The sequence below is a fragment of the Marivirga lumbricoides genome (assembly GCF_014636295.1).
In the GTDB taxonomy this organism is placed as follows: Bacteria; Bacteroidota; Bacteroidia; order Cytophagales; family Cyclobacteriaceae; genus Marivirga; species Marivirga lumbricoides.
On the sequence record NZ_BMEC01000012.1, the window covers coordinates 1 to 115,343 of the forward strand.

The 115,343-nt window shown below is 36.5% G+C and carries 97 protein-coding genes and 4 tRNA genes (1 of these 101 running past the window's edge); 50 read left to right on the forward strand and 51 right to left on the reverse strand.

Translation table 11 applies throughout. The annotated features are described in order from the left end of the window. Positions 1-325 precede the first annotated feature (325 nt). The 4 genes from IEV85_RS17435 to IEV85_RS17450 form a co-directional block, all read right to left on the reverse strand. On the reverse strand, positions 326-1,600 hold the full coding sequence (locus tag IEV85_RS17435; RefSeq protein WP_188466243.1) for an adenylosuccinate synthase: 1,275 nt from the start codon (positions 1,598-1,600) through the stop codon (positions 326-328). Positions 1,601-1,749: 149 nt separating this feature from the next. Continuing rightward, positions 1,750-2,088: an STAS domain-containing protein gene (locus IEV85_RS17440; protein WP_188465831.1), complete on the reverse strand. Its 339-nt coding sequence runs from the start codon at positions 2,086-2,088 to the stop codon at positions 1,750-1,752. Beyond that, positions 2,085-2,555, reverse strand: coding sequence for a Fur family transcriptional regulator (locus tag IEV85_RS17445; RefSeq protein ID WP_188466245.1), 471 nt, complete (start codon positions 2,553-2,555; stop codon positions 2,085-2,087). The genes IEV85_RS17440 and IEV85_RS17445 overlap by 4 nt, the downstream gene beginning before the upstream one ends. A gap of 44 nt (positions 2,556-2,599) precedes the next feature. Continuing rightward, positions 2,600-4,810, reverse strand: coding sequence for a RelA/SpoT family protein (locus IEV85_RS17450; protein ID WP_188465834.1), 2,211 nt, complete (start codon positions 4,808-4,810; stop codon positions 2,600-2,602). A gap of 103 nt (positions 4,811-4,913) precedes the next feature. Here IEV85_RS17450 and IEV85_RS17455 point away from each other — a divergent pair. The 4 genes from IEV85_RS17455 to clpX all read left to right on the forward strand — a co-directional run bounded on the left by IEV85_RS17455 (position 4,914) and on the right by clpX (position 8,411). Continuing rightward, positions 4,914-4,995 (forward strand) — tRNA-Leu (locus IEV85_RS17455). A gap of 86 nt (positions 4,996-5,081) precedes the next feature. Further along, positions 5,082-6,419, forward strand: a complete 1,338-nt coding sequence (locus IEV85_RS17460) for a trigger factor (protein ID WP_188465836.1) — start codon at positions 5,082-5,084, stop codon at positions 6,417-6,419. A gap of 82 nt (positions 6,420-6,501) precedes the next feature. Continuing rightward, the gene (locus IEV85_RS17465) at positions 6,502-7,170 is read left to right on the forward strand and encodes a ClpP family protease (protein ID WP_262892155.1); all 669 of its coding nucleotides are present in this window, start codon (positions 6,502-6,504) and stop codon (positions 7,168-7,170) included. Next, positions 7,170-8,411, forward strand: a complete 1,242-nt coding sequence (clpX, locus tag IEV85_RS17470; RefSeq protein ID WP_188465838.1) for an ATP-dependent Clp protease ATP-binding subunit ClpX — start codon at positions 7,170-7,172, stop codon at positions 8,409-8,411. The genes IEV85_RS17465 and clpX overlap by 1 nt, the downstream gene beginning before the upstream one ends. A gap of 113 nt (positions 8,412-8,524) precedes the next feature. Here clpX and IEV85_RS17475 read toward each other — a convergent pair whose 3' ends face one another. The 9 genes from IEV85_RS17475 to IEV85_RS17515 all read right to left on the reverse strand — a co-directional run bounded on the left by IEV85_RS17475 (position 8,525) and on the right by IEV85_RS17515 (position 16,767). Beyond that, entirely contained in the window at positions 8,525-9,538 is a 1,014-nt protein-coding gene (locus tag IEV85_RS17475; RefSeq protein ID WP_188465840.1) for a bifunctional 3-deoxy-7-phosphoheptulonate synthase/chorismate mutase, read from the reverse strand. Between the two features lie 71 nt (positions 9,539-9,609). After that, positions 9,610-10,413, reverse strand: a complete 804-nt coding sequence (gene trpA, locus IEV85_RS17480; protein WP_229712640.1) for a tryptophan synthase subunit alpha — start codon at positions 10,411-10,413, stop codon at positions 9,610-9,612. Beyond that, positions 10,400-11,590, reverse strand: coding sequence for a tryptophan synthase subunit beta (gene trpB, locus IEV85_RS17485; RefSeq protein WP_188465842.1), 1,191 nt, complete (start codon positions 11,588-11,590; stop codon positions 10,400-10,402). The genes trpA and trpB overlap by 14 nt, the downstream gene beginning before the upstream one ends. 13 nt (positions 11,591-11,603) lie before the next feature. Further along, a complete protein-coding gene (locus IEV85_RS17490) occupies positions 11,604-12,233 on the reverse strand; it encodes a phosphoribosylanthranilate isomerase (RefSeq protein ID WP_188465844.1) in 630 nt (209 codons plus the stop codon). Then, positions 12,214-13,032 carry an indole-3-glycerol phosphate synthase TrpC gene (trpC, locus tag IEV85_RS17495; protein WP_188465846.1) on the reverse strand — a complete coding sequence of 273 codons (819 nt, stop codon included), beginning with the start codon at positions 13,030-13,032 and terminating at the stop codon, positions 12,214-12,216. The genes IEV85_RS17490 and trpC overlap by 20 nt, the downstream gene beginning before the upstream one ends. A gap of 30 nt (positions 13,033-13,062) precedes the next feature. Then, entirely contained in the window at positions 13,063-14,052 is a 990-nt protein-coding gene (trpD, locus tag IEV85_RS17500; RefSeq protein WP_188465848.1) for an anthranilate phosphoribosyltransferase, read from the reverse strand. 186 nt (positions 14,053-14,238) lie between these two features. Further along, on the reverse strand, positions 14,239-14,811 hold the full coding sequence (locus IEV85_RS17505; protein ID WP_188465850.1) for an anthranilate synthase component II: 573 nt from the start codon (positions 14,809-14,811) through the stop codon (positions 14,239-14,241). Beyond that, positions 14,808-16,226: an anthranilate synthase component I family protein gene (locus IEV85_RS17510; RefSeq protein ID WP_188465852.1), complete on the reverse strand. Its 1,419-nt coding sequence runs from the start codon at positions 16,224-16,226 to the stop codon at positions 14,808-14,810. Before IEV85_RS17510 ends, IEV85_RS17505 begins: the two co-directional genes overlap by 4 nt. Positions 16,227-16,590: 364 nt before the next feature. Continuing rightward, complete coding sequence (locus IEV85_RS17515) at positions 16,591-16,767, reverse strand: 30S ribosomal protein THX (RefSeq protein WP_188465854.1); 177 nt, start codon at positions 16,765-16,767, stop codon at positions 16,591-16,593. 141 nt (positions 16,768-16,908) lie between these two features. Here IEV85_RS17515 and IEV85_RS17520 point away from each other — a divergent pair, with 141 nt between their 5' ends. The 5 genes from IEV85_RS17520 to IEV85_RS17540 are packed head-to-tail and all read left to right on the forward strand — an operon-like array spanning position 16,909 to position 22,049. Beyond that, positions 16,909-17,880: a calcium/sodium antiporter gene (locus IEV85_RS17520; RefSeq protein WP_188465857.1), complete on the forward strand. Its 972-nt coding sequence runs from the start codon at positions 16,909-16,911 to the stop codon at positions 17,878-17,880. 60 nt (positions 17,881-17,940) lie between these two features. Next, on the forward strand, positions 17,941-18,639 hold the full coding sequence (locus tag IEV85_RS17525; protein ID WP_188465859.1) for a C39 family peptidase: 699 nt from the start codon (positions 17,941-17,943) through the stop codon (positions 18,637-18,639). Positions 18,640-18,644: 5 nt separating this feature from the next. Further along, positions 18,645-20,111 (forward strand): RimK family ATP-grasp domain-containing protein, encoded by a 1,467-nt coding sequence (locus tag IEV85_RS17530; protein WP_188465861.1) that lies wholly within the window; start codon positions 18,645-18,647, stop codon positions 20,109-20,111. A 13-nt stretch (positions 20,112-20,124) separates the two neighbouring features. Further along, positions 20,125-21,357 (forward strand): glutamate-cysteine ligase family protein, encoded by a 1,233-nt coding sequence (locus IEV85_RS17535; protein ID WP_188465864.1) that lies wholly within the window; start codon positions 20,125-20,127, stop codon positions 21,355-21,357. After that, complete coding sequence (locus IEV85_RS17540; RefSeq protein WP_188465867.1) at positions 21,357-22,049, forward strand: N-formylglutamate amidohydrolase; 693 nt, start codon at positions 21,357-21,359, stop codon at positions 22,047-22,049. The genes IEV85_RS17535 and IEV85_RS17540 overlap by 1 nt, the downstream gene beginning before the upstream one ends. A gap of 89 nt (positions 22,050-22,138) precedes the next feature. Here the strand turns inward: IEV85_RS17540 and IEV85_RS17545 are convergent, their stop codons facing one another. Together IEV85_RS17545 and IEV85_RS17550 are read right to left on the reverse strand one after the other, a co-directional pair. Then, positions 22,139-22,516, reverse strand: coding sequence for a hypothetical protein (locus tag IEV85_RS17545; RefSeq protein ID WP_188465869.1), 378 nt, complete (start codon positions 22,514-22,516; stop codon positions 22,139-22,141). Next, positions 22,500-23,072 carry an RNA polymerase sigma factor gene (locus IEV85_RS17550; protein WP_188465872.1) on the reverse strand — a complete coding sequence of 191 codons (573 nt, stop codon included), beginning with the start codon at positions 23,070-23,072 and terminating at the stop codon, positions 22,500-22,502. The genes IEV85_RS17545 and IEV85_RS17550 overlap by 17 nt, the downstream gene beginning before the upstream one ends. A 161-nt stretch (positions 23,073-23,233) precedes the next feature. Between IEV85_RS17550 and IEV85_RS17555 the strand changes: the two genes are divergently transcribed. The 3 genes from IEV85_RS17555 (at position 23,234) to IEV85_RS17565 (ending at position 25,287) form a co-directional block, all read left to right on the forward strand. Beyond that, positions 23,234-23,605 carry a DUF6249 domain-containing protein gene (locus IEV85_RS17555; protein WP_188465875.1) on the forward strand — a complete coding sequence of 124 codons (372 nt, stop codon included), beginning with the start codon at positions 23,234-23,236 and terminating at the stop codon, positions 23,603-23,605. Between the two features lie 229 nt (positions 23,606-23,834). After that, positions 23,835-24,725 (forward strand): alpha/beta fold hydrolase, encoded by an 891-nt coding sequence (locus tag IEV85_RS17560; protein WP_188465878.1) that lies wholly within the window; start codon positions 23,835-23,837, stop codon positions 24,723-24,725. A 142-nt stretch (positions 24,726-24,867) separates the two neighbouring features. Next, positions 24,868-25,287 carry a lipocalin-like domain-containing protein gene (locus IEV85_RS17565; RefSeq protein ID WP_188465880.1) on the forward strand — a complete coding sequence of 140 codons (420 nt, stop codon included), beginning with the start codon at positions 24,868-24,870 and terminating at the stop codon, positions 25,285-25,287. Between the two features lie 52 nt (positions 25,288-25,339). Here the strand turns inward: IEV85_RS17565 and IEV85_RS17570 are convergent, their stop codons facing one another. The 3 genes from IEV85_RS17570 to lipB are packed head-to-tail and all read right to left on the reverse strand — an operon-like array spanning position 25,340 to position 27,398. Next, positions 25,340-26,176 (reverse strand): substrate-binding periplasmic protein, encoded by an 837-nt coding sequence (locus IEV85_RS17570; protein WP_188465882.1) that lies wholly within the window; start codon positions 26,174-26,176, stop codon positions 25,340-25,342. A 47-nt stretch (positions 26,177-26,223) separates the two neighbouring features. Beyond that, positions 26,224-26,625 (reverse strand): hypothetical protein, encoded by a 402-nt coding sequence (locus IEV85_RS17575; RefSeq protein WP_188465884.1) that lies wholly within the window; start codon positions 26,623-26,625, stop codon positions 26,224-26,226. A gap of 56 nt (positions 26,626-26,681) precedes the next feature. Continuing rightward, positions 26,682-27,398, reverse strand: a complete 717-nt coding sequence (gene lipB / locus IEV85_RS17580) for a lipoyl(octanoyl) transferase LipB (protein ID WP_188465886.1) — start codon at positions 27,396-27,398, stop codon at positions 26,682-26,684. A gap of 130 nt (positions 27,399-27,528) precedes the next feature. On the opposite strand from lipB, the gene IEV85_RS17585 reads away from it, so the two are divergent. After that, positions 27,529-27,876, forward strand: a complete 348-nt coding sequence (locus IEV85_RS17585; protein WP_188465888.1) for a YraN family protein — start codon at positions 27,529-27,531, stop codon at positions 27,874-27,876. On the opposite strand, the gene IEV85_RS17590 is transcribed toward IEV85_RS17585, so the two are convergent. Together IEV85_RS17590 and polX are read right to left on the reverse strand one after the other, a co-directional pair. After that, positions 27,877-28,896, reverse strand: coding sequence for a glycosyltransferase family 9 protein (locus IEV85_RS17590; protein ID WP_188465890.1), 1,020 nt, complete (start codon positions 28,894-28,896; stop codon positions 27,877-27,879). Positions 28,897-28,911: 15 nt separating this feature from the next. Beyond that, the gene (polX, locus tag IEV85_RS17595; protein ID WP_188465892.1) at positions 28,912-30,624 is read right to left on the reverse strand and encodes a DNA polymerase/3'-5' exonuclease PolX; all 1,713 of its coding nucleotides are present in this window, start codon (positions 30,622-30,624) and stop codon (positions 28,912-28,914) included. Between the two features lie 233 nt (positions 30,625-30,857). On the opposite strand from polX, the gene IEV85_RS17600 reads away from it, so the two are divergent. The 4 genes from IEV85_RS17600 to IEV85_RS17615 are packed head-to-tail and all read left to right on the forward strand — an operon-like array spanning position 30,858 to position 34,292. Next, the gene (locus tag IEV85_RS17600; protein WP_188465894.1) at positions 30,858-31,262 is read left to right on the forward strand and encodes an EVE domain-containing protein; all 405 of its coding nucleotides are present in this window, start codon (positions 30,858-30,860) and stop codon (positions 31,260-31,262) included. 4 nt (positions 31,263-31,266) lie between these two features. Continuing rightward, on the forward strand, positions 31,267-32,787 hold the full coding sequence (locus IEV85_RS17605) for a hypothetical protein (RefSeq protein WP_188465896.1): 1,521 nt from the start codon (positions 31,267-31,269) through the stop codon (positions 32,785-32,787). 30 nt (positions 32,788-32,817) lie between these two features. Then, the gene (gene pyrR, locus IEV85_RS17610; protein WP_188465898.1) at positions 32,818-33,360 is read left to right on the forward strand and encodes a bifunctional pyr operon transcriptional regulator/uracil phosphoribosyltransferase PyrR; all 543 of its coding nucleotides are present in this window, start codon (positions 32,818-32,820) and stop codon (positions 33,358-33,360) included. 2 nt (positions 33,361-33,362) lie between these two features. Then, a complete protein-coding gene (locus tag IEV85_RS17615) occupies positions 33,363-34,292 on the forward strand; it encodes an aspartate carbamoyltransferase catalytic subunit (protein ID WP_188465900.1) in 930 nt (309 codons plus the stop codon). On the opposite strand, the gene IEV85_RS17620 is transcribed toward IEV85_RS17615, so the two are convergent. Together IEV85_RS17620 and IEV85_RS17625 are read right to left on the reverse strand one after the other, a co-directional pair. Next, the gene (locus IEV85_RS17620; protein ID WP_188465902.1) at positions 34,289-34,624 is read right to left on the reverse strand and encodes a hypothetical protein; all 336 of its coding nucleotides are present in this window, start codon (positions 34,622-34,624) and stop codon (positions 34,289-34,291) included. The two genes, IEV85_RS17615 and IEV85_RS17620, sit on opposite strands and share 4 nt — an antisense overlap. Before the next feature lie 142 nt (positions 34,625-34,766). Next, positions 34,767-35,072 (reverse strand): hypothetical protein, encoded by a 306-nt coding sequence (locus tag IEV85_RS17625; RefSeq protein WP_188465904.1) that lies wholly within the window; start codon positions 35,070-35,072, stop codon positions 34,767-34,769. Between the two features lie 143 nt (positions 35,073-35,215). Here IEV85_RS17625 and IEV85_RS17630 point away from each other — a divergent pair, with 143 nt between their 5' ends. Beyond that, positions 35,216-36,586, forward strand: a complete 1,371-nt coding sequence (locus IEV85_RS17630; protein WP_188465907.1) for a cystathionine beta-synthase — start codon at positions 35,216-35,218, stop codon at positions 36,584-36,586. A gap of 53 nt (positions 36,587-36,639) precedes the next feature. Here IEV85_RS17630 and IEV85_RS17635 read toward each other — a convergent pair whose 3' ends face one another. From IEV85_RS17635 to IEV85_RS17650, 4 genes are all read right to left on the reverse strand, one after another. Beyond that, positions 36,640-37,068 (reverse strand): PH domain-containing protein, encoded by a 429-nt coding sequence (locus IEV85_RS17635; RefSeq protein ID WP_188465909.1) that lies wholly within the window; start codon positions 37,066-37,068, stop codon positions 36,640-36,642. 38 nt (positions 37,069-37,106) lie between these two features. Beyond that, positions 37,107-37,190 (reverse strand) — tRNA-Leu (locus IEV85_RS17640). A 122-nt stretch (positions 37,191-37,312) separates the two neighbouring features. Then, positions 37,313-37,385 (reverse strand) — tRNA-Lys (locus tag IEV85_RS17645). 165 nt (positions 37,386-37,550) lie between these two features. Continuing rightward, a tRNA-Lys gene (locus IEV85_RS17650) sits at positions 37,551-37,623 on the reverse strand. Positions 37,624-37,784: 161 nt separating this feature from the next. Here IEV85_RS17650 and IEV85_RS17655 point away from each other — a divergent pair. The 13 genes from IEV85_RS17655 to IEV85_RS17715 all read left to right on the forward strand — a co-directional run bounded on the left by IEV85_RS17655 (position 37,785) and on the right by IEV85_RS17715 (position 54,423). Continuing rightward, entirely contained in the window at positions 37,785-38,507 is a 723-nt protein-coding gene (locus IEV85_RS17655) for a hypothetical protein (RefSeq protein WP_188465911.1), read from the forward strand. 33 nt (positions 38,508-38,540) lie between these two features. Beyond that, positions 38,541-39,941: a 23S rRNA (uracil(1939)-C(5))-methyltransferase RlmD gene (rlmD, locus tag IEV85_RS17660; protein ID WP_188465913.1), complete on the forward strand. Its 1,401-nt coding sequence runs from the start codon at positions 38,541-38,543 to the stop codon at positions 39,939-39,941. A 2-nt stretch (positions 39,942-39,943) separates the two neighbouring features. Beyond that, positions 39,944-40,678 (forward strand): 23S rRNA pseudouridine(2604) synthase RluF, encoded by a 735-nt coding sequence (rluF, locus tag IEV85_RS17665; protein ID WP_188465915.1) that lies wholly within the window; start codon positions 39,944-39,946, stop codon positions 40,676-40,678. A gap of 9 nt (positions 40,679-40,687) precedes the next feature. Continuing rightward, positions 40,688-41,173 carry a YehS family protein gene (locus IEV85_RS17670; protein WP_345259928.1) on the forward strand — a complete coding sequence of 162 codons (486 nt, stop codon included), beginning with the start codon at positions 40,688-40,690 and terminating at the stop codon, positions 41,171-41,173. A 137-nt stretch (positions 41,174-41,310) separates the two neighbouring features. Then, the gene (locus IEV85_RS17675) at positions 41,311-42,519 is read left to right on the forward strand and encodes a porin (RefSeq protein ID WP_229712642.1); all 1,209 of its coding nucleotides are present in this window, start codon (positions 41,311-41,313) and stop codon (positions 42,517-42,519) included. A 276-nt stretch (positions 42,520-42,795) separates the two neighbouring features. Next, entirely contained in the window at positions 42,796-43,467 is a 672-nt protein-coding gene (locus IEV85_RS17680) for a C40 family peptidase (RefSeq protein ID WP_188465917.1), read from the forward strand. A gap of 83 nt (positions 43,468-43,550) precedes the next feature. Further along, positions 43,551-44,558, forward strand: a complete 1,008-nt coding sequence (locus IEV85_RS17685; RefSeq protein WP_188465919.1) for a patatin-like phospholipase family protein — start codon at positions 43,551-43,553, stop codon at positions 44,556-44,558. A 196-nt stretch (positions 44,559-44,754) separates the two neighbouring features. Beyond that, positions 44,755-47,613 carry a M16 family metallopeptidase gene (locus IEV85_RS17690; RefSeq protein ID WP_188465921.1) on the forward strand — a complete coding sequence of 953 codons (2,859 nt, stop codon included), beginning with the start codon at positions 44,755-44,757 and terminating at the stop codon, positions 47,611-47,613. 214 nt (positions 47,614-47,827) lie between these two features. After that, complete coding sequence (locus IEV85_RS17695; RefSeq protein ID WP_188465923.1) at positions 47,828-48,877, forward strand: aldo/keto reductase; 1,050 nt, start codon at positions 47,828-47,830, stop codon at positions 48,875-48,877. A 120-nt stretch (positions 48,878-48,997) separates the two neighbouring features. Next, entirely contained in the window at positions 48,998-50,308 is a 1,311-nt protein-coding gene (locus tag IEV85_RS17700; protein ID WP_188465925.1) for a M20/M25/M40 family metallo-hydrolase, read from the forward strand. A gap of 101 nt (positions 50,309-50,409) precedes the next feature. Beyond that, a complete protein-coding gene (locus IEV85_RS17705) occupies positions 50,410-51,183 on the forward strand; it encodes a DUF3050 domain-containing protein (protein ID WP_188465927.1) in 774 nt (257 codons plus the stop codon). 122 nt (positions 51,184-51,305) lie between these two features. Next, on the forward strand, positions 51,306-53,447 hold the full coding sequence (locus tag IEV85_RS17710; RefSeq protein ID WP_188465930.1) for a glycoside hydrolase family 97 protein: 2,142 nt from the start codon (positions 51,306-51,308) through the stop codon (positions 53,445-53,447). 442 nt (positions 53,448-53,889) lie between these two features. After that, positions 53,890-54,423: a macro domain-containing protein gene (locus IEV85_RS17715; protein ID WP_188465932.1), complete on the forward strand. Its 534-nt coding sequence runs from the start codon at positions 53,890-53,892 to the stop codon at positions 54,421-54,423. A gap of 25 nt (positions 54,424-54,448) precedes the next feature. On the opposite strand, the gene IEV85_RS17720 is transcribed toward IEV85_RS17715, so the two are convergent. After that, positions 54,449-54,742, reverse strand: coding sequence for a hypothetical protein (locus tag IEV85_RS17720; protein WP_188465934.1), 294 nt, complete (start codon positions 54,740-54,742; stop codon positions 54,449-54,451). Between the two features lie 216 nt (positions 54,743-54,958). Here IEV85_RS17720 and IEV85_RS17725 point away from each other — a divergent pair, with 216 nt between their 5' ends. Further along, positions 54,959-57,262, forward strand: a complete 2,304-nt coding sequence (locus IEV85_RS17725) for an acyl-CoA dehydrogenase family protein (protein ID WP_188465936.1) — start codon at positions 54,959-54,961, stop codon at positions 57,260-57,262. Between the two features lie 15 nt (positions 57,263-57,277). Here IEV85_RS17725 and IEV85_RS17730 read toward each other — a convergent pair whose 3' ends face one another. From IEV85_RS17730 to IEV85_RS17745, 4 genes are all read right to left on the reverse strand, one after another. Then, the gene (locus tag IEV85_RS17730; RefSeq protein WP_188465938.1) at positions 57,278-57,697 is read right to left on the reverse strand and encodes a hypothetical protein; all 420 of its coding nucleotides are present in this window, start codon (positions 57,695-57,697) and stop codon (positions 57,278-57,280) included. 129 nt (positions 57,698-57,826) lie between these two features. Continuing rightward, a complete protein-coding gene (locus IEV85_RS17735; protein ID WP_188465940.1) occupies positions 57,827-59,293 on the reverse strand; it encodes a TolC family protein in 1,467 nt (488 codons plus the stop codon). Further along, complete coding sequence (locus IEV85_RS17740) at positions 59,286-60,629, reverse strand: ABC transporter permease (RefSeq protein ID WP_188465942.1); 1,344 nt, start codon at positions 60,627-60,629, stop codon at positions 59,286-59,288. Before IEV85_RS17740 ends, IEV85_RS17735 begins: the two co-directional genes overlap by 8 nt. Positions 60,630-60,743: 114 nt before the next feature. Next, complete coding sequence (locus tag IEV85_RS17745) at positions 60,744-62,003, reverse strand: efflux RND transporter periplasmic adaptor subunit (RefSeq protein ID WP_188465944.1); 1,260 nt, start codon at positions 62,001-62,003, stop codon at positions 60,744-60,746. A gap of 607 nt (positions 62,004-62,610) precedes the next feature. Between IEV85_RS17745 and IEV85_RS17750 the strand changes: the two genes are divergently transcribed. Continuing rightward, positions 62,611-63,381, forward strand: a complete 771-nt coding sequence (locus tag IEV85_RS17750; RefSeq protein ID WP_188465946.1) for a class I SAM-dependent methyltransferase — start codon at positions 62,611-62,613, stop codon at positions 63,379-63,381. On the opposite strand, the gene IEV85_RS17755 is transcribed toward IEV85_RS17750, so the two are convergent. The 5 genes from IEV85_RS17755 to IEV85_RS17775 all read right to left on the reverse strand — a co-directional run bounded on the left by IEV85_RS17755 (position 63,356) and on the right by IEV85_RS17775 (position 69,161). Beyond that, positions 63,356-64,342, reverse strand: coding sequence for a glycosyltransferase family 2 protein (locus IEV85_RS17755; protein WP_188465948.1), 987 nt, complete (start codon positions 64,340-64,342; stop codon positions 63,356-63,358). The two genes, IEV85_RS17750 and IEV85_RS17755, sit on opposite strands and share 26 nt — an antisense overlap. Positions 64,343-64,425: 83 nt before the next feature. Further along, a complete protein-coding gene (locus tag IEV85_RS17760) occupies positions 64,426-65,391 on the reverse strand; it encodes a glycosyltransferase family 2 protein (RefSeq protein ID WP_188465950.1) in 966 nt (321 codons plus the stop codon). 2 nt (positions 65,392-65,393) lie between these two features. Continuing rightward, the gene (locus IEV85_RS17765) at positions 65,394-65,927 is read right to left on the reverse strand and encodes a DUF4199 family protein (RefSeq protein ID WP_188465952.1); all 534 of its coding nucleotides are present in this window, start codon (positions 65,925-65,927) and stop codon (positions 65,394-65,396) included. Continuing rightward, on the reverse strand, positions 65,924-67,213 hold the full coding sequence (locus IEV85_RS17770) for a dihydroorotase (RefSeq protein ID WP_188465954.1): 1,290 nt from the start codon (positions 67,211-67,213) through the stop codon (positions 65,924-65,926). Before IEV85_RS17770 ends, IEV85_RS17765 begins: the two co-directional genes overlap by 4 nt. 1 nt (position 67,214) lies before the next feature. Beyond that, positions 67,215-69,161 (reverse strand): BatA domain-containing protein, encoded by a 1,947-nt coding sequence (locus IEV85_RS17775; RefSeq protein WP_188465956.1) that lies wholly within the window; start codon positions 69,159-69,161, stop codon positions 67,215-67,217. 651 nt (positions 69,162-69,812) lie between these two features. Here IEV85_RS17775 and IEV85_RS17780 point away from each other — a divergent pair. After that, positions 69,813-72,731, forward strand: coding sequence for a TonB-dependent receptor domain-containing protein (locus IEV85_RS17780; protein ID WP_188465958.1), 2,919 nt, complete (start codon positions 69,813-69,815; stop codon positions 72,729-72,731). 388 nt (positions 72,732-73,119) lie between these two features. Here IEV85_RS17780 and IEV85_RS17785 read toward each other — a convergent pair whose 3' ends face one another. The 4 genes from IEV85_RS17785 to IEV85_RS17800 form a co-directional block, all read right to left on the reverse strand. After that, positions 73,120-74,202 (reverse strand): fasciclin domain-containing protein, encoded by a 1,083-nt coding sequence (locus tag IEV85_RS17785; protein WP_188465960.1) that lies wholly within the window; start codon positions 74,200-74,202, stop codon positions 73,120-73,122. A 288-nt stretch (positions 74,203-74,490) separates the two neighbouring features. Next, positions 74,491-79,752: a PKD domain-containing protein gene (locus IEV85_RS17790; RefSeq protein ID WP_188465963.1), complete on the reverse strand. Its 5,262-nt coding sequence runs from the start codon at positions 79,750-79,752 to the stop codon at positions 74,491-74,493. Positions 79,753-79,762: 10 nt separating this feature from the next. Next, on the reverse strand, positions 79,763-80,200 hold the full coding sequence (locus tag IEV85_RS17795) for a T9SS type B sorting domain-containing protein (RefSeq protein ID WP_188465965.1): 438 nt from the start codon (positions 80,198-80,200) through the stop codon (positions 79,763-79,765). Positions 80,201-80,416: 216 nt separating this feature from the next. Further along, a complete protein-coding gene (locus tag IEV85_RS17800; RefSeq protein ID WP_188465967.1) occupies positions 80,417-80,773 on the reverse strand; it encodes a winged helix-turn-helix transcriptional regulator in 357 nt (118 codons plus the stop codon). A gap of 159 nt (positions 80,774-80,932) precedes the next feature. Between IEV85_RS17800 and IEV85_RS17805 the strand changes: the two genes are divergently transcribed. Beyond that, the gene (locus IEV85_RS17805) at positions 80,933-81,820 is read left to right on the forward strand and encodes an NmrA family NAD(P)-binding protein (RefSeq protein ID WP_188465969.1); all 888 of its coding nucleotides are present in this window, start codon (positions 80,933-80,935) and stop codon (positions 81,818-81,820) included. Between the two features lie 210 nt (positions 81,821-82,030). Here the strand turns inward: IEV85_RS17805 and bioA are convergent, their stop codons facing one another. The 3 genes from bioA to IEV85_RS17820 all read right to left on the reverse strand — a co-directional run bounded on the left by bioA (position 82,031) and on the right by IEV85_RS17820 (position 85,153). Further along, a complete protein-coding gene (gene bioA, locus IEV85_RS17810) occupies positions 82,031-83,314 on the reverse strand; it encodes an adenosylmethionine--8-amino-7-oxononanoate transaminase (protein ID WP_188465971.1) in 1,284 nt (427 codons plus the stop codon). Beyond that, a complete protein-coding gene (gene bioD, locus IEV85_RS17815) occupies positions 83,311-83,916 on the reverse strand; it encodes a dethiobiotin synthase (protein WP_188465973.1) in 606 nt (201 codons plus the stop codon). Before bioD ends, bioA begins: the two co-directional genes overlap by 4 nt. A gap of 103 nt (positions 83,917-84,019) precedes the next feature. Next, positions 84,020-85,153 (reverse strand): aminotransferase class I/II-fold pyridoxal phosphate-dependent enzyme, encoded by a 1,134-nt coding sequence (locus IEV85_RS17820; RefSeq protein WP_188465975.1) that lies wholly within the window; start codon positions 85,151-85,153, stop codon positions 84,020-84,022. Between the two features lie 86 nt (positions 85,154-85,239). Between IEV85_RS17820 and IEV85_RS17825 the strand changes: the two genes are divergently transcribed. Both IEV85_RS17825 and IEV85_RS17830 read left to right on the forward strand, forming a co-directional pair. Beyond that, positions 85,240-85,827: an outer membrane beta-barrel protein gene (locus IEV85_RS17825; RefSeq protein ID WP_188465977.1), complete on the forward strand. Its 588-nt coding sequence runs from the start codon at positions 85,240-85,242 to the stop codon at positions 85,825-85,827. Between the two features lie 212 nt (positions 85,828-86,039). Next, positions 86,040-87,701, forward strand: a complete 1,662-nt coding sequence (locus tag IEV85_RS17830; RefSeq protein WP_188465979.1) for a M1 family aminopeptidase — start codon at positions 86,040-86,042, stop codon at positions 87,699-87,701. Between the two features lie 44 nt (positions 87,702-87,745). Here the strand turns inward: IEV85_RS17830 and IEV85_RS17835 are convergent, their stop codons facing one another. Together IEV85_RS17835 and IEV85_RS17840 are read right to left on the reverse strand one after the other, a co-directional pair. After that, positions 87,746-88,417 (reverse strand): DUF1266 domain-containing protein, encoded by a 672-nt coding sequence (locus IEV85_RS17835; RefSeq protein ID WP_188465982.1) that lies wholly within the window; start codon positions 88,415-88,417, stop codon positions 87,746-87,748. Between the two features lie 16 nt (positions 88,418-88,433). Continuing rightward, positions 88,434-91,013: a tetratricopeptide repeat protein gene (locus IEV85_RS17840; RefSeq protein ID WP_188465984.1), complete on the reverse strand. Its 2,580-nt coding sequence runs from the start codon at positions 91,011-91,013 to the stop codon at positions 88,434-88,436. Positions 91,014-91,218: 205 nt separating this feature from the next. Between IEV85_RS17840 and IEV85_RS17845 the strand changes: the two genes are divergently transcribed. The 11 genes from IEV85_RS17845 to IEV85_RS17895 all read left to right on the forward strand — a co-directional run bounded on the left by IEV85_RS17845 (position 91,219) and on the right by IEV85_RS17895 (position 103,440). Continuing rightward, positions 91,219-92,505: a hypothetical protein gene (locus tag IEV85_RS17845; protein WP_188465986.1), complete on the forward strand. Its 1,287-nt coding sequence runs from the start codon at positions 91,219-91,221 to the stop codon at positions 92,503-92,505. Positions 92,506-92,528: 23 nt separating this feature from the next. Beyond that, positions 92,529-93,167 carry a hypothetical protein gene (locus IEV85_RS17850; protein WP_188465988.1) on the forward strand — a complete coding sequence of 213 codons (639 nt, stop codon included), beginning with the start codon at positions 92,529-92,531 and terminating at the stop codon, positions 93,165-93,167. Positions 93,168-93,297: 130 nt separating this feature from the next. Next, entirely contained in the window at positions 93,298-93,864 is a 567-nt protein-coding gene (locus IEV85_RS17855; protein WP_188465990.1) for a hypothetical protein, read from the forward strand. Between the two features lie 3 nt (positions 93,865-93,867). Then, entirely contained in the window at positions 93,868-95,028 is a 1,161-nt protein-coding gene (locus IEV85_RS17860; RefSeq protein ID WP_188465992.1) for a hypothetical protein, read from the forward strand. Next, complete coding sequence (locus tag IEV85_RS17865; RefSeq protein ID WP_188465994.1) at positions 95,025-95,810, forward strand: hypothetical protein; 786 nt, start codon at positions 95,025-95,027, stop codon at positions 95,808-95,810. Before IEV85_RS17860 ends, IEV85_RS17865 begins: the two co-directional genes overlap by 4 nt. Before the next feature lie 40 nt (positions 95,811-95,850). Continuing rightward, positions 95,851-96,879, forward strand: a complete 1,029-nt coding sequence (locus tag IEV85_RS17870) for an aminoglycoside phosphotransferase family protein (RefSeq protein ID WP_229712643.1) — start codon at positions 95,851-95,853, stop codon at positions 96,877-96,879. Next, complete coding sequence (locus IEV85_RS17875; protein WP_188465998.1) at positions 96,869-97,786, forward strand: adenylyltransferase/cytidyltransferase family protein; 918 nt, start codon at positions 96,869-96,871, stop codon at positions 97,784-97,786. Before IEV85_RS17870 ends, IEV85_RS17875 begins: the two co-directional genes overlap by 11 nt. Positions 97,787-97,788: 2 nt before the next feature. After that, positions 97,789-99,573, forward strand: a complete 1,785-nt coding sequence (gene asnB, locus IEV85_RS17880) for an asparagine synthase (glutamine-hydrolyzing) (protein ID WP_188466000.1) — start codon at positions 97,789-97,791, stop codon at positions 99,571-99,573. Continuing rightward, on the forward strand, positions 99,560-100,816 hold the full coding sequence (locus IEV85_RS17885) for a glycosyltransferase (protein WP_188466002.1): 1,257 nt from the start codon (positions 99,560-99,562) through the stop codon (positions 100,814-100,816). The genes asnB and IEV85_RS17885 overlap by 14 nt, the downstream gene beginning before the upstream one ends. Next, positions 100,806-101,672, forward strand: a complete 867-nt coding sequence (locus tag IEV85_RS17890) for a PIG-L family deacetylase (protein ID WP_188466004.1) — start codon at positions 100,806-100,808, stop codon at positions 101,670-101,672. The genes IEV85_RS17885 and IEV85_RS17890 overlap by 11 nt, the downstream gene beginning before the upstream one ends. Before the next feature lie 4 nt (positions 101,673-101,676). Continuing rightward, positions 101,677-103,440: a chorismate transformation FkbO/Hyg5 family protein gene (locus IEV85_RS17895; protein ID WP_188466006.1), complete on the forward strand. Its 1,764-nt coding sequence runs from the start codon at positions 101,677-101,679 to the stop codon at positions 103,438-103,440. A gap of 205 nt (positions 103,441-103,645) precedes the next feature. Here the strand turns inward: IEV85_RS17895 and IEV85_RS17900 are convergent, their stop codons facing one another. The 4 genes from IEV85_RS17900 to IEV85_RS17915 all read right to left on the reverse strand — a co-directional run bounded on the left by IEV85_RS17900 (position 103,646) and on the right by IEV85_RS17915 (position 110,775). Beyond that, positions 103,646-104,539 carry a PorP/SprF family type IX secretion system membrane protein gene (locus tag IEV85_RS17900; RefSeq protein ID WP_188466008.1) on the reverse strand — a complete coding sequence of 298 codons (894 nt, stop codon included), beginning with the start codon at positions 104,537-104,539 and terminating at the stop codon, positions 103,646-103,648. 40 nt (positions 104,540-104,579) lie between these two features. Continuing rightward, on the reverse strand, positions 104,580-109,289 hold the full coding sequence (locus IEV85_RS17905; protein ID WP_188466010.1) for a BspA family leucine-rich repeat surface protein: 4,710 nt from the start codon (positions 109,287-109,289) through the stop codon (positions 104,580-104,582). Positions 109,290-109,505: 216 nt separating this feature from the next. Next, positions 109,506-110,144, reverse strand: a complete 639-nt coding sequence (locus IEV85_RS17910) for a VWA domain-containing protein (RefSeq protein ID WP_188466012.1) — start codon at positions 110,142-110,144, stop codon at positions 109,506-109,508. A 175-nt stretch (positions 110,145-110,319) separates the two neighbouring features. Beyond that, positions 110,320-110,775 (reverse strand): hypothetical protein, encoded by a 456-nt coding sequence (locus IEV85_RS17915; RefSeq protein WP_188466014.1) that lies wholly within the window; start codon positions 110,773-110,775, stop codon positions 110,320-110,322. 169 nt (positions 110,776-110,944) lie between these two features. Between IEV85_RS17915 and IEV85_RS17920 the strand changes: the two genes are divergently transcribed. Together IEV85_RS17920 and IEV85_RS17925 are read left to right on the forward strand one after the other, a co-directional pair. Continuing rightward, entirely contained in the window at positions 110,945-112,108 is a 1,164-nt protein-coding gene (locus IEV85_RS17920) for a hypothetical protein (RefSeq protein ID WP_188466016.1), read from the forward strand. Positions 112,109-112,180: 72 nt separating this feature from the next. After that, positions 112,181-114,088, forward strand: coding sequence for a tetratricopeptide repeat protein (locus tag IEV85_RS17925; protein ID WP_188466018.1), 1,908 nt, complete (start codon positions 112,181-112,183; stop codon positions 114,086-114,088). 53 nt (positions 114,089-114,141) lie between these two features. Here the strand turns inward: IEV85_RS17925 and IEV85_RS17930 are convergent, their stop codons facing one another. Both IEV85_RS17930 and IEV85_RS17935 read right to left on the reverse strand, forming a co-directional pair. Beyond that, the gene (locus tag IEV85_RS17930) at positions 114,142-114,969 is read right to left on the reverse strand and encodes a hypothetical protein (RefSeq protein ID WP_188466020.1); all 828 of its coding nucleotides are present in this window, start codon (positions 114,967-114,969) and stop codon (positions 114,142-114,144) included. Positions 114,970-115,257: 288 nt separating this feature from the next. Then, positions 115,258-115,343: the end of a DKNYY domain-containing protein gene (locus tag IEV85_RS17935; RefSeq protein ID WP_188466022.1), read on the reverse strand. Its footprint extends 967 nt past the window's final position; the window shows 86 of its 1,053 coding nt (coding positions 968-1,053); its start codon lies off the right edge, out of view; its stop codon occupies positions 115,258-115,260.

Below are 115,343 nucleotides of genomic sequence, written 5' to 3' on the forward strand. Positions count from 1 at the left end.
GCACTCTCAATCAGTGTTTTAACACTTCCTCCTCCGCTTATCTTCAATCTTTCAATCAACAGCCCTCTCAAGCCATTCCCCTCTTTTGGGTCGACAAAGGTAGAAAATATTCGCCATCTTACAACTCTTTCTATCCCCTGTTTTGTAATTATTTGCATGCTAACACACCAATACGCTAAAAATCAATTACTTACTCCATGGAAATAATTTATAAAACCTTAGCTCACTTAATTAAATTGGAACAGTTCTGCGAAGTGGCATAAAGAAAAAAGCCCCCTGCAATAAACAAGAGGCTTACTTTGCATGCTTCTACAACAATTTAAATTTAATGATTTCTAATGACAGTTTGCATTCTATCAGGTCCCATCGAAACCAGATTGATAGGAACTTCTAACTGCTCTTCGATAAACTTAATGTAATCTACTAACTGCTTAGGCATGTCATCAAAACCTTTAACACCCTCTAAAGAGGTATTCCATCCTTCCAACTCCTTGTAGACAGGGGTGATCTCTTTATCCACAATATCATAGGGAAACTCGTCTGTAGTACTTCCGTCCGGCAATTTATAATGAGTACATACTTTAATTGTTTTGAAGTCGCACAACACGTCCGATTTCATCATAAAAAGTTCTGTAACACCATTAATCATTACTACATATTTCAAAGCAGGAATATCTAACCAGCCGCATCTTCTTGGCCGACCTGTGGTGGCCCCAAATTCGTTACCTATTTTTTGAAGCTTTACTCCCTCCTCATCAAATAGCTCTGTAGGAAAAGGGCCACTCCCTACCCTGGTGCAATAGGCTTTAAAAATTCCAAAGACTCTATTGATAGAACTTGGTGCAACCCCTAACCCGGTGCAAACACCAGCAGTCATCGTGTTAGAACTTGTAACAAATGGATAACTACCAAAATCCACATCCAAAAGCGAGCCTTGTGCTCCCTCTGCCAAAACGGACTTACCTGATTTTAACTCTTTATTAATAAGGTACTCTGTGCTAACGATATTAAATTTCTTCAGAAAGCTTACTGCTTCAAAAAACTCTTCTTCCAGAGGTTTCAATTCATATTGATGTTTATAGAAACTTAGGATAGCTTCATGCTCATTTACTAAGCTTCTGTATTTATCTTCAAATCCATCATCAAGGATATCACCAACCCTTAAACCTAAACGTGCTATTTTATCCTGATAGGTAGGCCCTATTCCTTTTAATGTTGATCCTATTTTTTTATTTCCTTTAGCTTGTTCATAGGCTGCATCCAGCAACCTGTGGGTTGGTAATATTAATTGTGTCTTATTAGAAATGAATAAATTCTCACTAAAGTTGATATTGAATGGATCAAGCTTGTGTATTTCCTTTTTGAAGATCACAGGATCTAAAACTACACCATTGCCGATTACATTTTTAATTTTATCCCTGAAAATACCACTAGGTATTTGGTGAAGAACATGTTTAATTCCATCAAACTCCAGCGTATGACCTGCATTGGGTCCGCCCTGAAAGCGAGCTACCATATCGTATTTTGGTGCAAGTACATCTACTACTTTGCCTTTACCCTCATCACCCCACTGTAAACCTAATAAAACATCCATCTTAATTAATATAATAGTTTAGACACAGCTCTGCTAGTGAGCTGCTTGTATTTAAAAATTTTAAATTCTCATTTAATAATTAAAGGGTTTCTCTTTGCAAAAGAAACATTTGACAAAATTAGTGTGGAATAAAAATGACACACCGAAGCTCATAATCACTTTAAACTATTAAGTGCTCCTTCTTTTGAGTCATGTATAGAGAATATATTATTCAATTTAGTGATAACCAAAAGCTTTTTAACCTGCTCAGAAGGGTTCAACAATGCTACTTCTCCTCCTTTATTTCTTAATTTGGTAAGAATAGTGATCAAAACGCCAATACCACTACTATTCATGTAGCGGATTTCTGAAATATCAATAATACACTTATGAATTCCTTTGTTAACGTGTTCATTCAAAACTTCTACTAATCCGGGTCCATTGTTTTCCCCTATTAGATCACCTGATAGCTTTAAAAGCAATATATTATCTACTACTTCTTTTTCGTATTTCATTTACCTTCTGATTTTAATTTTGCCTGGCAATCTCCACAAATACCATACAGGTTTAAGGAGTGGTGCATTATTTTAAAATTTAATAAATCACCTACCATTGTTTTTATATTTTGTATTCGTGGATCACAAAACTCTACAACTTTATGACATTCGGCACATATTACATGATCATGTTGTTTGTACCCATAGGATTTCTCGTATTGTGCAAGGTTTTTCCCAAACTGATGTTTGCTAACCAAATCGCATTCAACTAATAAATCCAATGTATTGTAAACAGTAGCCCTACTCACTCTGTAGTTCTTGTTTTTCATGCTAATATAAAGCGACTCCACATCAAAATGTCCTGTACGGGAATAAATCTCTTCTAATATAGCATACCTTTCCGGAGTTTTACGCAAACCTTTATTCTCCAGATAAGCTGTGAAAATTTGTTTTACTTCTTTAAAAACCTTCTCATTCAATACCATATAACTCCTTCCATTCTTAGGTGGCAAATATAGAAAAATAGAATTTAATCATAACGATTCACCTTAACAATCCCTCGAACTGCTTTCAATTTATCTATCAATTTGTCGAGATGTTTTGTACTTTGAACAAAAAGGTGAATTTTCCCTTCAAAAATACCATCTTTAGTATCTACAGAAATAGATTGCATATTCACTTTAAGTTCACTGGAAATAATTTGAGTCACATCGCTTATTAGCCCAACCCTATCTGTACCAATAATTTGCAGACCAGCTAAAAATGCAATCTCCTGCTGTGAGGTCCATCTTGCCTTTACTACCCTGTTTCCATGATTTGATAAAAGCTCAGGTGCGTTGGGGCATGAGGTTCTATGGATTTTAATTCCTTCATTAACGGTGACAAAACCAAAAACTTCATCTCCCGGAATTGGGTGGCAACAACCTGCTATTTTGTAATCCACAACATCCATGTCTTCCCCAATAAGCAACATGTCTTCTCCTTTTACCTTTTTCAGCTCCTTTTCAAAAGAATTTGCATCACCACGAGTATTAATTCGTTTCCTGCTACTTTCTTTCTCAGTTAGTACTTCTTCCTGGAACCGTTTAATTAGTTTGGGGTCATGTTTCCCTGTTGCTATACTATAATATAAATCTAATGGCGTCTTTTCGTCAAAATAGGCTCTTATTTTATTAATTACTTCATCTTTAGGGTCAATTTTCATTTGTTTCAGTTTTCTGAAAACAATTTCTTTTCCCTCAAGAGCTGCTGATTTCTTATCTTCTTTTAAAAGGTCTTTAATTTTGGCTTTGGCTTTTGAGCTAACTACAAACCTGAGCCAATCTTCGCTAGGTTTTTGCTTATTTGAAGTAAGGATTTCAATCTGATCACCATTTTTAAGTTCATAATTTAAGGGAACAAGTTTCTGATTTACTTTTGCTCCCAAACATTTTGCTCCAACTTCTGTGTGAATATCAAAAGCAAAATCTAAAGCGGTAGATTTATTTGGAAGTGTTTTTAAATCTCCTTTTGGAGTAAAAACGAATACTTCATCAGAAAAGAGATTAGACCTGAAATCATCTACAAATTCTATAGCATTCGTATCATTTGATTCCAGCATTTCCCTTACACGCGAAATCCACTGTTCAAGCCTGGTTTGCTCCGGATTGCTATAGCTATCTTTGTATTTCCAATGCGCGGCATATCCTTTCTCTGCTATGTCGTCCATACGTTTGGTACGAATCTGAACCTCTACCCACTGTCCTTTATCACTCATCACAGTAGTGTGCAGCGATTCATAGCCATTAGCCTTTGGTGTGGATATCCAGTCGCGTAATCGATCAGGGTTAGGTTTATAAAAATCTGTAACGATAGAGTAAACTTCCCAGCAGGCAGCTTTCTCATTTTCTACGGGAGCATCTACAATTATTCTTATAGCAAAAAGATCATAGACTTCATCGAAAGGGATATTCTGCTTTTTCATTTTATTCCAAATGGAATAAATAGATTTTGGTCTACCTTTTATTGTATAAGGCCATTTTAATTTATCCAGTTCACTTTCAATAGGGCCAATAAAATTCCTGATAAATTTTTGTCTGGCAGATCTGGTTTCATTAATCTTATTGGCAATATCTCTGTAGATCTCATTTTCAGTATATTTTAAATGAAGGTCTTCCAATTCAGATTTAATGGCATAAAGCCCTAGCCTGTGAGCTAAAGGGGCATATAAATAGATAGTTTCAGAAGTAATTTTCAACTGCTTATTTCTGGGCATACTTTCTAATGTACGCATGTTGTGTAAGCGGTCTGCCAGCTTAATCAGAATCACCCTAACATCTTTAGAAAGGGTGAGCAACATTTTACGGAAATTTTCTGCCTGCTGGGAAGTACCATATTCAAAAACGCCAGATATTTTTGTAAGGCCATCAATGATGGGTGCCACTTTGGGTCCAAATTCTTTTTCTATATCCTCAATTTCCCAATCAGTGTCTTCCACTACATCATGCAATAAAGCAGCAATAATGGAGGTGGTTCCCAGTCCTATTTCCTCTACAGCAATAGTAGCTACTGCTATTGGGTGCAATATATAAGGCTCTCCAGATTTTCTGCGCATGTCCTTATGAGCCTCCATGGAGGTCATAAATGCTTTTTTTATCAATTTAGCATCTCCATCTTTAAGAAATGGCTTTGCTTTTTTCAGTAACTTTCTATACTCACGAAGAATTACTTTACGTTCTTCTTCCACATCAATATTCAACATATACTAGACTTATTCTTATCTACAAAATAAACGATAAAATTTATCAATCCTGATTTGCAATGAAAATAATTATTACTACATTTGCACTTCAATTTTAATAAACGCGGATGTGGCGAAATTGGTAGACGCACTAGACTTAGGATCTAGCGCTTTACGGCATGGGGGTTCGAGTCCCTTCATCCGCACACAAAATCAACCCTTAATTTTAGTATAAATATACCTAAATTAGGGGTTTTTTCATATTACACAACATCTAAAAACACAAAACGCTTTGGACATTACACTCAACAAAAAGGATTCCGCCAACGCTTCAATTAAAATTATATTAAATGAAGCTGATTATCAACCTAATGTTGAACAAAAAATAAAGGAATACGGAAAAAAAGCTAATATCAAAGGATTTCGTCCTGGCAAAGTGCCTGCCACTTATATCAAAAAGATGTATGGCAAAAGTATTTTGGTGGAAGAAATCAATCAACTACTTACTAAATCATTAAATGATTATATAAAAGAAAATGATTTACAGATATTAGGTGAACCTTTACCCAACCAGGAAAAAGCGGAAGCTATCGATTGGGATCATCCAAAAGAATTTGAGTTTGAATACGATTTAGGGCTTGTTGATGAGTTTGAACTGAAGCTTGATGACAAACTAAAAATTGATAAATACATTATTGAGGTTGACAAAAAGGTGATGAAAGAAACCATGGACAACCTAAAGCAGCAGTATGGTGAAACTGAATCTGTAGTGGAGAGTGCAGATGAGGACACCCTTGAAGGAAACATTATCAGCTCTGATGAAAAGCTTCAGGAAAAAGTTGTGTTACCAATTGCTGATTTAAATAAAAAATCTCAGAAGAAATTTACCGGTCTTAAAAATGAAGATGAAGTAAAGTTTGTGATCGATGATATTTTTGAAACAGACGAAGCCAAATCAAGATTTTTAGGACAGCAGGCGTCTTCAGATGTACAGCCTGATGCAGAATACACTTTTAAAGTAACTGAAATTAAAAGAACAAAACCTGCAGAAATTAATCAGGAGTTGTTTGACAAAGTTTTTGGTAAAGATGCTGTAAAGTCAGAAGAAGAATTTGATGCCAAAATCAAAGAAACGATCTCTGAAAATTATAATAGAGAAACTGAAAACTTATTGAACCGCGATCTTCAAAATACTTTGGTAGAGAAAACCAAAATTGATTTGCCCGATGAATTTTTGAAAAAGTGGTTATTATTAAGCAACCAGGGGAAAATCACTCAGGAACAAATTGATAAAGAATATGATTTGTACACTAAGGATTTGCGCTGGAACTTAATTAAGAATAAAGTAGCCGAGGATAACAAAGAGGAAATAAAGGTAGAACACGAAGATGTGATTAATCATACTAAAGAGTTGATTAAGCAGCAGCTTGGTGGAATGGTTGAGCAGATGGGAGATAGCCTTGATAGTTTTGCCAACAACTACCTGCAAGGTGAAAAAGGTGAAAACTACAGAAAAGTATTTGAAGAGCTTCTTAATTTGAAAGTTATGGAGCATGTAAAATCAAAGGTTTCTATAAAAGAGAAAAAAGTTGATTTAGATGGCTTTAAAAAGGCTGTTGAGAAGAACTAAAGATAAATAGTATCGTTAATGACAAAGTCCTTTTAAAGAAGGACTTTTTTTTTAATTTTGTACTAATCTAAATAATATTTAAATGATTAATAAAGAGGAATTTAGAAAATTTGCCGTAAAAGGTGAACGAATCCCGGGAAGTCATGTTGACCAATATGTACATCAGGTTGAAAACATGACCCGTTCCGTTATTGAAGAAAGGCCTACTAATTTTAGAGAAATAGATGTTTTTTCGAGACTAATAATGGATAGGATCATCTTTTTAGGAATGCAGGTAGATGATAATATTGCTAATATTATTACTGCCCAATTACTTTTCCTACAATCTGTTGATGCTAAAAAAGATATAAGTTTATACATTAACAGCCCGGGAGGCTCAGTGTATGCTGGTTTAGGGATTTACGATACTATGCACTATATTACACCTGATGTTGGAACTATATGTACCGGCTTAGCAGCAAGTATGGGTGCTGTTTTATTGGCAGGTGGTGCTGAAAAGAAAAGATCTGCTTTGCCTCATTCAAGAATTATGATTCACCAACCAATGAGTGGCATGCAAGGGCAAGCCTCTGATATGGAAATATCTTTAAAGCAGACCTTATCAGTAAAAGAAGATTTATATAAAATATTGTCTAAACATAGCGGGAAGACTTATAAGCAGGTGGAAAAAGACTCAGACAGGGATTTCTGGATGAGAGCAGAAGAAGCCAAAGAATACGGATTAATTGACGAAGTTTTAGCGAAGAAATAATGGCAGAAGACAACGCACAAGTGACATGTTCGTTTTGCGGACGAAATAAGAAAGATGTGGATTTGATGATATCCGGCATACACGCACATATTTGTGATAAGTGTATTGTTCAGGCACAACAAATCCTTCAGGAAGAAGTGAAGACTAAAACAGCTTCAAAAAATCCTAAATTCAATCTGATACGACCTGTTGAAATGAAAAAACACTTGGATCAGTATGTTGTCGGTCAGGATGAAGCTAAGAAGATAATGTCTGTAGCGGTTTACAACCATTATAAAAGATTGATGCAAAAAAGCTCCAAAGATGATGTTACTATTGAAAAATCTAACATTATCATGGTGGGAGAAACCGGTACAGGTAAAACTTATTTAGCTAAAACTTTAGCTAAAGTGCTACAAGTACCATTTTGTATAGCCGATGCTACTGTTTTAACAGAAGCAGGTTATGTAGGAGAAGATGTGGAGAGTATTCTTACCAGGCTTTTACAGGCGGCTGATTATAATGTGGAAGCTGCTGAACGGGGTATTGTTTATATAGATGAACTGGATAAAATTGCCAGAAAATCTGATAACCCATCTATTACCAGAGATGTTAGTGGAGAAGGTGTGCAACAAGCCATGCTTAAACTATTAGAAGGAACTTCAGTAAACGTTCCTCCTCAAGGCGGCAGAAAGCATCCTGATCAGAAAATGATCAATGTAAATACCGAAAATATTTTATTTATATGCGGTGGAGCTTTTGATGGTATAAGCAGAAGTATTGCTTCAAGACTCAATACAACACCTTTAGGATTTTTGAATTCTGATGCAAATGATGAGTTGGTAGTAGATAAAGACAACTTACTTCAATACATTACGGCTCAGGATTTGAAAAATTTTGGTTTAATACCTGAGTTAATAGGCAGGCTTCCTGTATTAACACATTTAGATCCCCTGAGCAAAGATACTTTAAAGCAGATTTTAACAGCGCCAAAGAATGCTTTAGTAAAGCAGTATCAGAAACTGTTTGAAATGGAGCATATTGAATTAGTTATAAAAGACTCAGCTCTTGACTACATTGTTGAGAAAGCTGTTGATTTCAAATTAGGTGCCAGAGGGTTGCGTTCTATTTGTGAGGTAATTATGACTGATGCCATGTTTGAGTTTGATGGTGATCCGGAAGAAGGCAAATTGGTGATTGACGCTAGTTATGCTAAATCTAAATTTGAGAAATCTAAGTTTAAGAATTTAAGAGTAGCTTAATAAGGTAAAGTACTTCAGTATTTAAGTTTTTAAATGCGGCAGTACTAGATAGAATTAAAGAAAAAGCTGTTGGCGCAAACCAACAGCTTTTTTTATACTGCAATATCAGTGATTCAATTCATTTCTCCTCTTAGGGTATAAGCCATTTTCATTTTTCTGATCATCGCAGAGGATTCTTCAAAATAAAGAGACTGCTGCCCATCAGACATAGCCGTTTCAGGATCAGGGTGGAGTTCAAAAATTACTCCATCGGCACCCGCCATAATACCAGCCAACGCTACCGGCTCCACATGTTTCCTGATACCTATTCCATGGGAAGGATCCACAACAACTGGGAGATGCGTTTTGTCTTTCAAAACAGGGATCGCATTAATATCCAGTGTATTTCGAGTCATATTTTCAAAAGTTCTAATGCCTCTTTCGCACAGAATTAGGTTTTCATTACCTCCCGAGAAGACATATTCTGCCGAATATAAGAGCTCTTCGATGGTACCACTCACTCCCCTTTTAATCATTACTGGTTTGTCTACTTTTCCAAGTTCATCCAACAAGTTGAAGTTTTGGGTATTTCTGGCTCCTACCTGGTAAATATCGATATAGTCATACATCTCTTCTACCTGGGAAAGCTGCATTACTTCGGTAATTATCATAATTCCTGCAGCTTTGGCTTTCTCATACCACATTTTAAGGCCTTCCATCCCTAAACCACGGAATGAATAAGGCGAGCTTCTCGGCTTATAGACACCTCCACGCATTATTTTAACGTTGTTTTCTACCAGGTGAGCAATTACTGCATCTACCTGTTCCTCGCTTTCAATACTACACGGGCCTGCCATAATGGAAAAGTCATTTTGAGAAATGATTGTACCATCTCTCAGTTGAATTTGTGCTGGGTTTACTTTCCATTTCTTTGAAACAAGTTGATAATTATCAGAAACTACGTGTACATCTCTTACACCGCTTAATTGACCAATTTCACGGATGTCAATGTTGTTTTTTTCCATAGCTACGAGGTAAAATCCCTTCTGTGTTTGTACCTCATTTACAGATTTTGTGAATTTTTTTAAATTCTTTATCAACTGTTCCTTTTCGGAACTTTGAATATTTTTTTCTAATTGGAGTATCATTCTTTTAGATGTTAGTGGTTAGAATCAAGCATCCAGACCTATGTTATTATAATTTCTATTTTTAAACCTAACTATTTAGGTGTTCTAATATTCTCGACAAATTGTTTAATACTGCTTTGCAAATTTTCAGGATTTAAGTTCCTCAAAAATGCACTCCCTACAATTGCCCCATCAGTATATTGATTAACTAATTGCAGTGCAGAGTAATCAGCAATACCAAAACCTACCATTTGAGGAGTAGTTAAATTCATTGATTTAATTCTTTGAAGATAAGCCAATCTTTCCGGGCTATCCTCCCAGCTTCCACCAGTGGTGGCAGAACTACTTACCATATAGATAAACCCTCCGTTCTGATCATCAATTGTGCGGATTCTTTCTTCAGAAGTTTTTGGAGTAATGAGAAATACATTCTTCAGATTATATTTTTCAAAATATGGTTTAAACTGAATCTGATACTCATTCATAGGCATATCTGGTAAAATCAGGCCATCCACCCCTACTTCCTCACACTTCTGACAGAAAGCTTCAGTACCATATTTAAGTACATTATTGCAGTAACCCATTAAGAAAACAGGTTTTTGAGTGATTGTTCTTAAATCTTTCAACTGCTCAAAAAGCTTCTGAATATTCATTCCATTGGCCAAAGCTTTCATGCTGGTTTCCTGAATGGTGGGGCCATCAGCCAAAGGGTCTGAATACGGAATACCTATTTCGATAATATCGACATCTGCCTCATCTAAAGCCTGTAAAATAGTGGTTGTATCATTAAGCCGCGGATAACCTGCTGTAAAGTAAATAGTAAGCTTTTCCTTATTCTTATCTTGAAAAACATTTTCAATTCTGTTCTGCATATCTGCCATATTAATAGTTTCCATAATTAATGTACGTTTGCAAATCTTTATCTCCCCTACCCGATAAATTCAACACTACAACTTCTCCTTTTTCAAATTTAAGATTATTCAGGGCTGCTAATGCATGTCCTGTTTCCACAGCAGGAATAATACCTTCCAGTTTACTCAGTTCTACGCAAGCCTGCATGGCTTCATCATCTGTTACATATTCAAACTGTGCTCTTTTGCTGGCATATAAATATGCGTGCAAAGGTCCAATTCCAGGGTAATCCAGACCTGCAGATATTGAATAAGGTTCTGTCACCTGCCCATCTTCCGATTGCATTAACAAAGTTTTGGAGCCATGCAAAACTCCTGAACTTCCTTTGGCTGTAGTAGCTGCTGTTTCTCCACTATCAATTCCGTGTCCTGCTGCTTCTACCGCCACTAATTTAACTTTTTCATTATTGAGGTAATGGTAAAATGCTCCGGCAGCATTGCTCCCCCCCCCTACGCAAGCTACTACGTAATCAGGTGCATTCTTACCTTCCTGTTCTTGCAGTTGCTGCATAATTTCTTCACTAATAACTGCCTGAAATTTAGTTACCATATCCGGGTAAGGATGAGGACCAACCACTGAACCGATGATGTAGTGAGTATCATTTGGATTATTGATCCAATGCCGCATTGCTTCATTCGTAGCATCTTTTAATGTTTTGCTTCCAGAGCTTGCCGGCCGTACCTCAGCTCCCAGAATTCGCATTCTCTCTACATTAGGCCTTTGCCTGTCTATATCTTTTTCACCCATAAATACTACGCAATCCAAACCAAGTAGCGCACAAGCTGTAGCAGTAGCAACTCCATGCTGGCCTGCACCAGTTTCAGCAATAATTTTCTTCTTACCTAGCCTCTTGGCTAACAAAGCCTGGCCTATTGCATTATTTATTTTATGAGCTCCGGTATGAGCAAGATCTTCTCGCTTGAGGTAAATTTTAGCACCATATTTTTCTGAGAGCTTTTTGGCAAGATATAAAGGTGTTGGTCTCCCTACATAATCTTTCAACAATGCTTTAAACTCTTCCTGGAAATCCGGTTGGGCAATAATTTTAAGATACTGACTTTTCAGTTCCTCAATATTAGGATGTAAAAGCTCAGGAATATATGCTCCACCAAACTCGCCATAATAACCATTTTCATCTACTTTGATATCTAATTTTCCCATATATCTTAATATTTTAGTTATTCAATATTTTCTCTACTTCATCCAAATCTTTTAAACCTGGAAGTAGTTCTATTTTACTGTTATAATCTAGTCCCATCAAATTCTTCAATTCCATGTTTTGCACAACCTTAAGATCAGAAGTTTGTAACCCTCCGCTCAGAAAAAAAGGCTTTTGAGAATCAATTTGATGTAGAATGTTCCAATCGAATTTATAACCGTTGCCTCCTTTTTCAGCACCTTTAGTATCAAAGAGAAAATAGTCTGCAATAGGTTCATAAGCTGCAAGTATTGATGGATTGAAATCCTCTCCCACTGAAAAAACTTTAATAATTTCAATCCCTTCATATTTTAACTTCAAAATATCTTCAGGGCTTTCTTCGCCATGTAACTGCACTAAATCAAAATAACCTCTTTGAAAGAAATCAATAATTATTTCGGGAGATTGATTTACAAATACTCCCACTCTTTTGGTAGTGCCGAAATTAAGTTTTAACAAATTTTCTACCTGTTCTTCGTTTACATAGCGTTTGGACTTATCATAAAAAATAAACCCCATGTAGTCGGGTTTGTGTTTGAGAACATTTTGCACATTCTCAAAGTCACGCATACCACAGATTTTTATTTTAAGCTTTGCCGGTTGCATTTTGTTTCATTAAGAATTTTAGTTGGGCAGAAAATTTCTGGCATGTCTTTTCAGGCCTTGCACTTCTCATGAAAGTGGTTCCTATGAGAAAGCCATCAAATCCTGCATTTTTGAGATTGAGAGCATCTTCAGGTGTTTTTATTCCGCTTTCGGCAATTTTCACATAGCTGGCAGGAATTTGTTTTACTAAAGCTGTAGCAGTTTCCAGGTTAGTGGAAAAGGTTTTAAGGTCTCTGCTATTCACTCCTACTAAGTCGGCATATTCTCCAACATGCGAATCTATCTCCTGCTGATTGTGGACTTCTAACAGCACTTCCATACCTAGCTCACGCGCTAAACCTGCTAATTCTTCTGCTTCAGATCTACTTAAAATGGAAGCTATTAATAAAATAGCATCGGCACCATGCGCTTTGGCCTCATATACCTGATAGGCATCCAACATAAAGTCTTTTCTGATAATCGGACAATAATTGAATTTTCTGGCTGTTTCTAAATCCTTCAGGCTTCCTCCAAAAGATGGTCCATCGGTTAATACTGACAAAGCACTGGAACTGGCCTGCATATAGCCTATAGAAACCTCTTCCACCGAAATATGTTGATTAATAAAACCTTCTGAAGGTGATTTTCTTTTTATTTCAGCAATTATCCCTGTCTTATCTTCATTTTTAACATATGCTGATAAGGAAACAGGCCTGGCATTAAAATATGTTTTTTGCTTTAACAACTCAATAGGATAAAGTTTTTTGGCTTCATTTACTTCATCTCTTTTGTAAGCTACTATTTTATCTAATGTATTCATTTTGATATAATTCGTTCTAATTAATGGACTTTATCTTTTAATCAATTTGTTAAAAATTTCTATTGCTTTTCCTGAGCGGATTGCCTCCCGGGCTGCCAATGCACCTTCTTTTAAATCAGTGTATTTTCCAGCTGCTTGTAGTGCTAAAGCGGTATTGGCATACACTACCTGATTCTGAGCATTTGTTCCTTCCCCTTTCAAAATAGACACAAAAATGGAAGCCGCTTCTTCAATAGTTTCTCCCCCATAAATTTCTTCAGCCAAAACTTTGTTCAGATTAAAATCTTCAGGGGTTATTACAGCCTCTCCTGTGTTGGAGAAAACTTTGGTTTGAGAGGTGAGAGAACATTCATCATAACCAGCTAAGTCATAAACCACACCGTATTTCACATCAGTTTCCTGAAACAGGTAAGCGTAAATTCTCGCCAATTCATGATCAAAAACACCTGCCATTTGCTTTTTAGGTTTAGCCGGGTTGACCAATGGCCCGAGCATATTGAAAAATGTTTTAATCCCTAACTCTTTCCTTATAGGCCCCACATGTTTCATGGCCGGATGGAATTTTGGTGCATGAAGGAAACAAATTCCAGCCTCATTCAATTGCTTTTCAAGTATATCTTGCTGGTTGGTAAACTCATATCCAAAATGCTCAAGTAAATTGGAGCTCCCACACTTAGATGACACACCATAATTACCGTGTTTCACTACATTTTGACCACAAGCGGCTACCACAAAAGCTGATAAGGTAGAAATGTTAAATGTATTTTTCCCATCGCCTCCGGTGCCACAAAGATCCATTCCATCATACGCAGATAAGTCAATGGGCACACATAATTCCATAAGTGCATCACGGAAGCCCCCCAACTCCTCCACAGTTACAGGCCTCATCATAAACATAGCCATAAATGCTGCTAAATGTGAATTATTAAATTCTCCTTTACCAATGCGCAATAATATTTCTTTTGCCTCTTCCTGCGTAAGGATATTATACTGAGACAATTTATTAAGTATTTCTTTCATTTCTTTTTTATTATTGAGTACAAGGTATTAAGTACAGAGTAGTAAGTACAATATATTAAAATTTCATACCTCGAAAATCTTAACTTTACTTATCCTATACCTAGATTTCACTTGTTATAGTCGTTCTCAGTTATCAGTTCTGGCTATTCTAATCTCTGTACTTTGTACTGTTACTCTTTGTACTCTCTATCTTTCAATCCAGTTTTTCATCATTTTAGCTCCTTCAGGTGTCATTACTGATTCCGGATGAAACTGTACCCCGCAAACATCATATTTTTGATGTGCTACAGCCATTATCTGTCCATTATCATCCTTGGCTATAACTTGTAGATTTCCATTAAGTGTATTTTCATCAATCAACCAGGAGTGATATCTACCTACTTTTACTCTTCTTGGAATCTCATTAAAGAGGTAATGCTGTTGTAATTCAATTTCAGTTTGTATACCATGAAGCACTGTTTTCATATTAATTAATTTGCTCCCGAATACTTCTCCGATAGCCTGGTGCCCCAGGCAAACCCCTAAAATCGGTTTTTCAGGAGCGTACTTTTCTATCAGTTCCAACATTTTACCAGCATTTTCAGGAACACTAGGCCCGGGTGAAAGTAATATTTTATCAAACCTCTCCACCTCGCTCAATTCAATTTTATCGTTACGAATAACAGTAACCTCAACAGAAGGAACTTCTTGCCTGATTACTTCCACCAGGTTATAGGTAAAGGAATCGTAATTGTCTAGTAATAAAATTTTGCTGCTCACAATAGTGTGGATTTTTGAGTGTCAAACATAGTTTCCGCTTTACTCATGGCCATTCTTAGAGCATGAAGCTTATTATGAACCTCCTGCAGCTCACTAGCTGGGTCGGATAGTGCAACAATGCCTGCTCCTGCCTGATATTTCAATTCATTATTCTTACTTAAGAAAGATCGGATAATGATTGCGTGATTCATATTCCCGTTCAATCCAATGAGGCCTACTGCCCCTCCATATAATCCTCTACCTGTTGGCTCGTATTTATTAATGAGTTCCAATGCCATATATTTTGGTGCTCCACTCAATGTTCCAGCCGGGAACGTATCTCCCAGTAGATTAATAGATGATTTTGGCGCTACTTCTGCACTTACTTTACTCACAAGGTGAATGACATGACTATAAAACTGTACTTCTTTATAGACCTCAACTTGTACATTTTTCCCATTTTTAGAAAGGTCATTTCTTCCTAAATCAACCAGCATGGTATGTTCAGCATTTTCTTTTTCATCGTTGAGCAGTTTTTCCGCCAGCTCAGCATCAGCCACATCGTCCCCGCTTCTTCTGTACGTGCCTGCAATAGGGTTTACAAAAGCCTTATTTCCCTTTACACTTACCTGAGCCTCAGGAGAAGAGCCGAATAATTTGTAATCTCCGTAATCAAAATAAAACAAGTATGGAGAGGGGTTAAGAGATCGAAGTGCGCGATAAACAGTGAATTCATCTCCTTTAAACTTTTGTGTGAATTGACGAGACAATACAATCTGAAATACATCACCTAATTTGGCATGATCAATACCTTTCTTGATAATCTCCAAAAACTCCTCATCAGTTTGATTAGATTGCTCTTCTCCTTCTTTCGAAAATTTAAATTGAGGAATAGACCGATTCAAAATTACCTGCACCAAATTGTCAAGCTTGAAATCGTATTGTTTGTTCAGTTGATGTTCAAAGACATGCAACTCATCTTTAAAATGATCAAAAACTATAACAAAACGATAGAAATGATAGCGTAGGAATGGAATATCTGGCTGCACTTTTGCAAACGAAATATCTTCAAAGAATTGTACTCCGTCAAATCCTGTGGCACCAAAAAAAACGCTTTCTTCAAACTCCTCATTTTTTAGTACCGGCTCACATTCAAACTGAAATATAAATTCTTCCAATTCTTTAGAGACTTCCAGAGGGTTAGTAATAGGTTTCACAACCTCCTCACCTTCAACATTGGTTTTTAACATCTTTTCGTCTGCCTGTATTTCCATTATAGACTGAACTCCAATGTAAGAGAAGCTATTTCTCCTTGTATGGTAATCGGAGCTTTCCAGGAGAATTGTATTGGAAAATTGATCTCTCAAACGTAAATATAGCCCTACAGGAGTAAAAGAGTCAGCTGGGAGGCTAATGTGTTGTTTTTTAATTTTCATTTACTTTTCAAAAATTTTGATAAAAAAAAAGGCTTGCCGGATGTCCGGCAAGCCCTGAAATTTTTTGCATAGTGGCTCGGTTCATCCTTTTTGGGAAGAAGTAAAGTGCCACCACCATATTTTGTTTATTAAAAATTCCATTTTGCTCTAAATAAAAAAACCCGCAGTCTGCGGGTTTCATGATTATCATTATACCGGTACTGCCTTCTCAGTTAAAAGAAGCCCACCACCAGTTTGTATTTGTCATAATTGTTGTCATTGATGCAAATGTATTTGCAGAAATTTTAAAACCAAAGCTTTTTGTGTTTTTTTATTTAATTTTTAAAAGAGAGCTAAATATCACTCTGGCTTTTATTGGGATGCTTTATTTTTTTTCTTTTGTCATTTTCTGATCCGCTTGTTTTTCTCCTGCCTTCACTTTGCCAACCCCCTGTTTTTCATGGGCAGATCCGGTTGGCAAAGTTCCCTTTTTAGGTCTTCTTTTACCAAAAGATCCCATAGCTATTTTACCTTTTCGTGTTTTTCTATCTCCTTTTCCCATAATTAAAATAGTTTAAGTGAAAAAATAAGTATTGAACATTAAAATAATAATATTCACAGAATTTAATAAATTATTTTTCGTAAAAATATTTAAGATATCAATTCTTATAGTAGCTTTGACCCAATTTTAAATACGGATTTTTTGGAATTAATATTCAATTGTGGGCTCATTATTTTAGGCTTTATTTTATTGCTTAAAGGAGCTGATTTCATGGTTTCGGGAGCAACATCTTTTGCCAAAAAATTCAATGTTTCTGAATTGTCCATCGGACTTACTATTGTGGCTATGGGCACCTCAGCCCCTGAGCTAGTGGTTAACTTAGTATCTGGCTCTCAAGGGCTTAATGATGTGGTTTTTGGTAATATAATAGGAAGTAACATTTTTAATTTATTCCTCATTTTAGGTCTTTGCGGAACTATTAAGCCCATTCTGGTTCAGTCTAATACTGTGTGGAAGGAAATCCCTTTTTCTCTCATTCTTTTTATTGTATTTTTTTTACTTATTAATGATTCATTACTATTTCAAAGTGATGTAAACATACTTAGTACTATTGATGGAATTATATTGCTATTATTGTTTGTCTCCTTCCTTTATTATGTATTTTATAATGTTAAAAATCAGAAGCATCAAACTGAAGTCACTGAAAACATTAAGCAGAAAAGTAATCTCATTACATTCCTGTTAATATTTGGTGGCATTGTCGGGTTAATAATAGGAGGTAAATTGGTAGTTGACAACTCAGTAGAAATAGCCAGAAACTTTAATGTGAGTGAGAAACTGATTGGGCTTACTATTCTGGCAGCAGGCACCTCGCTTCCTGAATTAGCAGCTTCTGTTGTTGCTGCCTATAGAGGTAAAGCTGATATAGCAGTAGGAAATGTTATCGGTTCCAATATATTTAATATCACTTTTATTCTCGGGCTTAATAGTGTGATCTCTCCTTTAACATACAATTTAGATTTTAACTTCGATTTATACTTCCTTATAGGTGGTTCTGCGCTTCTTTTTCTCTTCATGTTTACCTTGAATAAAAAGAAACTGGATCGCTGGGAATCAATTTTATTTATAATCGGTTTTGCCGTTTACATGGTATTTATATTTATTAGAAAGTAACTCCTCATTTACAAACCAAGAAAATATTAATACGTTGAAAGCTTTAATTTCCTATAAGAATTGAAAAACAAATTACTCGCTCTGGATATTTCCAGACAACCTACTGACAGCACTTGTGGCCCCACAAGTTTGCATGCAGTTTACAACTATTTTGATGAAAATCTTTCTTTGGAAGAAGTTATTGATTCCATTGAGTACCTGGAAGACGGAGGAACGTTGGCTGTTATGCTTGGGATTGATGCTCTTCAAAGAGGTTTTACTGCTGAAATTATTACTTTCAATCTTAAAGTTTTCGATCCAAGTTGGTTCAAAGACCCTGAGGTTGATTTAATTAGCAAATTAAAAAGCCAAATGAAGTTTAAGACTTCACCTAAATTCAGACAAGCATCAAAAGCTTATATTAAATTTCTTAGCCTGGGAGGGAAAATCAGCTATAGAACCCTAAATAAAGAGCTTATTCAGGAATATCTTTTAAAGAACATTCCAATTCTTACCGGATTAAGTGCCACTTATTTGTATAATGAAAAAAGAGAAACAGGAGACCCAGTCTATTTTGATGACATAAAAGGCGTTCCCTCTGGTCATTTTGTCGTACTTAATGGAATTGACTTGCAAAAAGGGAGCATCAAGGTTTCTGACCCTTTACATGCCAACCCTTTCGAAAGGCAAAATTATTCGGTCAATATTGACCATTTAATTTGTGCCATTTTATTAGGTGTAATCACCTACGATGCCAACTTACTAATTATTGAAAAATAACTAAAATGCGAATTATAATTACTGTGACCAATCTTAAAGATTGGAATTTAAATATTGAAGGTGTTGAAGTAATAACGGGTAAGCAATATCTTACTGATGTGCAATATTCAAAACTTAAAAATGCAAGGGTTTTTAACCTCTCAAGAAACTATAAATATCAAAGTACCGGCTACTATGTATCATTATTAGCAGCCGCCAGAAAACATAAAGCAGTACCGAGCATCTCCACCATTCAGGATATGAAGTCAGCTGCTGTCATCAAAATTCTTTCAACAGAACTTGACACACTCATTCAGAAATCATTAAAGGATATTAAATCAGATAAATTCACATTAAGCATTTATTTCGGTAAAAATTTATCTAAAAAATATGATGCTTTAAGTGTTCAGTTATTTAACCTGTTTCAAACACCTTTTATCAGAGCTCACTTTAGCCATTCAAATGATAAATGGGTGCTACAAAGTATTTCACCAATTACCGCAGGGGATGTACCTGCCGAGCACAAAGAATTTGTAGAAGTGGCAGCAAAAAAATATTTTGAAGCCAAGAGGTTTACTGTACCTGCCAGAAATACCACTGGTTACGATATGGCTATTTTGTGGGATCCTATGGAAAAAACAGCCCCCAGCTCAGAAAAAACGCTCCAAAAGTTTATCAAAGCTGCCTCACAAAAAGGTATTCAGGCTGAATTAATTACAAAAGATGATTACAGTGAGCTTTCATCGTATGATGCGCTCTTTATCAGGGAAACAACGGCTGTAAACCACCATACTTTCAGGTTTGCCCAGAGAGCTAAAGCAGAAGGACTTATTGTAGTGGATGACCCTGAAAGCATTATCAAATGTAGTAACAAAGTGTATTTGGCTGAACTGTTAAAAATGCACCAGATAGAAGCTCCGGAAACTATTATTATTCATAAGGATAATGTAAACCTTGCTCCTGATGTATTAGGTTTTCCTCTTATTTTGAAACAACCCGACAGTGCGTTTAGCCAGGGAGTAAGCAAAGCAGAAAATATGGAAGAGTACCAGCAAAAGGTAGCTTCTTTACTGGAAAAATCGGATTTAATAATAGGTCAGCAATTTCTTCAGACAGATTTTGACTGGAGAGTGGGTGTATTCAATGGAGAAGCTATTTATGCCTGTAAGTATTATATGAGTAAGCAACACTGGCAAATTGTAAACTGGAACAAAGAAGGTGGTGGAAGCTATGGAAAAGTGGAAACTTTACCTGTTGAAATGGCACCACAGGCACTCATAAAAATAGCTGAAAAACTTTCCAAGTTAATTGGAGATAGTTTGTATGGAGTAGATATTAAACAAAAAGGACAAAAATTCTACGTAATTGAAATCAATGACAACCCCAATATCGATACAGGTATTGAGGATGCTATATTAAAAGACAAACTGTATCTTAAAATGATGGATGTCTTTTTAGAAAGAATACAAAAATCAAAACAATTGTTATCATAATAAATATATGTTAATGGAATCAACACCGGCCAAAACATATCATCTTTTTGAGTGTATTGGAATTGAACTTGAATACATGATTGTGGATAAAAACACCTTGGCTCCACAACCAATAACAGATCAGGTGATCATCAATAAAAATGGTATAATCACTGATGAAATCAGCAACGGCCCCATTAGCTGGTCAAACGAACTGGTTTTACATGTGATAGAATTAAAAACTACTACCCCGGCAATAAATACATTCGGCCTGGCTGACAAAATGCATGAAAATGTTAAAGAGATCAATAGCATTCTTCAGCCATACAACGCCTGCCTATTACCCACTGCGATGCACCCTTTGCTGAATCCGCTTACAGATTTAAAACTATGGCCGCACCATAGAAACAAGATCTATGAGAAGTACAATGAGATTTTTAACTGCAAAGGCCACGGTTGGGGTAATCTGCAGAGTATGCATATTAATTTCCCTTTCGGAAATGATGAAGAATTTCATCAATTACACGAGGCTATCAGGCATTTAATGCCATTAATCCCTGCAATTACGGCTTCCTCGCCTCTTTATGAAGGCAAAAAGGGAAAGTTTCTGGATAACAGATTGGCCTTTTATGAGGAAAACCAAAAAAGAGTGCCTGAAATAACAGGTAGGGTAATACCTGAGTCTGTTAAAGATAAAGCAGAGTATGAGAAGAATATTCTTCAGAAGGCTTACGATGCTATTGCTCCTTATGACAAGGAGGGGACACTTCAGGAAGAATGGCTCAACTCACGAGGTGCTATCACAAGGTTTGATAGAAATGCCATTGAAATAAGAATAATTGACTTGCAGGAATGCCCTAAAGCTGATTTAGCCATTGCGGAATTAATTGTTCATTCTTTAAAAGTATTAATAGAAAAGGTTCCAGGTTTTAAGGCTATTTCAGAAGAAGAGTTGTACCCGATTTACAGAGGAGCTCTTGAGCAAGGTGCTGAAACAATTATTGACAATTTGGATTACCTAAAATTGTTTGACGGTTCCATTAGCAAACCGATTACCATTAAAGAATTATGGAAAAAGCTAATTGCACAAATGTATCTTTCTGAGGATAGCGAAGGAATTATCCATTACATTCTGGAAAATGGCAACCTATCAGAAAGAATTATTAAGAATTTATCTAAAAGTGCTATCAGCGAGGAAAATATCCTGAAAGAATACCACAGACTAGCAGAATGCCTTGAGCAGAACATGATTTATCATGTGAGATAATGTATAAATATTTAATTACCTGTGAGCATGGGGGCAATCAAATTCCTACCGCTTACGCAGCTGATTTTGCAGCACATACTCAGTTATTGCAATCACACAGAGGATGGGATAAAGGCGCACTGGCTAGCGCCTTACTCATTTCTAAAAGACTTCATTACCCTATTTATTATAGTGAAATTAGTAGGTTGCTAATTGAATGTAACCGAACCCTTCAACATCCTGAATTATTTTCTTTGATAAGTAAGGATTTTTCTGATAAAGAAAAAGATAAAATTATAAAAAAGTATTATCTGCCCTACAGAAATAAATTGGAGAAGTTCATTAGCGAAAACATTTCGCAGGGACATACGATAATTCACCTTTCAATACACAGTTTTACCCCTGTACTGAATGGAGAGACAAGGAAAACGGAGATTGGTATATTATATGACCCTGACAGAACCTTGGAATCAGCATATGCGCTTAAATGGCAAAAGCATATTCAAAAGAAAAGCGATACCTGGCGTGTAAAAATGAATTACCCCTATTTAGGGATTGATGATGGCCTTACCAGCTATTTCCGAAAGCTATTCCTAGAAAATTATGCAGGATTGGAGTTGGAAATTAACAATAAATTGTTCGACTGCTACACCACATCTCATATTACTAACCAGGTAATCCCAAATTTTAAATTCGATAAAACAATTGGTTGATTCAGAGCGAGAAGTTCATTCCCTATCCTTTAACCAGTTATACATCTGAACCAAGGTCAAAAAAAACACATGATACTTTTAGCAATGCTTCAGGTCTTTTTTTGTAGCCTCTTCTCCCATAAAATCCAGCTCCAAAACCCTATAACAATTAATAGTGCGGAAGATAGCCAAAAGTAATTGACAACTATCAATGATTGCAATTTAGTAAACCAGATATGAGTTTTATTAAAAGCTTCAAATTGAGGATCTAAAAGCAACAGACTACCAAGCATTAAAACCGCTAAAATAAGAGGGGTGATTATTGCGATTTTGGATTTATGTCCTTTCACTCCAAAAACAGATTTTCCAGCTTCCAATTGCATAATTTTTCGCATTGTTTTCTGAGAAAATCCGTAAGACGGCCCCTCTTCCGTATCTTTCAACATTCTTTTTATTTCCTGCTCCTCCATATTATTGTAAACTTTCAATTTCGTTATTTAATAAAAGCTTAAGCTCTTCTGCTAAACGCCTTCGCGCCCTGTGCAACTGAACCTTTACAGAATTTTTATTTATTCCTGTAATATCCTCTATTTCCTGTAAACTACACTCATTCTGATAGTATAAAGTGATGAGCATACTTTCCTGCGGTTTAAGATTAATCATGGCTTGCTTAATATGATCCCTCCGTTCCTTATCTCTAAGTAAGCTCATGCTTTCATCTTTTGAAGATTCTCCTAAAGAATTTTCATGAATCTCATCCTGAAGGAAAATTCTCCGATTAGCTGAAATTTTATTTAATGCATTATTATAAGTTATTCGGTACAACCATGTACTGAACTTTGCATTCTCCCTGAAGGTACGAATTCTTTGGTAAGCTTTTACAAAACTATCCTGGGCTACCTCTTCTGCATCCTCATGATTTTTAACAATACGCAGTGCAAGGGAAAAAACCTGCTTTTCAAAATTTATTATTAATTCGTTGAAGCAAGCAATATCCCCCTTTTTTACTTTCTGAATAATTGTGAGAATACTATCTTCCTCCATATACTTAGGGTTGCTTTACTTTAGACAATACTAAAAGCCCATCGGTTACAAATTCTTCAGAAATGAGATTCATTATTTTTTTTTTTTAGAAATTGTAACCGGTTTAAAATTCCGCCTGTCTAAACCATATCAAACAAATTTAAACATTAAACTTATCTAAAATGGAAGCAGTTATTACCTTCATTAGTCTTTTCGCCACAATTTTTGGCATCAGCTATTATTTTTTATACACACGCAATAAAGAACGCTTAGCCCTCATTGAAGCTGGGGCTGATGTTTCTCTTTTTCAGGCTCCTCCCAGCAAGCGTAAGAGGCACCCTGCTTATAGCATTGCTTTAGTAATTGGCTTAATGACTATGGGTATAGGTTTAGGTGTAATATTTGCATTTATTCTGGATTATACTTTAGCATTAAACCATCATAATGAGCCTGCCTATATAGCTGGTATTTTCTTCTTTGGTGGGCTAGGCTTAATGACTTCCTTTCTGTTGCTTAGATGGCTGGATAAAAAAGATGAAGAAAAACCTCAATAATTTAAAGGTACTTTATGCTTTGTAAATCAGAAAAAACCTGATTTGTTATTAAAAAGCCCATCACACTATCCTTCTCCTAACCGAGAAGGATATTTTTTTTTTAAATAAATAATCCCGCCAAGCTTCATTAATTTTTTACTTCCTCACGCAGAATTAGCAAAAGATCATATGTGTGAAAATCTTCAACAATTTATTATGCATGCCTACTACTTTTTTAATATCTTTAGAAATGATTACTTCAGAAAGTCATTTTATAGAGAAGGAGGGGTATAATTTACACTTAAGAAGATTCTTTACACCCGATGCAAAAGCAAGCATATTTTTACTCCACGGCAGCATAGAGGATGGAAGGATTTTTTATTCTAAGTCAGGTAAAGGCCTGGCACCATTTTTAGCACAAAATGGATACGATGTATTTGTCGCTGACCTTAGAGGAAAAGGTAAAAGTACCCCAAATATTAGCCCCGAATCGGATTTTGGACAAAAAGAAGCCATTATGGAGGATATGCCTGCCTTTATGGATTATATAAATCAAAAAACTGGCAAAAAACCTGAATACATGATGGCACACAGTTGGGGAGGCGTAATTATTTTGAGTTACCTGGCCAGATTTAAACATGAAAACTTGAAAGCCCAGGCTTTCTTCGGCTCAAAAAGAGATGTAAAAGTCCAAAACATTTACCGATGGTTTAACATTGACTTGTTATGGAACAAAATGGGTACTTACCTTGTGCATAAGCATGGGTATTTACCAGCTACCAAATACAATATTGGCAGTGATAATGAGGCCAAGCATTTTTACCTTCAGGTGAATAATTGGGTATATTCTGATGAGTGGATAGATTCTTTTGATGGTTTTAATTATGCAGAAGCGCTTCAAAAGCAAAAAATTGCTCCCACATTACATTTAACAGGAGCTAAAGACACACATTCCGGTCACCCTAAAGATGTAAAGAGATTGATGGTGGAAATTGGCAATCAGGAGGATCATCATTTCCAGGTAATTGGCAAAAAGTATGGACATAAGCACAACTACAACCACATAAATTTATTAACCCATCCTGATGCTCCAATTGATCACTTTCAGGAAGTGTTACAATGGTTAAAAAAGCACTATTAATTAATTGATTGGCTACACAGCACCTTTTGATCCTATATGCTAAAAATTCAATTCTTAAAATACCAATTCCAGATTACACCGTATTTAGAAAATCTATAAATTTATATTCTCGTACATTATAGCAAGAAATAAATAATGACCTATGGAAATTATACTACGAATGAAATCTTTATTATTTACAACCTTGTTGGCTTTTCTCTTTTTAAGCAGTTGCTCTCTGCAAAGAAAAATAACAGGAACCTGGAATATTACAGAGTACTCAGAAAATGGTGTTGATGGAAGTTCTTCCAGCGCTGTAAATGCAGGGAAAATTGAGTTTAACAAAAATGGTACGGGAGCAAATGACCTGGAGTACAAAATTTTCGGGAACAGGCAAAAGGATAAACGCAGCTTTACATATTATGTAGGAGATGATTATATAACTATAAAACCTGCACAAAATGGCGATTCAATTACTACAAAATCGTGGATTATAATAGAAAGTAAGCGTTCCAAACAGTTATGGAAATCAACTGATGGAGAAGGGAATGTTCAAACTATAGTATTGAAAAAAGCAGATTAAGAAGCAAGAAAGAGGTGGTGCTGAAATTTTTCCAGCATCATTTTCTTTGATATTATTTAATCAAATTCACAAAAGAAGTCCCAAGATTGTCGGCTACAATTTTCTTATAGGCAACACTTGTTTTAAATTCCGGGGTTAAAAACTCATTCCAAACTGCTACCCAATCAGAGTTTTTAGGAAAAATAAAGCCTAATTGATCTTCTAACTCTTCTAAAGGAACATTGTGCCTTTTAATGTCTAAACGCCTTTTCACGGCATCATAATACTCTGTGAAATCTATTAGGGTAAAATAGCTGGTACTACTTTTTAATTTGTTGGTTACTTCAACTCCCGAGTTAACTAATTCAATTGTAAGAGAAGGATAGTATTGATCTTTTATTTTATTAATAAACTTTTCATGAGTAGAGCCTTTTATTATTATAGCCTTGTAATCAGCGAAAGTGGTTGAAAGCTCGTTAAGGTCTTTTATAATGGGAGCTTCACTGTTGGATAGTAATACAGAAGGGTTGTTCATATAAGGAGGTGAAAAACCTAGAAATTTCTTTCTGTCACTCGTTATACTGGTATTACATACTCCCATAACATTCTCTGAAGTTTTTACACCATCTATAAATTTTGAAAAAACCTGCTCTTGCTTCAGAAACTTGTATTTAAGATCTACCCCATGTTTTTCTTTAACAAATTTTCTGAATTCCTCCATTATATCTATACATACACCCTTCATTATTCCCCCTTCTTTATAAACCAACCCTGGGGTAGAATAATAGATGGCAGAAAGAGTTCCTGCTCCTTTGGATTTTACCTGTTGCCAGCTTTCACCTTTCAGATTTTGGGCTTCAGCATTTGAAAAAATAAATAATCCTAGAATAATAAAAATTGTAGTACGCATAACTATAAAAGTTTAATCAGTACAATATATAGAATAATTAGCTTACATTAAGCATGTCTAATCCCCATAAGATCCAGTTCAGGAATATATTGCAGGTTTTCTTTTTTGATTGAATCAGGTACAAATACAAATTTTTTATCAAATATCTGGTTTAAGATATAGTAGCTTACCCAATATTCGTTATTTAATTTAAAAACCTCAGGATCAATTGGTTCAATGCGCGCAAAGCTTTGTTCTTCTAATTTCTGGATGACATGTCGTAGAGTAGAAGTTTTTTTCTGCTCTCCATTTAAATTACCATAACCCTTTGAAGTAACCATTACAGTTTCCAACTCAATTAAATTTTTATTGATCAGGTATACATCCCACTGCTCATTTGCTTCTTCAGAAGTTTTAGCAATCACCATTTCTACACCAGTAACAGGTGAAAAATCAATATCTTTTTTCATTTTATCTACTTTTATTCAATCAATCCGATGAGTCAATTATATAAGATGAAGCTAGTTTATTCAAATAATTCCATCCCAAACAATGTGGCAATGTGGCTCTTCAGCTTATTAGATACTTCTTTAATATTTTGTTTTTGACCCAGCTCAAACTCCATAGAGGTAACTGCTTTATCATCAATTCCACATGGAATAATATTTTTAAAATACGTCAGGTCAGTATTTACATTAAATGCAAAACCATGCATAGTCACCCACCTGCTTGATTTTACTCCTAATGCGCATATTTTCCTCGGATTCTTAGCTCCTTCCTCAAAATCTATCCACACTCCCGTAAGGCCGGGAATTCTGCCTGCCTCGATCTTATATTCTTTTAATGTTAAAATAACTGCTTCCTCCAAAAGGCGCAAGTATTTATGGATATCCGTAAAAAAATTATCTAAATCCAAAATAGGATAACCCACTATCTGCCCTGGACCATGGTAAGTTATGTCGCCACCTCTGTTAATTTTATAGTAAGTAGCATTCTTTTCTTTTAAGCCCTGCTGATCCAATAGAAGATTTGCTTCGTCTCCACTTTTTCCTAAAGTATAAACATGAGGGTGCTCCAGGAATATAAGGTAATTAGGAGTAACATCATCTTTTTCAAGTTTTCTATTGGCAGTTTTTATATCTATAGTACTTTTAAAAAGCTCCTCCTGATAATCCCACGCCTTCTGGTAATCCAGTTCACCTAATGAAATAAATTTTGTTTTTTTATTGATGATATTATTCACTGATTGATATTTATAAAATCGTTTTATTAAAGTAACGGATCACTAACACCTAAATAGTGCTATTCGTTTTTTTAGATAATTTATATTTAATAACTTCTGACAAATATAATACTTGAAAAATTCATAACCTTTGAGCACAAAGAAAACTGGCGATTTAGGAGAAGACATAGCTGCAAAAATACTTACTAAAAAGGGCTATGAAATACTTGAACGCAATTACCGCTATAAAAGATCAGAAATAGACCTCATCTGTCTATTCTCAGATTTGCTTGTTTTTATCGAGGTAAAAGCACTTAACTCCACTCGGTTTGGCCATCCGGAAGACAGAGTAAACAACCACAAAATAGAAAAAGTAATTGAAGCTGCTGAAGATTATATTTATGCTATCAACTGGCAAAAGGACATACGCTTTGATATTTTAAGCATCGACCTGAAACATCCTGATAATTTTTTACATATTGAAGATGCTTTCTATTAATTAAGGCAACCAAAAATCAAAAACAATCTTGTTCATACAGTTAAAATGCCCTTTCGGACACTTTTGGTAACCTATTTTTGAACAAGGCCTGCAGTTTATTTTATTATTTTCCAGTACAGTAAATTTTGTTTTATAAGGATACATGCCAAACATTGGAATGGTATTTCCCCATATGCTAAATATATTTTTCTTGAAGGCTGCTGCTATATGCATTAAACCTGTATCATGAGAAAAAACATAAGTGGCATTTTTCACCAGGGAAGCAGACTGGTTAAGGTTAAACTTCCCGCAGGCATTGAATATATGAGCTTTCTTATTCATCTCGAACAGTTTTTCTTCATAGGGAGCAGACTTTTCTGTACGTTCGAAAAACTTAACTATTTCTTCTGCAGTTGCAGCATCATCAGGACCACCCACCAAAACTATCGGCTTATTTATTTTATCGCACAATTCAATCATCCGCTTCAAAGGAAGCTTTTTAGTATTATGCTGCGCACCAATTACATAGGCTACATACTCTTTCTGATGGGTTTCAGGAAGCCAGCTATTTTCCACTTCATCTTTTTCAGGTATGAAATAATCAAGCCCAAAACCATCTGTTTTAACACCTAATGGGGCTGCTGCTTCCATATACCTGTCGACAATATGCACATTGGGAAGCTTGTTTACTTTCGCATTTACCATGAGCCATTTCTCCCAATTCAGCTTATTAAATGTTTTTGAAGAAACTCCCAGCCGCGATTTAATCATCTTGGTGCGCAGGTTATTATGTAAATCCACTATAAAATCAAACGCTTCATCCTTTAAACTACTGACTAAATCTGAAAGTGAGTTTTCAAGTGTATGTACTTTATCAACATAAGGGTTATTGTGTAATATATCAGCAAATTGCTTTTTTGTGCAATAGTGCACTTCAACATCCGGCAATTGCAATTTTATAGCCCTAATTACAGGAGTAGTAAGCACTATATCTCCGATTGAGGAAAACCTAATAATGAGTACTTTCTTTATATTTTTCAAAATAATCTTTTAAGGTTAAGCTTTTGACAGGGCCTGTTGTTTTCTTTTTTCGAAATACTTTTCAATTTCAGACCGGCTTAATGCATTGATAGTTTGTTCAGCTGTTAAGCCGGCCTTTCTACCAACACATACACCAAAATACATATCATGATAGCCTGCTTTCTCGTGCGCATCAGGGTTTACTGAAATCATCACTCCTTTTTCCAAAGCATAATGCACATGCCTCCAATCTAAATCTAACCTGTAAGGGTGCGCATTAATTTCAATTACAACACCATACTCTGCGCAGGCATCAATAACAGCTTTATGATTGATAGGATAAGCCTGCCTTTGTAATAAAAGCCTACCCGTAGGATGCCCCAAAATGGTGGTAAAAGGATTAGCAATGGCTTTTATCAACCTGTTTGTAGCGGTTTTTTCATCCATATTGAGTTGAGAATGAATAGAAGCCACAATAAAATCGAAACTAGCTAACACATCATCGGAATAATCGAGAGATCCATCACCTAAAATATCAGATTCAATGCCTTTAAATATCCTGAAATCTCCCATTTTTTCATTTAAAAGGTCTATTTCTTTATGCTGTTCTTTTATCCGGAATTCCTGCAATCCATTAGCATACGCAGCCGTTTTACTGTGATCGCTAATTCCCAGGTATTCATAGCCTAATTCCTTGCAATATTGAGCCATAGCTTCTAAAGAATGTGCACCATCACTGTAGGTACTGTGATTGTGCAGAACCCCCTTTAATTCAGAGACTTCTAATAGCTCAGGCATTTTCTTACTCTTGGCCCAATCAAATTCCCACAGACCTTCCCTCAGTTCAGGTGCTATAAAAGGAAGTTCTGCAGCACTGTATATTGCTTCTTCAGAATCATAATTCTTCTCCTTTAAGAGTTGCGTAAAGCTCTGATTACCTTCAAGCGCATAAGATAAATGAAGCGGACTGGCCGTGGTTCTAAACAATTCGTTTACAAATTGCTCAGGTTTGCATAAATGAATGGAGATTTCGGCTCCGGAAGACAAATGAATAGCTTTCAGGTTTCTCGGACCGGATTGTTTCTCCAGAAACTCTAACTCTTCAGCATCCCTCAAATAATCTCTTAATTTTGCCACCTCAGTGGTAGCCACAAGTAATTCTACCGGTTTAATCACCTCCATCTTTCTCCTCACTTCTCCGGTTAAGGAAACTTTTATGTTATCACTGAGACCTTGAATATCCTCCACCAAGATTTTACCTAATTTCTCTGCCTCTCTGTAATGCAAATAATACCTGTTTTGAATTAAGAAAGAAGCAGATTCCTTTAGCTTTTCCTGAGTTTTATCTCCAAAACCCTTTAGTGCAGCCACTTTATTGGCTTCGCATGCAGTAATCAAGTCCTCAAGCGTTTCTATTTTCAGTTGTTCCCAAATGAGCTTAATTTTCTTGGGGCCAAAACCACTCAATTTCATCATTTCCAGAATACCTGCAGGAGTTTTCGATAGCATTTCCTCATAATACCCCAGACTTTGAGTTCTGTTAATCTCATCAATTATCTTTGCGATACTTTTCCCCACTCCTTCTATTTCTTCCAGCTGATCCAAGGATAAGTCTGCAAGCCTCTTCTCCGTTTTCTCAAGGTTGAATACTGCTGAATTATAGCTTTTTATTTTAAAATCGTTTTCTCCAAACAATTCCATTAGCTTGGCAGTACTCTTTATTAATTTGATTATGTATTTATTTTCCAAAATGATTTACTTTTTTGTAAAATTAAAAGATATATTGTGAAAGCTAAGTATGTAAACTATAATATCCTCTCAATTATTTAATTGTAAAATAATTCTGGAGTAACTTTTATAACATTAACAAAAATTAGTCATAAACAGATAAAAATCAGCCGGGAAAAATTCATTTAAAAAGTAGATTATGCAGGATTGAGATTCTCTATTTTTTCATTTGCCCGATTATAAATTATATAGTAATGAACTATTGGTTAGTAAAACAGGAGCCTGAAAAATATTCTTTCGATGATTTACTGAAGGATAAAAAAACTATGTGGGACGGTGTAAGAAATTACCAGGCCCGCAATAACCTACGAGAAATGAAGAATGGAGACTTAGTTTTGTTTTATCATAGTGTTAAACAAAAAGAAGTAGTGGGTATTTGCGAAGTGATAAAAGAACATTTTCCTGATCCCACTACTGATGATAATAGATGGGTAGCTATAGATATTCAAGCGAAACACAAACTTTCTCAACCGGTAAGTTTAGAACAAATTAAAGGAGATGACAGGTTGCAAAATATTGCACTTATCAAGCAATCCCGTTTATCTGTGCTGCCCTTAAAAAAAGAAGAGTTTGATGTGATTTTAGAATTATCCGAATAAAAACATGCGTATTTCATTCATTTTATTATTGCTCTTTTTCTGCTTCAATGCATATACACAGATTACCCAGCCTCTCAGGTATGAAATTGAGATAGAAGATTTCTACGATCCTTATTTCATAGTTTCTGCCGAGGAAAACGGTATTTTCATATTTAAAGAAATGTCCCTTAAAAGTACGGGAAAAGAAAAAGTATGGCAAATCATTCAGTTAGACACTTCTCTTGTAGAAGTTAATATGCAAGAAGTGATAATAGATAGCAAGTTTTCTTTTAGGGGTTACGATTACCAAAACGGCAAATTTGTAATGCTTTTTCAGGAAGGCGAGGAATATGCCGAAGATCTGTTATTCATTACTTTTTCGGTAGATCAATTAGTATTTAAAACCTACCTCTACGAAAACCTGGTTCCTATTAATCTCACAGAGTTTGAAATGAAAAATGATGCGGTAATTTTTGGAGGAAATGCCAATACCCGCGCTGTTTTAATGATGTATAACTTTTCGGCAGAGAGAGGAGTAGTGTTGCCAGGATTTTATAATGACAGAAGCAGCCTCTTGCAGATTGTAACCAAGTCAGATGACAACCTGGTAAGGATTATTACCAGTGAAAGAAGATATGACAGATCTTACGGCATCACAATACGAGCCTATACCACACAAGGTGAGCTAATTTTCACAGAAGATATTAATGCAAAAGATGACATTAGCCTTACCAACGGCAGAGTAGTAGATAGTAGTAATGGTAGCGATTTATTAGCAGGAACCTACTCCACCAAGAAAAGAAGGGAAACTTCAAGGGGGCTTTTCATTGCTGATTTAAGTGACCCTGAGCAAGAAAATATAGAATATTACAATTATGCCAACCTTGAAAACTTCTTTAATTATATGAAGGAAAAAAGGAAGATGCGGGTAAAAAAAAGGATTGCACGAAAGAAAATTAAAGGTAAAAAATTGAAGTTTAGCTATAGGTTATATGTTCAGGATATCATAAAGCAACGTAACCAAAACATATTAATAGGGGAAGCCTACTACCCTACTTATTCTTCTGGCTCTTACGGATTTAGTCCATACAACAATTTCTCTGATCCCTTTATGTCCAGAGGCAACACCCAGGTATTTGATGGCTACAAGTATACTCATGCTGTACTCATGGCCTTTGACAATAATGGTAATTTATTGTGGGATAACAGCTTTGAAATAAACGATTTAAAAAGTTTTCAATTAGAGAAACATGTACACGTAGCCTTTTCTGAAGAACAAATGGTAATGCTTTACCTGTACGATCAGCAAATAAAAGTTAAAGTAATTAAGGGGCAGGAAATTATAGAAGGAAAATTCACAGAAGACTTAAGACTTATGTATGAAAGTGATGAAATGAAAGCCAATAGCGAAGATTTGGAAGGTCTTGAAAAGTGGTATGGAAACAATTTTTATGCCTATGGGGTGAACAGGGTGAAAAATCTTCGGGACAGCGATATTCAGCTCAATAGAAAAGTCTTTTTTATCAATAAAATAGTGGTTAAATAATTAAGTAGTTTTATATCTTTGCCCCAGCATATGGAAAAGCGCCTGATCTTAGATACTGAACTCCTCCAAATTACCATTAACAGACTGGTAGAAGAGCTTATTGAGAATCATGACGATTTCACTGACACCGTATTAATAGGATTACAACCAAGAGGTATATTTCTTGCGAACAAAATCCAAAAGCGGTTAGAGGAAAGATTAGGAAAGAAAATTCACAACGGTTACCTGGATACAACTTTCTACAGGGATGACTTCCGGAGGAGAGAAAACCCTCTTCAGGCCAATGCTACAAAAATCCCATTTCTGATTGAGGATAAAAAAGTGATTTTGATAGATGATGTGCTTTTCACTGGTCGTACAGTGAGGGCAGCACTGGATGCTATGATTGCTTTTGGCAGACCTCGATTGGTAGAATTGTTAACTTTTATTGACAGAAAATATACCAGAGACCTTCCCATTCAGCCGGATTATGTAGGTAAAAGGGTTAACACTTTAAAATCTCAGCGTGTGTTGGTAGAGTGGGTAGACCAGGGAGCGGAAAGTGATAAAATTTGGTTAGTGACAAACGAGTAAATATGGCAAATTTAAGTGTTGATCATTTATTAGGTATCAAAGAATTGAATAAAGAAGATATCCAGCTAATTTTTGAAACCACAGATCATTTTAAAGAAGTCATTAACCGCCCTATCAAAAAAGTCCCCTCGCTGAGAGATATTACAATTGCCAATATTTTCTTTGAAAATTCTACAAGAACTAAGCTTTCTTTTGAGCTGGCTGAGAAGAGGCTTTCTGCTGATGTTGTAAATTTCTCCTCCTCCAATAGCTCCGTTAAAAAAGGAGAGACTCTGTTGGATACAGTTAACAACATTCTTTCTATGAAAGTAGACATGGTGGTAATGCGCCATGCAAGTCCGGGAGCTGCTCATTTTCTTTCAAGAAATATTAAAGCTAATATTATTAATGCAGGAGATGGCACGCATGAGCACCCTACTCAGGCATTATTGGACAGCTACTCGATAAGAGAAAAATTAGGCAGCTTATCAGGAAAAAAAATAGCCATAATTGGAGACATCCTACATTCTCGGGTAGCACTCTCTAATATTTATGCTTTACAAAAATCAGGGGCGGAGGTAATGGTTTGCGGCCCCAATACCTTATTGCCAAAGTATATCAAAGAACTGGGTGTGGAGGTAAGCCTTGATGTAAGAGAGGCATTAGAATGGTGTGATGTTGCAAATATCCTGAGGATTCAGCTGGAAAGGCAGCAACTTAAATACTTCCCATCATTAAGAGAATATTCTCTTTATTATGGAATTAATAAAAAGCTGCTGGATAGTATAGGAAAGGAAATTGTAGTAATGCATCCAGGCCCCATTAATAGAGGAGTTGAAATCAGCAGTGATGTTGCTGATTCCAAACATTCTATTATCCTTAATCAGGTGGAAAATGGTGTAGCTGTTAGAATGGCTGTTCTTTACCTATTAGCTCAAAAGAAACTGAACTAAGATTTTTCAACTTCCATTAAAAATTGAGCCAGCTCGGCATTTGCTGAAGGTCCGTATCCATCTACAATTGTGCCTTTAGTACCATCTTCAGCTTTTATTTGATATAAAATTGACAAATCATCAGGGTTAGATGCCCCTTCAAACCTAAATTCATTAACTATTTCTACCTGGCCTGCAGAAAATTTACTATTATCAGAAGTTAGTTTTCCATTTACAAATTCAAAATCTTCAGTATATCCCTCAGACTTTAACTCTTCCAGCCGCTGTGTAATGGTTTTCATTTTGCTCATTGATGCTAAACCACTTTTGCTATTTTTATCTAAATCGCTCATATCTCTAATTAGTTAGTGTAAAAAGGTATGAACGACTGGAAACTATATGAGTTTTGAAATTACCTCAACAAAAAGGGATGGACTCCCTCGAGAGTACCATCCCCTAAACCTATATTTTCAAAAAGAAGCTTTTTATCCCCCTTTAATCATCATCTACAGAATCGAAAAAATTAATTAATGGATACTCCCCTGTTGCATCAGCCTGATCTACTGCATAGCCTAAAATCCCATCATTTGTCATAAAACTGACTACTGCGGAACCATTTTCCTCAAAATAATATTCTGTTTCTACTGAAATTTGTTCGGGAACGTAATACTTCACTACAGTAGCGTCTCCTTCTTCTACTTCGACAGACAAACGTCCATTTTCAAAAGAGAAATTGTTGACATAACCATATTTAGAGAGTTCACTTATTTTTGATTGCACTAAAATGTTATAACCATTCATGATTATATTGATTTAAATTATATTACAAAGAACGGCATCCAAAAAAGCATTGTTGTTTTCAAAAGAACGCTAATATTACATGCGTCACTTTTCAATGATGATTTTAAATAATTAACTTTGCACAAAAGAAATAAAACACAAATATGTACTATAACTCAATTATAGATACCATAGGGAATACACCTTTGGTAAAGCTTAACAAAGTAAACAAAGGCATTCCCGGGACTATTCTGGTAAAAGTAGAGTACTTCAATCCTGGCAATTCAATGAAAGACAGAATGGCCATAAAAATGATTGACGATGCTGAAAAAGAAGGCATTTTAAAACCGGGAGGAACAATTATTGAAGGAACCTCTGGAAATACCGGCATGGGTTTGGCACTTGTTGCGATTTCAAGAGGATACAAGTGTATTTTCACTTTAGCTGATAAGCAATCTAAGGAAAAAATGGACATATTGCGTGCTGTAGGCGCTGAAGTAATAGTTTGTCCTACCAATGTTTCTCCTGACGATCCCCGCTCCTATTATTCAGTGGCAAAAAAATTGAACCAGGAGATTCCTAACTCATTCTATCCGAACCAATATGACAATATTTCTAATGCTAAAGCGCATTATGAAACCACCGGGCCTGAAATCTGGAAAGAAACTGAAGGCAAAATAACACACTGGGCTGCCGGAGTTGGTACGGGAGGCTCTATGTGTGGCACAAGCAAATACTTAAAAGAACAAAACCCAAACATTGTTAGTGTAGGGATTGACTCATATGGGTCAGTATTTAAAAAATATAAGGAAACCGGCATTTTTGATGAAAAAGAAATTTATCCTTACCTGACAGAAGGTATCGGGGAAGATATTCTTCCTAAAAATGTGGACTTCTCCATGATTGATTCATTTGTTAAAGTTACAGACAAAGACGGGGCAATCATGACCAGAAGGCTGGCACGTGAAGAAGGTCTTTTCTGCGGTTGGTCTTGCGGATCTGCGGTGCATGGCGCATTGGAATACGCCAAAGAAAACATGAAAGAAGATGATATGATGGTGATCATTTTACCTGACCACGGAACCCGTTATTTAGGTAAAATTTACAATGATGACTGGATGAGAGATCATGGCTTTTTGGAAGCCAATGATTACGCTACTGCAAGAAATATTGTAGCAAAAAGAAACGGCTCCTTTGAATTGAAATCCGTGGAAAGTAATCAGAAAGTAATTGAAGTAGTTAAATTACTTGATCAACTATCAGTTTCTCAATTACCTGTTGTTAAAGATGGAGAATTTGTAGGAAGTGTTACTGACACCAGGCTTCTGAATAAGCTGGTAGAAAATCCTGACCTTAAGAACCAACCCATTTCAGAAATAATGGATGCTCCGTTCAAGTTTATCTCCTCAAACACTACTGTTGACACAATATCTTCAATGATGAACCACGGAGACAAAGCTTTAATGGTGATGGATGATAACCAAAAAGCGCATATTATTACTAAGCAGGATTTATTGATGGCATTCTCTGATTAAAAGAAAATATTTAAAAAATGAGTAAAGGCGGGAAGTGAAGTTTCTCGCCTTTTTTATTCCTTTTCTATTTTTACTGCGGGGTTTAAACTAACAAGTTGAGATAAAAAAGCTTCCTTTTGTTCTGGTGCTATAAAAATCTCATCAAACTTATTGTAGTGAATTATTAAACCATTCTTTGCCCCTAAAGCAATCTTAAGCCCTACATACCATAAGTTTTCGGAAGCAACAACTTTTCTTATTTGATTAACAGGAATTTTCCCATTAAAAAACCCTGAGCGATAGGTAAAGACTTCTTCAGTAAGAAAATATACTGTACCATAATAAAGCCAGCCCAGGAAGATTAATAGCAGTAAGAGAATTGCTGCATAAATGATATATCCCTGAGAAGTATAAAACATTAGCCACACTGCATGAATGAAAGCTGCCAGCATTAACAGCATAATCAACTTGAAAAAATTGGATTTATGTGGAAGGTATTTCATAGCTATTAAAGCTAGAAATAATTTGGATAATATAAAAGTGCGCACGAGAAGATTCGAACTTCCACGGGCTTTCGCCCACCACCCCCTCAAGATGGCGTGTCTACCAATTTCACCACGTGCGCAAATGCTTTGTAAATATACTGCCCTAAAGCAAAAAACCCATCCAAAGGATAGGTTTTTTGTGACTCGCTTGGGGTTTACCTCCATTCGCGGTATAGACTTCTCTCCCCAATCTTGCACTACGTGACTCGCTTGGGGTTCGAACCCAAGACCCCATCCTTAAAAGGGATGTGCTCTACCAGCTGAGCTAGCGAGTCATTTAATTATAAAATTTTTATTCACTTTTTTTTCTTTCATATTTCCCATTGTTGAACCAACTCTACCGATGGGTAATCTTTAGAGAAAAAAAATGCTCCAACAACTTCTTATTGGAGCGCTATCTTTATTAAGACGTATATTCAGAAAATATAGTCTTAAAATAGTGACTCGCTTGGGGTTCGAACCCAAGACCCCATCCTTAAAAGGGATGTGCTCTACCAGCTGAGCTAGCGAGTCAATTAAATATTATTTCAAAATTTCAGACTTAAAACTAAGTCTTACCCTGTTCTGAATCTTTCTTTCAGAGCAATTTACCAGCAGAGCTAGTGAGTGTTTTTTTTGCTTTTAAGGAGGCGTTTTCCTTAATTGCGTTGCAAATGTAAGCACTAATAAATAAAATGCAAAAGGTAATTCTCAAATTTCTCGTTTCTATTTTCTTCTGCTTAGCTTTTTTCACCGTATCAATTGCTGATTCTTTTGATAATGAGCTGGTTACAGCCGACTCACTTTATTCAACAAAATTGTACACTGAATCAATAAAGATTTACGAATCCATTTTTGAAGCAGGAAAAGCAACACCTGCCATGCTTTTAAAGATGGCCAGAATAGAAGAAGGACTCATGAATTACGGACAAACCATCTTCTATCTTGAGAAATATTTTGAGCTTACTGAAGACAAAAAAGTATTACGGCACATTGAGCAAATTGCTGAAAAAGAAAAGCTTTCAGGGTACTCTTACAACTTCGGTTTTTACTTTTCCCATTACTACCAAAAGTGGCAGCCTTTACTTTTAGCAGTGCTTTTAGCCATTTTGATTATCCTCCTCAGCTTCATGATTAAAAATAGAGATAAGCAATTTCTGAAAAGACAATATTTTTCTTTCGCTGTTATTCTTATTGTGCTTATCGGAGTGGCCAATAACATCGTATTCCCCCACTATGCTATCGTAGTAGATCATCCAACTTTTCTTTTGCAAGGCCCATCAGCAGCCTCAAATGTGGTACAAAGAATAGATAAAAACCATAAAATAGTGGTAAAGGACCAGGTAGACGTATGGACAGAAACCGAATGGCAGGATAATAAAGCATACATTAAAACAGATCATTTGAAAAAGCTTTAATTTTTCAAAAATAATGGACTAATTTTGCCGCTTATGGCAAGAAAGAAACACCCCGTTATTGAGAAATTACTTATAGAAAAAATAGCTGCCGAAGGAAAAGCACTTGGCTATTTTGATGAAAAAGTGGTTTTTGTACAAGGAACTGCACCAGGGGATGTAGTGGATGTTAGGGTACATAAAAAAAAGAAGAGTTTTTTAGAAGGTAGTGCAATTAGATTTCACGAAAAATCTAAACTTAGGGTAGAACCGTTTTGCTCACACTACGGCACATGTGGTGGGTGCAAGTGGCAACATTTATCTTATTCAGATCAACTTAACTTTAAGGCACAGCAGGTAACGGATGCTTTGCAAAGAATTGCCAAAGTACCCTTACCGGAAATTCAGCCAATCTTACCTTCTTCCCATACCACCTATTACAGGAATAAGCTCGAGTTTACGTTCTCCAACAGCAGATGGCTAACTCCGGAAGAGATTGCCACAGATCAATCTTTCAGTTCTTCTGCGCTTGGTTTCCATGTACCTAAACGATTTGATAAAATTGTACAAATAGAGCATTGCTATCTACAACCGGAACCTTCCAATAAAATCAGGCTCGAGGTGGATAAAATTGCCAAAGAAAACAATATCACTTACTTCGACCTGGTAAACCAAACTGGCTATTTACGAAATTTAATAATCAGGACAGCTTCAACAGGACAGGTAATGGTTATTTTGCAGGTAGCAGAGGAGAATGAGGAATGGCTTACTTTGATTCTATCTCACTTAAAAAATAAATTTCCGGAGATCACTTCATTATTATACGTGATTAACCAAAAAGGAAATGATACATTCCATGGTCTGGAGGTTCAAACTTTTGCCGGACAGGATCACATTTTAGAAGAAATGGAAGACTTGCAATTTAAAATTGGTCCTAAGTCTTTCTATCAAACCAATTCTGAGCAGGCCTTTGAATTATATAAAATCACCAGGAATTTTGCCGGACTTGAAGGTGATGAACTGGTTTATGACCTTTACACAGGCACCGGAACTATTGCTAATTTTGTGGCAAAAAGAGCAAAAAAAGTAATTGGAGTTGAATATGTGGAAGAAGCCATTGATGATGCCAAATTCAACTCTCAACTCAATAACATCACAAATACCAGCTTCTACGCAGGAGACATGAAGGATATTCTTACTGAAGAATTTCTTCAAATAAACGGACACCCTGATGTAATTATTACAGACCCACCAAGGGCAGGAATGCATCCTGATGTACTAAACATGCTTTTAAGGATAGGGGCTAAAAAAATTGTATATGTAAGTTGTAATCCGGCAACGCAAGCCAGAGATTTAGCCGTACTAGATGAAAAATACAAAGTTACTGCTGTACAACCTGTAGATATGTTTCCGCAAACCCACCATGTAGAAAACGTTGCCTTACTTGAACTGAAATAACAATGAGTGAAGACCAGCTGACAAGGATCAACAAATATTTAAGTGAAGTAGGTTACTGCTCAAGAAGAGCGGCTGATAAACTAATTGATGCAGGAAGGGTAACCATCAACGGGAAAATACCGGAGATGGGCACAAAAGTAAGTGCTAAAGATGAAATTAGAGTAGATGGGAAGCTCATTAATGAATCTCAGGACAAACCTGTTTATATAGCATTTAATAAGCCGGTAGGGATTGTTTGCACAACTGACACCCGGGTGGAAAAAGATAACATTATTGACTACATTAATTATCCTTCAAGGATTTTCCCTATTGGTAGATTGGATAAACCCAGCGAAGGCCTGATTTTTCTGACCAATGATGGTGATATCGTTAATAAAATATTGCGCGCCAGAAACCATCACGAAAAGGAATATATTGTTACAGTAAATAAGCTAATCACCCCTGAATTCCTGGAAATGATGAGGAACGGGGTGCCTATTTTGGACACTATTACCCGTAAATGCAAGGTAGAGCAAATAAGTAAGTTCAAATTTAAGATTATTCTAACGCAGGGTTTAAACCGCCAAATCAGAAGGATGTGTGAATACCTGGATTATCAGGTTATTAGCCTGCGCAGAGTACGCATTATGAATATTAATTTGGATGTCCCTTTAGGGCAATGGCGTTACTTAACTGAAGAAGAACTTCAACAGATTAATGAAATGGTATCTGACTCTTCTAAAACACACGATGAATAATTTTTAGGTATGAGCAAGATGACAAATAACGACTTGTTGAGAAGAATTCGCTTTATTTTTGACTACAGCGATGCTGAAATGATAGCGATTTTCGAAGCTGCTGAAGAAAAAGTTGCCAGATCATTGATTACAGACTGGTTGAAACGAGACGAAGACCCGGAATTTAAAACCATCTCAGATAAGCAGTTAGCTACCTTTCTCAATGGTTTAATTAATAAATACAGAGGAAAAAAAGAAGGAGAACAGCCTCAGCCGGAAAATAAATTAGACAATAACCTCATTCTTAAAAAGCTTAAAATAGCATTGAATCTCAAAACAGAGGACATTGTATCCTTATTTGACCTGGCTGATATGAAAGTAAGTACACATGAAGTAAGTGCCTTTCTCAGAAATCCCAAGCAAAGCCAATACAGACCTTTTATGGATCAATTCCTCCGTAATTTTTTAATTGGCCTGCAAATTAAATATCGTAACAGCTCTGAGGATCAACAGTAAAGCAGATATTGTTAACTTAATGTTTCCAATTAACAAAAAATTAATATTTAACATTAAGTTAACAATTAACATTGAGTTAACACGCCTAAATACCCTACTTTTGCCCCGGTTTAATTCTCACTTACTTTCTAAACGGTTTGGCAAGAATACTTTTAACACTCACCTGCTCACTTTACTTTATATCAAGTGCTTATACTCAGCAAACGGATACCCTGCCCTTTCCAAATATAAATTCTAAATGGTATGAAAGTATATCGATTGGTGGATATGTGCAGGCCAGATATAACCGGCTTTTAGAAACAAACCCTGACCTGGAATGCTCTCAATGTGATGCCAGCTGGGGAGAAGGGGGTGGTTTTTCATTGAGAAGGGTCAGAATTAAGCTGTCTGGAAATATTGGCAAACATGTTTACTTTTATATTCAACCTGATTTCGCAAGCTCTTCTGCTGGTCCTGGTCTTCATTATGGACAACTAAGGGATGCTTACATGGACGTAAGCATAGATCAAAACAGAGAATTCCGATTCAGGATTGGGCAAAGTAAGGTACCCTATGGTTTTGAAAATATGCAATCAAGCCAGAACAGACTGCCATTAGACCGGAATGACGGAATGAACAGTGCTATTAAGAATGAGCGAGAATTAGGTGTTTTCTTTTATTGGGCTCCTAAAGAAATAAGATCGCGCTTTAGCATGTTAACAAGAGAAGGTTTAAAAGGCTCAGGAGACTACGGAGTTGTGGGGCTGGGAATATACAATGGGCAAACGGGAAATGCGACCGAACTTAATAATGAATTACATGTAGTAGGAAGGGTGAGCTATCCTTTCAAGTTGGGAAAACAAATTATTGAACCTGGCATTCAAGCCTACACCGGGGAGTATCAAATTCCTCTGTACAACATTAGCGAAGGGACAATTGTAAATCCAGATCTTAATTATATTGATCAGAGAGCAGCACTCACGTTTGTACTTTACCCACAGCCATTTGGCATTCAGGCTGAGTATAATGTAGGAAGAGGACCAGAATTTAATAAAGAAAATAACACAATTGAAGAAACACCTTTAAAAGGTGGGTACGCTACAATTACCTATAAAACAATAGTAGCTAATCAGTTATTCTATCCTTTTATTCGGTATCAGTATTATGATGGAGGTAAAAAATTTGAACGGGATGCAAGGAGCTATGAAGTAAGCGAATTAGAGATTGGAATAGAATGGAGGCCTGTAAAAGCGTTTGAGTTTGTAGCTATGTATACTATTTCCTCCAGAAGATTTGAAGATTTCCAGAACCAGAATAACTTGCAAGAGGGCAGATTACTTCGTTTACAAGCCCAGGTAAACTTTTGATTCACAAATAGAAAAAATATCTGTATTTTTCTATGCTTCTTAATAACGGAAAGTTCATATCTGCCATAATAATTGGAAATTATCTAAATGGTTTATAGGTAGTTTTTTAAGGCTATGCTAGCTATTTACACATACTTTACCTGTTAACTCTCACCTACCCCCTCCAATATAACCCTCTGCTCATTTAACACTTACAAAGAGTGTATTTTCTTGACATTTAAATAATTAAAGTTTAAATTGTATTAAATACGAATTAACTATCTAACCAAAACCACAATGGATGCACTTATACAAAAAGCGATAAGCCAATTGGGTGAGAAAGAAGTGCAGGGAAAAGACAGTCATAACCCTACAATTATTCAATATGCACAAGAAGCAGGTTTTACCTGGGTTAATGATGATGAAACACCCTGGTGCAGCATATTTGTGAATTGGGTAGCTAAATCCTGCCAGTTAAAATGCAGTAATAAAGCAAACGCCCGCTCCTGGTTAACCATTGGCAAAAATGTTGATGCAAACCCTGAACCTGGTGATATTGTTATATTTTGGAGAGAAAGCAAACTTTCGTGGAAAGGGCATGTCGGTTTTTTCTTTGGCTATTCCCACGATGTCAAACGCGTTTATTGTCTGGGCGGAAACCAGGGAAACCAGGTCTCAATATCTGCTTACCCCTCCGAAACCGTGCTCGGGTTTAGAAGATTAGTTTCCTCTTCCATTACAGTTTTGCCTGAACCTATTTTAAAAATAAATGATAAGGGTAATAGAGTGAAGCTATTACAGACCGCACTAAATTCAGCAGGAATTAACTGCGGAACTTCAGATGGTGATTTTGGACCTAAAACAGAAGCTGCAGTAAGTATGCTTCAATCAATGAGTGGTAATTTAACAATAGATGGAATTTATTCGGTTGAAACCCAACAATACCTTCAGTCATTATTAACGGAGTAAAAGCCCGGCCATTGAGACTCCAGATTAATGGAAAGCAAAACTTAAACATTCAGCAGATTCATCAACCTTGAAAATAAAAAAAAATGAAAGAGTCCGTAAAAGTTTTATCGATAGATGGTGGAGGGATAAGAGGAATTATTCCGGGAACCATTATGCAGGCAATAGAAGAAGATTTTAACATTAAAGTGGCAGACTATTTCGATTTGATTGCAGGCACAAGCACAGGGGGAATCCTGGCATGCGCTTATCTTTGTCCTCATCCAGATGATCCTACTCTACCCAGGTTTTCTGCTAAGGAAGTGGTAAACTTATATTTGGAAAGAGGTACTGAGATTTTTGATATCCCTTTCTTTCACAGAATAAGATCTGTGGGGGGACTAACTGATGAAACTTATCCCTCAAAGGGCCTTGAGAAAGCATTAAATGATTATTTTGGTGATGGTTGGCTGAAAGATCTACTGAAGCCTACAGTAATCACCTCTTATGATATTCACAATAGAAAAGGACATTTCTTCAGGCAACATAAAGCAAATGAGCCTCAAAGAAACTTTAAGGTGAAAGATATTTGCAGAGCCACCTCCGCAGCTCCTACCTATTTTGAATGCTCACAAATTACTGCTGAAGATAAAACCCAGTACTGTTTAGTAGATGGCGGTGTTTTTGTAAATAACCCGGCCATGTGTGCCTATTCTGAAATTAGAGAATATACTAAGCTTACTGCTAAAAACATGCATATTTTATCTCTAGGAACAGGTCACAAAAGAGACTCTTACCCTTACGACAAAAGTCGCAATTTTGGTAAAGCAGAATGGATTAAACCAGCGCTGGATATCATGATGTCAGGTGCTGCAGATGTGACTCATTTCCACATGAGCCAAATTTTTGGTACTATTGAGCGCCCTGAACAATATTTGAGAGTTGATCAGGAAATACCCCCAACAATTAACCCTGAGATGGACTGTGCCACTCCTGAAAATATGGAATCTCTACGGCAGCTTGGATTAAAAATTTATCATGAACACAGAGAGACTATATCTCAATGGATGAAATTAGCCAATGAAAAAGCAGACACACCAGCTCCTGCAGTTTAAAAATGCATTCCTGCTAATTAATCGAATATTATCACTCGCTTATTAGTTATTTTAATCAATTAATCGGCATTTAAAACATTTACACTAAAAAAAATCCGATTAAATTAAATTAAATCCTTCTATCCAAGAATTTGTAAATTTCACTTATTTAATAAGTTATACGATTATCTTTATAATTAAACTAAACCCGATTAAAATGAAAAAATTATTGATTCTATTGCTTGTGTGTTATAGCACGGCAGCCTTTAGCCAAACAAAATTGGTAGAAAAGGTACCTCAAGTAGAAGGGAAAATTGTAATACCCTATGAAAAATATGTTTTAGATAATGGTTTGACCTTAGTTATTCATGAAGACCATTCTGATCCTGTAGTTCATGTAGATGTTACCTACCATGTAGGGTCAGCAAGAGAAGAGCTGAATAAATCTGGCTTTGCCCACTTTTTTGAGCATATGATGTTTCAAGGATCTGAAAATGTAGGAGATGAGGAGCATTTTAAGTTCGTAACAGAATCCGGAGGCACATTGAATGGAACAACAAACAAAGATAGAACCAACTATTTTGAAACTGTACCAAGCAACCAATTGGATGTAATGCTATGGTTGGAAGCAGATAGAATGGGATTTCTCTTACCAGCAGTTACTCAGGAAAAATTTGAAGTACAACGCTCTACAGTAAAAAATGAGAAAGGACAAAACTATAACAACAGACCTTACGGTTTATTTGGTGAAGTAAATGCTGCTTCTTTATATCCTTATGGACATCCCTATTCATGGTTAACCATTGGTAAACTGGAAGATCTGGACAGGGTAGACGTATCTGATTTGAAAAAATTCTTTTTAAGATGGTACGGCCCCAATAATGCCACACTTACTATTGGTGGAGATGTAAACCCTAAAGAAGTGGTTAAAAAAGTTGAGAAATACTTTGGTAGCATTCCTTCAGGACCTGCTGTAGAACCAATGAAACTGGCTCCGGTAACTTTGGATAAAGACAGATATGTATCTTATGTAGATAATAATATCAGGTTTCCTTTACTATTGTTTACTTTCCCTACTGTACCTACTTACCATGAAGATGAGGCTGCACTGGACTGTTTATCAGAAATTTTGGGAGCAGGCAAAAGTTCTTACTTCTATAAGAAATTTGTCTTAACTCAAAAAGCCATTCAAGCCAGTACCTTCCATCCTACAAGTGAATTAGCAGGTGAATTCACCATGTTTACGCTACCTTTTCCAGGCCAAAAATTAGCTGATTTTGAAAAGCAAGTAAGAGATATTCTGGTAGAATTTGAAGCAAATGGTGTAACTGACGCTGACATTGAAAAATTTAAAGCTAACTATGAATCCAATACTATTAATGGTTTAGCCAGTGTAAGAGGAAAAGTAAGTCAATTAGCTGCTTATGAAACTTTTAGAGGTGACCCTAACTACATAGCTAAGGATTTGGAAAGATATCTTGCGGTTACGAAAGAAGATGTAATCAGAGTATTTAACAAGTACATAAAAGGAAAGCCAGCCGTAATTCAGAGCGTTTTACCTAATGCAGAAACAGAACCGGCTGCACCGGATAACTACAAACCGGCAACAGAAGGTGAAAATCCTTTTCCAACTATTGATTATTCAGAGTTATCATACAACAGGCCAAATGATGGTAAGTTTGACAGAAGTAAAAAACCTGTACCGGGTCAGAGCCCTTTGGTAAAAGTACCTGAAATCTGGAAAGAGAATTGGAGCAATGGAATGAAAATTATAGGAACAGAAAGCAAGGAAATACCTACTGTTGCTATTCAAATCACATTGAATGGTGGTCATCAGTTAGATGCAAAGGATCCGGGCAAAGCAGGTTTGGCGCAGCTAACAGCCAGCATGATGAATGAAGGTACAACCAGCTTAACTTCTGAGGAATTTCAGGAGGAATTAAGGAAAATTGGTAGTTCCATTTCAGTGTACGCAGGTCAGAATTCAACCACTATTTCTATCAATACCCTATTGAAAAACCTTGATAAAACTTTAGCGCTTACTGAAGATGTATTGATGAACCCAAGGTTTGATCAGGCTGACTTTGACAGGAACAAGAAGCAAACTATTGAAGGTATAAAATCCAGCGAAACTGATCCTGCAGCTATAGCAAGTTTAGTGTATGATAAATTAATTTATGGTGATAACCATATTTTCTCGGTTCCCTCTTCAGGTGTAACAGAAACTGTTGAAAACATAAGTCTTGATGATGTAAAAAGCTTTTACAAAAAATACTACTCTCCATCAGTAGGAGAATTGGTTGTAGTAGGAGACGTTTCTAAGGAGGAAATTTTGCCTAAGCTTTCCTTTTTAAAGAACTGGAAAGGAGAAAAAGTAACTATTCCTTCATTGAAATTTACCAACACTACAGGTAAAACTAAGATTTACCTTGTTGATAAAAAAGAGGCGGCACAATCACAAATAAGAATTGGATACTTAACAGATATGGAGTATTCCGCAACAGGTGACTACTATAATTCTTATCTGATGAACTATAACCTTGGAGGTGCATTTAACAGCAGAATAAATCTTAAATTAAGAGAAGAAAAAGGCTGGACTTATGGAGCCAGATCGTACTTTGATGTGGGAGAAAACCCTGGGCCTTTTACCGCAACTGCAGGTGTTAAGGCTAATGCCACAGACAGCTCTGTTTATGAATTCATGACTGTGATTTCTGATTATAAAGAAAATGGAATTACTCCTGCTGAATTAGAATTCATGAAAAAATCAATTGGTCAGAAAGATGCTTTAAGCTATGAAACACCGGGACAGAAAGCTGGTTTCCTCAGAAGAATAGTACATTATGACCTTAATGAAAACTATGTTGAAGATCAAATGAAGATCTTAAACAAGATGACTAAAAAAGAAATAGACCAAATTGCCAAGGATAAATTAAAAACTGACCAAATGGTTATTTTGGTGGTAGGAGATGAAGCCAGCAATATTGAAGGTTTAAGAAAATTAGGTTATGAAATTGTAAGGCTCAATACCAAAGGTGAACCTGTTGATGGTAATACTATGGAGGGCGGAAAATAATCAGATTCGTAAATATATCTATTTTATAAAATCCAAATTCCTTTTTTGGTTGATGGAATTATAAAATTGAAATAAGTATTAAAGCATCGGTTCAACAACCGATGCTTTTTTGTTTGCATCTGAACCTACGAGAATCATAAAAAATAAAAACTTATCCTCCTAAATTCGTTTAGAATGGTATTTACTTTTCAACTAATAACAAACACTTACTACCATGAAATATAACATGCTCGGCAATACAGGTTTACTGGTTTCTGAACTATGCTTAGGCACCATGACTTTCGGAGGAAAAGGCTACTGGACAGCTATTGGCCAATTAGACCAAAAGCCGGTAGACGACCTAATGAAGAAAGCAGTAGAATCAGGCATCAATTTTATTGACACTGCCAATGTATACTCCGAAGGGCTTTCAGAAGAAATGACGGGGCAATCGATTAAAAATCTTGGTTTAAAAAGAGAAGAGCTAATTTTAGCAACAAAAGTGCGTGGCACAATGGGTGAAGCTCCCAATCAAACCGGTTTAAGCAGAGGTCATATCTTTAAGGAGGTAGATTCAAGCCTAAAACGTTTAAAAACAGATTACATCGATCTATATCAAATTCATGGATTCGACCCTTTCACACCTATAGAAGAAACTTTACAAGCATTAGATGATATAGTAAAAGCAGGGAAAGTGCGATATATAGGTTGCAGTAATTTAGCCGCCTGGCAAATAATGAAGGCATTGGCTTATTCGGATAAACATCATCTAAGTAAATTTATTTCATTACAAGCATATTACACTATTGCAGGTAGAGATTTAGAAAGAGAGATAATTCCTTTGTTAAAAGATCAAAAGCTTGGTTTAATGGTGTGGAGTCCTTTAGCAGGTGGTATTTTGAGCGGTAAATACAGCAAAGATGGAAAAGGTCCGGAAGGTGCCAGACGGGTAGATTTTGACTTCCCTCCTATTAATAAAGACAGAGCTTTCTCAGTTTTAGATGTACTGCATGATATGGCAAAAGAAAAAAATGTTTCTGTAGCACAACTTTCCTTAGCTTGGCTGTTACACCAGTCAGCTGTAAGCTCAGTAATTATTGGTGCTAAAAAAATGGAACAGCTTGAAGACAACCTGAAAGCTACAGAGGTGCAGTTCTCAGAAAAAGAACTTCAGCAACTAGATGAAGTAAGCCAGTTACCCCCTGAGTATCCGGGATGGATGTTGGAAAGACAGGGCAGGGACAGAAGGCAGCAGCAAGAGGATTTTAAGGTCAAAAAACCTTAACAGCATTAACATAGACAATCAAGCAAGTTCATCAGAAAATAGAACTTGCTTTTTTGTTTAGTAAGCATCATACCTCTTCAGGAATTTGTGTAAATTCATACCAGCTAATAATCCTATAAAATGTATAAGCCAATAAGCTACTTAATCATTACCCTATGCCTATCTTTTACCTCAATGGCTCAAACTAATAAAAAAGAAAAAGTTATTGTTCAATCTATAGATGAGCATAACAGCTATTATACCGAACTACTGAAGAAAATAGTAAATATTAATAGCGGCACCATGAATTTTGAAGGTGTTAAACAAGTAGGGAGTATTCTGGCGAAAGAGTTTGAAGCTTTAGGAATGGAAACAGAGTGGTCTCCTGGCGATTCTTTTAACAGAGCAGGGCATTTAATAGCAAAAACAAAAGGAAAAAAGGGACCTAAATTATTACTAATTGGGCATTTAGATACAGTTTTTGAGCCTGACAGCCCATTTCAGGAATATACAATGCTGAACGATTCCATCATGCAAGGCCCGGGAGTAGCTGATATGAAAGGTGGGGACGTTATCATTATTATGGCTTTGAAAGCTTTAAAGGAAGCAGGCGCTTTAGCAGATATGCAAATTGAAGTGGTGATGACAGGTGATGAGGAAAAAAGTGGAAGCCCAATTGAAAAATCAAAAGAAGCATTAATCAAAGCTGCGAAGTGGGCAGATATAGCTTTAGCATTTGAAAATGCAGATGGAGACCCTAAAACCATTGTAACTTCCAGAAGAGGCTCATCAGGCTGGCTTTTGAAAGTTAAAGGTAATGCAGCACATTCATCTCAAATATTTACAGATAAAGTTGGTGTGGGAGCCATTTATGAGGCTTCAAGAATTCTAAATGAATTTTATGTGCAATTATCAAAAGAAGAAAACCTCACTTTTAACCCGGGAGTGATCTTAGGAGGTACTCAAACTGAATTTGACGCAGGTAAAAGTGGGGGAACTGCTACCGGAAAAAGCAATGTGGTAGCTCAGGAAGTGACAGTAAGTGGGGATATAAGAGCCGTTTCAACCGAGCAACTGGAAAAAGCTAAAAAAATAATGAATCAAATTATCAGTAACAATTACCCTGAAACATCCGCAACATTAATCTTTAAAGAGGGTGGTTATCCTCCTCTCACCAACACTGAAGGAAATCAAAAACTATTACGGTATTATAGCAACACCAGTGAAGACTTAGGTTTCGGATCCGTTTCTGCTGTACACCCAAGAAATGCAGGGGCTGCAGATGTATCATTTACCTCCGGCTGGGTTACTATGGCAATTGACGGTATGGGAATGTGCGGAGCAGATGATCACACAATCAATGAAACAGGAGATTTAAGCATGCTTCCGGTACAGGCAAAAAGAGCTGCTGTTTTAATGTTAAGGCTAATGGAAAATAAAGACTTCAAGTAGTATCTTTTTCTATGAATTGATACATTTGCAAGCCATATAAAGAAGTACTTAACATCTTTTCTTTCTTTATTTCACGTACTTCAGAAAGTAAATTTTGCAGAATGGATCAAATTAATAGAATAGAAAACGAATTACAACCGCTTAGGGAGCAGTTAAAAAATCATAAGCTCTATCAAAAGCTCAGTTCAATTGAAGATATTCAACTCTTCATGGAAAGCCATGTATTTGCAGTGTGGGATTTTATGTCTCTTTTAAAAATGCTTCAGGTAGAACTTACTAATACCTCCACACCCTGGACACCTCCCCAAAACCCTACCTTAGCTCGCTTTATTAATGAAATTGTTCATGGGGAGGAAAGTGATCTTAATGAGTTGGGAGAAGCCAAAAGTCATTTTGAGATGTACCTGGAGGCTATGGAGCAAATAGGAGCCGACACAAAACTTATCAGTTCATTTATACAAAAGATAGAAGCTGGGATTCCAGTGAAGGAGGCACTTCTGAAAATTTCTGCAAATGAAGGAGTTTCCCAATTCGTGAATTTTACATTTGAGATAATTGCAACAGGTAAAACTCATTTAATAGCATCCGCTTTTACTTTTGGCAGAGAAGACGTAATACCGGATATGTTCATAGAAATTTTAAAAAGTGCTGACGCTGAAAACAATAAATACAACAAATTAAGTTACTATTTGCAGCGCCACATTGAACTGGATGGCGATGAACACGGGCCTCTCTCCTTACAAATGATCGAATTGCTTTGTGAAGATAACCTTTCCAAATGGAACAAGACGCTGGATGTAGCTAAGAAAGCACTGAAATTCAGGATTTCATTATGGGATTCAATAGCTGAAATGATAGATAGTGACAGAGCTTAACCGTTCAAGAGTTAATTTAAAAGACAATAACACCTGGGAGTTAATAATGGTTAATTCAGCTAAGTTGCTTTCTTAAAAGGCTGCTAATCTCTAATTTGCATTAAAAACTAACAGCATATTTCATGAAAAGCTTAATTTTAACCATTATGACAGCTCTCAGCTTAAACTTTATAGCCGGTGCACAGGAGTTATCATCTCCTGACAAGAACTTTAAACTCACGTTTACTTTAAAAAACGGAGCACCCATCTATCAATTAACCTATAAAAACAAGCCTGTAGTAAAGGAAAGCGCATTAGGACTTGAAATAAAAGATAATAAGCCGCTGACAGAAGGGTTTACCTTAGGAGAAGCAAATACCAATACCGTAGATGAAACATGGGAACCGGTTTGGGGCGAATCAAGTGAAATAAGAAATCATTACAATGAATTGGCGGTAAATCTTATTCAAACAGAAACCGATAGACTAATGGTCATTAGATTCAGGTTATTTAATGATGGTTTAGGCTTCAGGTACGAATTCCCTAAACAGTCAAATTTGAACCATTTTGTGGTTACTGATGAGAAAACCCAATTTGCTATGGCAGGGGATCACAAAACCTGGTGGATTCCGGGCGATTACGACACCCAGGAATACGATTACACAGAATCTAAACTTTCGGAAATAAGTGGCCTTATGGAGCAGGCAATAACACCGAATGCTTCTCAAACCCCCATTTCTAAAACTGCTGTACAAACTGCATTAATGATGAAATCTTCAGATGGAATTTATATTAATCTGCATGAAGCAGCTTTAAAGGACTATTCCTGCATGCATCTGGAGTTAGATGAAAATTCTATGACTTTTGAATCCATATTGACACCCGATGCCATTGGAAATATGGCATATATGCAAACACCTACTCAAACGCCCTGGAGAACTGTAATAGCAAGTGACAAAGCGGGAGACATTCTACTCTCGAACATTACACTAAACCTGAATGAGCCAGTAGCTTATGAAGATGTCTCGTGGATTAAGCCTGTAAAATATATTGGTGTCTGGTGGGAAATGATTACCGGAAAAAGCTCATGGGCTTACAATGAAAATATGGGAAGCGTAAAGCTGGGAGAAACAGACTATTCTGCAGTAGAAGCTTCTGACAGACATGCCGCTAATACTAAAAAAGTAAAGAGGTACATTGACTTTGCTTCCGAGCATGGTTTCGACCAGGTACTTGTTGAAGGTTGGAATGAAGGCTGGGAAGATTGGTTTGGTCTCTCAAAAGATTATGTTTTCGATTTTGTAACGCCTTACCCTGATTTTGATGTGGTAGAACTGAGAGAATATGCTAAATCCAAAGACGTACGCTTAATGATGCACCATGAGACTTCAGGAGCCATCAGAAACTATGAGCGGCATATGGATACTGCCTATCAATTTATGGTAGCCAATAATTATAACTCAGTAAAAAGTGGCTATGTAGGAAATATTATTCCAAGAGGAGAGCATCATTATGGGCAGTGGGCTGTCAATCATTATCAATATGCAGTAGAAAAAGCTGCTAATTACCAGGTAATGGTGAATGCTCATGAAGCGGTGAGGCCTACCGGATTAAGAAGAACCTATCCTAACTTAATTGGTAATGAGTCGGCAAGGGGAACAGAATATGAAGCATTTGGAGGAAATAAAGTATTTCATACAACCATACTTCCTTTCACACGCCTTATTGGAGGCCCTATGGATTATACTCCAGGCATTTTCGTTACCGATATCAGTAAGCTAAACCCCGGAAACAACTCCTATGTTAGAACCACTATAGCAAGGCAACTTGCTCTGTATGTCACAATGTACAGCCCACTGCAAATGGCGGCTGATTTGCCTGAACATTACGAAATGTTTTTGGATGCTTTTCAGTTTATTAAGGATGTAGCCATTGATTGGGATAAATCTTTAGTGCTTGAAGCTGAGCCAGGTGATTTTATTACCTATGCCCGAAAAGAAAAAAACGGTGAAAGATGGTTTGTGGGAAGAACTAATGATGAAGAAAAAAGAACTTCTCAAATCAGCTTTGACTTTCTTCCTAAAGGGGAAACTTATATAGCAATCATTTACAGTGATGCTCCGGATGCGCACTATAAGGATAACCCGCAAGCTTATGAAATTAAAAAATATGTAGTTACTTCAAAATCTAAGCTGGAACAATTTTGTGCTCCCGGAGGAGGTTATGCCATTAGCTTAGTGCCTATAAAAGATAACAGCGAAACAAAAGGCCTAAATAAACTCTAAGGGTTTACTCCTTCCAATAGTAGAATACACCTGTTTGTTTAGGCAGGTGTATTTTAGATACTCCTGATAAGTACTTCAGTTCTCGAAAACCAACTAAACTTTGCTCGAAAAGGTGGGCAGCGCGTTGAATTGTAGCGTGAAAGCCAGCCAACTGGAGGGGACTACAGGGGTGTTTTACGAGAAGAATAGCTTTCCATTGAAGAAAATCAAGTCTTGTTATATAGTAGACAAAAGATTGAAATTTGGTTTAAAAAACCTTGGAACTTGAGTTAACCTGACTACTGAATAAAATTCCTGTTTGATGCGGTTTAATGCTGGAATTTGAATTTGATATCACATTCCAAATTACGCCCCAACTTAATTTTACGGACTTAATATACTTTCCATACAACTTTCTCTTCTTTACTTCGCTAATAAAATCAGTAATCAATTACATAAGCAAATGAAGATAGGAGATACACAAATTGAAGCAATTAAAGGAGATATTGTTACGCAAAGTGATATAGAAGCTATTGTTAACGCGGCAAATGCACAACTGCAAACAGGGAGCGGGGTTGCAGGAGCTATTCATAAAGCAGCTGGCCCTGATTTGGATAAAGAAACCAGTCCATTAGCTCCCATAAAACCCGGGGACGCTGTAATTACCCGAGCATACAATTTACCTAATGACTTTGTTATTCACGTGCTGGGTCCTATTTATGGAGCTGATAAACCAGAGGAAGATTTACTCTCCAACTGTTACAAGAATGCCATTCAACTGGCAGAAGAAAGAAAAATAAAATCTATTGCTTTTCCCGCTATATCAACAGGAGCCTTTGGTTACCCATTGGAAGAGGCTACTAACGTTACATTAAGCACTGTAAAAGTGATTTTGCCCACTTTGAAACATGTAAAGCTGGTAAGGTTTGTGTTATTTAGCGAGAAGGATTTAGCTTTATATCAGCAAAAAATTGAGGCGCTGAAGGATACTTTATAACGTTGAACTCCTGAGAAGCTATTAGCTACCTGTAAATACCCTTTCTCAGAAAGTTATTGATATCCAGAATGGCATCAATAATATTATCAGCCATTTTTTGGCGATAACCACAAACTTTTATTTTCAAAAGTTTCCCGCTATTTCCGTTAAAGGCTATTTTACTAATAGTTCTGTTATTCTTGATCTCGAAAATCAAAATCTCATATATTGAAATATTAATTCCATCATGATAGCCTACTCCCATCTTCCAGCTAATGTCTCTCCTCTCTTTAATCAGGTGATTAAGTAAATCCACTATTGTATTTTTATTAGGTACCATCAGGAATTACATTATTACATTAAATGTTTAAAATTAATTTAATCAATAATTCCCTCAAATCCAACAAGTAGCTTATTTCTCCCGGGATCCATTGAAAGATTATAATCTTTAATATCAGCTAGTCTTACTGATGCAATTGGCAAAATATAAATCAAAAAATCAGTTATAGCGTTAAGTATAAATTGAATAATATCACTACTAAATAAACAGCTCTTTATGATAGACTCTGAACAACTTGAAGCCAACCCTAAATTATACCTCTTCTTACCTCTGTATTATACGCTGTGGGCTGATTTCATACTAACTTCCACTGAAATTAAAACCATGGAAGAACTTATAGGTGAATTAGAGTGGTTAAAAGAAGAAGAAAAGCAGTACCTGAAATCTTATCTGGACCCGAATAAAAAAATAAATCCAAAAGAGCTAAAGAAATGGGAAAGTATCATTTCAGAAGCCCAAAAAGAAGGGCAACATAAAAACCTCACTTCCTTAGGTAAAGAACTGGTGAAAATTCATGGAAATGGCCAATCTGAAGATTTATCTGAAGACACAATCAACAAATTAAGAGAAACCGAAGCGAAATTAGGCCTGGTGCATAATGAGGTCAACTACATTTTCCAGCAGGGGCATAGAACTATTACCGGTGAGCAAAAAGCAGAACCACTTTTCGATCCGAAAAAACTAACTGCTTTGTTGGATGGTTCTCAGGCAGATCTGATCAAAAAGGTAAAGGATATTATTGGAGATGAAAGTTTTAAATATCCTGACACCGGAGACGTTGCCAGGCAACGTGAACAGGTGCTTCAACTTTGTAAAATATTGGCAAAAGAAGGATTGGGAAGCTGGGCATTTCCTAAAGAATATGGCGGTAAAGATGATATGCGAGGCTATTTTACCATTATGGAAACCCTCAGCTATCATGACCTAAGCATGGTGATTAAATTTGGTGTACAGTTTGGTCTTTGGGGAATGAGTGTTTTCTTTCTTGGTACAGAAAAACATCATCAGAAGTACCTTAAAGCCATAGGAACCCTTCAAATTCCCGGCTGTTTCGCTATGACGGAAACTAACCATGGTAGTAATGTGAAAGGGTTGGAAACCACGGCTACTTATAATCATCAGAAGCAAACTATCACGATAAACACCCCACATATACTAGCCTGCAAAGAGTATATTGGCAATGCGGCTGTACACGGACAAATGGCCACTGTATTTGCGAAATTAATTATTGACGGAACCGACTATGGTGTAAATACTTTCGTGGTACCTATCAGAAACGAGAAAGGTGAAACACTGGAAGGAGTGACCATTGAAGATAATGGCAAAAAGATGGGCTTGAATGGAGTGGATAATGGCAAAATATGGTTCAACCAGGTAGTGATTCCTAAAGAGAACATGCTGGACAAGTATGCCTCTATCAATGAAAAAGGAGAATTTGAAAGTCCTATTACAAGTGATAACAAAAGATTTTTCACCATGCTGGGCACACTTGTAGGGGGTAGAATTGGAATTCCCCGCTCAGCACTTTCAGCCGCAAAATCCGGCCTCACGATTGCCATAAGACATAGTGATAAACGAAGACAATTTGGCCCAAAGGGTGGAGAAGAAGTGCCTATTCTAAATTACAGAATGCATCAAAGAAGGTTATTACCACCATTGGCAACAGCTTACGGGCTTCACTTTGCATTGCAATATTTAACGGAAAGATTCTTAAACAGAAGTAAAGAGGATGCTCAGGAAATTGAAGCCCTGGCTGCAGGGCTGAAAGCTTATACTACTTGGTTTACAACGGCTACTTTGCAGGAATGCAGGGAAGCGGTGGGTGGAAAAGGCTATTTAGCTGAGAACAGAATACCTGACTTGAAAAATGACACAGAAATATATACCACGTTTGAAGGTGATAACACTGTGCTTATGCAATTAGTCGCTAAAAACAGATTGTCAGAATTCAGGCAGGAGTTTAATGAGATGGACTTTTTCACTGTTGTTAATTATCTGGCTGATAGAGCTAAAACTTCTCTGACTGAAAAAAACCCTATTATCGTTCGTAAGACTGATGATGAGCACCTGCTGGATTTTGAATTTCATAAAAGCGCTTTTGAATACAGAGAAGAAGCTATTTTAAGTTCTGCAGCTCAACGCTTAAAAAAATTAATTGAAGGCGGAATGGATACCTTTGATGCCACCAACGTAAGCGGCCATCATTTGGTAAATGTAGGAAAGGCATATATTGAAAGAATCGTGTTGGAGCAGTTTCAGCAACAGGTAGAGACAACTGACGATGAACCTGTGAAGAATATTCTCAGAAAATTAGCACAACTTTTCGCTCTTTTTACAATTGAAAGGAACAGAGGTTGGTACCTGGAGCAGGGCTATATGGAGGGTGTTAAAACAAAATCAATCAGGAAAATGGTTAATCAGCTTAGTTGGGAGTTAAGACAAGATGCTGTGGCCCTTACCGATGCTTTTGATATTCCTGAAAACTGCCTGGCAGCGGAAATTGCTAAAAGAGTATCTTAATGAGAAAAACTCTTTTTACCCTGCATAATCGCCTGTTTTTTGTCGACAGGCTTTTGCTTCCTTTTTAGTAATTATTCCCCAAAACGGATTTCTAAAGAAGAGAAGTGTTTTTACGCCAAGGTTATGAAAGAAGCGTTGACCTCCTGAAGAAAAACCCGGAGCGTTTTTAGGCATTACTACATACTCAAAACCAAATCTATCAGTAACAGCATCCATGCATGGATTCCCATAAAGAATATCCTTTGTGTCTTTTGTATAGATTGTTAGCAAGCGCCTCTCCTTTTCCTTTTTATCAGGTAAAAGTTCCGGATTTCGTTTTACTTTTTCAGTAGATTTTTTTGAATAGTCAATTTGCGAAAAAGCAGGAAAAGATAGAAAAAACACCAGAATTCCAGTAAGAAGTGCTCTATTTACACAGGTTTGCTTTTCTCCCATACAGCTATTAATGCTTAAAAAATGATTTCGGAAATTTAATTCATTTTAAAGTGTTAAACCAAAGAACAGCTTATTTATAGCTGTAAATTGAAGAAACTACAAAACCACAAAGGTATATTTACTTATACTTTAATTATTCGGGCTCTGTTCCGTCAGTCTTTGGTTCTCTTTGAAATCGTAAAGCGTTAATTGTCTTAAGTTATAGTAAGCCTGCCAGAAATTCCCCAATGAATTGATATAATCTCTTTTTGCCTGATCCTTTTCTGTTAACGCAATAGATAAGTCAGTGATACTAATTTTACCGATCAGGTATCTGTTTTTGGCAATATTATACCTTCTTTGAGAAATATCATCCGCTTTCTGGGTTATTTTAACCTGGTCTCTCAACATCTCTAAGGTTTTTACTTGTGTATAAACCTCCTGCTGAAAATCCACTCTCTCTTGTTCAATAGTATACTCCACCAGCTGAAAATTAGCTTCTGCTGTTCTCACTCTTGATTTTTGCCTTCCCCAGTCTACAATAGGAATGCTAAAACCTAATTGAATACGTTGCTGCTCCTGCGCATTTTGATAAATAGCAGGAAGGTCCTGCGCATTATTGGTTAAACCAAAACTGCCGAAGAAATCCATATTTAAACCGGTTTCCCCTCTCGCACGGTCAACTTCTTTTTCCGCCTCCAAAACCCTTCTTCTAAATCCAATTGCATCAGTTCTGTTGTTCAATGCTTCTTCAAGCGCTAAATCGGGATCAATTGAAAACTCTGGTATATCATTAGGAATCACCAGAGAAAGATCATCAGTAGTCTTAAGACCTAAATAAGATTTTAAATATAACTGCCTTGTTTCCAAATCAAGTTTCGATTGTGCAACTGCCTGTCTGGAATTCATAAGACTTAATTCAAGCTGCAGCAACTCATTTTCAGGAATTTTTCCCAACTCATATCTTCCCTGGGCAATCTTATAGATGGTATCATTGTTCCCCAGGTTTTTCTGCGCAATCTGAATTCCTACCTGAGCGCTAAGTAAATCGAAATAGAGTCTGGCAACATCTTTAGAAATTTGCTCAAACTCCTCAATGTATTCTCTTTTAGACTCTTCATACCGTAAAGGCTCTATCTTTTTGTCCCACTTCAATTCATTAAAACTAAAAATAGGTTGCCTGAAACCTACGGAGAGGGGGTCACCACCGTAGTTCACAAAGTTTTCATTGAAATCATCAAAACGGTTTAAAGATGAACTTACAAATACAGTTCCTCCGGTAAGGCCTATTTGTTGCTCCAAATTGAGTGACACATTGGAATTACTGTTAAATACTGACCTGAATTCTGTTGAACCATCTTCCTGCGTTACAGGCACTACAGAATTGTTGAAATTGGGCACGGTTCCACTTAGTGAAAGCTGCGGAACAAAGTTCGATTTAAATACACGATACTGCCAATATCTGTTTTCTTTTCGTGTTTCTGCCTGCTTGTATGCTGGCGAGTTCTCTTTAGCTATTTCAATTACTTCTTCCAGCGTATAGCTCCGTTGAGCTACCAGTTCTGTGCTTACCTGAAAGAAGAGAATGGTAATTAATAATACTGTAATTTTATTCATGTCTTAAAGATGTTATTGGGTCCTGATTAGCTGCTTTACGGGCGGGAGCAATACCGAATATCAAGCCCACACTTGCTGCCACTCCAAAGGATATAAAGATGGATATTCCACTGACAATAGTTGGTATCTCTGCAAAAGAAGAGACTAAATAAGCGAATACAATGCCGAGAATTACTCCTATAATACCTCCGCTGATACTAATCATCACGGCCTCAAACAAGAACTGGAGTACCACATCCGATCTTTGTGCACCCAGTGAAATTCTCAAACCTATTTCCTTTATCCGCTCCATCACAGAAGCCAACATAATATTCATTATACCAATGCCTCCTACCAAAAGCGAAATTCCTGCAATTGCTCCAAGTACTATATTGAATATATTCTTAGTCTTTTGCTGTTGCTTCAGAAGCAATTCAGGAACTGTTACCTCAAAATCCACCACATCGTAGTGCCTTCTTTTCAGCATCCGGGAAATTATCTCCGCTGTTGCCGATAAGCGCTCTGAGTTTTCAACCTGTACCGTCAGTTTATCTAACTGATGATAATTAGAAGGAGCCTTAGAGCTGGTATTGCCTTCTTCTTCACCACTATTTGTGTTAGCCTTTTTCAACTGAGCCTGGGTGAGGGCAGCCCTGTTTTTGTAATTGACAAGCACTGTTTGCACAGGCGTATAAATATCCATATTAAAATCCCTCAAGCCCAAATTCTCCAGGCTTTGTTCGGTATAAATACGCTCTTTTAACACGCCTATCACTTTTAGCCAGTGCGGACCTACCTTAATCATTTTACCTACAGGGTTGGTGTCTGCAAAAAACCTTGAACTCACCGATTTTCCAATTACACAAACCCGGGTACCTTTAATCATCTGATCTTCATTAAAATGCTTCCCTTCACTTAATTCGAAAGCAGAAAGATTGAAATAAGCAGGATCTACTCCCACTAATTTAGCAGATCTGCGGATTCCATTTCTGATCACATAAGTTTCTATAACTATTTCCGGGCTCACCCTATCAATACCGGGAATAATCTGAGCAATACTTCTGGCATCTGCCAAGGTAAGGCCCGGGCTAAATTTCTTCTGTTCTTCTTTGATGTTACTTTGGGAAGCCAATTCTTCCTCCTTTTGCTCTACAACAGGCTCAATAACAATATTATTGACACCTACCAGCTTAATTTGATTCAGTATTTCCTGCTGTGCTCCATTCCCGATTGCCAGCATGGAAATTACAGCTGCCACTCCAAAAATAATTCCCAGTGCCGTAAGGAAAGAGCGCATTCCGTTATTTACTACAGCCTCAAAAGCTACGTTTAAATTTGCGAGGATTCTCTCTTTCATGTATATGATTGGTCTTTATGGGTCAAATGGAATAGCTCAGTTTTCTGAACATTTAATAAATTATATTTCCTCATCTAATCTCAGTTAGTTCTTAAATACTGATTTACAGCTATTTCATTCTGCAGAATTTGTAATAAGCTCTACTTCTTTCTCCTCCAAACCCTGTGGTGCTATCAGGTAAACTTTTTCGCCTGCACCTAAACCTGACTCTACAATTACTTCATTGGCATTCGCTTTACCTAAAACCACTTGTTGTTTGATAGTTTCCAGACCTGATTTTGTATATACATAAGAAAGAGAATCACCCTGGTTGTATACTGATTCCAGTGGAATAAATATGCCTTTAGATACCACATCAATAATAATTTCATTGGCGGTAGTCATGGCTGGCCTTAAAGAAGAGTCGCTTTCTTTTATCTCAACTTTTACTTCAAAAACTTTGGCATCGGAGTTAGGCCTTTGCTCGCCCACATTAGCTACTGAAATTACCTCTCCTGTTAGTTTTTTATCAGGAAAAGCATCCAAACCAATATTTACTTTTTGTCCTGGCTTGATCTTCCTAATATCTACCTCATTTACATAAGTTACCGAGATCATAGTAGATAAATCAGGCAATGTGGCCACTGTAGGATCCCAGGCACCAATATTAGATCCCTCTCCTTTTTTACTACCGTCATAATCTCTCACATAGATTACCATACCTTCTTCAGGTGCCATAATATTGAATTTATCTTTAAGCTCTACCAAAAAGTCTCTTTCACTCCTGTCCTCTGCCAATGCAGCATTGGCTTCCTGCATTTGCGCCACTGCTTTTTGCTTTTTTAACAGGTAGTTTTCTTTGGCTTGCTGAAAAGCTCTTTTTGACTTCTCCAGATCAATCTCCGCTTGCTTAATAGTTGCAGGTGGCTCAAATTGTGATTGCTCCAGTATAAGCTCTCTTTCTTCCACTGCAAACTCAAGATTGATTAGTTCATCGCGTGACTGCCTTAAGGTGAGCGCAGTATCTAACTTAGTTTGTGTATACTTTGACAGACTTTGCTGGTATTCATTTTCCGTATTTCTAATCCTGTCGGATAGTTCAGAAGGATCAAGTGAGGCTACAAAGTCTCCCTTTTTAACAACTGTTCCTTCATCCACAATTCTGTCTACTTTAACATTCCATATCCTGGCAGCACGCAAGCCGGAAGGGCCTGTTATTTTGATGGAGTTTTTTGCTTCTAACTCTCCAGTGGTTGTAATGGCTATTACAAAGTCTCCTGACTTAGCCTCTGTCATTATTTCCACTGTCTCGTTGGTACTACTACCTCGGAAGGTATAAAAGGAAATAATTAAAACAATAAGGATGGCGGAACCAATAAGTATTCTTTTTTTCATGGGTATAATAATTACTTTTTGTCACAGTTTGTACCACTTCAGCGGTATGCCCAAAGGGATTTTCCAAAGGGAGGATTCGCAAAATCAAGTTTCATTCTCGGTGGATGTTATATAACCATGCTCAATGATTATAAAAAGATTTCTTTACCTAAAACTGAATCAATCGATAACCTAACGTTATACATGTAAATTTATTTATATTATTTAGAATAAAAGCACCACCTATCAATTTATGGAACCTACTAAAGAAATAGTTAGTTCAAATAAAACGCTCACACATTCTTCCTTTTCATGTCATCTTGGATAATAAAGCAATGATTCTATTTTAAAAAAAACAGAGGATTATTTGATTTTAAAACACTTTAGCACTCACTCATACTGTATTGAGATGACTTTTTACATCTTCTCAATTACTTTAATTCCTAATTGATGCATTTAATAAATCACATATGCAAGAGGCTTTTTAATGCTGATGCCTGTAACAGCTAAATAGTTTTATTTTAAGAGGAGTTAGTCAATATTAAAATTCTATTGAAGAATGCATGTTTAATGTAGCAGCTTCACAAATAATTAAACTTTACTACCTTTGCAGTCAAATTAGCCATTCATGAAGCAAATCATCAGTTTTGTACTAAGAAACATCCCAAGAAAATACATCCAATTGGTAAGTGGTGCCAGCTTAAAAATTATTGGCCTATTTTACAGAGGGAACAATGTTTATTGTCCTATTAATGGCAAAGGCTACCGGAAATTTTTACCCTACGGCAGGGTAAACCCCAGAGAAAATGCTTTGTGCCCGGATACGCTTTCTCTGGAAAGGCACCGCTTAATATGGTTGTACCTTAAGAATAAAACCAACTTTTTCACGTCAAAACTGAAAGTTCTTCATGTTGCCCCTGAGCAGTGCTTTATGAAACATTTTGAAGCGCTGCATAAAGAAAATTACATTACTGCAGACCTGGAGTCTCCGTTGGCTAAAGTAAAAATGGATGTTCATAATATTCCATTTGAGGAAAACACATTTGATGTTACTTTTTGTAATCACGTAATGGAGCATGTTGACGATGACATTAAGGCTATGTCAGAATTAAAAAGAGTTCTTAAACCGGGAGGTTGGGGCATTATTCAGGTGCCTTTTTTCCCTCCATTGCAGGATGAAACTTATGAAAACAATGCTATTACTGATCCTAAAGAAAGAGAAAAAGTTTTCGGACAGGATGACCATGTACGGCTTTATGGAAGGGATTATCCAGATCGCCTGAGAAAAGCTGGTTTTGAGGTAATTGAAGAAAATTACATCAATGAAATCCCCCATGATTGGATTCAGAAATATGCTTTACCTAAAGATGAAATTATTTATTTGGTGAAGAAGGCTTAGGCTCCTTAATGTAGGTAATTAACTCCTTTAAAAAACCCATTCCATATGCAACCAATTGTGTAAAAGAAGCGGCAATGCTTAGTATAGCCACTTTAAAACTTTTGGCTTTAAATACTGAATCCATAAACAGGATGAAACAATACAGAATAACTAAGATACTTCCTATCCTGAAAACAGGCGAATAAATAAAGAAACTTATCAACCACACAATAAGACCTAAACTAAAAACGGAGGGAAAAGCATGCACAGGCTTTAACTCTTCTTTATAAAATCTGTAAAGATTGATACGACCTCTTCCAAAAAAGAAAAGCTGCTTGTAGAATTGCTTAAGGTCTGTTCTTCTTTTATGGTAAACTACTGCGTTAGGGATAAGGCCTATTTTAAAGCCGGCTTTCTCAATACGAATGCTGAACTCAAGGTCTTCAGCCATTCTCGTAATTACATAACCTCTAGTTTTTTCATATACCATACGCGAAATCCCCATATTGAAACTTCTTGGGCGAAAAGTGCCCACATGGAGTTTACCTCCTCTTATGCCTCCCGTTGTAAAAAAAGAAGTCATAGAGTAACTAATTGCTTTTTGGGTAGAAGTAAAAGAGTCCAAAGCAGCATCAGGGCCACCATAAGCATCAAAAGGGTAATCTCTGAGAAACTCATCTACTACTTCAAAATAGTTAGAAGGGATAATGCAGTCGGAGTCAAATACAACAAAATATTCTCCCTTGGCTCTTTCATAACCATAATTTCTACTAAAACCCTGTCCTGTATTTTCTTTATAGAAATACTTAATGTAGATTTTGTCTGAAAAAGAAGCACAAATATCCTCACATTTTTTATCTGAGCCATCCTCTATAACCAGCACCTCAAACTTGTTATATGTTTGCCTTGTAAGGCTTTCGAGCAGCTCTCTTATTTCATCAGGTCTATTGTATACAGGAATAATTATGGAATAAAATTTCATGTGTTAGGTTTATTTATGGATGCCACATGGAATTTTCCTGACAGACGCCACTCCTCAATTGCTCTTGATCCATCATATGAATTTCATTTAAAACCTTTCTCATCTTCAATGATATATTCAACTTTTCGAGGTGAATTCATCGTGATCATTTCTCCTATAAAGCCAGCCAAAAAAAGTTGGATTCCTGCAAGTAGGGCCACCAAGGCCAGAAAAAATAATGGCTGATCTACTATTTCCCTTACAGGAAGATGCTGCTTTATTTCATAAAATTTACGCCCAATGATGTAGATGGTAACAAAAAAACCAAAAACAAAAGACAGAGTACCTAAGGTACCAAAGAAGTGCATCGGGCTTTTCTTAAATTTAGAAACGAAGGTAATAGAGAGCAGATCCAGAAAGCCAAATAGAAAGCGCTCCAACCCATATTTAGTTTCACCATATTTTCGGGCTCTGTGCACCACCTCTTTTTCTCCTATATTTTTAAAGCCATTCCATTTGGCTATTACAGGAATATAGCGATGCATCTCACCATATACTTCTATATTTTTGACTACTTTCTGACGATAAGCCTTTAAGCCACAATTAAAATCATGCAGTTTTATTCCCGAAATTTTTCGGGTAACAAAGTTGAAAAATTTGGAGGGGATCGTTTTGCTAATAGGGTCGAACCTCTTTTTTTTCCACCCTGAAACTATATCATAATTCTCCTCAACTACCTTATAATAAAGTGCAGGTATTTCATCAGGACTATCCTGCATATCAGCATCCATAGTAATTACCACATCACCCGTTGCCGCATTAAAACCTGTATGTAATGCAGCAGACTTACCATAATTACGAGAAAATTTCATGCCTTTAACTTCCTGGTGTTTAGCAGACAGGGCTGAGATCACTTCCCATGAATTATCCGTACTGCCATCATCAATCATAAGTATTTCATAAGTTAAAGAAGCATTTTCCTGCATTACGCGGTGAATCCAGGCATGAAGCTCATTTAAAGATTCATCTTCATTAAAAACCGGAATAACTATACTGATTGCGTATGACATATTCAATCCAGATTTTGTTTTTGCGGTTCACTTGTACGCATGAATAATGAGATGAGAGGAGTAATTAAAAAACCTATCAGAATATTATTAAAGGCCAAACTACCAATTATTCTCCCATTAGAGGACTCTCCGGATTTAAGGTAATCCTGATAACCTTCTTCGCCCATCTGATCCACCAACATATCTTTTCCTGCCTGTATTTTTTCTATGATCATTGCCCTGTATTCATCAAAATAAATATCATCCATAATACTGGCGTACAGCCATAGAAAAAGAGCATAGCATACAGTAAATACGAGTGTATAAATTAACCCAATAGAAAACCCCTGCCAAAATCGAAGTCCATCAGGGTTGACATCCCGGAAAGCTTTTATACTTAAAAATAAAAAGACGCTAAGCATGGGGCCGATAAATATGATGTTACTGGTGTAAATCACCGGGTTCTTTTCCAGAAGAATAATGAGAAAGAACATTAACACCACAAAAAATGAGGCGATAAGACTAAAACGGAGCGGTATCTTAACTATTAAGTTCATGATTTATTCTGTGTGATAGAAGGGTTAAAATAAGCTTCCGATTTATTAAATACAGCCAATGGCCTGGCCGAAAATGAGCTATTATAAAATGGACTATTATCACTTTTGGATTGATTAGTACTATTATCAAATATCCACTCGCTCTCCATACTAAATAAAGTAATTTCAGCCGGCTGGTTTACCTCAAAATCAAACTGTGGTAAATTAAGTATAGCCTTCGGATTATGTGATATACATCTGATAAATGTTTCCAGCTCTATTTTATCTCTTAAAAATTTAGCATAGAGAGAAAATAAAATCTGGCTACCCATGATGCCAAAAGAAGCTAAATCAAACTCCAATTGCTTATGATCCTGATCGTATGGCAAATGAGCAGATACTATTACATCAATAGTTCCGTCATTTACTCCTTCAATTAAAGCTTCAATATCTTTTTTAGTGCGCAAAGGAGGAGAAACCTTATAATTAGCATCAAAAGTTTCCAGCTTGCTGTCATCTAAAATCAGGTGGTGTATAGTAACATCGCATGTTACATTTAAACCTACCTTTTTGGCTTCCCTGATGAGCTGCACACTTTTAGCACTGCTTAAGCCGGAAAAGTGGAGTTTACCTTCAGCATATTTCAAAAGTTCCAGGTCACGCTGAATCATCAGTTCCTCCGCTAAATGTGGAATTCCCTTTAAGCCTAATCCTGTACTCACCACACCCTCGTTCATCTGACCAAACATTGCGAGGTTTTTGTCCTGAGGAAAATTAATTAAAAGACCATTAAACTTTTGCAGGTACTGAAGCGACTTCACTAAAATATCGCTATTCCATAATGGCTGTAAACCATCAGTAAATGCAATTGCACCAGCATGATGGGCATCCAGCATTTCATTCAGATTTTCACCATCACAATTAATAGTAACAGCAGAAGCAGGATAAATAGTGGTGGCTTTTCCGTTATTCTTGGCAAAAATGGAGGAAAAATCGCTCCTATACTGCAATACAGGCTTTGTATTAGGCATTAACAACGCTCCGCCAAAGCCTCCTGCCATCAGCACATTTGCTAAACTCTCAAGATCTTCCCTGAATTCCTCACCAGGCTCGCCACTGAAAGTCCGCATATCGAACCATGAGGCTGAAGCTAGTAATCCCGGTTGATCAATGGTAATCTCTACATTCCCTACTGTATCAGGATTGATCTCAGAAATTTTCCCGTTGTCGACCAGCAGATTTACCTTTTGCTGATGAAGTGATGAGCCGGGAGCTATTATTTTTACATCCTTTATATAGGTGCGCATATTATTTAAGCAGGCGAATAATTAAAACTTCAGCTAATAAACTCAACAAAGCTAATATTAAGAAGTATTTCCACAAAGGAAAACCTTCTTTGCTTTCTAAAAGATAACTTTCCAGTGTAGATATATCGTACTCGTCCAGCACTGTTATATTTTCGGAGGCTGAAAATAACTCCTGTAACTGCACAGCAGTATAGAAACTGTTTCGGCTCTCATCCTTAGGATAGTTAAAGGCCAGGTAAGAATATAGAGAGTCTGTTTTTGAATCTCTCAGTTCATAAAATCCTGCCATTATTTCTTCCTGAGGCAAAATAAGACTTATTTTATCTCCATTTATTCTCTGATCAGGTATAAGCTCCTGCTCTTCGTTTTCAATCTTTAAGATGGTGCCCGAAGGGATGCCCGCGTGCGTAAACTCAATAACATCTTCATCCAAAAAGTGGTAATTCAATCTGTTTTCAGACTTGCCGAAAAAGGCCATCTTATAAAAGATAGGAAGAAACAACCCGTGGCGTTCAAAATTTGTATAGTTGAGATTAAGGGGAGCAGAAAAAGTATAGATATTCTGATTTTGACCTGTTCTGCTTAAGAAAGGATACCCGTTAATGTAAGCGAGCAAATTCTGACCCGACTGCCAGTTAAGAAATAGAGCTGCTTCCGGCATATTCATATTTCTGTCAGTCTTCTGGAAAATATTATTGAAAAATGGATTTTGCGGATCAGGATTTTGAAGCTTAATCTCCTGATCTGAAGAAGGAACAAGCCGCACATTACCTAAACCAAAGCCACTTAATAGTTCGGTAGCCGTAAAATCAGCTTCCGGAATAATGATGAGTGTATTACCTCTTTCGGCATAAGCCTTTAGTGCATCTGCCTGGAAAGAATTGAAGGAACTCCCCACTTTAACAATTGCGACATCGTAATTATCAAGGCTTTGAAAAGAGTAGTTATTGACATTTTCACTACTGAATTCGAAAAGGTCGTTACCTTCAAATAGAGACCTAATGTTATTATTTTCTTTATCGCCTGATAATAAGATTACTTTAATTTTCCCAAAATTGATTTTGTTGAAGTAGAATTTGTTATCGAAGGTAGCCACAGCATCTTCTGAAGTAAAAGTAAAACGTTGCTTATCTTGTAAAGAAGAGGCAGACTGCAGTTGAAATGAGATAGTATCAAAGGTATTTTCCTCAACGGTTACCTGTCTGCTCCCCAACAAACTTTCCTCATTTTCAAGAGCTATATTAACGGATTCAGCACTTCCTGTTTTAGAAAACTGCAAAATAACGGACTCATTCAAGGTGTTATTTGTTACCCATACTGAATCCCAAAGTAAATTGGCAGGGCTTTCATTATAGGGAGGCATCATCACAAATTGACGGGAAGAGTCTGAGAAAACTGATTTATTATCATCAATCACCTGGGTTTGAAAATCGCTCAATAGTAAAACTTTCGAAGCATTTTCATTTTCTTTCAGCAACTGCTCCAGATTAATTGAAGTACTGCGAGGATGAATAGCTACATTGTTGTAAGGTTCTACATTTCCTCCTAATTCATTAATTATTTTAATGTTTTCAGGAAATTGTTCCTGCAATTGATTAATGAGGTTCATGTTTTCCTCCAGTACAGCATTAGGCCTGCCTTCCGCCAGAGATAAATTAGAAGCTGACTGATCGAGAATAATCAGGTTGACCTCTCCTGCAGCTTTTTGTGAGGGCCAAAAAGGCTTGGCAATGCACAGAACAAAAAATATAATGAATAGCAGCCGACTTAATAAAATTAATAAGTGCTTTAGCCTGCGCGTATTTCTTTGTTCCTGGTTAATTGCCTTCAGGAATGCTACGTTACTAAACTTTAGCTTTTTATATCTTCTGAACTGAAATAAATGAATCAGAATAGGTATTACCAGGAAAGATAGCAGCCAAAGGGCATTGGGATTAGTAATATTCATACAGGTTGCAAATTAGCCGAAAGCGCAGAAGGAATCAACAGATTGGGAGATTTAATTCATTTACAATGATAAACTACTTGGGATACTAGCTTATTGTGGGGATTGGGGAAGCAATTATACCTCTGTCCATTGCCAGCGCAGCGCGGCAATCTTAATAATCAAAAAGCATCGCCTAAAATCAACTGGTTATTGCGAGGCACGAAGCAATCTTTCTATTAGTAAGCAGCTAACTTCAAAAAGCACTTCATAGCAATAGATTCCTTCATTCAAATGCTTAACAAGTGGCGCAAATGGAACTCGGAATAACCAGATATTTGGGAGAGATTAGGTTGTAGCAGAATCTTCTATATTTAAAGAATGATACTTGAAAGACCATAATAAAGATGGGTGATTGGGGACGCAGCGTGGCAATTTTATCAATATCAAGTATATTAAAACTGACCCAGCAATTCTCTTAAAAATGACGAATAATAGCAAAACATATCCGTTTTAGGTTCAAAAATCAATTTATTAGACCACAAAACACATTTATTGAAATATTCTTCTTAATTATTACAAAATAATTCATTAATTTATTTAAAATTGTCTTTAGTACAAGATAAAAAACTATCAGTCGAGGTTAAAATAACATCAGTTTAAAACTCAATTTATATGAAAATTAATCTACTCAAGAAAGTAAGTCTCATTTTTATACTACTAGGTTTTGCCTGGCAAGTGCAGGCGCAAACCACTCAACTTAAGGGTACTGTTGTAGATGCTAAAACAGGTTCCACCCTGATTGGTGTGAATGTTTTGGTAAAAGGCAAGGTACTGGGAACCACTACGGATTTTGATGGTAATTTCGATCTCAAGCTTAATATGGAGCTCCCTATTACTTTACAATTCAGTATGGTAGGCTACACAACTGAGGAAGTAGAAGTAACCAATACGCAGCCTATTAATATAAAGCTAGAAGAGGAAGTTCTACTAGGCCAGGAAGTGGTTGTATCTGCCTCAAGAGTAGAAGAAAGCATTTTGCAGTCATCAGCTACTATTGAGAAAATGGACTTAATTTCTATTCAGCAAACTCCTGCTGATAATTATTACAAAAGCATGCAATACTTAAAAGGGGTTGATGTAACTCAAAGTAGTATTAATTTTCAAATCGTGAACGCCAGAGGCTTTAACTCAACCGGTAATACAAGATTTGTTCAATTAACTGATGGAATGGATACTCAGGCTCCAGCCTTAAACTTCCCTATTGGCAACTTAAATGGTCCATCCGAATTAGATGTAGAAAGTGTGGAATTTATTCCAGGAGCGCAATCAGCACTCTATGGACCTAATGCCTTCAACGGCATAATGCGTGTTACCAGTAAATCAGCATTTGATTACGAGGGACTTAGTGCTTTTGCAAAAATAGGCGTAAACCATATCGGTGCAGATACCGAAGCAGGTGCTCCAAGCTCTCCACAACCAATGTATGAAGCTTCTATCAGATATGCTAAGTCTTTCAATAATAGGTTTGCCTTTAAAGTAAATGTAAGTTATATGCGAGCTGAAGACTGGTATGCAACAGATTATTCATCAGATAGAAATGCTGCCGTAGATCCTGGATATGATAACTATCGCAACCCGGGAAGCGACTTCCCTAACACAATGGGAGATGAGGCAGCAATCAACATGTCCATTTTACAGCTCTCAAGTAATTGGCAAACATTAGCCTCACAACTAAGTAGTAATTCACAAATTCAAGGAGTACAGAAAGGTGTGCCTGTAACGGATTTTGTTCAAAATGGCTTTTTACCTAACCAGGTAGTTTCCGCATCTCCATATAGAGAGCATGAGTTAATAGATTATGGTGCTGAAAACTTAAAAGGAAATATCGGATTATACTATCGACCTACTTCAGATATTGAACTAAGTTACTTATGGAATGCCGGATATGGTACCAGTATATACACGGGAGCACAAAGATACTCTTTGAAAAATTTTGGAATTCAGCAACATAGAATTCAGGCTGAAGGTAATAATTGGTTTGTGAGAGGTTATGCTACTTTAGAAAATTCAGGAGATTCTTATATAACAGAATTTTATGCCAAGAGAGTATTAGATCTTCAGGTAGCTAATAGTCCCATAGGAGCATTTACTCAAGATGTATCTGGTTGGTTGGGAACGTATGCTTATAATTATTTGGCATCCTTACAAAATCAGGGTATAGATCCAAACACTGACTCTCCAGCAGACTTAACACCTGCCATGATGCAACAAGCATTTGAATATGCCAGAACAAATACTGAAGATTTTTTCAATATTGATTCTAACTCCCAAGAAGGTCAGCAAATATTATCCGAAGCCCTAGAGGGGACAGTTCCAGACGGACCAAAATTCAATGATCAATCTCGATTATACCATGCAGAAGGTCAGTATGATTTTAGCGAAAAACTAGGATTCATGGATCTATTGGTTGGAGCTAGCTTCAGACAGTATGACTTAAGATCAAATGGAACCATATTTCCGGATAGTGAAGACAACCCTATTACAATCAATGAAATTGGAGGTTTTGTGCAAGCTTCAAAAAGAGTTCTTGAAGACAAATTAAAGTTAACAGGGTCTATAAGAGCAGATAAAAACGAGAATTTTAATGTGGTAGTAAGCCCTAGAATCTCTGGAGTTTTTAGTGTAAATAAAAATCATAATTTCCGGGCTTCTTTTCAAACAGGTTTCCGAAATCCGACTACACAAGGACAGTATATCAACCTGGATATTATTTCAAGTAGATTGTTAGGAGGCTTACCAGAAAACCTTGAACAATATGAAATAGGAACTAATCCTAATATCTACACTATTGAATCAGTGGAGCAAATGGCCAACAATTTCTATGCTACTGGAGTTTTGAATACTGAAAATTTAGAAGTTGTTGATAATTTCCAATCTGTAGAACCTGAACAAGTCAAATCGTTCGAAGCAGGTTATAAAAGTGTAATCAATAATAAGCTACTTTTCGACTTTGTTGGTTATTATAATATTTACAACAACTTTATTGTGCAACAAAGAATGAGGAGAGCAGCACTCAATGCAGATGGAACACCCAATTATTTTACCTTGTTTAACGGAACTGCCGACAACACTTTCCAAGTATATACTAATGCTGATGAAGAAATTAGCGCTTATGGATTTGCAGGGGAAGTAAGCTATGCGCTCCCTAATAGGTATAACATTGGTTTTAATTATAACTATAATAAATTAAACACTCAAGATGCCAGCGATGATTTTGTATTTGGTTTTAATACCCCTGAGCACAAATTCAATATTAAATTTGGAAACAGAAAGCTAACTGACAATATTGGCTTTAACGTTGTTTATAGATGGCAGTCAGAATTTGAGTGGGAATCTTCATTTGGAGATGGTACAATACCGGCTTTCGGAACAGCAGATGTGCAAGTAAGTTATAAGCTGCCTTCTATTAAATCAATGTTGAAATTTGGAGGCTCTAATATCTTTAATAATTATTATATACAAAGCTTTGGAGCTCCCAGAGTTGGAGCAATTTATTATGTATCAATCACTTTTGATCAGTTGATGAATTAATAAAGACTTTTTTGTTTTGTTTGAAGGAATCAGTTTCGTTGGCTGGTTCCTTTTTTTTTGCAATTAATACTACTGGTTATTATTGAAGATTACGAATTCCAAAAATTAATCTTTGACTTCACTGACAATACTTGTAGTATAATAAATTTTAAAATAATATGCCAAGGCTTTGGCTCAATCTAGTCTAAACATTATACTACTTTATTCCTATCCATCTTCTATTCTTAACCCGCTTAATTAGTACAAATATCCAAAAGCACGATCTAGATTGAATAATCTCTATTTAATTAGCCTAAACATTATGTCTCAGTAAAATATTGAGATACATAACAAAAAAAGGCGATAATTTGAACAATTATCGCCTTACTTGGATGATATCTAGAAACTATTACTTGGCCAGATTTCTTAAAACTGTGAAATTAGTATCAATAGCGTAACGACCTGTAGCTGCAGGTTTTAAAATACCAGCTATTGCATGAACCACACCATTATCAGAAACAATATCAGAAGCTCCGGTTATGAATTGTGCCTCTGCGCCTTCAACACCATCAGAATCTAATCCACCTGAAGGAAGTAAAGTAATCACACCTTCAGCTGCAGTAGGGTTCCCTATTCCTACCTCAAGATCAGCTTTTAATTTAGTTGTTAAAAGCACATGATTTGCAATAAGTCCATACCATTGTTCAGCCGTATAAGTATCTAAGGTAATTGCTGGTTCGGCATTAGCAAAAACTTCATTAACTGGAGCAAATACTGTTAAATCAAGCTCTCCATTTGCTAAAATCTCAGTCAAAGGAGTAACTTCATCATCAGTGGCAGCGTATGTATCTGCTTTGTATATCGCTGCTGCCAAAGTGCTGAAATTTGAACTTAATAAAATAGTTTGAGAAACTTTTCCCAGGTTAGCACCAATAGTAGCAAAAATTGTAGGCGGTACCAAAATAGTCTCAACTACATGAACAACTCCGTTGGTAGCCAAGATTTCGTCACCTACAAATTCCACTTCTTGATCAGAACCTCCCTCTTTAACGTTCCCTTCAGCAGTAATTTCATTTTCTTCACCTTGTAATGTAGAAAATGAAGTACCAGCTACTAAATCAGCTCTTCTTAAAACGCCTTCTGTATGTACGTGGTAAGCTAATACTGCAGAAATTACATTAGGATTAACTTGATCTAAGGACTCAACTCCTAAGATTACTCTCAACTTTTCAAAAGCAGCATCATTTGGAGCAAATAGTGTTAAATTATTTCCTTGTAAAACAGATACTAAATTTGAATTAGCTGTTACGAATGCTTCTAATTGTGTATGATTTTCGCTAGATGCAACAATCTCTAAAATTGTACTGTCTGGTGCTGGATCTCCTCCCTCATCCTCATCATCGCAAGAGCTAAGCATTACTGACGACATGGCTAAAAATACTACCGCCATTAGGGTAGAACTAAGTTTTAAAAATAAATTGTTCTTTTTCATAGTAGTTTGTTAATTAATTTATGTGAAAATAGGAATTTAAACTGCTTTGTTAAAATATTGTTACGTAATTTATTATGCATAACGACTATTTTTTGCAATTTAATTCTGACCTGTATAACAAAAGACACGGCATTTTATTGTAAGGTTGGAAGAGATTGAAATAATACTTATTTACCTAATTTTAATACTTAATTGACAAGTTACTGACTCCTTGGTAGTTATAAAAAAAAGCCAGAAGATTCTCTCCTGACTTTTTATTACTCAATAATATTTTCAGTTTCTGCCTGATTATTGATCTTCTTTACGGATTATTGTTTCGCTTTTATTTCCTTCCAGCACTTCTATAGTTTCCCACTTTCCTTCCGCATTCTGTCTTTGCAAAATATATTTCTTTACCCCATCTTTCCAACCTTTATAAGCTTTCCAACTTAAACCATATTTCCTGAACTGGTTTTCTTTCTGCAATAAAACATTATTGGAAACTTCACTTTCGGGTGTAGTAATTGCGCAATCATTGATAATGTTTACCTTATAAGTATATTCATTGCTTTTAGAATCTACTGCTTCGTCAATAAAATACTGCTGATCCCCGCCTACTTCTGCATAAAACTCAAAAGAACCACCATTTACCGCCCTGAAAATTTCATAATTAGCTATCCTGGTTTTGCCAGCTTCAGGCACACTCCATTCAGTAAAAATGGCCCCTTCTTCCAAAACGGATGTAGTTTTGATTGTAGCTACCTGATTTCTGAAAATCAGGTCTGTTACTTCAAACTGAATTACATTGCTTACAGAAAGAATGGAATTGCCGAAGAATGAGGCTACCTTATATTGATAACTTCCCGGGCAAAGTTCTGTGTTGTCAGCAAAGTTGAGATGGCTAATTGATTCAACGAAAACCTCTTCCCATTGATCCTCTTCAATCCGCTTTCTGAAAACTCTGTAATTATCAGCAGGTAAACCCTTATGAGCATTCCAATGCATCTTTTTATCCTGCTGGTCATTCATTTTTTGCAAATGTAAAGTATTGTAATGCCTGATTTGCGAAATACTTACTGTATCCTCACAAAATGACACTGCCTGGAAAGCATATTCATGTGACATATCCTGAGGACGACACGTATTATCCTCATAAGCAGTGGTCTTTGCCGGATCTAATTGCTTCATCAGCTCATAACCACCTGTAGTTTTTCTCCATATATTATAATGGGAAATATTGTTATAAGTGTAAGGCTCGAGATCAAAGCTCACTAAATTACTTTCAACCCAAACGCTATTCACTTTTGCTTCCTCATGTTCCACAGTATCCCTTACTAATATCTTAACCGGATGACTTACTGTTACAGGACAACCCATTTCATTTCTGATGGTGAGTTTTACTTCATAAAGACCAGGTTGGCTATAAGTATGCTCTACAGCGTCATCTTTACTTTCAGTTCCATCATCAAAATCCCATACATAATCAGGGTTTTGCAGGTTTTTACTGGTGCTTATTCCACTTATTTTTACAGGATAACAGTCCCCAGAAACAGTGAGGTCAAAAGCTGGCTCAGGAGTGGGCAATACTTTAATATTTTTGATACTATAGCTCTGCTCACAACCATCTTCATTTTTGGCTAGCAATGTTACATTATATACTCCCGGAACGGAATACTCATGCTCCGGATGTTGCTCAGTTGAAATATTACCATCTCCGAAAAACCATTTCCACTCAACAGCATTTGCAGAGAGATCAGTGAATTTCGCCTTTTCAGGCATACAAATAACTGTTTTTTCTACACTAAATTTAGTTTCCGGACCTTTAGTAATAATTAATTGTCGTTTTTTGATCGTATCTGTACAACCAAGTTGGTTGGTTACTACCAACAGTACATCAAACTCTCCTACTGAAGTATAAACATGCAAAGGGTTAGGAACAGTTGAGGTTTTTCCATCTCCGAAATCCCAATGATAGGAACTTGCCCCCACCGCTTGGTTCTGGAAAGAAACCTGTACAGGAACACAGGCTGAAGTGATGGGTTCTTTCAAGGAAAAACCTGCCGTAATTTCCAGCACCTCAATATAATTTTGCATTAGCACAGTATCAGCACAACCTGTAGCACTTTCCGCAATTAATTTCACACTGTAGATTCCCGGCTGATTATATGTATGTACAGGATTGGCTTCTGTACTTATATTGTCATCACCAAAATCCCAATTCCAGCTTACTGCCTGATTGCTTAAAGCAGTAAATTGAATAGTATTGCCTTCGCATATTTTTGCTTTATCAGCTTCGAAGCTTGCACTAAAAATGCTATTCAGCTTTTCTTTGGAGCTTATTGAACAGCCGGAAGCATTCATTACAGTAAGTTTCACTGGTTTGGTAGGTATTTGAGTGAATACATGCGTTGGGTTTTGATCAGTAGAAGTTGAGCCATCTCCAAAATCCCACAACCAGGAAACTGCATTGATACTCTGATCTGAAAAAACCACTTCTACAGGCAAACATGCCTGATCCTGCTGAAAGCTGAATTCACTGCTTAGCTCATCTACTTTAATATAATCCTTCAGAGTTACAGTAGCACTACAATTACCTTTAAAAGCCGTTAATGTAACAGAGTAGATACCATGCTCAAATTCAACAGTAGGATTTTCCTGAGTACTCCTGATACCATTTCCAAAATCCCAAAGCCATGCGTCTGCCCCGGAGGACTTGTTATTAAATGCTACTTTTAAACTGCCACAACCATTGGTTTTACCCTTTGCAGCAAAATTGGCGATAGGATTAAACACCTTCACTTTTTGAGGTAAGGGAAATACATGTTCACAATCGGCAAAATCTGTTGCTATAAGTTTTATCTGATACTCACCCCCTGCGTTAAATTGATAACTGAGATTAGCAGTATTAACCAATTCTCCATTACCTAAATCCCATTGAAAGCTTTTGAAGCCCGACAGATTGTGAGTCGCTGTAAAAGTTTCTGTTATACATATTTCAGAGGAATATCTGAAAGCATGCTCTTCCGTACCAATAAAAATATTCTTAATATTGGTTGCTTCACAATTGCCCTGATTAGAAGCTGACAAACTCACCTGATAAAGACCTGCTCTTTCAAAATAGAATTTGTTATCTGTAGTAAGGCTAACCGACTTGTTATTTACTTTCCATTTATAATACGCAAAATCAGGATTATTAGGAATAAAGCTGACCTCAAAAGAATCACACACCACTCTCACCTGATAATCAAAATCAACTAAAGGAGTTTCAATATTCACCGTGATATAATCTTTCACTTCTAAAACACTATCTTCAGGGAAACGCGCTTTAAAATCTACAGTATAATTACCTGCTGATTGGTAGAGTTTGCTAAAGCTTCTGTTAGTGCTGGTAGTACCATCAGAAAAAGTCCACTGTACCCATTCAGCTTCCGGTGTAGGGTTTATGAAATCAACTTCAAAGGGAGCGGAGCAACTGGAAAATGTGTGCTTATTTAAAGGTCCTTTTACAACATTATCATCTTCCTCCTCTTCCGGATCAACAATTTCACATCCGGGCCAAGGGTTTTTAACCACTATACCTTTGGATTTACCACAGTTGCCGGCACCTTGTATATAAAGCGTTACATCCACATCTTTCAATGTAAAAAACGATAACTCAATATTTTCTTTAGTACCCACTAGTGCATCGCTTGCATACCAGTAGGCCTTTTCACCTACCTTAAGATTCGTATGCATTGCTACTGAAAATAAGCCACAATCTGCTCCTGGTACAACTTCATAAGTGGCCTGAGGTGTTATATCAGGAATTTCTATAATATTATAATTTTCTATGGTAGTTCTACATCCATTTTTATTGTTGGTGGTGAGAGATATTGTGTAACTTCCGGGATCTGAATAGTTGTGAACCGGATTTTTATCTGTTGAAGTATTGCCATCACCAAAATTCCATTCCCAGAAATCATAGCCCATATCTCCATTGAAGAAAACTTCTGTAAAGGTGCAGGATTCGATCACTTCCGGATCATTTAAAAATATGCCACTATCATAAACAATAACAGGCTCTTCAAATGAATACTCCACTAAACAGCCATATTGATTTGTATAAATAACTGAGGGATAAAAAACACCGGGATTTGAATATTCAATCTCCGCTCTGGAAGTAGCAAATGTTCTTCCATCTCCTGAATGCCAGGTAACATCAATCGCTTCCTCATTTAACAAACTTAATTCCGTTTGCAATGGAAGACATCCGTTCCAGGCAGCTACCTCAACTTCTGATTCTGATTTATATACTGCAATTTTATTATCCAGTACCTGCTCTATACTACATCCATTTGTGTAATAAGTAATTGCTTTTACAGAAAACTCCCCTGCTTCTTTAAAAGTGTATGTCAATTCTGATCCGGAAAATGTTTTGCCACCTATTACCCATTCGAAAGCATTTGCTCCGGATGTATTATTAGTGGCATTGAAGGTAAATGGAGCACATCCTGAGAAACTGGCGTAAGCAATTTGCGGTGCCTGAACTGATTTAACTTTTACGAATTCGGGAAAATCAACAGTCTGTTGACATCCATTATTTCCCATAAAAACTAATTGCGCACTGTAAGTACCTGCCTCATCAAACTGCAGGTCGATAGATTTACCTTCAAAAGACCTTCCATCGCTGAGTGTCCATTGAAATTCACCTTCCGCATCTGTTAAGGCCTGTAAAGTAAAAATTTCTCCTGTACAAACAGAGGTATCAGAAACCTGTAATTCAGGAATTGCTAAATCTTTAACCTCGATAGAATCATTTAAAAGTAGAGTTTGGGAACAACCTGTGATGTCTAGCACCCACACAGAAACAGCAAAAACACCCGTAGCGCTATACAGGTGTTCTGGCTGAAGCTCATTACTTTGGGTACCATCTCCAAAATCCCATAGCACTTCTTTTGGACTGCCTTCCAAATAAAATTTTACCGCTTCTCCATTAAGGCACTGACCTGTTTTATCTGAAGAAATATGTACCCTGGCGGGATCCCTTACTTCTATCACATCCTCTTTTATCGCGACTGCCTCACAAGCTCCCGGACCAGTCACCCTCAATGTGACAGTATACTGACCACCATGAGCATACGTATGAAGTGGATTTTCTTCGTCAGACTGGTTTCCATCTCCAAAACTCCATAAATATTCTGCTTCCCCTGAAGATGTATTCTGAAAATGTACTGAAGTATTTGCGCAGATTTCAGTAACATCTTGCGTGAAAGACGCTTTCGGGAAGGTGAAAACTTCAATAAAATCTTCCCTGGAATAATTAACTACCTGATTATTGTTGAGAGTCACAGACAGGCTTACATCAAAAACACCTTTCTCTTCAAATATTATGGTAGGATTGCTCAAACTTGAACGCTGCCCATTGCCAAAAGTCCATTGATAGCTTTTTACGTTGGTATTATTAGCTGAAAAATCCACCACTAAGGGCAGACATCCTTTTTCTACAGATGCTTTTATTTGTGCTACCCCTGCATTTGTGATGAGAAAACTTAATATTATTGTTAAAAGTGATAATAAATGGTTCTTATTCATCTTCATAGATTTAAATTATCACTAATACTTTTCCTGATTTCTGTACGCTTTCATCCTCATGGCTGCGCGCCACTATCTCATACATATAACCTCCTGCAGGCACTTTAGTTCCTTTATAGGTACCATCCCACTTCTCGCTTAAATTATCAGTATTAAAAACTACTTCTCCGTACCTGTTATAAACTACCAGTTTATACTCTTTTACATTTTCCGCAACAGCTCCAAATTTATCATTTAAACCATCACTATTGGGAGTAAAAGCTGTAGGAACTTGTAAGGAAAAGGCTTTGAAGAGTACCACTTCATTGGAAACACTGACAATACTATCATTTGAATGACTAACAGCTACAACACGGTATTTAACCCCGCCATCAGTATCTTGTGCCAGCATGCGCATAGGGCTGATGCTCACAATTAAGGCTACGATTAAGATGGAAAACTGCTTCATGACATTATCATTTGATTGACAATTCAAAATTGCAGCTTTATAGACTCTTATATATGAGGCGTATTCGTATTTTAAAATTTAGGTGATCAACCAATTAAAATAAGTGAAACACGTAGTCCTTCCGTGGAATAAAAAGATGAGAGGTTTACAGAAATTCGATAATGAAAGGAGAAGTTCCTTCTAAAAGTAGAAACTACTTTAAGTTATACAGATAATTTACTTAGCATATTGTAATCTGGAATTACTAATATCCTCAAAATTTACTGAAGCCCAATTCACTAAACTCTGCAAATGAGGAATAAGGCTTTTTCCTCTTTCCGTTAACCTGTATTCAACTTTTGGTGGTATTTCAGGATAGATTTTTCGTTGAACTAAATCATCTGCTTCCAAAGATTTAAGGGTTGAGGAAAGCATTTTCTGAGAGATAGAATCAATACTTTTATGGATTTCATTAAAACGCATCACCTGCTCCTCATTTAAAAGCAACAGAATCAACATTGACCACTTGTCCCCTATCCTATCTAATATATTCCTTATCGGACAATTTTCCACATCTGCGAATTTATTTAACATTTCTTCGTTGGTTAACTATTTGATATTCAACAAATATAACTTATAAGTAAGCAGGTAGCAATAGCGTTAGCGTTAGCTATTGTATGTAATATACTTACCTATCACCTTTAACTTACTAAAAGTTAGTAAATATACATAAAATCATTAATAATTATAATCATGAGTAAAATATTAATAACAGGTGGCACAGGAGGTTTAGGTTCAGCCGTAGCTAATTTTTTAAGCGAAAAAGTAGATAAGGCAGACATAGCATTATTAGTCAGAGACCCGAAGAGTGAAAAAGCAATGGAGCTAGCCGAAAAAGGCTTTTCATTAAGAGTGGGTGATTATAGCCACAAAGCTTCATTAAAAGATGCCTTTAAAGATATAGAAATACTTTATTTTGTTTCAGGAAGTGATATAGCCAACAGAATGCCTCAGCATAAAAACGTTGTGGAAGTAGCTGATGAAGCTGGTATAGCACATATCTTCTATACTAGCGTGAGCTTAAATCAACTTTCTGAAGACTCTGCACTTTATAATGATATGAAAGCCCATTTCAACACTGAAGAATGGATCAAAAATTCTCAGATGAAATATACTTTTCTTCGCCACAACCTTTACAGCGAGGTAATAGCTATGTTTTTGGGTTCAAAAGATCAGTTGTTAAACTCAAAGAGTGTATTCTTACCTACTGAACAAGGTAAAGTTGCATTTTTGCCTAGAATTGATTTAGCAGAAGCCGGAGCTAAACTATTGGCAGAAGCTTCTGAACACGTGAATAAAGTATACGAGCTTAATGGAAGCGAAAAAGTAAGCTTTGAAGATGTTGCTCAGGAACTTTCTACCATTACAGGAGAAAATATCAATTACGTTTCACCGGGTGTAGAAGAATTTGAAAGCACTTTAAAAGGTTATGGTGTACCTGCAGAATACATAGGAATGATGTCTGCATTTGGCCAGGCTATTGCTGCTGATGCATTTGACACGCCAAAAACAGATATTGAAGCAATTATTAGCAGAAAAACTCAACCAGTTGCTGAGTTTTTAAAAGCAGTATATAGTTAAAATATCTTTCAAGAATAATAAGTGCATATTAAGGCTGAAATTTATATTTCAGTCTTGATTTGCTTATTCAATAAAATCATTCTCTTCCCATTAAGTTCTTAGCTAAAATCAACTTAAATAGAGCTTATTAGGCAATTACACGAGAATTAATAATATACACCTGACACCTGAAAGTCAGCAACAAATGGTTACGCATTGTGTAATCTAATTTTAGATTCCATCTAATACCTGAAGCATTTCCTCCACAGCCTGATAAACCAGCTCTATTTCTTCTTTTTCAATTATGTAAGGGGGCAAAATATAAAGTGTATTACCCAAAGGCCTTAATAAAATATTTCTTTTGAGGAAAAATGGATAGAGTTGATGACGTACCTCGTTTACATAGCTTGAAGTCTGCTCTGTTTTCATTTCCATAGCAAAAATCGTTCCCATCACACGGATGTGAAGCACTTTAGGATGTGAAGCAATACGGGTTTTGAACTCTTTCTGCCATTGGCTTATTTTTTCAATTTTTTGCTGTGTCTCCTTTTCCATGAGCAGGTCGAAACTGGCAATTGAGGCTGCGCAGGCAATAGGATTGGCAGTAAAGCTATGTCCATGAAAAAAAGTTTTCATGATGTCGCTGCTTTTATAAGCTTCTATGATTTTTTGGGTGCAGGAAGTAACACCTAAAGCCATAGTTCCTCCGGTTAGCCCTTTGGAAAGACAAAATATATCCGGAGCTATAGACAAATAATCCGAGGCGAAATTTTTACCCGTACGTCCAAAGCCTGTGAAAACTTCGTCAGCAATACTAATTACACTGTTGTCTTTTGCAATTTTCAGCAATTTATCCAGCAGTTCCACACTGTACATTTTCATACCTGCTGAGCCTAAAACCAGTGGCTCAAAAATAAATGCAGCCAGCTCTCCCTCATGAGCATATTTTTCAAAACTGGAAATAATCTCTGCCTCATTTTCCGCTGTGGGCATAGGAAGAAATTCTACCTGAAAGAGAAATGGTGAGAATGGAGCAGAAAAAGGGCCTCTATCACCTACCGACATAGCCCCAAAGGTATCACCATGATAAGCACCTTCAAAAGCCACTACTTTAGTGCGCCTTTTTTCTCCTTTATTATACCAATATTGAAAAGCCATTTTTAGGGCTACTTCATTAGCTGTGCTTCCATTATCGGAGTAAAATATTTTAGATTGATTGGATGGTAAAATGCTGAGAAGCTTTTCAGCCAGAACAATCGCTGGTTCATGAGTAAACCCTGCAAAAATCACATGCTCCAGCTTTTTGGATTGTTCAGCCACAGCTTCTGCAATTTTAGGATGGCTGTGACCGTGCAGATTAACCCACCAACTGGAAATAGCATCCATAATTTTTCTGCCTTCCGGGGTGTAGAGATAAAGGCCTTCTGCCCTCTCTACCATAATATGCTCAAATCCGTTTACCAGCTGAGTAAACGGGTGCCAAATGCTCTCTTTATCACGATCAATCCAATTCATAAATTCCGTAAAATCTCTTTAGCGTAATTTCTCACTACCTCTTTTGTAATTTCTTTCTCTTGATTTATTCTGAGAAGACATGGCGCGTTAGCATGTTGCAAAATAATAGATTCACTTGATGGATTAGCATTCCCGTTAAAAACAATACCTTTCAATTCAATACTCCTTCTCTGTAATTCATTTAAAGTCAACAGAGTATGATTAATACTCCCTAAATAAAGGTTAGCCACCAAAATGACCGGAATCTTCCATTTTTGTGGCAAGTCTATTACAAATTCTTCATTATTAACAGGCACTAAAGCTCCACCCGCACCTTCAATCACCAGGTGATTACCTGTTTCAGGTAAATGAAAATTCACAATGGAAAGTTTAACACCATCTACTTCAGCAGCATAGTGAGGTGAAGCAGGAGTATTTAACACATATGCTTCAGGTATAAAATTTGATTTTTTATTACTTACCAATTGTTTTACATAATCCGTATCGCCCGGCAAACCTGCCTGAATAGGTTTCCAGTAATCGGCTTCCAGCGCTTCCGTTAAAATGGCACTTAAAAGCGATTTCCCGCTATCTGTTCCGATAGCCGTAATGAAGATTTTCATTGTATTTTAGTTATAATTACCCATCTTAATCTCTGCATTAAATAAAGCAGTTAGGAATAAGTTATCTACTCATTAAAATCCTTTCTGCTAACTATCCATGCGTTCATTGGGTATAATACTCATTGATTGCATCACACAAATTACTGATTTCCATAGTTGAATTAAAAGCGTGTAAACAAATTCTTATACGTTCCTGATTAACCGGAACAGTAGGTGAAACTATAGGGCGCATGTCGAATCCGGCAGCATTAAGGTGATCTGCTAATTTAATAGCCTCTTCATTGCCATTCACCATTATTCCCTGAATTGGGTGGAAGCTTTCCAGCTTCGGAATATCGCGTCTAATCAACTGCCTGAAAAGAAGGATGTTTCTGGTTAACTTTTCTACCAGTTCCGGATGTGCTTTCCTGTAATTGATAGCATTTTCAATCAGTTGAACACTATGATAATTTAAAGCTGTAGTATAGATAAAATGCCGGCTATAATTGATGAGGTAATCCTTTAGGATTTCGCTACCGGCCACTGCTGCTCCATGGGCTCCTATTGCTTTTCCAAACGTATAGGTTCTGGCGAAAATCCTATCTTCAAGGCCCAGATCACAGCAAAGCCCGAAGCCGGAGTCTCCAAATAACCCTGTAGTATGTGCCTCATCTACAATCAGATTGGCACTATACTTTTCACATAATTCAACTATTTGTTTAAGAGGAGCCTGGTCTCCATCCATAGAATAAACGGACTCTACCACTACAAATATATTTCCTGTAGCTTTTGTAAGCTTCTGCTCCAAATTCTCCAGGCTATTATGTTTAAAGTTGAAATAGTTAGCTCTACTTAACCGCACACCTTCTTTAATACACATGTGGGACAATTCATCAAACAAGATGGTGTCCCCTTTTTGCGGAACTGATGAAAGTAACCCGAGGTTGGCTAAATAGCCTGAATTGAATAGCAAAGTTGACTCCGCTTTAAAATAATCTGCTAAGTATTTTTCAAGCGACTCATGATAAACTTTATTCCCACTCAGAAGCCGGGACCCTGAAGCACCATTGTCCACAAATGAATGAAGGCTTTCAGAAATTTCACTCACTTTGGCTAAGCCTAGGTAATCATTTGAAATAAAATCAACCATTCCTTCCTTTTGTATTCTTAAGAAACGAAAGGTTCCATTTTTCTTTCTCTCGCTTAAAATTGCGAGTAAAGTATCCTCTATCCTGAGAGTCGTTTTTTCAAAGTTCATGGGGAAAAAGCATATATTGGTCGGCAAAAATATAACATTTAGCCTGAAAATCGTTAAAGATGTTAAAATCATTTAAAACAGAAACTATGAAGAAGAAATTATTAATGACGGCAGCGCTGGCACTGGTGTGTTCAGTGATGGTTCAGGCACAAATTTTTACGATTGGGCCTAAGGCAGGAATTAGCAGTACAAGAGTAAATTTGAAAGATCACGCAGAGCGTTTTGATGAAGGCGATGCCGCATATAGCTACCATGTTGGTGCTTTTGCCCGTATAAACATTCTCGGGTTTTACGTACAGCCGGAAGCTTATTTTAATTCAGTTAAAGGAGAGTACATTTCACGAAATACCATTGGTGATGATGAAACTTTTGAAATAAACAAGAATAAAATTGATGTACCCATTTTGTTTGGATATAAAATTGGCCCTCTACGCTTAAATTTAGGTCCGGTGGCAAGTTTCAATTTGGATGCTGAAATTGATAAAGATGCTCCTATAGATGAGTATAAAAATGCTGTCTTTGCTTACCAGGCAGGTTTAGGTCTTGACATTTCTAAATTAACAGTTGATTTACGTTACGAAGGCAACTTCAGTAACCAGGCTACCTTAGGCAACAATGAAGGTGAAGTACGTATTAACCAGGTGATGCTAAGCCTTGGATTGAAATTGTTATAAGACATTTTCAAAAATATCAGAAGCCAGGCATTACTTGTCTGGCTTTTTTTTGTTTCAAGGCAATACGTCTAAGCATTTTATCAAATCCTTTACATACCATTTATCCTTTCATTTAATGGCTTAAAATTTCCTCAACACTGATTAAGCTATCTTCCTCTGTAAAATACTAGCTATTTTCTTAATTTGCAGCCTCGTAAAATTTCTATAAATCAATGATAAAATCAGCATTTAGCCACCTCCTACTTTTTACACTTCTTTCACTTAACATGCTAATTACCTCTAATGCGTATGCTCAGGAAGAAATTACTTTCAGCAAAGCAGATAGCCTGAAAGGAGGATTAACTGCTGGACGTGTATGGTGGGACTTAAATTACTATCACCTGCAGGTTAAAGTTGATATTGAAAACAAATCTCTATCAGGGCAAAATGAAATCCATTATACCGTCTTGCAGCCTCAACAAACAATGCAGATTGATTTGCAAGCTCCTATGAAAATAGAACGCGTACTACAGGGCAAAAATGAACTCAGTTTCACTTCAGAAGGTGCCGCTCATTTCATTCAGTTTGATAAAAAGCAGGAAAAAGGAAAAAAAGGACAGATAACAGTTTACTTCTCAGGCCAGCCTCGTGTAGCGGAAAATCCACCATGGGATGGTGGAATTACCTGGAGCACTGATAAAAATGGTAATCCTTTTATTGCCAGCAGCAACCAGGGAATTGGGGCAAGCGTTTGGTGGCCTAACAAAGAGCACCCTTATGATGAACCGGATAGCATGTTAATAAGTGTAGATGTTCCAAAGCCTTTAATTGATGTTTCCAATGGAAAGCTGAGGGAAGTTACGGAAGCAGGTGACAGAAGAGTTTTCCACTGGTTTGTAAGTAATCCTATCAATAATTACGGAGTAAACCTCAATATTGGGGACTATGAAAACTTTGGTGAGGTGTATAATGGAGAGAAAGGCCCCCTGGAGTGCAGCTACTGGGTGCTGAGTTATAATGTTGAAAAGGCAAAAAAACAATTCAAAGATGTGCCTCGCATGCTTAAAGCTTTTGAGCATTGGTTTGGCCCTTACCCATTTTATGAAGACAGTTATAAACTGGTTGAAGCACCTTATCTAGGTATGGAGCATCAGAGTTCCGTAACTTATGGCAATAAATATAAAAATGGATACCTGGGAAGGGATTTAAGCAGCACCGGCTGGGGCTTAAAGTTTGATTTTATCATCATCCATGAGTCAGGCCATGAATGGTTTGCCAATAATATCACCAACAAAGATGTGGCCGACATGTGGATTCATGAATCATTTACACATTATTCAGAAAACCTTTTTCTGGATTATCATTACGGAACAGAAGCAGCAAACGCTTACATCCAGGGGGTAAGATCATCTATTCAGAACGACAGACCTATCATCGGCACATATGGTGTAAGCCATGAAGGCTCAGGAGATATGTATTATAAAGGAGGCAACATGCTGCACACTTTGAGGCAACTATTTGATGATGATGAAAAATGGAGAGCTACTTTGCGTGGGTTGAATAAAGAATTTTATCACCAGACTGTTAGCTCAAAACAGATTGAAAAATACCTTGAAGAAGCATATGGTAAGCCTCTCAATGGATTTTTTGATCAATATTTGCGTGATACCAGAATCCCTACCTTTACTTACCGGGTATTAAATGGTAAATTAATGTACAAGTGGGAAAACACTAATCCTGCATTTAACATTCCTATAAAAATATATATTAATGGAGAAGCTGAATGGATCACTCCTTCCTCCTTGAAATACCAGGTACTCGATGGGTTACCTGAAGAAGTAGAAATAGTAATTGATCCTAATTTCTATGTAGCAGACTTTAATCTTACCAACTAAAAAACACCAAACAAACTAAGAGACTTATCATGCAGATAATTCTCTTAGTTATTATAATCATCCCATGCTAACTGCACCCAGGGAGAATTTTTATTAGTCAGAAGAAAGTTTAAATCCAGTTTATAGCTACTGATGGCTGCTGCGGTGTACTCTTTTCTTTTCCAGTACTGCGCTCCTGCCAGGTAAGAAATACCAAAGCTTTCCCAGGAGTTGAATATTTGTCTAATTCTGGCAGCATTTTCCTCAAGTAACTGCCATGCTTCTGTCTCATTAATAAAACCTGAATAACACGCATGCCTGATCAACCATGAACACCTTCCATAATGCCAGGCCTGATCGCTCTCAGGTAAATTAAACTGGTATTTATGCACCATATCCACAACGTTAGGAATAGACTTGTCCTTTGCATTCACTTTAGTAAATGCAGTAAACTCAGCAGGACTGCTGAACTCCCACCTGTTTTGAAAAGCCTTAAGCGTTACTATTTCATCAAAATACTTTAAAGTATCTGCTAAATCACTCAGGTTATTAATTCCGTAATCCCTCTTTAATGCACGCTGGGAAGAACCCTTTAAAGCCTGAATATTCCCCTCTTTTTCAGGAAGTAAAACATCATGTCGTTCCCTGTTTTTTTGTGACAGCATACCTGAAGTAGCCAAAAGCCAAAGCTGATGCCGGTTTAAACCATCAGGATTTTCATATTTATAATATTTCATAAGGAATGTGATCTTCTTAATTTTCTATTATTAATTGAGATATTTCAGCCAAATCTTCAAAATAGCCGGGAAAAAGCTGGTTATAATCCACGCAAATCTGATGATACTTTAAGCTATTCTCTTTGTCATTTAAAGCCTCATAGGCCACTGCCATATAATGTGCCACCATAGCATGTCTGAAATGAGGTTCTTTCTGTATTTTAAAATAAGCCTTACCGGCTTCAATCGTTTTTTCCCGTTCAAAAATGCTTTCAAATCTGTTAACTATGTTTACAGTAAAACTCTCTAACCACTCAAGCCTATGCGCTTCTTTACTTTCAGCATCATCCATAGAAGCATAGTAGAAAGCAGTTTTTAACTTCCATTCAAATTCCTTCTCAATATTATCTAAACCTTCATAAGCAAAAGCAATGTAAAAACTCTTTAATGCTAACTCTGTATCATTAATCTCAGTTTGTATTTCCTCCTCAACATCATCCTCCAGCCAATCAATCAGCTCCTGATGCAATCCTAAACTTCTCATGCAGTGAAGCTTGTATTCGGTAATATCCTTAATGATCCACTCAGCCGGCAAGCTACCAAGTGTCTCAATTTGCCTGACATATTCCAAACCTTCCTCATCAAGCTCAACGTGTTTACACAGCATGGCCAGCCAGTAAAGTGTATCATGCCCCTCTGCATCTTCATAAAATCCATCTGGCTTTTTATAAGATTCAAAATTTTCCAGTTCATCTTTAACAAAGGTTCTTTTATAGTGGCTATCACCTTCAATTGCTTTATCAAACTTTATGTAATTGTAAAGAGCGGAAACACAAAACAATAACTGGTTCGTGGTTATTTCACTGGGATTTACCAGACTAAATAGCCATTTGTAGTTAGTGTAGGATTGATAATATTCCTCCACCTGAAAGCTGCAGAATGCCATTATTTTAACAGGAGAAATATGGTACCGACTATATTGCATGTAAACAGCGATGTACTTAACAGCTAAATCGTAGTATTTTAAACTTTCACATGCCTGAGAGATTGAAAAATATACATCCAGATTATCGGGATTGATTTCAAGGGCTTTTAAATAATAATCGTACGCCATTTTGAAATCATGAATGGCATGAAAATATTTCCCCATATGATAAGTAGCTACATCGCTCTCAGGAAAGCCATTATAAAAACGCCTGATCATTCCTTCTCTTGAGGCGATTTCCTCCCAGGTTAGCATATTTTCAAGATAATTCTCAAAGGCTCTGAAAATTATTTTGGCATCTTCTGTAAGAGTAAGCACTTGTTCCAGGGCCGTAAAATCTTTTTGTCCGGTAAGAATATATTGCTCATAAGCTGTTGAAAAAATCAGGAGAGCCTGTATGTCATTATCAGTAGTAGTTTCTAATTGTAGTTCATTAATTTCTTCAAACAAATGCTGATCTATCATCTGGTGGATGATATTGAGATAATATGTTTTGTCTTTCTTGATGGAGCCATCCTGTAATTGATTAGTAATAAAATGTCTGAAAGACACCGCTGTGTAAACAATGTATTCTCCATTTAGTGCATCCATTTTTTGCAGTGTGCGAAAGACATCCAAAGCCTGCGAATATTGTTTAAGTTGAAGATAGGTTTTACCCAGTAAATAATACAGTTTCTGATAAGATGGACAGATTTTTATAGCTTCGATTATACTGCTTTTTACAATCTGGTAATCCTGTGCTTCTTCATAACCACCAAGCACCTTCATGTATAAAAGATGCGCATCTTCAGGGTAAAATTCTAAAGCATAATTTAGTGTATTGAAAAATATTTCCTTTGCATTCTCCTGGTGATAGCGATAAGCAGCCATAAAAGCAATATTGACCATTTTGTGCCAAACCACCGGAACTCTTTTATTATCCGGAATTCTGGTAGCCAAACTTTTAAATGCCTGCTGATAGGTTCGCTTCTTCACGTGCTCATCTGCCTCTATCAAATATCTTATCACTATATCTTTCTCAGCCAGCGTTAAAGGAGCATCTTTTAATACTTCTATATAAATTTCAATTTCAGAATGCCCGCTTGTCAGTAAAACTTCTACTGCACCTAATTCAGGGTACTTCAGAAGGGTAACTTCCCTCCATGCAGATGACATAAACTCTTCATGAAAAGGAAAAGCTTTAATAAGCTCAGTAAGTACATCGGACTTGAGAATATAGTGGGAGCTCAAAAATTTAATGATGGGCATGCAATAGAAAGAAAGGCTTTGGGTACTGTGTTGCACCGCATTAGCTATTGCTGATTTCCATACTAACTTGTTAAAACGAATGGCGGGGTTCTCATAAACCTCCTTAAATCTTGCTATTAATGCGGTGGGCGTGTCATATATTCTATCTGAATCGAGGTAAAGAATTACATTGTCTTCATTTTCAGCTTTACCCTCAGCCAGTTTATTCAGTTCTGCAGTGGTTCTCTCTACTTTCTTAATCAAAGAGTGATAAGTTTTTAAATACTGAAAAGCCTGCGGGAGATCATCTTCAAAATTTAACTCGTGCACACTTTCCTTTAAGGCCTTAAAAATATACTCTTTATCATTTATAGGTGAAATACCCAGTTTGTCCCAATCACTCATCCTCAATATTTATTATTTTTTAGCTACTTAAGTAATAAGATTGATTACAAAAGTGTCGAAAATAAGGCAGTACTGCCTCACTGTATTTAGTGATTTTCTACTTTAGCTATTATTGGTGCAGAAATTCCGTTGATAATAAAATACATTTGTTCTTATAAAATAACTATCGCAGATGACTGCAAAAAAGCTGCGAGTGCTTTAAATTATGAGTGATAAAAATATATTTTATGTAGAAATCACAGACTTACATCAAAGTTGGATTGCAGCAGTATGTGAAACCAAAGAAACAATTGAACACTTTATCAAGCATTTACCTTTAAAAATAAAATCTTCTGCTCAAATTAAGATGTTGGATGGTAAATCGTATCCTGTTTATGCCATTGAAAGCTACAAAGGTGATAGGAACAGCTTTAAACTTGTAGATCAGGAGGAGCTTTTTGAACTCATCAGAAACCAAAAGGAGTATACTGTAGCCCATGAAGATCATATCTATTTCACCTTTTATACATTTGAAACAGATTATTTTCAACATCCAACTGAAAAAAGTTTAATGGGTGCGCTAAACCATACCCATGTAAACAATGAATATTTGCAGGAGGAAACGATCACTAAGAGTGAGTACCACTCTGAGATTTGTTCTCTGTCCGACAAGTACGATATTGATGGACTGGATAAGCTATATAAGGTTATATTAATTTCTGATAATAAAATGGCAAAATACGACCTGGCACATTATGGCTATCTAAGCATTTTATGGAACCTGCTTTATGATTATGCCTGCAACAAATTACCGGAATCAGGTTTGGGTCTGCTGCCAGATTTAGTAGAAAACTCGGAACTACTCCTTGAAAAGAAAAACTGGCAAGCACGAGTGCAGGTTGAATTTGTCTTATTGGAAAACGCATGTAAAAAACCCACTAAGGAGATAATTACCTTTTTGAGGCAGCTCATTGAATCCCTGCATCATCTGTTGGAACAGTCTCCCGAAGAGACAGAGGAAGTGTACCAGAAACAGGCCTTAGCTTATGCTATGGTTGCCAATACACTACCTTCCCAACATTCAGAATTCTGGGAAAAGGCTATTTTGGCACTTCAAAATGGCATTCATAAAAATGCTGAAACAGCAGATTGGAGCCTATACGCACGTTTGGTATTTATGCCTGCCCCTGAAATTAATTCTTACAAGAGCTCAGGTAAAAAGTTGGGAAGCATTATACAGAATTATCAGAAACTGGAACAGGAGAATTTTAAAAATCTCCTAAATAAGCACACGAATTATAATGAGAAGATGCCCTATCTCATTGCCCTAAATTTACATCAGCTAAAAGAACATATGGAATGGGAAAAAGTAAATTTGGCTTATTTCCCTGAGCAATTATACTTTTATTGGCTAGACCAAGCGATACAAAGTAAACTTCCTCCACTCAACAGAATTGACCTAAATGAGGCCTGTCATTTTTTTATACAGAAGGTGTTAGGCTTGGCAGAATAGACCTGCTGGAAAAAGCCATAGGTTTGTATGATAGAATTACTGAAAAGACTGAAGAATACTCTTATGAAATCCATTACCTGACCAAAGCTATGGAAGATATCAGTAAAATTCTATACCAATCAGGTAAAGTAGATGAAGCAAATAGCTATGTAAACAAAGCTTATCAGATTTATGCTCATTACATTGATAAAGTAAAAGACAATTATTCGGTACATCTTCACTATGCGGAATTTCTGGAAAGATGTTTTAAGTCTGGAAAGAATATCCTCAAGCCTAACTTAGCTACACTTAAAGAAATAGCCATTGCAGTGGAGAAACAAGGTAAAGGATTTTACAGCGACCCTATTTTTATGCGGATGAGAATTGCCTTATTGGAAAGCAAGGAGTATGAGGCCATATACCATCTTACAAAATCATTAATTTTGCATGAGTTGTGTATAGATAATGAAGTAGATCAGCTTATTGAGGACTATAAATCATCCGTTTATAGCAGGTTTTACCAATTTCTGATAGAAACACAGGAATTCATGCATTCAGTTAAAGAGAATTACTATTTCCACCCTCAGGTTAGGTGGGAGGCACTTTCAAATATGACTATTCTTGAAACAACTTCCTACTGGAAAGAAAGGCAAAATGAAATTAAAAGCCGACCTAAATCTTAAACTTGTATGCTATGAAATATTTGCTTCTTAAAAATTGTTCAAATTCGAATCAATATTTGTGAAAACCCCTAATTGTTTTCATTTAACAATCATTTTATTAAGCTCCTTCTTTAAAGTCTATTCTCAAACAATGGAAACTCAAATCGAAAACATTAAATCTCAAGGACGGGACAAGGTAATTGAAATAGCTTATAGTATAATTAATGATAAGCATCCTACAATTGAGCTGCTTGCCGAAGGCTATGACATAAGTATGTGGGCAAATTCAAAGGATGTTGTAGTAAAATTCAGAAGACTGTTTAAGTACTACTACCCACAGAAAAAAGGTTTACATGAAAGAACATATAGGGATTTAATATATGATGTATCGGTTAATCTTATTAACCAATATGTCAGTCCGTTGGATGACTGTTTTCTGGAGGAACGATTTTATATTTCATCCGAAGAAGAAAAAGAAAGGATTGCTTTCGTAAAAAAACATGCAGATATTATCATAACGCATAATTGCCGTGAATATGACATCTATGAATACGAAGAACACTATGATTTTTACAGTAGGTTAAATAGTTCATTCATTAATTTTAAAATTGATAAAATAACGGGGGAAAATTATGACCGAAATGAACTGAATGCTACTCCTGCTGTAACACCCGAATCTCTCTTAAGCGCTGAAGATCCACTCACCAGAATTTTTTAATTTATGTACTCTATACCTGACGAAGTAAAAAAGGAATACAAGCTATTAGCAACTGTTTTTGACAAGGTGACTAATTCTGTTTTAGAAGATAACCAATTGACAAGAATTTATTCCAAATTCAATCTATATGAAATTGAACCTTTCTATGCAGAGTTATCCAACCAAGTGATAGACCTTAATCAGGAGCTGTTTTTCACATCAGAAACTGATTTCAATCCTGAAACAGATGACTTATACGAATATCATATTAACATGGAAACTCGTAAAGTTTATTTTAAACGCTTAATACTTGGGCCAGAGACCAGCTATGAAACGGTGTATGAATACAATGAAGATTATTATAAAAGTTCTACCACGTTTATAAATTCAGAAGGCAGAAAAGCTATTAAACTGTGTTACTTGTACCATAATGAAGGAATTGCTCACTGGTATTATGAATGCACCGATTATGGACTAATTCACAAAAGCTATCGTACCGAGGGGGATAAACTCACGGGATATCAATTAAAAACAGCAGACACTAATTATTCAGCTTCAGTTGATTTTATTTATGAAGAAGATCAGCTGACAAAGATTATACAAAATAATGCTTCAGGAAACAAGCTCCTTCTTTACGTGGCAAACTTACAGAATGAGAACAAAGCTGATATCCTAACAAAACTGGAAGATTATTTGACAGAACAGATTGCAGATCAGGTTTTAAAAAATGCACATATTGATGAGCCTGTTTATTGTCTTTTGTTGGAATACTCTATGCAGCATCCATTTCCTCCCACTGTTGCACTGGGCCTTGTTTCAGAACTGGAAGATGATTTTGAGCAAGTAGAAATTTGGCAACGCTACAACGCCCCTGATATGCATTACTTTTCCGAAGATGACAGCTTAAAGGTTGATTTATATTCTGAGACAATACAATCCGCTTACCTCTTTACCGATAAGTACACAGAAGACATTTCCTGGAATGATGAAGACCAGCACGAAGCCTGGGAAAAAGAGGTTTTCCAGGTTTATCTGAATGTATGTAAGAGATTGCTACATTTTGATTTCTCTGCTTGCTTTCCCAAGTCACCCCACTTTTTGGTGATGGCGCGAGAGTTTGAACAATGCAATGAAGAGGACTTTTATAAGCAGCTTTCGGCCTATAAAAAAAACAATGAAATATGATTTTAGGAGTTTACTGGTACTTTGGTTTTCCGGAAGGTCTTTATTCTTACAATTATTTTAGATGGAAGCCGGGCTACGGTGGTCATGCTAATAATCCAGCAGAATTAGAAACGATTATTCAGAGTGAAAAACCAGAAGCACTGATTCAAGATTTTCGAGAACTAATCGGGAAGCTTCAGCAAGGCTTCATTTTCATCTACCAAAACGGACAGAACATGAAAATTGGAACAGGAAGTTTTAATCTGCATGATTTTGATTTTGTATTGATGAAACAAGTAGAGGTGATTTTACAACAACATCAAGTGCAGTTATTAGAAGAGTTTGATAATGCAGAAAGTCAGCTTATCAAAATTCACGTAAAGAAAGACCAAACTTCTCTGCCCTACCCTTCATTAAAACTACTTAAAGTAGTGAGTTCCAATATGAAAAAACACAATGCAGAAACTTCCTCATTAAGACTGGATTGTAATATACCTTTGAAAGAAAAAAATGCTTATTTGGCGGAAATAGCAAAAGTAAGCGAAGAAGAAAATATAAGTGTTTTATACTTTTCTGAAAAAAGATTTGAAGACACTATAAATCTTATGTTATTTTTCACTAATGGCCGACAGGGACTTAATTTTTCTGATATACAATATGTAAATGCAGAAAACATTGAGAGAAAAATTCAGGCTTTGGCTACTCAATTTGAGGTGGAATTTCAACATAAGGGTGGCTGGAATGCTTACCCGGTAGGTAACTACCAAATTATAAAGATGGTAGATAAAGATTTCATTATTTAAGGTGATTAAATGCTGCTTTGTTCCATTAAAATATTGATTTTTGCCTATACTGATAAAGCTTCCGATGAAATTTGAAGAATTAAAAGATATACCCGTACACTTGTTAAAATCTACGCTTGAAGTGGAATATCTTATTTTTGCTAAGGATATAATTCAGTTAGGTGGCTACTCCAACCGTACATTTCACATTAAGGAGAATTCCGGCAAAGAATTTATAACACGTGTAGCTAATCCGTTAAAAAATGAAGTACAGCTTAATAATGAAAATTATGTATTGACCCAGCTTCATCAAAAAGGGTATCATAATTGTCCGGCTGTAATTGGGACTGTAAGTGCTCTCAGTTTTTCTTACTTAATAGTAGATAAATCAAGGTACCCTCTTCAGGTTTTTGAATTCATACCAGGATCTGTCAATTACGGATGGGAAGAAAGATGCTCCGGGGCTGATTTACATACCATTTTCACCCATTTACCGGAGCTGCATAAAGAAATGAAACAAATACCTGTGCAAAATTTGAACAGAGTAAATCCAATTGCTATTGACAGTTTATTGAGCTCAGCTATAAAAAACCAGCCTATTGGTAGTTATTTAGTTGAAAAACAACATATATTTTTAAAAAAAGCAGCTCACCTCACTGAACTGCAGAATGAAATAATAAACAACTCAAATAATTTGCAATGGATACATGGTGATGTACACCTGGAAAACCTCCTCTTTTTGCCTGATAATGCAGTAGCATTTATCGATTTTGAGAACGTTCAGGTAGCCCCCTTAGAACTTGATATTATATTTTCAGCCTTCAGAATCGCTAAAATGGGTAAGGCAGATGAAAAATTAATTTATCACAAGCAGGACCTACGATTAGCATTTGAAAGCTATGCCTCACAAAATAAGAATTATGCATATTTAGCAGAACAGTTAGATTTAAAAGAGCAATTATGGAAAGCAATGTTTTGCCTGGATCAGACTTTCCTTTACCTTATCCAGGCCTATAAGGGCGTTTGGCAATTGGAAAAAGGTATTGGTTTTTTAGCATGTTTTAACGAAGTATGTGCATATGAAGAATAGGTGTCTGTATTTAATTGAGGCAAATGAGGTTGAGTTAACATTCATTAAAAAACTATGCAAAATTGCTCAATCATACGAGCAAGCTATTTTTGTGCTAAGGAACGCAGACTTGCTAAACAAGAAAAATACTAAAACAGGTGACCTCATTTCAGCACTTCACTCCATTCTAAAGTCAGAAAGCAAAACACCATTTTTTGTGATACCTTATGCTTCAAAAGGAAATGCCTGGCTTAGCTACTGGCTGAGGCTCAAATTACTTACCCCCACGTTTGAGAAAATATTTACTACTCAGGCAGAAGATGAAGAGCCCTCAAAAAAGTTTATCAATTGCGATTTTGAGCTACTGGAATTTGAACCAAAAAAAAGAAACCCAATAGTTAAAACTATTGATAGAGCTTTAAAAAGAGGACTTTTTATCACCCGGGCACAACCATTACATAACGGACATGCTGCCTTTATTGAGGAGATGGCTAATGAAAATGATGAATTCATCATTTTGCTGGCAGCCGCTGAGCAGTGTCACCAATCGAAAAACCCACTATCTGCAACTGAACGTTTGGAAATGGTGCATAGCTACTTAAATAGTTATTATACCCACAGATTCTACCTGGTTGCTTTACCTCAAAACAGCTTCACATTGGAAAACATGTATGAACTGAGCTACCTGTTACCTGATTTCCAATCGGTTTACGCCACTAATCCTGTGATTATAAGTATGTGCAATAGCATGAACATTCCTGTTAAAACATTGAAACAAAACGTAAATATCAGTGCTACTGAAATCAGAAACCGCATATTAAAAAATGAACCCTGTGGAGCAATGCTCCCTCCTCTCATTCTGAGTTACCTTGAAAAAATCAGTTTCCAAGAACGATTACGTCTAATTAACCATCAATACCAACGCTGATTATGTGTGGAATAGGCGGCATATTATTTTCAAAAGACTCAGATGAGCCATTGCTTAAAAGGGTTAAGCAAATAGAGCAGGCACAATTACATCGTGGGCCGGATGACAGGCAAACTGCAGTACATCAAAACCATGCCTTTTGCCATCAGAGACTGGCACTGCTGGATGAGAAAGGAGGAAAACAACCTTTTTATGATGCTTCAGAGAGATATTTGATTGTTTATAATGGAGAGATCTACAATTATGAAGACTTACGTAAAGAATTATCAAATGCTTATCAATTTATTACCAGGTCTGATACAGAAGTAGTTCTTGCAGCTTACCTTGTGTGGGGAGAAGATTGTTTGAACAGGTTTATAGGAATGTTTTCCTTTCTAATTTGGGACACACACACCGAAACTGCTTTTGCTGCGGTAGACCCACTCAGTGTTAAGCCTTTTGTTTACTATCAGGCAGGAGAAGAATTTGTTTTTGCTTCGGAAGTGAAAGGAATACTTGCCAGTTTGGATAGAAAGCCTTCAATCTGTATTGAAGCTCTGACGGAATATGTGGTTGCACCTATGCTCAGTGGGGTGGAAAACACTATTTACAGGGGCATTGCTATTCTTCAAGGAGGCGAAAAACTTCATATCTCTAAAGATAAAGTAGTTAGAAGCAGCTACTACAATTTTACACAAAGACAGGGGGCTTCAACCCGCGAACAATTCATCAGGTATCTTGGCTATAATCTTGAAGAAAGTATCAAAATGGCTTTAAAAGCTGACTTTCCTGTAGCGAGTTTCTTCAGTGGCGGATTGGATTCCTCAATACTTAGTGCTCTCGCTCTCAGAAACAAAACTGCGGGTCATCGTGCTTTTACTGTTAAGTTTCAGGACCATGAAAAAATCATTTTTAGTAAAAGCAGTATTGTCAACTCTGATGATTTTCCATATGCTAAGCAATTAGCAGAAGATTTAAAGCTGCCAATGCAAGCTGTTACTATGACTAACAAAAGTATTCTAAGTGCATTAAATAATTTAGCAATTATCAACGACAGAATTCCTGCCTGGGAGCAGGAATTCTCGCAACACTTTCTTTCGCAAGCCGCTTCAAAAGATTTTAAAGCTGTACTGGTGGGCGATGCTGCAGATGAAACCAATTATGGTTATTTCTTCCTGCTTAATCCACAAGTAAATCATAGTCCTTCAGGTTTGCTACAAAGGTTCGGAGGGGAGCAACGTGCCAGCTTGCTATCCAAAAAAATCCAAAAAGAAATTCATCCTACTGCTTTTCTGAATAAAAAATATACTCAGCTGGTAGAAAGAAACGGCTTTAGTTTTAGCGGCAATCAGCAGGATAAAATATTAGCCATGAGCTGTCTGATTTATAAACGCTGGCTGGGTAGGTTGCTCCACAATGGTGATATTCATTCGATGAATTTCGGCCTGGAGGCAAGGGTACCTTTTGCAAATAAAAACTTGCTGGAAGTGGTAAGCCATATAGGCCCTGAAATGGGATTTAAAAATGAAAATGAGAAATATTTATTAAGAATGGTTGCTAAAAACTGGCTGCCCGATTATATCACCAACCGAAAGAAATCTGCCCTACCGAGAGATCCAAGGCTGGGAGCAAAGTATCAGGCTGTACTTAAAAGCTTGCTTCTGCAAATGGATGATTTTGTAGAAGATTATCTCAATTTAAATACTTTAAGTGCACTTTGTGAATTAAAAACCATTGAAGAAAACGACAGAATGATGCTTTTTAACATGATTTGCTTATTAAAAAGAGTACAACATGATGCAGAATAATAAAAGGATACTTTTTGTGACCATCCCTGAAAAAGGACATATAAATCCCATGATCGGTGTGGCACAGGCGTTACAGAAGTATGGGTGCAATTTAGCTTTCTTTGCAGTGGCCGATATCAGCGAACAAATCAAAAAAGCAGGTCTTGATATTCCTGTATACTTTGATAAGCACCCTAAATCAGATAAAGAAGCTTTCTTAACCAGGGGAAAAGCCTTTGCAGAGAAAATTAAGAACAAAGAATGGATGCAGCAGTGGATTAAAACTTTATTGATAGATGCTGTACCTGAGCAAATCCCTGTTTTAGAGAAGGTAATTGATGATTTTCAACCGACTCTGATTGTTACCGACCCGATGATGTATGCCGCTGCTTTAGTGGCAGAAAGTAAAAAAATTCCCTGGGCAGGTATTTCCTCCTCTCTTAATCCTATTACTCCTGACAATTGGAGCTGCGAGCTGACTGAAACACTTACTTTATACCAAAAAGAAAGGGAACAACTATTTCAAAAATCTGCTCAAACTCCACATTTTAAAATAAGCGATTTGATTTCACCCTGGCTCAATATTGTATTTTCCACTGAAGCTTATATCCCTCGCTGGTTGAGCCAAAATGATTTCTCTTTTTATGTGGGAACTTCTTTCAATGAAAAGAATAGAGGAGATGAGCAGGATTTCCCTTTTCACCTGCTAAAACCGAATTGTAAAAAAGTTTATATGTCACTGGGAAGCCAGGTTTATTATCATCCGCATCTGTTTAAAGCCGTTCAGGAAGCTTTGATGGACACAGAGGTGCAACTCATTTTTGCGGTGAATGAGTTAATGAATACCGACTTCATCCATGAACTAAATGAGAATGTAATTGCAGTTACTTATGCTCCCCAACTAGAATTACTTCCTCATATTGACTTAATGATCAGCCATGGAGGTGCTAACTCTGTAATGGAATGTCTGGCACATGGGAAACCAATTGCCCTCTTCCCACTCTGTAATGACCAGTTTTTGCAGGCCAGGTTTATACAAGAGGCAAAAGTAGGAAAGGTTTTGGATACTGAAACTCCTGATGTAAAAACCTATAAAAAACAGTTACTACTACTTTTAAATGAGGATACGGCTGAAGTTAAAAATGCCAGAATAATCGGAAAATCGTTTGCCCAACATAATGGGCCCGAAGAAGCAGCTCAATTGATTCTTGAACTAGCTAAGCATAAAAAACCATTAAAACCTGAACTTCCTCTTGAAAAATAAATATCTCATTATATCGCCCCACTTAGATGATGCTGTTTTAAGCTGTGGTGCTTCAATGGCTCAATGGAAGGAAGAAGGAGCAGAAGTACTAGTGGCCAGTATTTTCAGTTCGTGTGCAGAATACAATGAAAAGATGAATGCTGTTTATCAAAATAGAAGAAAGCAGGATATTGAAGCATTATCTTTTTTAGGTGTTAAAGCTATTCATCTTGACTTTACGGATGCCCCGTTTCGCAACGGCAATTATCATAGTTTCTCAACTATTTTGTTTAATCATAATGCCGAAGATAAAGAGTTGGAAAAATCGATCGCATTAGCCATATCAAAACTTCTACATGAAATAAAACCTAATCAGGTCTGTTTCCCACTTGGGGTGGGCGGTCATATTGATCATCATTTGGTACATAAAAGCAGCTACCATACTGATTTTGAGGCTTTAAAAATCCAATTTTACGAGGAATTGCCCTATGCATTAGTACCAGGCTGGACAGAAATAAGGCTACAAAAATTAGGCTATGCATATGAATTATACCCTTTACTAAACCTGCCATCTAGCCTTTTGGATATTAAGCTGCCTTTTGTCCATAATTACACCATGGATGAGATCGACAAAAAAGCCAGTAACCTTCTATATCTGGAGGAATTGAATTCATTGAAGACTGAGAAGGTTATTACCAGCAAACTCACTAGAGAGAAATCCTATTTCGACAAGCACTTTTTTAAGAAGAAATGTGAAGCGATTCTGTACTACCAAACAGAGTGGCCAAGCTTATTTGGTGATGCTAAAAATATTAAAACAATACTAAACCCCGATTCCGGAGAAGCTTACTCAGAATCGTTTTGGAAGAAAAACTGACACTATGGAATTTATTACAAAATCATCAGAATCAATAGAAGATACCCCTTTGAAAGTACTCCGCCAGACTCGTTCCTCTGAAAGTGATCTGGTAGATAGTTGGCTGAGCGAAACAGAAGAGGTCGAATCAGCAAAGCATGGAGTGGTAGATTTAAAAATATCACCTAATGGCTTATTTGGTGAAGTGGAAGTAAACCTTAGTCAAGATCTGGAACATCATACTTTTTCGGCTTACGAAGCCATTTTTAATGCTTTACACAATTTTCCTGACTACCAACTATTAAGAATCTGGAATTATGTACCTCAGATTTTGGCAGCTTCTGAAAACCCGGACTTCAAAAATAATTATGAAGCATTTAATAGCGGGAGGTTTAAGGCTTTTAAAAAGTACTTCGGCCCACAGTTCAACACCTCAATGATGCCTTCTGCAAGTGCGGTAGGCAGCCATTCAAACTGCCTCCGAATTGAGTTTTTAGCAGTAAAAAGTGAAATAACTTTTCTGGAAAATAAAGAACAGACTGCGGCCAGAAATTATTCGGAAAAATACGGTCAGCGCCCTCCACTTTTTAGCCGGGGTGCCATTTATAAAAACCTGCAACAGACTTTACTCATTTCATCAGGTACAGCAAGTGTTGTGGGAGAAGATTCTATCTATTCTGACCTGTATGATCAGTTAAATCAAAGCATTCTCAACCTCCGCATTTTAGGAAGCCAGTTTAACTTAAAACGTTATGCTATTGATTATGGGTTTGCGCTGGAAGATGCTGTTTTGCTCCGTACCTACTACAAAAATAAGGAAGATGAAGACTTCTTACGAAAGTATTTAAAGAAACTCGTTTCTCCTGATTGTAAGCTCTCCTTTATGCAAGCTGATATTTGCAGAGATGAACTTTTGGTAGAGATTGAAGCCATCTTTGTAAAAAAGGGGGAGTTTGAGCAAAATGGAAAGGAAAAATATACCTTAAATGATGTGGGTAAAATCAGAACAGAATCATTTGAGCTGCACATAGCCGAGCATTGTAACCTCCGTTGCCGGGACTGTTGCAATATTTCTCCACTCAACCCGCAAAAATTTATGTCAGTGGCAGAGATTGAAGAAATATGCAAATTTTTAAAAGACACCATTCAGCCTGACCTCTTTAAAATAGCAGGAGGAGAACCCACTTTGCACCCGAAGATAGATGAGATTATCAGGGTTATTAAGCATTATGAGATAGCATCTCAAATCAGGGTGGTTTCAAATGGTTTATTAGTGCATAGGATGTCCGAATACTTTTGGCAGGAAATTGATCAGTTGACCATTTCCAACTACAAAAGTGCTCCAGTGAAGCAAAGAAGTCTGGATTTAATCAAAGAGAAAGCCAAGCAATATGGTTTTGTTACCAATGTTAAGTATGTAGAGCAGTTCAATGAAATTTTCGTGAAAGAACCTTTTAGCGACCCTACAGAAATTCAGCGCATTTATGACGATTGCTGGATGCGCCACAGATGCCACATTATCCGCAATGGACGCTTTTACAAATGCACCCGCGCAGCCTATATGGATGACTATTTAGGTATACTTAAAATCGATCCGCAATTAGAGCATTCTACCTATTCTGAAGCTGATGGACTTGACATTACAGCACCTGATTTTAAAGAGAAAGCTCTTCATTATCTCAATAATAAAAAACCATTAGCCTCCTGCCGCTATTGTTTAGGTGTTTCCGGCAGTTTGCGAGATAATGTGCAATTGAGTAAAAAGGAGATTAAGGAGATGGTGGAGTGAGGGAGTAAGTCTGAGAAAAGGTTCTGTGAGCCACAGAACCTGGGGATAATGTACTTTACACCATACAAAAATTTGCTAAGCAATGCCATTTATAATTCACGTTTGCACCGCGAATTTCTGAAATAGGCTTTGTAAAGCCTTAAAGTATTAATTACGATTGAAATACCTTTTATTAAAGCAGTTTAAAAGCAGTTCTTGATACACCTCACCTCCTATTCCACCTGTACCTGATATTAATTTCATGGTTATTAAAACTTAAATTTTTTGCATGCTTACCCAACATCATTTCGTAAACATAGGCTAGTTTAAATCCATTAAGAAAAGGAAAACCAATCATAAAGTTCATCCTTGAAACTGATCTATAGCCAGCTCCAATCATTAACTTCTCCTTAAATTCAAGCATTAAATGACCATCCAGTTGCACAGGTGCTCCTTGTACATACTTGATAAGAGAGTTCACCTGTACCTTAGTAAAATGACCTGTAAATATTTCATAGCCTGCATTCATCAAAAGATGCATATCCTTATTCAGGTTTTTTCTTTCCCAGCCTGTTAATACTTCAGGCACAGATAAGCCCGCAAAAAATCTATCCTTGCTATAATAAACTCCCACCCCAAAGCTTGGAGAAACAAAATTCACATTCTTCTCAAAATTAGGATCATTATCTATATTCAAGCTCGAAAGCCTTTCATTATAGAAGGCAGCACCTGCCCTGATTCCAAATGACAATACATGCGGATGATAGCCCCACGAAGTGTAAGCATTGCGGTTTTTTGAAATTAGTTTATAGGAGTAGCTTCCATAAATTCCATTAGTATTTGAAACACCAATCCTATCGCTATAAGCATTAGCTCCAAATGCTACATTTGGATGCAAAGCTTGCCCATGAGCTGAAAAAGCCATAGACATTGGCGCTCCCTCCACATTATTCAAATTTCCTTTAGCCATGAAATTGAATACAGGATCTACAGCAAAGCCGGCATAAGCAGGGTTAATGGAAAAGGGATCAAACAGGTAATTATAGCTGGCAGGTAATTGCTGAGCCTGAATTTTAATAGTAATTAGTAAAACGGATAGTGTTAGTAAAATTCTTCTCATGATTTCTCTTTTTTGAATATTAGTCTCCATTACTCCACTCCTATTTCTTTAAAACAATGAAGCCTTTTATAGGCTCTTCTTCAGGATCTAACTGAATATAATAGTAGTAAGTACCTTCAGGGAGTTCACCTGCACCCATTTTAATATTTCTGTTGGCAAGGCCACTAAAGCTACGGGATGTGTTATTGTAGCTTTTTATAGAAAAAATGATGTTACCCCACCTGTTATGAACAATTACCTCATTATTCGGATAATTTTCTATACCGGCTATTACCCAGGTATCGTTAATACCATCATAATCCGGTGAAAATCCTTTTGGGATAACAATTCTTTCTACTTCAATAGTAATATCATCTTCCGTTACGCAGCCAGAAGTATCGGTAAATGTTACAGTATACGTGGTACTTTTTTCTGGTGAAGCTACAGGATTTGGAATATCGGAGTTACTGAGACCTACATCCGGTGACCAGCTATAGGTACCTTCCTGTGAGGCAAAGGCATCCAACTGATGACTTTCACCAATAGAAATTCTGGCATCAGCACCTGCATCTACCTCCGGAAAGAGACTTGCTGGAACTTTCAGATTAAATTTACAGGTACTTAGTTGTCCGTTATTGTCTTCCACAGTAACTGCGGCCACGGTATTTTCAAGTATCACCGTTCCTGCTTCCGGACTTTGAGTTATCATGCTGATTTCTGCACAGTCACTTTCAGCCGCTATTAATTCAGTAAAATCAGGCACTACTACTTCGCAATTTTCAGCAGCGGTCAACTCCTGATCGGGTAAACAGGCAAAATCAGGAGCTTCTCCTCCAGATGTTTTAAGTAAGAAACTACATTCCGAGCTATTTCCAGAAGCATCTGTTACTGATATGGTGATAGTAGTTTCTCCTGTAAATTCAGTTCCTGCTTCAGGAGTTTGACTCAATACAGGGTTTTCATCCCGGTTATCTGAAACTGTTATTTCTCCCAGAAAATCCGGTACCTCTGTCACTGCACAGTCGACTTGCTGATCCGGCAGACAAGAAATTTCAGGAGCTTCAATGTCTGGATTATTTGTAACTTCAAAAGTACAGGTTTGGGTATTTCCGCTGGCATCTGTAGCAGTTAAGGTGACAATCATATCAGTAGTAAATACTGTACCCGCTACTGGTGACTGCGTAATAACAGGAGCATTATCACAATCATCGGTGACTGTAGAGTTTGTATAATCAGGAAGGCTTTCCCCGGGAACTAAACTTTGCTCTGCCGGGCAGGTGATAGATGGCGCCTTGGTATCTTCTTCCCGAATCACTGTAAAAGTACAGGTATTAGTATTTCCCGCACCATCTTTGGCTGTCATAGTAATGGTCATTCCATCAGTAAAAGGGCTTCCGGATGCTGGTGTTTGAGAAATAACAGGTTCGGGATCCATATTATCCGAGACACTTACCAAATCAGTATAATCAGGGATTTCTGTAATGACACAAGACAAACTTTGATCTGTTGGACAGTCAATCTCAGGAGCTTCATTATCAATGGAAACTTCAACTGTAAAAGTGCAACTTTCAATATTTCCCTGTGCATCTTCTGCCGTAAGGGTTATTATTGTTTCTTCAGTAAATTCAGTCCCAATGGAAGGAGATTGACTAACAGCTACATTAGCATCACAATTATCACTCACGGTGGCCAGAGATGTATAATTTGGCAAATTAGAACCGATTGTTAAGGATTGATTTTCAGGACAAGTGATTTCTGGTGATTCATCATCTTCCCCATCAGAAAGTGTAATTTCTTTAGTGAAAAAACAATCTGCAGATACTTCAACTCTTAGCCTATAAATTCCCTCTTGTAAATTTTCGAGTATAGCATCTTCTCCTATTAACTCATCTTCCTCGTTATACCATTTAAAATCAACGTTAGGTATGGAAGAGCCCCCCTCCAAAACTGCATCTGAAGCCCCGGGACAGCTTACTTCTTGGCCAACAGAAATAGTTACTGCATTGGTCTCCTTACCGTAATCGTATATTATCCAATCAAAATCATCAATGATAGTCTGCCTGAATTCTTCCGCTTCGGGCGTGAATCTGGAATTACCTCCATGAAATACTAAACCATCTTGAAGGTTTAATTCCGACCATCCTTCTAAAGTGGCAGAATAATTACATAGTGAAAGACCACTACCATTTAAAAACAGGCCGATGTTTTCCACCTTTGAAATATCCCAATTTCCAAGGTTCTGATCAAAAGCCGGTGAATCTTTGAAGGTGGAATACATATTTTCCACCTTACTGACCTCCCAGGCTCCAATATCCTGATTAAAATTGGTAGCTTCAGAAAACATAAAATACATAGTGGTGTTTTTACTAACATCCCACTCGCTTATATCCTGATTAAAATTTGAGGCATGTCTGAACATTTCATTCATTATGGTAACATTGCTTACATCCCAATCGGAAATATTAGAATTAAATGAAGAGGCACCATAAAAAGCAGCTCTCATGGAGGTGACATTGCTAACCTGCCAATCATTTAAGTCCTGATTAAAACTGGAAGCAAATGAAAAAAGCGAGTTAAAATTGGTAACATTCGATACATCCCAGTCTCCAATATCGGTGTTAAATGAAGAGGCCTGATAGAACATATGATTCATATCAGTAACATTTGATAAATCGGGTACATCATTAGCAGGAATAGTCAAATTAGTACAACCATTAAACATATCTTCCATTGATTGCCATTCTGCATCGCCCCATTGTTCTACTGTTAATAATTTTTCAGCATCTGTATTATATGAATTAAAGAGAAAGTGTGTGATTGAATTAGGTAAATAAACTTTATATCGACCTGCAACTGGAAAAGTAATTATATTAGTTCCTGCCGCATCTTCAACAATCCCATTAACAGATGGATCATCTAATTTCTCCCAATGTATATCATAGGGGCCTCCAAAAGCAATCAACTGAATCTGGTCATCGTTAGTGTACCCTTCTTCTTCAGTATCCCAGGTAGTGACAAAGGCAGTTTCAAGATCAAATGAAGTTTTAATATCTTCAATAGAATAAATTTCCCCTGTATTATCTGCCTCATCTTCAAAATATAAATGAATATCATACTCTGTGCTGGATTTTAATCCTTCTATCAATTTGGTAAACTCAGTATTTGCTGCATTTAAGGGGAATTCACCATGAAGAACTGCATCCGAGCCTAAATTTATAGTTTCATAATCAACGGAATAATTAGTGCTACTTTCAAAAACAGCAAAATGAATCTTCCCTTTTTCCTTAGCTTTTACATTAAGTGAAAAGCCCTCAGTAGTAACATCCTCAACCTTAGGATAATCGTCATGAAGAGGAATGGCAAAGTGATCTCCTCCAAAGACCAAATAAACGTTTCTATCATTATAATTTCTATCTGGAAAAATAAAATCGGCTTTACCGTCTCCATTAAAATCTTTTCCACCATCAATTCCTCTACCCGTTCCGGATAAATCATCAATCAGAAAGCCATTGCTTCCGTCAATTTCTTCTCTGTCAAATTCTACTGGAAAACCATCAGAAGCCCCATAAACGATGCTTATAAAATCACTACCAACAATAACAAAATCATCAATCCCATCAAAATTCAGATCTCCTGCCGGTGCCATACTATTGACAAAATCTTTCACTAAAAAGCCTGTTTCCTCGTCAAAATCAGCCCTCATCAATGCGGCAGGGAAAGGATTCTCTGATCCAAAAATGACATTATTTTCGGAAAAGCAATCATCTATTCCATCTCCATTAATATCTCCTAAACTTCCTACATAAGAAATAAAACCGTTATCTCGATTATCAATTAAAAAGCCATCACTACCATCAACTTCAGTAATATTAATTAATGGGTCAAATGAATCACTTTTACCGAATAAGGCGTAACTTATCTTTTTATCATCAGAACCTCCACTATAGGCATTCCAACTACCAATCAAAATATCATTGTTTCCATCATTATTGATGTCTCCTGCTCCACCTACCGTATAAGAAGCTCTTGAGGCAGGGAATTCACTAGTACTGAATCCTTTTATTCCATCAAGATAGGCTTCATCAATCTCCGCAGGGAAGTTATCAGAGCGACCAAAAATTATACGTGAACTGCCCGACCAATGCGGTGTTCCTATAATAAAATCATTAATTCCGTCTCCGTTAACATCGCCTAGGCCAGCAACTGAGTTACTACCATAAAACTTTATTCGAAATCCGTTGCTTCCATCAATTTCCGAGGATTTAATAAGTGAAGGGAAAGAATTTCGTCCATATAACACTATCATATCCTTTGCTAATTGATCACTTCCAATGATCACATCATCAATTCCATCACCATTTATGTCTCCTACGCCTGCATTTGCCCCTCCTCTTCTTTCATCTTCTGCAACTCCTTCTACCACAAAACCATTATCTCCGTCTAGACTGTTTAGGTCAAAATTATCCTCAAATTCCTCTTCAGTACCAAAAACTATATATACTCTGCCTGTGAAATCATTTCCATCAATTACAGCATAATCACTTGAAATAGCTATATCTTCTAAATCATCATTATTAATATCTCCAATAAACTTTACGTCATTACCAAAACTATTATTTGACCCCACTAAATCAATATTTGGAAACGTAATTCCTTTCGCTCCTTTCAGTGTGTTTTTATCTAAAACTGGCGGATAATTTTGCCCTTTCAGACTTATAGACATTGTAAGTATCAGTAAAAACACCCCAGCATTGTATAAAGAATATTTCATTTTCAGCTTAAAGATTTTGTTAAATAGATGCTATCTTCATTATATCTCAAAAGCAAAACTACCTGCTAAGCCCATCAGAAAAACCACCACAAAAGTGTAAGCTGGCAAATCACTATAAATGGTGAAAAAGACTGCACGTGTATCTATCTGTACATAAAAAAGCCTCCTCCCATTAAATGAGAGAAGGCTATAACCAAACTAAAATTAAACTGAAAATTATTCTATATTATCTGCATACAGGTCGCCAGAAGTATCTTCCTTAGATCTTATCATTTTACTATACTTACCCCTCATCAGCTTCTCCTTTTCAAACATTTTGGCCATGGCAGGGGCACTTTTGGTAAATGTCATAGTGTTGTTAATGGAAATAGATGTAGCAAAACTTTCCACATCATGGTCAGCCCCTATATAAGTGAAGCTCCAGTTCTTTTGCTTCAGCTCATCTATCATTTGCTTCATCTCCTGTCCACTATGCTCTTTGGAAGCATTTTCTAATCCATCAGTAAGAATAGTGACCAATACATTATAGTCCTCCTGCTTTTCAACAATGGGCCTAAGTTTATTAAAGCTAAACCCAATGGCATCATACAAAGGTGTAGAAGCATTCGGCTGATATTTATCTTTATCAATTAATGATAACTTTTCTACCGACTCATTAAAATGCAGCTCTTTAATACCAATACCGTTAAATGTTACTAAAGAAATAATATGCTCCTGATCCTGGTATTCTTTAGCTATCCCTTTAACTGTCTGCACAATCTCGTTGAAACCATCAATAATCATATCTTTAATAGATCCCATTGAGCCGCTTTCATCCAATATAATTAAGTTGTAAACTTTGTGTTTCTTGGTCATAACTTTTCTATTTTAAGGTGAGAAATAATAACTCATCATCTATCACATACTGTGATCAAATAATAACACAAAGTTATGCTGAGTAACAATGAGAAAACACACTGTAAGAAGTGATATGTAAAAATCATTAAATTAGGTGAGTGGATAGATTTCTACCTAGCCTATTTAGATTAACTTATTCAGGAATAGAGATACTCCTTAGCTTAGCAATTACCCATAATATAAAATAAGAATGAATGTAGCTACAGAGTAATATCACGGCAATTTGTTTCCAGCCCCATTCCCTTTCATTCATTATTAAAAATAAAATGCTCATGATAATGGAAATCACGATTGGAAAGCTATAATTAATAGGAAACTGCAATGATTGCAGGAAATAGTACAGCGGAAGTATAATAATTAAATAAATAGGTAGTCCGAACATTGCAAACATTGCGGAAATTGTAAATGCCCCATTAAAGTCAGGTGATTTGCCTATGAAATAAATCTCATAAACATGAAATAAAAATATTATGAAAAATGGCACTGCTATGAGTCCTACAAGAAAAGCTGATATTACTTGCCACTCACATAGCTTAAAAGCAATTAATATAGGAACCAAGAAAATGAGAACAGGTAATATTACATCCATAATCCTAGCTTTTTTCTTTTTAATTTTTAACTGCTTGAAATCTGACATAACTCTATAGTTACAATGATAGGGCATACAATAGATTGATAAACCACTATAAATGGTGATTTATGAGAAAAAAAATTTATAGTATTTTGTCTCAATCTCCAATCAAAAAGACTAAATAAAAATGGCTAATTCAGATAATTACAAAAACACAATAGCACAGGAATTATCTTCCTTTTCAAATTCTGAGGAATTCAGCTATACATCAATTTTCGATAAAATATACGGATATCGCTATCCCAACTATACGGATGATTATGCTGCATTTGCACAGTTCAAAAAGGAGCAAAGTGATATTTATTTCGATCGTGCAATTAATGAATATGAACAAACGCTAAATCAGCAATTAAAAAATGAAATTCAGGATATTGCTTTAACAGATTTGAATAGAAGATATGATGTGTTAATAAGACTGGGAGATAGAGATAGTTTTGAAGTAGTCCTTAAAAATGCTGAGGATTTTTTAAAAGGAAAAGATTATTTATATGATCATGGCTATCAGTATGAAGATGGTCAAGTGCTATTTGATTTAATTCAAGCCTATTATAACCTCCAATTTCAGGAGGATGTTGTTTCGTTCTTCAATCGAGCTTTCAATTTTGCAAAAAAGTACGCTATAGAAAATAAAAAATGGGAGTATTTAAGTGGCGACCCGGATGAAAGTACTGCGCTGACTATAGCTCAGGCTATCACTTGGCTAAAAAAAGACGATAGGGAAAAATTTGCAAGCGTAGTATTTGATATATATACTTTCTGCTCCCATGATGAAAGAGGATATGAGGTTAATCAGGCTTCAGGATACATAGCTTTACTATTAACAATTTTTGATAGTAAAATTGATATCAATATACTGAACCATGCAATTAATATTACAGGGGAGTACTATCAGGATAATACTTTCGTCCATCAAACCCTTTACAGTAAATGGATTCTAGCTAATGACAGTAAAGGTGCTTTTTCTTATCTTCAATCAGAGGAGAACAGGAGGGGATTTATTTTTGCAATTATTGCATTAGCAGACCTTAACGACAAAGAAACGCTTCCCTTTCTTGAAAAAATGTTGAAAGAAGAAAAGAACCCTGTAATTATTGAAGTGCTAAATGAAGCAATAGAAAGATTAAATACTCAAATTACGATCCCAGAAACAGAGAATCGAATGATTTGGCTAAATGGAAATTTAACCCCTACTCAAAGAGCTCTTGGTGCTGAGTCTGATAATATTTTTGTTAAAAGAGCTCAGGAAAGAACAGGGTTAGATGATATTGTCTACGAAACGGATGATGACTAAATGGTTCATAACTACAAAAAAGTATACAGCAAAAAAAAGTAATGCAACGATTTTAAAAAGGAAAATGTCAACTTGGAGAGTTATAGTGCTTACAAAAAAATAAGTCGTCCTTATTTCAACCTGAAAGAACTATTGGCGATTCCTGTATTACCATTATTGGTGCTTACAGTTATTTCATACGGAATCATATATTTTGGGGGGATTTCTATTGCCATTTTCTTTCATGTAATTGCTTCAATAGTTATTAATTACCATTTCCATGGTTTAAAAAATGCTTTTTCAAATCATAGCAATAAAACTCCATCCAAGAGTATTCCCGGCATAGTTGTATTAATGTCGATGATGCCTTCATTTCTAGTCATCTTGGGCGGACAGCTTGTAGCAACAGTAGGCTCGTACCTTTTTGTGCTGTTTCAAAAAACAGGAGTATTTTATAAAACCTATTTCCTGCTTTGGATCTTTATTGTTTTCGGACTACCTACCCTGTACTTTTTAGGAAGGGAATTAAAATATTGGTTCACTGCATATTATCAAGCTTATTATTTTACCACTTTGTCTCTAACTATTGATTATGACCCAGATCTTTTGATTAGCATTGAGGAGATTTCATTTCTCAATACGCGCAAAAGGTTTAAAAGTACTTTCTTAAATACCGCACTTCCAGATTTTCACAAGAAAGATGAAATCTCTGAAACTCACTCAATAGCAGAGTATAACGAAAGGTTTTACAAACCGATATTGATAAAGTCAATTGCTATTCCTAAGCAAAGCAATGTTTTCAAAATAATTTATACCTCGCATCTTGAAGAAACGAACTATCAGGAAGAGTTAGCTTTCCCTTTTGAAAAACTATACTTTGAGCAGGAAAAGTATCCTACAAACAAATCTAAGTTCCTGAGAGGTAAAAAGTCAGAAAAAGTTATACTTAGCTTACAAAAAGGTGGTATTCTACAGCTATATACTAGACAAGAACCATTAATAAAACCTATTCAACTCATTCAAAAGACTCAGAGCAAAAAAGTAGACCAAAGTGTTCCCACTCCGGAAAATGGACGGTTCCCGGGGCTGGAGGATTTATCTGCAAATAAGCAGCTCTACAAACGAATGGCCATCAAGAACCGCCTTTTTAACTGGCAAATTACAGGCACTGTTCTAGAAGACCATGAAGTAAGGGTGAAGGATGTTAAAAATTACCTTTTAGAAGATGAAATAATAGAAACTGATACAATCAAAAAAAGACCACTCCCTCTATCTTTCGAATTTACTTACGAGTACTATCAATGGCTTACTATCCATGTTGATTCTGAAAAGTTATTTGATCAGATGCTTCCTGCTCAGCTTAATGATCCTGATTCAGTGTTTAAATTCGAAATCTCTATTGATTTATTGAAAGGGAAAGTAGATGTTAAATTAAGTAGAAAAGGTGTGCAGTTGTTATTTTCGGCATGGGAAAGAGAAATTAAATCTCACAGATGGAAAGATGCTAAAAATAAGCTTCTAAAAAAGCAAAAACAGGTTCAACAGCAGCTTGTTTTATCCCAGATTTATGACTTGATGCAACAGACAAACTATACACTGGCGCAAAAGGTCTGCCAGCAGCAAATTCAGTCGCAACCGAATTTCGCAATGCTTTACTTCTACGAAGCCCGATTACTTTTCTATACGCAGGGCTACGAAGCATGCTATCTAACAGAGGAATATTTTATTGAAAAAACTAAAGAGGATGCTTACACTTTGTCTCGCATTTATAATCATTATGGCTGTTTGCTGGATGAAGAAGAAAGGCATAAAGAAGCTCTACCTTATTTTGAAAAAGCTTATAATACTTACGCGAATGAAATAATGTATTTAGCCAATATTGCAGAAATTTATTATAAGCTGAATAGAATAAAGCAAGCTATACATTATGCTAAAGAATGTATAAATAAGGGCTATGATTCAGATTTTATCACCAAAGTATTAAGCCAAAAACATACTTAAACCGCAAACTCGCGAATTAACTAGTATTTATATTAATCGCTACCCGCTTTGCTTTAATCATATTCTATTTTTAAATCTTTAATTTCTCCTCCCAAATTAATCACAGTATGAATCTTAGGCATTTTTGGGTCAGCCATATCTAAAATAACTATTGGGAATTTCCGGTCATAAGTCCATGCATAACAAATAGCAAAATTACCATAAGCATTTCCTCTTGCTAAATTAAGTGTACCCTCTGCACTTGATAAACAAAAAGCATATTGAACTTCATTCAACTTAGTATCTGCAATAGCTATGACATACCTATTGATAGCCAAAGCATAGTTTGAAGTATTGGCCTGAATATTTTTTGAAAAAGTATATGACTCTTTATATTTCAAATCAATAAAAACATTAGGGTCATTGACGATGTAGGGGGCATTTTCCTTAAAATTGATGAGAAAAGATTGGCTTGAATCAAGTGTTCCTATAATATAACCACCTATTTTTATCAACTTTTTTGGAGCATTATTTATACTCATAAAGTTAGTCACATGAAGATTTTCGGGCACCAATACTCCACCTTCTGAAATTTCCTCATTGATTGTAAACCATCTTATTACATTTTCATCCTGAAATAGGTATAAAATAGAATCAATAATAAAAATTGATGAATACCAGGGTCTGTGATTTGTAGGTTTAATATTAATCCGAATTCGTTCTACTTCATCCAGGTCTAAATCCAGCACATAAAAGCCTTCCTTAAGTGGATCGCAAGCAAATATTTTCCTTTCATGTATTGCAAAACCTCCCGTATTATTGCGTTTCTTTGAGATGTTGATGTCATTCTCACCTACAGCCAGCTTCCATAAAGTGATGCCTGTTTTCCTGGCTGCCAACATATTAAGGGCAGTGCTTCTTCATTTTCCTGATTATCCTTTATTTCTACAGGATACGGGTTTGTTAAAACAAACACATTAAATCCTTCTATTGCAATTTGCACAGGTTCCTCAGCCAGCTTACAGCTAAAAACTTTCTCTTGCCCCAGATAGGTAAGCAAGATAGTGCCATCATTTAAAGCAACTACAGCTTTTTAATTATCTACGGCTTCTGCCGCTGGCATGCTTTTTAAATCGGTTTTAATCTCTATCATTATCCTCTAAAGATCCTTTAAAGTTTAACTTTATTTCTCATTTGGTGGTAACTAATTCTCCTTGTCTGAACAGCTTATTGTGTGATTTTGCATCTGCACCGGTTTCAGGATCATACTCCAATT

What these genes read in the sequence shown, in the direction of transcription:
- IEV85_RS17440 (WP_188465831.1), bottom strand. Translation starts at nt 2,088, where the DNA reads ATGAAATACGAAAAAGAAGTAGTAGATAATATATTGCTTTTAAAGCTA.
- IEV85_RS17445 (WP_188466245.1), bottom strand. Translation starts at nt 2,555, where the DNA reads ATGGTATTGAATGAGAAGGTTTTTAAAGAAGTAAAACAAATTTTCACA.
- IEV85_RS17450 (WP_188465834.1), bottom strand. Translation starts at nt 4,810, where the DNA reads ATGTTGAATATTGATGTGGAAGAAGAACGTAAAGTAATTCTTCGTGAG.
- IEV85_RS17465 (WP_262892155.1), top strand. Translation starts at nt 6,502, where the DNA reads ATGATTAATAAAGAGGAATTTAGAAAATTTGCCGTAAAAGGTGAACGA.
- clpX (WP_188465838.1), top strand. Translation starts at nt 7,170, where the DNA reads ATGGCAGAAGACAACGCACAAGTGACATGTTCGTTTTGCGGACGAAAT.
- IEV85_RS17475 (WP_188465840.1), bottom strand. Translation starts at nt 9,538, where the DNA reads ATGATACTCCAATTAGAAAAAAATATTCAAAGTTCCGAAAAGGAACAG.
- trpA (WP_229712640.1), bottom strand. Translation starts at nt 10,413, where the DNA reads ATGGAAACTATTAATATGGCAGATATGCAGAACAGAATTGAAAATGTT.
- trpB (WP_188465842.1), bottom strand. Translation starts at nt 11,590, where the DNA reads ATGGGAAAATTAGATATCAAAGTAGATGAAAATGGTTATTATGGCGAG.
- IEV85_RS17490 (WP_188465844.1), bottom strand. Translation starts at nt 12,233, where the DNA reads ATGCAACCGGCAAAGCTTAAAATAAAAATCTGTGGTATGCGTGACTTT.
- trpC (WP_188465846.1), bottom strand. Translation starts at nt 13,032, where the DNA reads ATGAATACATTAGATAAAATAGTAGCTTACAAAAGAGATGAAGTAAAT.
- trpD (WP_188465848.1), bottom strand. Translation starts at nt 14,052, where the DNA reads ATGAAAGAAATACTTAATAAATTGTCTCAGTATAATATCCTTACGCAG.
- IEV85_RS17510 (WP_188465852.1), bottom strand. Translation starts at nt 16,226, where the DNA reads ATGAAAATTAAAAAACAACACATTAGCCTCCCAGCTGACTCTTTTACT.
- IEV85_RS17515 (WP_188465854.1), bottom strand. Translation starts at nt 16,767, where the DNA reads ATGGGAAAAGGAGATAGAAAAACACGAAAAGGTAAAATAGCTATGGGA.
- IEV85_RS17530 (WP_188465861.1), top strand. Translation starts at nt 18,645, where the DNA reads ATGCGAATTATAATTACTGTGACCAATCTTAAAGATTGGAATTTAAAT.
- IEV85_RS17535 (WP_188465864.1), top strand. Translation starts at nt 20,125, where the DNA reads ATGGAATCAACACCGGCCAAAACATATCATCTTTTTGAGTGTATTGGA.
- IEV85_RS17540 (WP_188465867.1), top strand. Translation starts at nt 21,357, where the DNA reads ATGTATAAATATTTAATTACCTGTGAGCATGGGGGCAATCAAATTCCT.
- IEV85_RS17550 (WP_188465872.1), bottom strand. Translation starts at nt 23,072, where the DNA reads ATGGAGGAAGATAGTATTCTCACAATTATTCAGAAAGTAAAAAAGGGG.
- IEV85_RS17555 (WP_188465875.1), top strand. Translation starts at nt 23,234, where the DNA reads ATGGAAGCAGTTATTACCTTCATTAGTCTTTTCGCCACAATTTTTGGC.
- IEV85_RS17560 (WP_188465878.1), top strand. Translation starts at nt 23,835, where the DNA reads ATGATTACTTCAGAAAGTCATTTTATAGAGAAGGAGGGGTATAATTTA.
- IEV85_RS17565 (WP_188465880.1), top strand. Translation starts at nt 24,868, where the DNA reads ATGGAAATTATACTACGAATGAAATCTTTATTATTTACAACCTTGTTG.
- IEV85_RS17570 (WP_188465882.1), bottom strand. Translation starts at nt 26,176, where the DNA reads ATGCGTACTACAATTTTTATTATTCTAGGATTATTTATTTTTTCAAAT.
- IEV85_RS17575 (WP_188465884.1), bottom strand. Translation starts at nt 26,625, where the DNA reads ATGAAAAAAGATATTGATTTTTCACCTGTTACTGGTGTAGAAATGGTG.
- IEV85_RS17600 (WP_188465894.1), top strand. Translation starts at nt 30,858, where the DNA reads ATGAACTATTGGTTAGTAAAACAGGAGCCTGAAAAATATTCTTTCGAT.
- IEV85_RS17605 (WP_188465896.1), top strand. Translation starts at nt 31,267, where the DNA reads ATGCGTATTTCATTCATTTTATTATTGCTCTTTTTCTGCTTCAATGCA.
- pyrR (WP_188465898.1), top strand. Translation starts at nt 32,818, where the DNA reads ATGGAAAAGCGCCTGATCTTAGATACTGAACTCCTCCAAATTACCATT.
- IEV85_RS17615 (WP_188465900.1), top strand. Translation starts at nt 33,363, where the DNA reads ATGGCAAATTTAAGTGTTGATCATTTATTAGGTATCAAAGAATTGAAT.
- IEV85_RS17620 (WP_188465902.1), bottom strand. Translation starts at nt 34,624, where the DNA reads ATGAGCGATTTAGATAAAAATAGCAAAAGTGGTTTAGCATCAATGAGC.
- IEV85_RS17625 (WP_188465904.1), bottom strand. Translation starts at nt 35,072, where the DNA reads ATGAATGGTTATAACATTTTAGTGCAATCAAAAATAAGTGAACTCTCT.
- IEV85_RS17630 (WP_188465907.1), top strand. Translation starts at nt 35,216, where the DNA reads ATGTACTATAACTCAATTATAGATACCATAGGGAATACACCTTTGGTA.
- IEV85_RS17635 (WP_188465909.1), bottom strand. Translation starts at nt 37,068, where the DNA reads ATGAAATACCTTCCACATAAATCCAATTTTTTCAAGTTGATTATGCTG.
- IEV85_RS17655 (WP_188465911.1), top strand. Translation starts at nt 37,785, where the DNA reads ATGCAAAAGGTAATTCTCAAATTTCTCGTTTCTATTTTCTTCTGCTTA.
- rlmD (WP_188465913.1), top strand. Translation starts at nt 38,541, where the DNA reads ATGGCAAGAAAGAAACACCCCGTTATTGAGAAATTACTTATAGAAAAA.
- rluF (WP_188465915.1), top strand. Translation starts at nt 39,944, where the DNA reads ATGAGTGAAGACCAGCTGACAAGGATCAACAAATATTTAAGTGAAGTA.
- IEV85_RS17670 (WP_345259928.1), top strand. Translation starts at nt 40,688, where the DNA reads ATGAGCAAGATGACAAATAACGACTTGTTGAGAAGAATTCGCTTTATT.
- IEV85_RS17680 (WP_188465917.1), top strand. Translation starts at nt 42,796, where the DNA reads ATGGATGCACTTATACAAAAAGCGATAAGCCAATTGGGTGAGAAAGAA.
- IEV85_RS17685 (WP_188465919.1), top strand. Translation starts at nt 43,551, where the DNA reads ATGAAAGAGTCCGTAAAAGTTTTATCGATAGATGGTGGAGGGATAAGA.
- IEV85_RS17690 (WP_188465921.1), top strand. Translation starts at nt 44,755, where the DNA reads ATGAAAAAATTATTGATTCTATTGCTTGTGTGTTATAGCACGGCAGCC.
- IEV85_RS17695 (WP_188465923.1), top strand. Translation starts at nt 47,828, where the DNA reads ATGAAATATAACATGCTCGGCAATACAGGTTTACTGGTTTCTGAACTA.
- IEV85_RS17700 (WP_188465925.1), top strand. Translation starts at nt 48,998, where the DNA reads ATGTATAAGCCAATAAGCTACTTAATCATTACCCTATGCCTATCTTTT.
- IEV85_RS17705 (WP_188465927.1), top strand. Translation starts at nt 50,410, where the DNA reads ATGGATCAAATTAATAGAATAGAAAACGAATTACAACCGCTTAGGGAG.
- IEV85_RS17710 (WP_188465930.1), top strand. Translation starts at nt 51,306, where the DNA reads ATGAAAAGCTTAATTTTAACCATTATGACAGCTCTCAGCTTAAACTTT.
- IEV85_RS17715 (WP_188465932.1), top strand. Translation starts at nt 53,890, where the DNA reads ATGAAGATAGGAGATACACAAATTGAAGCAATTAAAGGAGATATTGTT.
- IEV85_RS17720 (WP_188465934.1), bottom strand. Translation starts at nt 54,742, where the DNA reads ATGGTACCTAATAAAAATACAATAGTGGATTTACTTAATCACCTGATT.
- IEV85_RS17725 (WP_188465936.1), top strand. Translation starts at nt 54,959, where the DNA reads ATGATAGACTCTGAACAACTTGAAGCCAACCCTAAATTATACCTCTTC.
- IEV85_RS17730 (WP_188465938.1), bottom strand. Translation starts at nt 57,697, where the DNA reads ATGGGAGAAAAGCAAACCTGTGTAAATAGAGCACTTCTTACTGGAATT.
- IEV85_RS17735 (WP_188465940.1), bottom strand. Translation starts at nt 59,293, where the DNA reads ATGAATAAAATTACAGTATTATTAATTACCATTCTCTTCTTTCAGGTA.
- IEV85_RS17740 (WP_188465942.1), bottom strand. Translation starts at nt 60,629, where the DNA reads ATGAAAGAGAGAATCCTCGCAAATTTAAACGTAGCTTTTGAGGCTGTA.
- IEV85_RS17745 (WP_188465944.1), bottom strand. Translation starts at nt 62,003, where the DNA reads ATGAAAAAAAGAATACTTATTGGTTCCGCCATCCTTATTGTTTTAATT.
- IEV85_RS17750 (WP_188465946.1), top strand. Translation starts at nt 62,611, where the DNA reads ATGAAGCAAATCATCAGTTTTGTACTAAGAAACATCCCAAGAAAATAC.
- IEV85_RS17755 (WP_188465948.1), bottom strand. Translation starts at nt 64,342, where the DNA reads ATGAAATTTTATTCCATAATTATTCCTGTATACAATAGACCTGATGAA.
- IEV85_RS17760 (WP_188465950.1), bottom strand. Translation starts at nt 65,391, where the DNA reads ATGTCATACGCAATCAGTATAGTTATTCCGGTTTTTAATGAAGATGAA.
- IEV85_RS17765 (WP_188465952.1), bottom strand. Translation starts at nt 65,927, where the DNA reads ATGAACTTAATAGTTAAGATACCGCTCCGTTTTAGTCTTATCGCCTCA.
- IEV85_RS17770 (WP_188465954.1), bottom strand. Translation starts at nt 67,213, where the DNA reads ATGCGCACCTATATAAAGGATGTAAAAATAATAGCTCCCGGCTCATCA.
- IEV85_RS17775 (WP_188465956.1), bottom strand. Translation starts at nt 69,161, where the DNA reads ATGAATATTACTAATCCCAATGCCCTTTGGCTGCTATCTTTCCTGGTA.
- IEV85_RS17780 (WP_188465958.1), top strand. Translation starts at nt 69,813, where the DNA reads ATGAAAATTAATCTACTCAAGAAAGTAAGTCTCATTTTTATACTACTA.
- IEV85_RS17785 (WP_188465960.1), bottom strand. Translation starts at nt 74,202, where the DNA reads ATGAAAAAGAACAATTTATTTTTAAAACTTAGTTCTACCCTAATGGCG.
- IEV85_RS17790 (WP_188465963.1), bottom strand. Translation starts at nt 79,752, where the DNA reads ATGAATAAGAACCATTTATTATCACTTTTAACAATAATATTAAGTTTT.
- IEV85_RS17795 (WP_188465965.1), bottom strand. Translation starts at nt 80,200, where the DNA reads ATGAAGCAGTTTTCCATCTTAATCGTAGCCTTAATTGTGAGCATCAGC.
- IEV85_RS17800 (WP_188465967.1), bottom strand. Translation starts at nt 80,773, where the DNA reads ATGTTAAATAAATTCGCAGATGTGGAAAATTGTCCGATAAGGAATATA.
- IEV85_RS17805 (WP_188465969.1), top strand. Translation starts at nt 80,933, where the DNA reads ATGAGTAAAATATTAATAACAGGTGGCACAGGAGGTTTAGGTTCAGCC.
- bioA (WP_188465971.1), bottom strand. Translation starts at nt 83,314, where the DNA reads ATGAATTGGATTGATCGTGATAAAGAGAGCATTTGGCACCCGTTTACT.
- bioD (WP_188465973.1), bottom strand. Translation starts at nt 83,916, where the DNA reads ATGAAAATCTTCATTACGGCTATCGGAACAGATAGCGGGAAATCGCTT.
- IEV85_RS17820 (WP_188465975.1), bottom strand. Translation starts at nt 85,153, where the DNA reads ATGAACTTTGAAAAAACGACTCTCAGGATAGAGGATACTTTACTCGCA.
- IEV85_RS17825 (WP_188465977.1), top strand. Translation starts at nt 85,240, where the DNA reads ATGAAGAAGAAATTATTAATGACGGCAGCGCTGGCACTGGTGTGTTCA.
- IEV85_RS17830 (WP_188465979.1), top strand. Translation starts at nt 86,040, where the DNA reads ATGATAAAATCAGCATTTAGCCACCTCCTACTTTTTACACTTCTTTCA.
- IEV85_RS17835 (WP_188465982.1), bottom strand. Translation starts at nt 88,417, where the DNA reads ATGAAATATTATAAATATGAAAATCCTGATGGTTTAAACCGGCATCAG.
- IEV85_RS17840 (WP_188465984.1), bottom strand. Translation starts at nt 91,013, where the DNA reads ATGAGTGATTGGGACAAACTGGGTATTTCACCTATAAATGATAAAGAG.
- IEV85_RS17845 (WP_188465986.1), top strand. Translation starts at nt 91,219, where the DNA reads ATGAGTGATAAAAATATATTTTATGTAGAAATCACAGACTTACATCAA.
- IEV85_RS17855 (WP_188465990.1), top strand. Translation starts at nt 93,298, where the DNA reads ATGGAAACTCAAATCGAAAACATTAAATCTCAAGGACGGGACAAGGTA.
- IEV85_RS17860 (WP_188465992.1), top strand. Translation starts at nt 93,868, where the DNA reads ATGTACTCTATACCTGACGAAGTAAAAAAGGAATACAAGCTATTAGCA.
- IEV85_RS17865 (WP_188465994.1), top strand. Translation starts at nt 95,025, where the DNA reads ATGATTTTAGGAGTTTACTGGTACTTTGGTTTTCCGGAAGGTCTTTAT.
- IEV85_RS17875 (WP_188465998.1), top strand. Translation starts at nt 96,869, where the DNA reads ATGAAGAATAGGTGTCTGTATTTAATTGAGGCAAATGAGGTTGAGTTA.
- asnB (WP_188466000.1), top strand. Translation starts at nt 97,789, where the DNA reads ATGTGTGGAATAGGCGGCATATTATTTTCAAAAGACTCAGATGAGCCA.
- IEV85_RS17885 (WP_188466002.1), top strand. Translation starts at nt 99,560, where the DNA reads ATGATGCAGAATAATAAAAGGATACTTTTTGTGACCATCCCTGAAAAA.
- IEV85_RS17895 (WP_188466006.1), top strand. Translation starts at nt 101,677, where the DNA reads ATGGAATTTATTACAAAATCATCAGAATCAATAGAAGATACCCCTTTG.
- IEV85_RS17900 (WP_188466008.1), bottom strand. Translation starts at nt 104,539, where the DNA reads ATGAGAAGAATTTTACTAACACTATCCGTTTTACTAATTACTATTAAA.
- IEV85_RS17905 (WP_188466010.1), bottom strand. Translation starts at nt 109,289, where the DNA reads ATGAAATATTCTTTATACAATGCTGGGGTGTTTTTACTGATACTTACA.
- IEV85_RS17910 (WP_188466012.1), bottom strand. Translation starts at nt 110,144, where the DNA reads ATGACCAAGAAACACAAAGTTTACAACTTAATTATATTGGATGAAAGC.
- IEV85_RS17915 (WP_188466014.1), bottom strand. Translation starts at nt 110,775, where the DNA reads ATGGATGTAATATTACCTGTTCTCATTTTCTTGGTTCCTATATTAATT.
- IEV85_RS17920 (WP_188466016.1), top strand. Translation starts at nt 110,945, where the DNA reads ATGGCTAATTCAGATAATTACAAAAACACAATAGCACAGGAATTATCT.
- IEV85_RS17930 (WP_188466020.1), bottom strand. Translation starts at nt 114,969, where the DNA reads ATGTTGGCAGCCAGGAAAACAGGCATCACTTTATGGAAGCTGGCTGTA.